This is a genomic window from Pseudoalteromonas sp. 4NS20-0020, from assembly GCF_057554385.1.
Window position 1 is genome coordinate 1 of record NZ_BAAJMI010000006.1, and the last position, 115,343, is coordinate 115,343.

Consider the following 115,343-nt stretch of genomic DNA (forward strand, 5'->3'; position numbering starts at 1 on the left):
TCCAAATAGTAGAAAGCCCGATTCGAAAGAGTCGGGCTTTTTTACGTCTGCAGAAAAGTAATATTTAACATTTTCTTCTCTAAAGCGTAGCGTCTCCTGAGCAAAGCGTCTCTTTGTTAAGAGTGTTTTGGCTATTAAATACACTGGCCTATGGTAGGTAACATTTCACTGTGACTCTCTACCGCTGAGGGCACCATGACATTAACAGGCTCAAATAATAGAGACCTGTTACAGCAGTGTGACGGTTTTTTACTTTCTTGGATAAAATAAAGAACCAAACTAATATCATCTCCATCAAAAATGCCAACCAACGTAAGGTTAAGTCAATTCTATCCCGTGTCTAGATCATAAACTTTTTACCTTTGACTACTGAGTTTTGTAATCTACTTTATTCTTTACATCTCTTCTCATTTTGTTGCAATTTCATTCTTGGCTTACTAAGTGACCTGTGTAAGACTAGCTGTGTTAATTTAGTAAATCAGGTGACATGAATGTCGAATAGTAAAGTTTGGAAACTTATAAGCCTGTTTTGTTTGTTTACGGTGCTTATGGGTTGTCAATCTAAAGAAGAGCAGCTACAACAAACAATTCAAGAGTCTATAAAAAAAGCGGATGCTGAGCTATCACAGCTAGGTAGTGCGCTAGATAATGGCAGTATACGCAATGCAGTGTTACTTAAAGAGTATGGTGCGCTTTTAAAAAAACAACAGCCAGAGCTTTCAAATGTTGTTGATGTAATTACTTTAGATGCTTCGCGCCAAGGTGCACTTTATAGTGGTTTATTACAGCGACTTAAAGAGACTAAAAGTACTTACTTAATCCCCCCTTACGAAGATACGTTGCACAGCATCGATCTTTTACGTGAAGCTGCAAAACCTTCACTGTTCTCTGACGCTTTAACTGATCCAATCAATATGCTTGCTGATATGTCAAAAGGATCGCTAGCTCGCGTTGGTGCTATTAGCCAACAAGCCGAGGGTGAAGGGGTAGGTAACCAGATGGTGGGTAACCCCAACTACGGTAACTGGCAAACAAATAGCAGTGGCATCAGCTTTTGGCAATGGTACGGCATGTACCGTATTTTAGGGGATGTATTTGACAGGGTTGAATACGGAAGCTGGAGTAAACGCCGTAAGTACAGCTATTACAACGATTATGGTCGTTATCGCTACTCAAGCCCTAAACAAATTAAAACACAAAGCGCGCTAGAGACACGTACACGTCAAACATATCAACGCCAAGGTAAGCAGTTCACAAGCCCGTATGCGAGTAAAAAGACTGGTGCATCAGGGTTAAGTCGAAGTAGCTATACACCGCCTAAGAGTCGCAGCAGTTACTCACGTTCAAGTAGCTATAGCAATAGCTCTGGTTCAGTTCGTGACAGTGGAAGCAGAACCTCTCGTGGCGTGAGCCGTGGTAAGTAAAGAATAAAGTTGGAGTTAGAATAATATGTATGAATTTAATGGAATAACTACGTGGTCGCTGCAAGCTTTAGCGATAGACTTTGCAATAATTGTGCTGCTATTTGTTAGCCTTAAATATATAAAAGGCTGGGTTTCAAATTTACATGCCAATGACGAAATAACAGAGCGTGATAATTTTGCCTTTGGTATTAGTTTTGCCGCTGGTTTGGTTGCGCTGGCTATCGTATTAACCGGTGTAAGCAGTGGTGCATTTGCTGCAACTCTTCAGCAAGAAGCACTGCAAATGCTTGGCTATGGTGCGCTTGCCATTGTGTTAATTAAGCTTGGTCACTTTTTTCAAGACAAAGTTGCACTGCGTAAAGTGAGCCTACATGATGAAATTGTTAAAGGTAATGTGACTGCTTCTATCATTGATTTTGGCCATGTAGTGAGTGTGGCAATTGTCATTCGTTCAGCACTGTTATGGGTAGCTACAGAGGGATGGCATGGTTTACCGATTGTCATTGCTGCCTTTGTTATTGGTAGCATCGTGCTGTTATTTGTGAGCCAGTACCGAGTTATGTTATTTAAACGCACAAATAAAAATGGTGACTGTCTTCAACAAGCTATTATTGATGATAACTTAGCTGTTGGTATTCGTTACGCTGGTTATTTAGTGGGTAGTGCATTAGCAATCACAGCGGCAACAGGTGTTGCACCGTATGCTGCAGATAATATTAATGCTAGCCTATTATATTGGGCTGTTAGTGCAGTAGTGAGCCTAGTTGCGTTTATTATTTTACACTTAGTGACCATTAAAATAATTTTATCGGGTTGTGATATTTCTGATGAAGTTAATCGTCAAAAAAATGTGGGTGTAGCAGCTATTTCTGCCGCTGTATCGTTTGCCGTAGGCATCACAATGGCAACCTTATTAGGCGCATAATTCGTGTCATCAACAACTCAAAGCCCAAGTAAGTCTCGCTTACTTGGGCACGATATATTACTTATCACTGTTATGGCTGTGCTCGCTGGGTGCGGCCTTATTTATGAGTACCTACTCTCTCACTATGCCGGCCGAGTATTAGGCTCTGTAGAAAGTGCTATTTACGCCATGATTGGCACCATGATAGTAGCTATGGGGCTAGGGGCTTTTTTAGCGCGTTGGTTTAAAGATGCGTTCACCGCATTTGCTTGGCTAGAAAGCATTATAGCTTTGATTGGCATGGGCTGTATTTTGGCCATAGCAAGTGTGATTGCAGTTAGTTATTCGCTTCCTCATTTGTTCTCGAGCATTTTTAACCTGCCACCTGACGTTGTACTTAATGGCTATGTATTTCAAAAGTTACAAGAATGGTCACGCTTTTTACCTTATGTATTTGGCTTAGTATTAGGACTGTTTATTGGTATGGAAATACCGCTTATAGCGCGTATTCGCCAACATGTGTACGGGCGGTTTTTAGAAAACAATGCAGGAACTATTTATGGTGCAGACTACATTGGGGCAGGTATTGGCGCAGCAATTTGGGTAAGCATAATGTTGGCTATGCCTATCATGCAAGCTGCTGCATGGACCGCTTTATTTAATATTATTGCAGGGCTTGCTTTTTTATGGCGCTATCATACCCATGTTCGCTTTGCTAAAGCTTTGTTGGTTTGCCATATTTTACTGCTTGTGCTGTTTGGCTTTATTTTAGTGCTCGGCAGCAGTTGGATGAATAGCCTAAGCAACGTCTTATATAAAGATAAAGTTATTTATTCTCAAGCGACTAAATATCAGCATGTTGTATTAACAGAACGACTTAGCAAAAATCAACCGCAACCAATTACCGACCTATACTTAAATGGCCGCCTACAGTTCTCAAGTGTTGATGAACAAATATACCATTCAATGCTAGTTTATCCGGCTATGCTTGCCTCTAACCGCCATGATAAGGTGCTAATTATTGGCGGGGGTGACGGTTTAGCATTAAGGGATGTACTAAAATGGTCGGTAAACGAAGTCACTTTAATTGATTTAGATGGACAGTTACTTAACCTATTTGGCCATGAAGACGATAAGTTTACCCCGCCCAAAGCCATCACGCAGCGATTAATAAACCTCAACAACGACTCAATGAAAGACTCCAAAGCTAACATAATTGTGGGTGATGCTTTTTTAGAGGTTGAGAAGTTACTCGATCAAAACAAACAGTTTGACACTGTTATTATTGATTTACCTGATCCGAATCATCCTGACTTAAATAAGTTATACAGCGATTATTTTTATAATCATGTACGTCAATTACTTGCTCCTGATGGGGCTATGGCTGTGCAATCAACGTCGCCATATCATGCAAAAAAGGCGTTTCTGAGTATAGCTAAAACTGTTAAGGCTGCCGGGTTTGATTATGTGGAGCAATACCAACAAAATATTCCATCGTTTGGTCAGTGGGGGTGGACAATTGCTACTAAAATGGGTCAACCAGCCAGTGCACGAATAAGTAATATAGGCGAAATGCCGGTATCGTCACGATGGATAAGTAAAAAATATTTACTAGCAAGTTTTGTATTCCCTAATCAGTATTTTGAACAAATAAATGATATTGAGGTCAATAGGTTAGGTTCTGGTCAGCTTTATGATTATTACCGTTCAGCATGGCAAATAGAGAGTGAATTGTATAAAAACTAACAAAACATGGTTGACATAATATGTCTACCGTGCGAATCTTAACTCAGACATAATATGTCAAACAACACAAAGGCAGAGACATGGAATTAAACGAACTTTCAATAAAATTAGCCTCTTTTGAAACTGAAGGCGCTAACTTTGAGTCTTTCTTGATTGCCAATCCAGGTGAGCAAGATGTTTTACAAGTCATTGTTGATGGAAATGATGAACTTCCAATTTTTGTTACGCAAACTCAAGAGCAGTTGTTATGTATTAGCTACTTGTTTGGCGAAGACGAAGTGAAAAGTGAATTACGCAACGAGTTAAACGAAACATTGTTACGTTTAAACGTGCCAATTCCACTAAGTGCATTTGCTAAAATCGATAATAAATACGCGATTTTTGGTGCACTGTCGGTAAACTCATCATTAGATGATGTTACCCACGAACTAGTGACATTAGCTGACAACGCTATTGATGCACTAGAAGCCGTGACCTTGTATTTAAACGATTAGTAACTAGTTAGTGGAGTTAAGATTATGAGTATTTTAAAAAAATTATTTACAGCAGTACGTGGTGGCGCTCGTGAAGCGGGCGAAGCAATTGTAGATGCAAATGGTATCCGTATTTTTGAACAAGAAATCGCTGATGCACAAAATGCACTTCACCGTGCTAAAAAAAGCCTGACCGAAGTAATGGCTAAAGAAATGCAAACTAAGCGAAAAATTAGCGCTGTAGATGCATCAATTGCTGAACACGAAGCGTATGCAGGCCAAGCACTTGAAAAAGGTAACGAAGCCTTAGCATTAGAAATTGCAGAAAAAATTGGTGACTTTGAAGCTGAAAAAGCTGAAAACGAGCAAGTATTAGCAGGTTTTAGCAACCACATTGTAACGCTTAAGCAGCAAGTTAAAGACGCTGAAAAGTCGATTAAAGAAAATCAACGTCAGCTTACTATGGTTAAAACCACAGAAAGCGTACAGCAAGCAACAATGGCTGTTAACAGCACGCTTAATACGAATAGCTCTTCGATGACCTCAGCTCGACAATCACTAGAGCGTATTAAACAGCGTCAACAAGACCGTAGCGATCAGTTAGGTGCTGCAAAAGAGCTTGAGTCAGAAGTTAATGGCGACGATTTAAAAGCGAAAATGGCTGAAGCAGGCATTGGCGATACAAGTCCAAAAAGTGCCGATATTTTAGCGCGCATTAAAGCCAAGCAAAACGGCTAATAGTTCGTACATTTATAATAAAAGGTAATTAAGCGTCGCTTAGTTACCTTTTTTGCTTAAGGGATGCTTTATTATGTTTAATTTTTTCAAATCTAAAAAAGAGCCAGAACGTCAGCTTAACCATGCAAGTGAGCTTAAAAAGGGTGACATGTTTACCGTTATAGATTCGTTTGCTTATCCGTCGTGGTTAAAAGGGCAAACATTGCGTGTTATTGATGTGCAAACTTATCAATATCAGCACAGTAGTGATACTGAGTTTGTGCTTGAGACAAACAGTGGTCAAGTTGTGTTTTTACAAATAGCACAAGAAGACGGCGAGCAGTGGGCTAATTTTTCGATAAAAGTTCAACGAGATGAAGTAGACGATATTTTCACATTAGATGAATTTGCTCGTATTTTTGATGAAGAGTCGTTAACGCATATTGCAGTTAAAAATACTCCTGAGCGTTTTATGCAGTTTTTGGCCAAAAGTTACCAACAAACTGAATCGCCGTTTGTTTGTTATTTTCATAATAAAGACTTTCGTGGTCAAAGCCTACCTCGCTATGAGCAAGATGGTGGCGAGCCTTGTGAAATGATATGTTTAGAATCGCCTGATGAAGGGCATAGCCTAAATATTGAAATTTGGGATGGCGGCGAAACCGAAGTGTCATTAACACTTACGCGGCCAATTACCGATATAGTGGATTTATTTCCTGGAGACGCGAAGTGAGCGATGCTAAAGATAAGTGGTTGCGCCAAGAGCAAGCTGTACGTGCAACACAAATGGCATTTGATTTGAGTAGCGATGTTCAAAAGCAAATAAAAAAGCAAGCAATTGACCAAGAGCTCACGCCATCCGATATGATCCGCAAAATACTTGGCTTAGATGTTAAGTCTAAAAAGACTCGACAGCGCTTATCGTTCAATTTGAATGATGATGAGATAGCGCAACTAGCGAGCCGCTTTGATGTACCAAGCGAAGATAAGCGCGCGGTAAAGCAACAAGTAGCAGAGCTTTTAATTGCGCATACTAAAAAAGGTAAGTAGTTGACCTAAATCCTGGCTTATAAAAGTATGTTAAGTAGTTATTTTAGCTAAAAAGAAGATTAAATGGATGGGTACTTCAATGTACTTTTAAATTTTTTATCAAAAGCTAATGAATTGAAAAGCAGTGCTTTTGCGTTCTTTGTATTAAGCCCTTACACTAAAGGTAACAACTATAAAGAAGTACTGCTTTGAATATTATACTGATTACTTACCTAATTATTTTTGCTTTATTTGGTACTGCAGCAAGTTATTTTGTGCGTTTTATATATGCATACTGGGTACTAAAAACTATGCCAATGAAATACATACTAAAAGCAGGGATATGTGTGCTCTTAGTCGTGGTTATTTCAGCGCTTATTCCGTACTTAAGTCAATAACGCTGAAATAGCACTCAATACTTTATTTATTACTTAATATCTATTGATTGGCATTGCTGGTTAATACACAGCGATTGTACTTCAATAACCGGTAAGCAATCGGTTAGTGATTGTTGCTCATTTTGATTTTTTTCTTGTTCGGTGATTTGCTTTGCAATGCTTTCTGCTTGCTCTTGAGGGGTATTTAGCGTTGAATAAACAGCATATTTACTCGGCCCGCCACACGCTCGTGCTCCTACTTCAAGTACTTTACACTGAAAGCTTGCTGTACAGCCATTGTTATCAACAATATTGGCAAGTTGGCTATTTAAAGCCGACAAATTCTGCCCTTGAGCACTATTTACAGATGCTGTTGTTGAGCAACCGCTGAGTAAAAAAATGCTAGCAGCAACACTAAAAATTGATAATTTAACTGTCAATGTCAAACCAGTCATATTGTTATCCTTAAAATACACTTACCGCTGAGCCTTCAAGTTTAACACATTTATTTTCAACACACTGAGTGCTTGGTGTTGTTAAATGCTGGCAAATACTCATCATTCCTTTTTGCGCATTAAAATTACTTTCAAGCTCGGTGATTGTTTTGCTCAGTGTTTTTACTTGCTCGTCTTTTGCTGTTTTAGTTGAATAAACTTCAAAGCTACTAGGGCCACCACAGGCGCGACTACCTACTGCAATAACTTTACATTGCATACTTGTATCGCAGCTGGTGTCAGCAATAAGCGTGTTTAATTGGGTTTTAGCTGTCGTAATATCTTCAACCGATACCGCTTTAACACTTGAGTTTGAAAGTTCCTCAACATCACTTTTTGTTTGAGTAGTTTCTTTTAGTGTTTGTTGTGGTTTTATTACTTCAGCAGTGGTTACTGATTCTTTTTCTGCTGGTGTTTTATCTAAACACGCACTTAAACAAAGGGGTAAAACAAGAGCTAATAATACAGGGCGCATAAGATACCTTGATAGTGATGAATAATTCATCACTATCATACACGGTGCATTTTTTACGGCAATAAAAACTATATAATCAAGTAATTAAAGCCGTATTTAAGGCTTTTTAAAAACTACAAGCCACCTTGTGTGAGCTTAGTAGGGTTGAGCAGTTTTTCGAGCTCTTCACGTGGTAAGTCAGTTTCTTGTTCGGCAACATCAATAATAGGACGGGCTTCTTTATAGGCTTGCTTGGCTATTTTGGCTGCTTTTTCGTAACCGATCATCGGATTAAGTGCAGTCACTAAAATAGGGTTTTTAGCAAGAGCGCGGTCAATGTTAGCCTGATTTACGATAAATGTGGCTATGGCTTTTTCTGCTAAAGCTTGGGCACTGTTTGTTAGTAGCTCAATGCTTTGCAAAATATTATAGGCAATAACGGGCAGCATAACATTTAGTTCAAAGTTACCAGATTGACCAGCAACGGTAATTGTAGCGTCGTTACCAATCACTTGTGCGCTAACCATCGCAGCGGCTTCTGGAATGACTGGGTTTACTTTACCCGGCATAATAGATGAGCCAGGTTGTAGGGCTTCAAGTTCTATTTCGCCTAAACCTGCTAGAGGGCCTGAGTTCATCCAGCGTAAGTCATTCGCTATTTTCATTTGTGCTACAGCGAGTACTTTTAACTGCCCAGACAGTGCAACAATGGCATCTTGTGAACCAATATTATAAAAAAAGTTTTTGCTTGGCGAAAACCGGATCCCCACGTTTTTAGTTAGGTTAGTGCAAAATAAGTCTGCAAACTTTGGGTCGGCATTAATACCGGTACCAACAGCTGTACCACCTTGAGCAAGCTCACACACTGGCTCTAAGCTATGGCGAATGCCTGAGGCTGCGTTGTTTACTTGCGATTGCCATGCATTAAGGGTTTGCTTGAATGTAATAGGCATCGCGTCCATTAAGTGGGTGCGACCTGTTTTAACAATAGCGCCTACCTCGCTCTTTTTATTTTCTAAATGTTGCGAAAGGTTTTCAAGAGCTGGCAGTAATGCTTGTTTAACGGCTAATGCACTACTTAGTGCAATAGCCGTAGGGACTACATCGTTTGAGCTTTGGCCCATGTTTACATCATCATTAGGATGTACAAGCTCCTGTTGAGTACTGGCAAGTGTTGCTATTACTTCATTGGCGTTCATATTAGAACTAGTTCCTGAACCGGTTTGAAACACATCAACAGGAAACTGATCATGATGCTTACCATCAATAATCGCTTGGCAAGCATGCTCTATTGCAGTTGCCTTGGTTTTATTTATAAGCCCTAGCTCACAGTTACTTTGTGCTGCAGCTTGTTTTATATATGCCAGTGCCTTTATAAATTGTGCTGGCATAGTGAGGGCGCTAATAGCAAAGTTATTAACAGCGCGCTGTGTTTGTGCTTGATATAAAGCGTTAACAGGTACTTTTAATTCGCCCATACTGTCTGATTCTATTCTAAAGTTGCTCATTAATGTGCTCCTTAAAAAGGGTTGAATTCGTGACTAAGAATACGAGCTTCACGCTCAAGTAATAAAAATTTAGCACGGCTATTGTGGCTTATGTAGAAACGCTTTAATGCAAGTAATGGTTTGTGTAGCTGGTTTAGACATTGTTTGCGAATTGCATTATGAGTAAGAGGATCGCACATTTTATTTATAATTTCATGGTGTGTGCGTCTTAGGTAATACTCCTGAAGTAGTGGATTATCAAGTTGTTCAAAGTTTTTAGCTACGTTGAGGGCTGCGTCTATATAATGAGCGACAAGCATTGGGGCATGCAGGCCTGGTCTTTTGCAATTAAATGCAAGAGTATGTTGATAGTTATGTAAGGCGTGATTTGAAGACATAAAAAAACCGACTCAACTAATGATAATAGTTATCATTACATTTAACCGGTTTCAGTGTAAATAGTTATTATAAAAATTATTTACGGCGTGTATTTTAATTATAGCCGAGAATAAATATCTGGTCTGTTTCATGTTTAGTGATCGCCTTTTGATTATGTTTTGGATGAGAAAGTAAATCAATAACTGTTGCTCTCATATCAAGGGTTTCACTGTGATCATCGGTACTTTTTTCGGTGATAGCTACTGCTGCATCAACAGCGGTATAGGGAGGCATATGCATAATTTTATCCTTTTGTGATTAGTTAATTAACCCTTAAATGGGTCAATTATGTTGCTGCATAATACATACCAATCAAGCCAGCTATATCTAACTATATGATTATATTTAACTTAATAAATAAATCATAATTAGTCACGACAACATATTGCAAATTTGCTTTACTATTGTGCAAACATCCACAATTTTGGTGCACGCAATGACAAAGCCATTTTCACAAGCATGTGAAAACAATAAAGGGCCAATTTTAGAGCATTTAAATAGCGCGTTAAAAAACGCTAAAACAGTATTAGAAGTTGGTTCTGGAACAGGTCAGCACAGTGTGTTTTTTGCTGAAAAATTACCTTATCTACAATGGCATACAAGTGATCGTGTCATTAATCATGAAGGTATTAGGCTATGGCATAGTGAAGTGAATTTAGCTAATTTACATGCCCCTATTGAGCTTGATTTAAACCAGCCATGGCCTATCGAAAAAGTAGATGCTATATATACTGCGAATACATTTCATATTGTAAGTTGGTTATTAGTTGAACGTTTTTTTGACGGGGTTAAACGTCACTTAAATGATGAGGGGATTGTGTGTATTTATGGTCCTTTTAAGTACAAAGGTGAATACACTAGCCAAAGTAATCAAGAGTTTTGCGCCTTTTTAACTGAGCGAGATCCTTTAAGTGGTATAAGAGACTTTGAAGCTGTTTTATTATTGGCCAAGCAAGCAGGGCTTTCGCTTATGAGCGATCATGCTATGCCTGCTAATAACCAGTTACTCGTTTTTAAACGGCAATAACGATGTGCACTGTGCTTTGTAAAGTGCAATATGCTGGCGTTCTCGAGACAGGTAATCTTCAATTGCACTGCTAAAGTCATTGTTAACAATATGGTGGGCTGAAAAAGTAGTCACGGGTTCAAACCCCCTCGCTATTTTATGCTCCCCTTGTGCACCTGAATGAAAGCAGTCGAGTTTATGTTTAATAGCAAATTCTATCCCTTGGTAATAACATAGCTCAAAGTGAAGTGCGTCAATATTTTCGCTTGCCCCCCAGTACCTGCCGTAAAGTGTGTTTTCACCAATTAAACTGAGTGTTGCAGCGATGACTTGACCGTCTTTTTTGGCAAGCATAATAACCAGCTGCGATGCCATAAGTGCATGCAAAAGGGTAAAAAATTCACTGTTTAGATAGCCTAAATGTCCTGAGCGTTTTAAATAGGTGCGCTGATAAAATTCGCAAAACAGCTGCATTATTTCAGGTGTGATATCTGAACCCTGTAGCCACTCAGTAGTAATATTTTGATGTGTTATTTTAGCGCGTTCTTTTTTTAGCGATCTACGTTTACGCGAGTTTAGCGTTGTTAAAAAGTCGTCAAAAGTATCAAACCCTTTATTAAACCATTGAAATTGAACGCCCTCTCTGAGCATCGCTTGCTGCTTAGTGAGTAACGTTGCTTGTGTTTGGTCGCAAAAGTTTATATGCCAGCCAGACCATCCTTGCTCAATGCTGTGTGTGCAGAGTTGCTCTGTAATATAGTTGTATACGACGGTGTGGTTTGTGTGATGAATGGCAATACGTTTACCTTCAATTGGGCTAAATGGCACGCCTGATAGCCATTTGGGATAGTAATGCAAACCATTTTTTTCGTATGCTTCAGCCCATGCCCAGTCAAATACATACTCACCATAAGAATGGCTTTTTACATAACCAGGTGCAAGCGCTATTAAGTTACTCCCTTCATATACAGCTAAATGATAGGGCTGCCAGCCACTTTGCTGTGTTACACATTGGCTTTGCTCTAAGGCGTATAAAAAGGCATGTTGAGTAAAAGGTTCATCACCAAAAAAAGCATGCCATTGCGCTTGGTTTATTTCATTAATATTTTTAAACCATCGATGAGAAAAGCTTTTCATGATGTCGACCTTGTAAATATTGAGTGCTTAATTATGGCTCTAATTTGTAATTTTTATTGGCACTTATTTTACTTTTAAGCTTCAGTTTATTTTTTCAGAGCTTTTAATAGTCACGTATTAAAGCGGTGTTTTATGATGCGATTAGGCTAATTGTGTGATTAAACGCCACGAGTGACCATAATAACTCAGTCACGTAGCGTGATGGTAATAATTTTTTGGGTGCTATTTAGTAACTGTTTTTACAAACTGACTCAAGCACTCGGTCAGTTTTGCAAGTTCTATGGGTTTTGCTAAATGTTCGTTAAAGCCTGCTTTTTTAGCTTTAATTTTATCTTCTGGCATGGCATCAGCTGTTAGCGCAATAATGGGTAATGTATGTTGCGATTTAAACGCTCGAATTAATTCTGTTGCTTTATAGCCATCCATAATAGGCATTTGGCAATCCATTAATACCAAATCAAAATGTTGTTCTTTGATTATATTTACAGCTTCTTCACCATTTTCAACCAAGTGAGGAATGATACCTAAAGATCCCAACATCGCTTTTATTACCATTTGATTCACAGGATTGTCTTCTGCGACCAAAATATTTAAAGACGTAATATCAATATCTTTTGATATGGCTTCTGGCTCTATATCTGGCTCTGATGTTGTTAAGTTAACGGCAAACGTAAAGGTTGACCCTTCACCCAGCTCGCTTTTTAAATTAAGTGTTGCTCCCATTAGCAAACATAGTTCTTTAGCTATTGTTAAACCAAGGCCAGTGCCACCAAATTTTCGAGAGGTTGAACTGTCAGCTTGGGTAAACGCGTTAAATAAGGTGTTGTGTTGGTTTTTTTCAATACCTATGCCAGTATCTGATACTGCAATGCTTAGTTTTACCTTATTGGCAGACACAAACTCTGTATCTATATCGAGCGTAACGCTTCCTTCGTTAGTAAATTTAATCGCATTACTACATAAATTAAGTAGTATTTGTTCTATGCGCATTGCATCGCCTAAAAACCAGGTATCTACAGGTAAGTTACATTTGAGAATCCATTCAATGTTTTTATTTTTCGCACTTTGCTCAAACATTGTGTCAATGCGCGTTACAAGTGCTTTTGGATCAAACGCAATGGACTCTAGTATTAAATGTTGTGACTCTATTTTTGAAATATCAAGAACGTCGTTAATTAGGTTTAATAGACTGTTTGAAGAGGAGTAAATTTTTTTAATGTAGCTGAACAGCTTTTGAGCATCATCACCTTTTTTCGCAAGTGACGATAGGCCAATAATGGCATTTAATGGGGTGCGTATTTCGTGACTCATATTGGCTAAAAATTGGCTTTTAGCGCTATTGGCTAAGTCAGACTGTTTTTTGGCTTTTACCAATGAGCTTGTTCGTTCTGCAACTTGGCGGCTAAGCGCTAGTTGCTGCTGGTTAAATAGCATTAACACTACAATAATAAGTAAACACACAGCGGTTTGTAGCATAAGTAAAAATAAAGACATTTCAATGTTTTGTTGTGAAATGTAGTTTTCTTTAAGTGCTAATTTTATTACCCATTGCTGACCTCCAAAGTTAATATTGAATGACATTAACTGGCTTTGGGTTGCTTGCTCAAAGTTTTGAGAGTCGTTACTGTAAAAGGCGGGTTCGTTGTCAAATTCAAACACATCAATAGAAAACATTTCAGATTGCTGCTGTGTAATAGCTTGTTCAATAATTTTATGGGCCAAAAATACACCGGTGGCATAACCCTTTATATTTTCATTTTGACCATAAACAGGCGCAAATAGTAGATAGGCGGGTGTTGGTGTTTTTGTTTGGACTAATTGAATGATTTTAGTGCTGATAGGTAAATATTTGATAGCTGGATTTTGCAAAGATGCTTTTCGATCTGGGTTTGAATATACATTAAAGCCAACCGCCTTTTGGTTACTTTCTAAAGGAGCTATATATTTAACAACCACTAGAGGGTCATCATCTTCGAGAGGATCACCAACAATGTTTATATTTTGCCGATAAATTGTTGACATTGTATTACTGAGTGTTTGGCGCTGCGCTTGTGTTATTTGTACATTCCAAGACAATGCTTTAATAAACGAATGCTTTTCAAGTAGTTTATTTGCTGAAGCGTAAAAGTCTTGCTCATTAAACTCAGGTGATGATTGTACTTGGCTTGCTAGGCTTTGCACGGCGATAATACTTTGATTTATATACCTGTATAAACTGTTTTCAATAACTTCAACTTCTCGCTCTGCAATTTTAATTGTATTTTTGCTGTTTTCGCGTTCGTAAATTTGTGCTGTAAGCGCCACAGATATAAATAAAATAGAGCAAACTGCAATGGTTTCAAAGGCTAAGACTTTGCGTTGTCCAGGTGCTTTGGGCAGTAGCGACAATAAAAAAGGTGAGGCAATAAGTACCCCTAATATATCTCCTAACCACCAATAAATAACATGAAGCCAATGGTCCTCAATACTATAAAGTGGGTTAAAGTTACTTAACGCAAATACACCAATATTTGATGATAGTAAGCTTACTAAAACAGCAACTACAGCAATAAAATAAGCAATGTATTTTCGTTTACGAAAATAAAGCGGATTTCCCAACCAATACCTTAATATTGCGGCACCGACCATAGCTTGGATAATAACGCCAAGGGCAATGTAAATGGCCTGAGTAAACGTATTGCCGACCAGCATTATTTCATGAGCTGAGTTATCGAATATATTTAAGTTAAATGCAATTGCTGCTGCAAATAAAGGCGGTATAAAACGCCACCACCATATATAACAACCAACTAAAGCAATACCTGCCGGTAGCCAGATAGGGACTATTTGCGAGTTAAATGCAAACGCAGTAAGTCCAACGCCCAGTAAGTAATAAGCGAGGGCGAATAATATGTAGAAAATAATTGATTGAGAGGTTGAGGCGAATATTTTCACATAATATCCATATATCTATGTTTCTGTTTAAGAAATATCAGTATAGCTAACAACTTTTTATTTGCCGTACTTTTATAGCGGAAGCTGCTTTTTAGTGAACGACTGCTTAAGTACCACCGTTGACTCTATATTCGCTATGCAGCTCAAACTACCTAACCGATGTTTAACAAATTGTTCATAGCTTTCAAGATCGTTAGCAATAATTTTTAGTAAATAATCATAGCTACCTGATATTACACTGCACTCTAATACATGAGGTAGCTTTTCTACCGACTGTTCAAATAAGTCTGCCGCGCTAACAGAATTTTGATTTAGCCTAATAAAAGCATATACCAATACGTTCAGTTCAAGTTTTTTAGGATTAATTGACGCGTGGTAGCCCGTAATAACATGCTCTTTTTCAAGTTTTTTGATTCGCCTTAAGCAAGGCGTATCAGACAAGCTAATCGTATTTGCTAAATCTGAAACCGATATTCTGGCATTTTCTTGTAGTGCTGTGAGTATTTGCTGATCTTTTTTATCTAACATTTATTGTTATCTATTTTTAAATTATTAGTGATTATCACTAATTATAGACACTTTCACTTTGTTTTTTGATGATTTACGCTCACGTTACTCTGTTAGCATTTAAATATAAAAATAATAGAGCAAAATAATGAATACACATACGGCCACATTTGATGATTGGATACGCACTGAGTTTGTAGAGATAAATACTGAATTAGAGCTGCTTTATTGGCAGCAATTCGATAAAGCAAATGTTGAAGGTGTTGGTGAGAAATTAAAGCAACAATTAAAAAGGCAAGGCAATGTATTAATTTCACACTTGTTAGCAGAAGGAAATACCGATCAAGGGTTTGATCGTGCATTTGATTTATTAGGCAATGTTGGATTATTCATGGCTGCATGTCGCCGCCATGAAATAACTGAGCCCAGTAGAGAAACTACTTCACCTTTGGTAGAGGCATCGGCATTGGCAATGCATATTGGTGCGTCGATTGGTGTAACACCGCGGTTTGCTACCGCGCATTTAACCACCCACAATAAAGCTGTTAATGGCACCTATAAGCGCTTTACTAATTTACCTGATGAAAAACTTTTTTTAGATTATAACACTCAAGGTATTTTAGCCTACAAGCGAGCAAGTGATGCCTTATTAAAAATAGTACCTTTGGGTATTTCGCACCCTTTGTGTGGTGAATTATTAAAGGCTGCAAAGTACGCGCTCATTGATGTAATTGAATCTAATAATGCACTTTACACACAATTAGATACAGATCGTTTTTTTAACTGCGTTCGCCCTTACTACAAACCATACCGTGTTGGTAAAGAGATTTATCGAGGTGCAAACGCAGGCGATTTTGCCGGAATTAACGTAATTGATATGTTGCTTGGTCTTTGTAGTGCAAATGAGCCAAGCTACTCACAAATGCTGGTGGATAAGTTTTTGTATATGATGCCAGAAGATCAGCAAATATTAAGAGAATCAATGCGAATACAAAGCTTTATGGACGATTTTTTACAGGCGCAGCAATATAAAAATAGCAACTGGTTTAAATCACATGGAAAGCTATTTATGCAAGTATGTAAGTTACATGGTGACACAGCAATCGGACATCATAACCAGTTAGTAGAAAAATTTATTGCGCAACCGTCAAAGCAAATGCAAGAGCAACATTTAAGTAAAGTAACGGCAAGTGGACCGCCACTTCATGTATTACTCGATTCGTTAGAAAAGTTGAGGGATAGACGCGCAGCGGCAAAAAGGGACGATATAAAAACGCGGTTTGATGATCTCAATTCATTAAAAGAGTGGGTGAAGTAATATGCTTAAAAATGATTTTTGTATATCTGAAGGTTGCTACTTTTTAAGCCACTCCGTCGGAAGGCCACTAAAAAGCTCTCAACAGTACTTTACAGAGCACTACCTATCACCATGGCAAGATTCAAATAAAGAGCCATGGCAACAATGGTTACCTCAAATAGATGCGTTTACTTCTGCACTAGGTAAGTTATTTAATTCGGCAAGTTCACAATTTTGCCCGCAGGTTAATTTATCAAGCAGTTTAACTAAGTTAGTTATGTCGCACCCTCAATTACAACAAGCACGCTGCAAAGTGCTTATGGCACAAAGCGACTTTCCAAGTATGGGGTTTGTAATGCAAAAGGCGTTACCGCCTTGTGCAGAAATAACGTTTATTCCTGAAGAAGAAGACCTAAGCGATATAGCTGTATGGGAGCGTTATTTAACATCCGATATAGATATGGTGTTTGTAAGTCATGTTTATTCAAATACGGGTGTTCAAGCACCGATAAGCGATATTGTACTACGCAGTAAGATGACTAATAGCCTTTCAATAATTGATGTGGCGCAATCTGCTGGAGTGTTGCCTATTGATTTAACAACGCTTGATGCCGATTTCATGATTGGCTCAAGTGTTAAATGGTTGTGCGGCGGGCCAGGTGCAGCCTACTTATGGGTTAATCAAAACCAGCTGGAGCAGTGTAAGCCAAAAGATGTAGGGTGGTTTTCTCATGAAAACCCCTTTGAGTTTAATATTAACCATTTTAGTTATCATCATAGCGCGCTGAGATTTTGGGGAGGCACCCCTTCTATAGCCCCGTACGTGATTGCTGTGAATAGTATAAATTACTTTGCAGATCTGACAGTTAGAAAGGTAAGAGAGCATAATCTCGCGATGATTTCGAATATTCATCAGCATTTAAGTGAATTTGTTGTATCACCAATACAAAGCAATCAATGTAGTGGTACCGTTATTTTGTTTTTTAAGAATAAACAGCAGCAAATATTAGCAGCGCTGGGTAAAGCAAACATGAGTGTTGACGAGCGCAAACACGGAATACGAGTCTCACCGCACATTTACACAACGAAAAAAGATGTAAACGCGCTTATCAATACCATAAAGCAAGCGCTTAAGGAATTTGACTAAGCAACTGCTTTCGTTGACGTAAAGCATCTATTTGTTGTTGTGTACGCGTAACTTTTGATTCATATGCGCTGGTAATTGGCGCTGTTTTTTTAGCAATGGCGTCAGCAATAGAAGAGGCGCCTAACCGGTTAGCCTGATCTTGTGTAACATAGCTGGCTTGCTTTACTTGCTCTTGGTAAGTTTTTTCTGTTTGTTTAAGTGTTAATTGTAGCTTGCTTATTTCACGTTCTATTTGCTGAACTTCTAAAAAATTGTCTACTGAACTATCGGTAACATTATTTGCTTGAGTGGGGCTTTTATAGGCTTCAATTATATTGATTTCTTTTAGTGTGATCTGTTCGGCATCTTTTGAGCAAGGTGTTTGGCTAAAGGTAGGAACGCCTTTAATTACACACTTGTATACCGTTGTATTTTGCGAAAAAGAAAAAAAAGGTAGCACTGCGCATGTAATTAACAATATAAACCTGTTCATAGCAAAACCTAAAGTGGCTATCGTTTTAGTAATAATGCACTAAGTCATAGCGGGTTACAATTTGTTTAATTTTTATAAATTTTAGGCACAAAAAAACCACAGTTAAGTGGTTTATATCTAGCATATAGTGGAGAAAGGGGAATAGACTTGCTTTCATCCATGTAATCAATCGCTGCGCGACGCTTGCAGCGGCCCAAAATGTTCCAGACATTTTGTCGAACCCTGTCGAGGGTCTCACCCTCCCAATTTAGTATCAGTGTTAAAATTTAGGCACAAAAAAACCACAATTAAGTGGTTTATATAGTATATGGTGGAGAGGGAGGGATTCGAACCCTCGATAGAGCTACAAACTCTATACTCCCTTAGCAGGGGAGCTCCTTCGGCCACTCGGACACCTCTCCAACGCATAACCGGTTGTGTTGATGATATAAAAAACCACCAACTAAAATATGGTGGAGAGATAGGGATTTGAACCCTAGATAGGCTACAAACCTATGCCGGTTTTCAAGACCGGTGCATTCGACCACTCTGCCATCTCTCCGTGACGCAGAATAATACTTAGGTGATGGGGGTGTGTAAATAGCAAAATGTCTGTTTGCCTAAAAAATAGACGTAAATACGTGTTTTTTTACAAATTAGGGGAAATTAAGGCAATTATTAATAAAATAAAGAGGTTGCAGCAAACTGTGGGAGCTAAAAAAGAGACTTTTTAGTGGTTGGGTGTTTGCTGCACCGAATAAATAACCATGGTTGGGTGATTATTTATATTGCGCTGCGCCGCCAAGTGCTAATTTTTTACCAAGGGTATTAAGCCTAGCTAGCATTTTTGCTTTTCGGTTGGTTGGTTTAACTGCAATTTGTGTGTTTGCTGTTTGGTTTAATGTATTTATAGGGTTCATCACTTGGCTCCGGTTTAGGTCTGTTGAAAACATGCGCATTTTGCATGCAAAGTGTACAAAAATAAAACGATAAAAATTACCTGTGAGGCATTAGTTATTTTTATCTGAAGTGCTAATTGTTAATCAAATGTTTAATTGTGTTTTTTCTGTTTTTTAATTTTTATTTTACTCGGTTGTTTTTTAGTTTGTTGTTTTAAATGTGTTTTTACTAGTTTTGTTTTTTATTTATGCATATTCGATTGTTTTAAATGGGTAATTATTCAGATTATTTTATTTAGGTTTTTAATTGTTTTGTTTGTAGTGTTTTTTATTGCAGCTAGTAGTTATGTTTAGCGCAATAAAAATCGTCAATAATTTGATATTTAAAATAGTAATTGACTTAAAAATACGATTTTTTAATAGAGTGCTTCTCTAATAAATAAAAAGCGCCTGCTATGAGGCAGGCGCTTTAGTGTTAGTTACGTTTAAACGTGTCTAACTGGGGATGGAGCCTCTCAGCTTTTTGCTAAGGGCATAAATTTTGAAGCAAATTGCTTGCTGAATATTTTAGTCTTGCTTAGCCACTAAAAATTGGATTATTAAATCTTTAGTGTTATCAAAAACAGGGGGCATATGAGTTAAATTTATGTCCATAAAACGCTGCTTTTATCTTTATTGTTTATAACGATAAATAACGAACGCAGTCTATGTTTGTATAAAGCCATAGAGTTGTTTACTTAGGCAAGTACTAACTAGACCAATGGCCCTTATTCTGAGCCGAACAACATAAACGAGAAAAAAGAGACAGAACAGATACAAAAAAGCAGCATTCAATAAAATAAAATGCTGCTGAAGGGATGTTAAATATAGTGAGTTAATTGCGGGTTATTTAACGTGTTTAAAGGTAAATAATTGATAACCTTCTAGCTCAGGAACTAACGTTACTAGCTGCTCTTCTTGTTTTGCAATTTCAGCAAAATTACCGCATAACGAATTAGCTCGTTGCTCTAAGTTGTTCGCGTGTAACTCTACTTTCTCTTCAATTTGTGCGCCCATATTTTCCATGCGTTCTTCGAATGCATCCATATCGCCGCCAGAACCTAATAACTCCGATCCAAGCGCGACCAGTATACTACCCATAGATTGCATGACTGCTGATTCAACGGCTGTTTCTATTTGTTTTTCAAACTGATGCTCAAAGTTTTCACCAAATTGGTTAAAACTTTGCTGGCCCATAACAAAGGTGCCTTCTTGATAAAACGTGTTTTCTACTTCTACGCGTATATCGTCCATTAATGATGACATATCGTCTAAGCCATTAATGTTAAAAGCATTACCGACTTCCTCCAAAGCAACACCGGCGATTTTTACGCCGTCTAATGCAATATTAGCGACTTCGGGTAGCTGTATACGTAAGCTATCAGAGTATTGAGTAAGAGCTTGGCGTTGTGAGTTATTGAGCGCTACAAACTCACCATTTACCATTAAGTCGCCATTGCTGTTGAATTGCATAGCTTGGTTTTTTGCTGTAAAAATTTCTAGTTCGTTTGGCTTGATGCGAACATCATTTTTAAACTCTACGTCGCATTGATCGTTGCTAAATGAAATTGTTGAATCATTATCGTTGTGTGCCATAGCAACAGGTGTACAGATTAATGCGCTAACTAATAGTAATTTTTTCATGTGATGACTCTATTTTTTGTTGATAACAAATAACTAATAACAAGTTTGGTGCCACTATTTTTTTATCAACAAAAGCAATGGCTTGTGTTTTTTGCTAGGTTTAAAGGTCTGTTTGATTTTTATTATTAGACTATATTTTAGTGAAATTAACCAATGAATATAAATTTATAAAAAAAATTTATCGATACGATAAAAAACTCTCACTTTCCACAATTGCAATTTAGCGCTATTTATTCACATTAATGACATGAAGGCTATTTACTATGGCTTTGTGGCTTTACTTTGATGCTAATTTGAACAGCATATTGGTGTTAAATTTTTTAATTTACCAATTACATTAATTAAAGCGTAATTGGTCTCAAACACTTTATGGAGTGGGTTGTGGGTAAGACATTTAGTTACGATGCGCTAGATGATGATTTTGTTGAAGACGAATACGAAATGGTCGGTCGAAATCAACATGATAAAAACAAGCAAAAGGTTAAGAAAAAGTTGGAAGACTACCTTGAGCAAAAACGCTTGCGCAAAAATCTAGGCGAAGATGACTTAAGCGATTACATTGATTAAATTGCACTAGTATAAATACAATACCAATTAATAACGGCAGCTAAGTGCACAGGCAAGTACGCTTAAGCAGTTGTTACATTGGCAATAAAGAGGCTAATAGCCTCTTTATTACTTTTTACTGTGTGCTTTTAGCCTTACTTAATGCTTTTTGTATAGTGAGCTCTATCTTTTCTGGCTTAGTAAAAGGGGCATAGCGCTTAATTGGTGTGCCATCGGCTGCAATTAAAAACTTAGTGAAATTCCATTTTATTTTTCGAGTTAAAAACCCCGGTAAAGCTGATTTTAAAAAGCGAAATACAGGGTGTGCATTTTTTCCATTCACATCAACTTTGTCTGTTATTAAAAAACTGACTCCGTAATTTATTAAGCACCCTTGCTCTATTTGCGACGCATCTCCAGGTTCTTGTTGGCCAAATTGATTGCACGGAAAGCCTATAATCACAAGTCCTTGACTGGCGTACTTTTCATGAAGCGCTTGTAAAGATGCGTACTGGTAGGTAAATCCGCATTTACTTGCAGTATTAACAATGAGTACAACTTTTCCCTCAAAGTCATCAAAGCTAATAGGTTGGCCTTGTAGATTTGTTGCGCTTAATTGATAAAACTTTTGCATGGTGGCTTCTTATTATTGTTGTTAGGCATATTTTAACGCGGTAAAGGTTTTACATAAAGTATAAAGTTTATTCGTGGAGCGAGATATGTGACCTAACGGCCTTGGTATAGTTCGAGCTAAATTTTGCGTATTGCTTATACCTAATTGCACATCCTTGTCGGTGAAAAATAATAAACAATCCTCAGGCTGCTAAGACTTAACTTTAGAGGGTAATAAGCCCTAATTTAAAATTAGAAACAAACCCATACCGGCAAGTGTTGTGTAATAAATGTTGTGTGTTTTATAAGCTACAATAATGGCTACAATAGCGGCACTTAAGTAAGGGTTTTGCCAATGCAGGTTTATGCCTTCGTCACCCAAAAATACAATAGGAACCCAAATAGCGGTAAGCACGGCCGGTGCACTAAAGCTTAAAAATTGCTGCATTTTAGGGCCCACTTTAAAAGGCAATGCACGGTGTAAAAATAAATAACGCGTAAAAAACGTAATGCAGGCCATGAGTAAAATAGTGGTCATCATGTTTTAGTGTCCTTTTTCGCTGTTAGCCTTGCCGTTGTATAGCCTGCACTCATTGCTAATAATGCGGAGCACACTAGCCATAATTCAAACCCTGTGCTTTTTAACCACGTAGCAGTAATACCTGCCACAATAACAGTCACTAAAGAGGCGGTATTTTTAATACCTGGAATAACCAAGGCGATAAAAGTAGCTGCAATTGCAAAGTCGAGCCCTAAGTTAGTTAAATCAGGAAGCATAGATCCTGCAACAATGCCTATTAATGTCCATATATTCCATGCGATGTAAAAACTAAAGCCTGCACTAAGCGCATAAACTAAACGCACTTTTGTGCGATAAGCTTTACGGTGATGAGAAAACGCAAATAATTCATCGGTTAATACAAAGCTAACAGGTAGGCGCCATCGCATTGGTTGATCTATGACTTTATGCCTAACAGCAAGTCCATATAAAAAGTGCCGAGAGCTAATTATAAACGTAGTGAATAATATGGTAAGTAAGGGGGTGTTACCCGCCATAAGTTCAATAGCGACAAGTTGAGCTGAACCTGCAAAGACCAGTAACGACATGGCTTGTGTTTCAAGAGCTGTAAATCCATTTTGAATAGCTAAAGAGCCGCAGAGTATTCCCCATGGAATAACGGCTAAGCAAAGTGGAAGCATATCTAAAAAGCCTTTTATTATCGCTTTTTTAACTGGTTGCATAGCATTTACCTTGCTGGCTTGTAGAATGGCAGATAACGACACCTTATTATGAGGTTGATTAGCATTTTAATAATACTGTTTTTTAGAGGGTAAACACAATGACGACGATAAAAGTATGGGATGGGTTTATACGGTGTTTTCATTGGCTGTTAGTCATTAGTATTGCTGTTTTATATTTTAGTGTAGAAGAAGGCATGATTGAGCTGCATTTTGTTGCTGGGTTCTTTACTTTAGCGCTCATTGTTACGCGAATAGTATGGGGGATTGTTGGCAGCAGAACAGCAAAATTAAGTGGCTTGTTTCACTCACCTAAGGCTGTGTTACAGGGGCTTAAAAAACCGATTGACACCATGGGACACTCTGCTCCTGGCAGCTATATGGTTCTTGCTTTTTTTACGCTTATATTAACGCAATTAATTACCGGGTTGATGAGTAGCGACGGTATTTTAACTGACGGCCCGCTTGTTGAATATGTATCGAGTGATACGGTCGATTTTGCTAATTGGCTGCATCACCTCAATTTTGACATATTACTGTATGCAATAGGCTTGCATATAGCGGCAATTGTTGTGTACAAAATTAAAGGTAAGCCTTTAGTAAAAGCAATGATTACTGGAGAAAAAGCATCAAAATCAAACAGTGTACAAAGCTCCGTAACTAAGTCGCCTTGGCTTGCGTGGGCTATATTTGCAGGCTTACTAATTGTACTCGCATTTACTTGGGGTCAAGAGCCTTTACAGTACTTATTTGGATAAATTTAGCTTTTAAAGTGGTCCTTAATTACTGGTTGTAAATCTCGGTTACATTCTTTTGTTTGATTGTTAGGGAGTGGGTACTTATAATTAGCACTTCATTGGCAAGTTAATGGTTTGCAGTATTACTTGTTATTGGTGCTTGTTGTTTATTCATAATGAATAAACTATGTCACTCTTAAGGTGTAGCCGTGTTTATGCATACGTCGTTGGCCTGCGGGGAATGGTCAACAATTGGTTGCTTAAATCATCACACTCAATTATTTATTGGTGATGTGGTGAAAGTAACTTTTTATGACATGCAAGGAGAGCTAATTAGCTTATCGTTTGATTTTAAAATTACTTCATTTGAACAAGGGGAACCTCACGCTTGGCCGCGTTTGATAGCAGAATACATTAATGTTCACATTCCTTTGGTTAGTGCAGGAAAAATGACTGAACACGGTTTAGTAGTCGCTTATCGGAATAATAAAATCTTTGCATTGCAAAGTAGCGGTATATGCAAAGCGCATATTGATTTTCATTGTATTGCAAAATGCGACGATCATGACGTGAGTACTCAAAGCTTGTATGAGTATGTTTACCCTGAGCATAGTGAACGCTATAACGCAGGTACTAAGGTGTTACAGCCTAAAGATGGTTGCATATATCAATGTAGGCCTTGGCCTTTTAACGAGTTTTGTCGAAAAGCAAAGGATAAACAGTCAATATTTGAACCAGGGATAGGTAAAAGTTGGGCAATGGCTTGGCTGCAATTATAAATTAGTTAATTACATGTTTCTTCCCATAGGTATTACAGGTTTAGGAATAAATCGGTTGCCTTTAAGCCCACTCAACTATTGAGTGGGCTTTTTTATTTTTATGATAAACTGCGAGCATTATTACTTCTTTAATTTGGTTTATTTGTGCCTAGTTCAGACTACTCTTTACGCTTGTTGCCTCATTTCCCTGTTGCTGAAAAGCAGCCCCACACATTAACTACACATAATAAAAAAAGAACCGACCATTACTATTGGATGCGTGATGATGAGCGCAAAAATGAAAAAGTACTCGCACATTTACAAGCCGAAAATAACTATTGCGATGAGCAATTAGCATGTATTAAACCCTTGCAAAATACCTTATTCGAAGAGTTAAAAGCGCGTATTGTAAAAGACGACAATTCCGTGCCCGTCAAAGATGGAAAATACTGGTATCACTCTGAAGTGCGCGGTGACGATGAATATGCGCGTCATTATCGTAGCACAAGTATTAAAGCTGAAAATAAAGCCCTTTTGCTAGATGTAAACGAACTTGCACAAGATTTTGAATTTTTTGACCTTGGGGAAGTTGCATTAAGCCCTAATGAGCAGCTTATGGCGTATTCACAAGATACTGAGGGTCGCCGTATTTATAACGTTCGTTTTAAAAATATATCAACAGGTGAAATGCTCACTGATGAGCTTGAAAATACAGAAGGGCAAGTTGTTTGGGCAAACGACAATAAAACCGTTTTTTATGTTAAAAAAGATCTGCAAACTTTATTAGGGTACCAAGTATTTAGGCATGAGCTGGGAAGTGCGCAAAGCCAAGATGTGTTGGTGTATGAAGAGCAAGACAGCAGCTTTTTTATGGGACTGGGTAAAAGCCGAGATGAAGCGCTAATTATAATTGATTTGGCATCTACTGAGTCCAACGACACATGGGTGCTTGATGCCAATAATCCGCAAGGTCAATTTAGCGCACTCATGCAAAGAGAAGAGGGCCATGAGTTTGATGTCGATAAGTTAGGTGACACATTTTATATTGTCACCAACTGGCAAGCTAAAAACTTTAGATTGATGACTGCAACCGAGCAGACCATTGCAGATAAAACTCAGTGGCAAGAGCATACAGCCCACAGGGAACATGTATTACTTGAAGGCGTTGAGCTTTTTAATGATTTTTTAGTGCTCAGCGAACGAGAGCAAGGACAAGCACGTTTTGTTGTAGTAAATAAAGAAGGCAAGCGTATGGCGCTTGAGTTTGACGATCCTTGTTATTACGCTGCTGTTGCAATGAACCCAGAACCGAATGTTAAAACGGCACGCATTTATTACTCAAGCTTAACCACTCCTGGTTCTTTGTACGACGTTGACCTTATAACGGGTGAAAAAACATTGCTTAAACAGCAAAAGGTATTAGGTGACTTTAAAGCCTCAGATTATGAGTCTGAGCGGCTGATGATTACTTCGCGTGATGGCGTCAAAATACCTGCTTCCGTTGTATACCGAAAAGATAGTTTTAAAAAAGATGGCACCAACCCATTATTTCAATATGGGTATGGGGCTTATGGTTACACCATTGATCCGAGCTTCTCTAGCACGTCGCTCAGCTTACTTGACCGTGGTTTTGTTTATGTTATTGCGCATGTGCGTGGTTCCGAAATGCTAGGCCGCAATTGGTATGAGCAAGGTAAAAAAACACATAAACAAAATAGTTTTAGTGATTTTATCGACGTAACAAAAGCGCTGGTTGAACAAAAATACTGTGATAGCAGCAAAGTATTTGCATCAGGCGGCAGTGCGGGTGGCTTGCTTATGGGGGCGGTGCTGAATCAAGCTCCACAGTTATATTGTGGCGTAGGGTGTCATGTGCCATTTTTAGATGTACTCACCACTATGTTGGACGAGAGTATTCCACTGACCACCAATGAGTACGATGAATGGGGAAACCCAAACGATCCACAGTTTTATAATGTAATAGATGCGTATTCGCCTTATGACAATATAAGCGCACAGAATTATCCTAATATATTAGTCACTACCGGCCTACATGACTCGCAAGTGCAGTACTGGGAGCCCATGAAGTGGGTTGCTAAAATGCGAGAATACAAAACAGATAATAATATATTGGTATTTAAAACCGATATGGACGCAGGTCATGGCGGCGCATCTGGACGCTTTAAAAGCTTGGAAGAAAAAGCACTAGAAATGGCATTTTTTATTGCGTTGGTTGAATGATACATTTTGTTAAATAAACAAAAAAGCCTCAGTGGTAGCTGAGGCTTTCAAAATCAGAATAACGTTTAGCTTAATCCAAGTAAGCTTTTAGCATCCAAACTAGTTTTTCTTGTTCAGAGATGTAGTCTCCCATTAATGATGCTGTACCTTCATCGCCTGCATCACCTGCTTGGTTTAAAATCTCACGTTGCTTTTTAATTAATGTACTGTAGCCCGCTAATATATTTTCTACGGCAGTAACACCATCACTTATGCCTTTTGCTTCTTTTATTTCACTTACTTCAAGGTAATCTGAAAATGCATGTAACGGCGCGCCATCGAGCGTTAAAATACGCTCTGCAATCTCGTCTACTTTCAAAAGTAACAGGTTATAAATTTCTTCAAACTTAACGTGTAATTCAAAAAAGTTACGGCCTTTGATGTTCCAGTGAAAACCACGAGCATTCATATACTGTATTTGGTAGCTACTCAGTAGAGTATTAAGTGATTTTACAATGTCGTCGCTTTTTGCGCTGTTTAAACCAATTGCATTTACTTGTGACATAACTTGCTCCTTAAAAACCGTTTGTTTGTTAACTTGAGTAAAGTATTACTTTTTTAGTTAGATTAGTGAAACTGTTTATATCTATAGAGTTAATAGTTAAAACCTATTAAATGACTGGGACATAAGTTTTGTTTGCTCTATACAGACATGGGGTCTAATTATTAAAATTCACCTCAATTTTTTAAGGTGGTTTGTTGCGTAAAATATGATCTCAAACAAGCTTAGAAGGTGTTATTAAATTTGTTAATTTATTTTTTGATTTAGGTCAAAAATCACTCTTTTTGAAAGCGCATAATAATGGCGTTGAATTAATTAGGAGAGTGAACATGTATGCAAAAACAGGCAAACAAAATAAAGCAGAGTTAATTGTGGTATGTATTGCGCTGGTGGCATTTGTGCTTGGCTTAGTAGCTCATCTAGCTGGTGCAAGTATCGCTAACTCAGACGTGTTTGGTTATATAGCTGCGCCAATTCCGTTGGTGCTCGGGGTTATTGTTTTACTAAGTTATAAAATAGCTGAGGCAGCAGAAGATTAACTGCCTTCGCCTAAACACTTTAAAATATAATCGACCACTTCACGTGAGTAAATCATACTGGTATGGCTTAAGTGAAACACTTTGTGTTCTGCCATACCTTTTAGTTTAGTTTCATCAAGAAGAACCGTGCCGTCTGACTTGCTACCCTTTACAATAAGAGGCATTAAGCCGATTGGTAGGTCGCCAGCAATACTATAAAGCTTTGCTTTAAATGGCCAGTTACCATTTTGTGTGAGTAAAAACTCAACGCTATTTTTTAAAAAAGCTTCAAACCCTTTTTGCTTCATTTTATGTGCAATGTGACTGCCTTGATGGGGAGTACCAAGCGTTACTACTTTTGTAACGAATTGGCTGGCGCCTGAGTTAGCTTCTAAGTAAGCTCTAGCCACTAACCCCCCCATAGAGTGGCATACTAAGGCTGTGGGCTCATTACCAATAAACTCATCTATTTGTTTAAAAATAGCATCACGATTTGGGTCAAGAGTATTGTATGTAAGGTTTAACACGTTAACGCCTGAGCTCTCTAACCTAGAGCAAAGGGGGCGCATAACAAAGCCAGACATATACAAGCCATGTAAAACAATAACGTGTTTAACTTTCATATAATCCCTAAAGCAACTGCAATTACATTAATTGCTGTGGTTTTATCTCAATATTCGTATTATCAGTGTTAACCCATACCTCACCATCTTGAATGGTGACAGTAAGCTGTATGTTGCGGTCAACTAGGTCTGCAAGTGCCTGTGTTGCTGCATAGTCTAAACTAAAAATACTTAAGTTTTTAAATTCGTACAATTTTGGTTGGTGTTTTTGCCACCATATAGCTTGGTTGTTCTCACCGTAAGTATAAAGCACAACTTTTTTAGATTTATTGCAGGCTTTTTTAAGGCGCTTTTCGTCAGGTAAGCCTAGCTCAATCCAAAGCTCTACTTCTTCACTGTAATTAACGTGCCAAAGCTCTGGCTCGTCATCAGCACTTAGCCCTTTGGTAAACTCTAAACCATCACAATAGTTAAGTGCAAACGCAAGCAGGCGAATCATTAACCGCTGGTCAGTTTCCGATGGATGCTGAGCCAGAGTTAAATTTGTGTCTTGATAAACATGGCGATCCATATCGCTAAGCGATAATTGTGCCTTCATAATGGTTGATTTAAGAGCCATAACAACTAATCTAAAAATATTTTCGCCAGTATAGCGCAATTAAATGAATTGCCAGTTAAAATAGCGCTTAAATATACGTTAGGAGTTAAAAATGGCTATCCAGTGGTTCCCTGGGCGCTTGCATTAACTTCCGCACCGCTCCTCAGTGATACTTAAAGTCCAATTAAAACATATTATTAACCTGTTTTTGTTCCGTGTTTGTCCAGTATAATCTTGTTGCTTCTACTGTTTTTAGTACCCACGTTAGTACCCATGAGATTGTATTTTATATATACTAGTCTTAATCATCATTATGGAGCTTATTATGGCTAGGCCTGTAGTACGTCTAACGGATAAAAAGATAAAATCAATTACCAGTACAGGCAAAGAACAAACGCTTTCTGACGGTGGCGGTCTTCAACTGCGTGTTTTACCTAGCGGTACTAAATCTTGGCAATTTAAGTTTAAAGATCCAATAAGTGATAAATTTAATAAATTACCCCTTGGGCTTTATCCAGCACTATCGCTTGCTAATGCACGTACTAAAGCTATTGAGTACCAAGAAATATTGGCACAAGGTATTAATCCAAAGGCACATGAACTCGCTAAAAAACAGGCAGAGAGCCGTAAAGCTGCGAATACTTTTTTAGCTGCCGCAGAACTTTGGTTTGAACGAAAAAAGCCAACTGTTACGCCTCATCACGCAGCTAGGGAGTGGCGAACACTTGAGATGTATATTTTCCCAAAGTTGCAAGACACACCTTTAGAAAGCATTACAGCGATTGATACTATTGAAATTCTCAGGCCACTTGAGACTGACGGTAAACACTCCACAATCAAACGTATTTGCCAAAGCTTAAACCAGATCATGGATTACTCAGTAAATCATGGCTTTATCAATGCCAATCCACTAGCAAAAATCATAAAAGTATTTACTAAAAATACAGTAGAGCATATGGCAACGATTAGACCTGAAGAGCTACCTGATTTTTTAACCGCTCTGAATGGCTCGCAAACCATCCAGAACAAAACAAAGCTTTTAATTTTGTGGCAACTGCACACTATTACTCGCTCAAAAGAAGCCGCAGGTACTAAGTGGGCCGATATTAATGTTGAAGATGCTGTATGGATGATTCCAGCTGAAGAAATGAAACGCAGAAGAGCGCACCGAGTACCTTTAACGTCTGCTACTTTGGCAATACTTGAGCAAATGAAACCACTCAGCGGTCACCATGAATATGTATTCCCGAGTGAGCGTAATGAAAAGGGCCATGCAAGCACTTACACGGTCAATGCCGCGATTAAACGAAGCTTAGGCTACAAAGATAAGTTGGTAGCCCATGGCTTGCGCTCTGTTGCTTCTACAGCGCTTCATGAAAAAGGTTACGATAGCCTTTTGGTAGAAGCCTGCTTAGCCCACGCAGATGAAAATGAAACTCGAGCGGCATATAACCGCTCTGATTACCTAGAGCAGCGTAGACCAATAATGGCCTGGTGGAGTGATCTGATTGAGCAGGCTAATTCAAAGTAATAGGAGCTACTCAAGCATTGTTTTAACTATTTCATTGAGGGCTTTTTTTTCAGTGGTATTTTGATCTTTAGCGTAGTTGGTTAGCTTTTTTTGGTTTGCTTTGGTTAAGCTAAATGTACTCTCATTTCGTTCTCTATGCTTTCTTTGCTTATGCCCGTTATATAGTTGTTTCAATAGAATATCTTTTGTTATAACTGTATTGAATTCAATTGCTCCCGTCTCTTGTTTATAACCGTCTTGACAATCAGACTCTGGAAGAAGTGAGTTATTACTTCTGTAGGGTTCATGAATGTTATTAAATGTTTGAGTGGAAAAGGTTGTAGGGTGTGTATAAGGTGCACCCGATGTATAAGGTGCACCCGTTGTATAAGGTGCACCCGTTGTATAAGGTGCACCCGTTGTATAGGGTGCACCCGTTGTATAAGGTACGCCCGATGTATAAGGTGCACTTGGTGTATAAGGTGCACCCGTTGTATAAGGTGCACCCGTTGTATAAGGTGCACTCGGTGTATAAGGTGCACTTGATGTATAAGGTACGCCCGATGTATAAGGTGCACTTGGAGTGTATGGGTTGTAAGTATTCCCATAAAATACGCGTTGTGGCTCTATCTTTTTATGAAGTAAATCCCAATTTGAGATTACAGCAACAATCGCCAAATATATATCCTCACTTGTGATAGGGGCGAGAAAGTCTAAATGTTCATACTTATCGATTATGTATTGCCATACCCAACTACAACCCTCTTTGTCTTTAGGGTCTAACCAATAAACAGGATTTCTTTTAATAACAAAGCTGCTGTATTCTTTCAAAAGTACAGATAAATAGTCCTTTCTATAATCATTTAAACTGATTGTATTATCTAGCTTTTGCAATATTAAAGGGAAAATTTCATCTGCCGTTGATATGAAACTTCTAGTTTTAAGGCAATCAGCTTGCGGTATGTAAGTCTCCCTCGGTTTATTGAAGTGAATATAAACCCACACCCAGTACAGGCCCTGCCCATCAGCTTTTTCTAACCACTGAAAGTCGCTAACAGGTAAGATATCGTTCAAGTAGTCTGCCATTATCTTCAATACATCCCTTTTATAAACTTCTAAATTAGAGCCTTTTAAATATCCATCATAGCGTTCAATTAAAGCCGTTGCTGCATAAAAATTATCTGGTACTGAGCTGCCACAAGGGTAGTAACTTGCTGCAGCTTTTGTTGAAAGCCATAACAGGGCTCTACCGTCATTTTTAAAAAAATCAATCCACTTAATAACTTCACATTCATCAGTAAAATTAAGTAAGGAATCCATAAATTTATTGTACTTTTTATCCATTAAAAGTATTCCGTTATCATAAAAAAAGCATAACCAGAAAGTTTCTTTACGATACACTTTTACTGGCCTAGCTTGTATTTTATTGCATGTTAATAGTGTGATTGCAAACTTTAAGTATATTTGCACCCATTCCATTCTATATTTTGATACTACATCTCCCATTTTTCATCGAGTCGAATTCAATTAGATAGCCTATGGTTTTTTGATTCATACCACACAAATCTGATGGGTTGTTTTTCTGTATAGGTAATATATACACGGCACTATCTCTCCAAACATATTAAGGAATAATGGATAAATATTTACTAAGGAGACACCTCTTATGTGACTAATTAAATTAAGAGGAAATTATGAATAAACGTCATACAGTTAATAGGAACTTAGTGATAAACAAAGTAGGGTTCTACAAAAATATTCCTGTATGGAATAAAGGAGACTTGATACAAAATTATTTAATATCTATTGAGCAGGTTCTAACTCAAAGCCTGAATGAACATCCTAGAACTTTGGCTATTAGATTTGATTTAAGATTTCCAGTTAGCTTTGGGATTATTGATCAAATCGCAAGTTTACAAACATCGCATATATCGAGCTTTTTTAAGAGTCTTGATCTAGAAATAAAGCGTGAAGTTAAAGATAAAATTAAAAGAAACGGTAATGCTCACCATAGTAGTTTGAGATATATATGGGTTAAAGAGCAAGATAGCTCTTGCATGCCTCATTATCATGTTGCGATTTTTCTGAATAAAGACACTTATTATGGTTTAGGGAATTATCAAGGTAATGGTGATAATATGGCTTCTCGTATAATAAGGGCCTGGGCCAAGTCTATAGGGATTGAAACCTATGATGCGGGTAAGTGTGTAGAGTTTCCTGATAATCATACATACAGGCTTAATAGGAACAGTGAAAACTTTGCAGAGGATTTTGAACAGCTATTCTTTAGAGTTAGTTATTTTGCAAAAGTTGATACAAAAGCTTTTGGTAGTAAAGATAATTATTTTGGTTGCAGCAGAAGGTAATCAACTTCCCATTAAGCTAATCAACGAGGTTTTGAGACCTTCAATTAGCTTAATAAGCTAAAACCCTTAGTATATAAGGGATGGCAAGTTCCCAAAATACCATTATGAGAACCTAAAAAATAAACGGTGTTATTATATCTTAAAAGAGTGCTCATATAGAGCACTCGTATTTAACTAATCAAACAAACTAGCAATGCCAGCAACTACTCCACCAGCTACCGCCAAAGGGATTGTAACTGGCGCAGACGCGACACCTGCACCAATTACTATTGCGCCAGATGTAAGCGCTCCAGCAGCTGCACCGGAGCTTATAGCCACAGCTGTTCTGCTTACGCTAGCATCATTACTGCCAGTTATCTGTTTGGATAACTCATTACCAACTAAGCCGCACGAAACGGCTTTATTTAAAGACATAATGCCTTCCTTTTAGTTAAGTAAAACAAGCGCCAGAATGACGCTACGAAGGGTTATAGCTCTAGTTCTTCAAAGTCTTTGTCTATTTCCTCCTGTGTTATGCCTATATAACGAAGTGTTGTTGCTTCGGAGCTATGGCGAAGCATTTTCATTACTCGGGCGATGTCGTGGGTTTTCTGATACAAGTGATAACCGCGTGTTTTACGCATAGAGTGAGTACCTAAATGAATGTTTAGTTCTTCACCAACTAGCGCAAATGCTTTTGTAACCGCTCTACGAGATAGAGGTTTGGGCTTTGAGTTAATTGCTTGTTGATTTCGGTATGATTGAAATAAGTAGATGTGGTGTGGATGAGTAAGCTTAATTTCGTTGATTAAGGTAAGCGCCTTATCATTTAGCTTTATTTCAGCTAATTTCGAGGTCTTTGACTCATAAATAATCAACCTATCGTTATTTATGTCAGTGAACTTTACTGCAAGTAAGTCAGATATTCTAAGCGCGAGATTCAAGCCTATATTCCATATTTGACTCATTTGCCTTGAGCAACGTTTTTCTAGTAAATAGCTAACGAGCCTTACTGTATCAAGATTTTTAACTGCTTGTACTTCAGCCATAAAAACCTCCTTTTATTCAGTTGTAACCGTAACCTGATAACAACTTGTGTTGTAGTACTCGACAAAGTTTGAAATGAACAAGGCTAACAACTCTTTACCTTCTCGAGCATTCAACCAACCAGCTAAAAAGTGATAAACCTGCTTAATGCTAAAGCACACATCAATTTCTTTTATCAGTTCAGGGGTATGACGGCCCTGATACGAAAAGTCAGTAATATAAATAAGCTGCCAGCTGGTGGACTGCTTTTCTAACCTAACTTCTACTGGGTGAAAGCCCCCAGCTTCAGAGCTGTAATCTGGATCTCTAAAGTTTAGAGTAACCGCCTTTGCCCCACCTACAGAGTCACCTCCATTAGCAACTGCGCTTACAATCACACCAATAAAAGAGTCAGGCACTTTAAGGCCTGCTACTTGCTCTATTTTTAACGCCATATTTACTCCTTTTAAATTAAACCATGTTCAGCAAATGAATACGTGCTTTCACCAATGATGATGTGATCAAGTACTGACACATCTATTAGATTAAGTGCCTGTTGAAGTTTGGTAGTAATAAGCTTGTCCGCTTGAGATGGGGTAGTAACGCCGGAAGGGTGGTTATGCGCCAATATAACGGATGCAGCATTAAGCTCCAGCACCTCTTTAACGACTTCTCTAGGATAAACGCTAGCAGCGTTAATAGTGCCTCTAAATAGCTCTTTAAACTCCAGTATGCGGTTCTGGCTATCTAAAAACAGTACGGCGAATACTTCATGTTCATGTATCGCAAGTTTATGTTTTAAGTACTCTTCGCAATCATTAGGGCTATTTAAAACGCCATCTCTAAACTGCTTTTTAGCGATTATGTATGCAGCGGCTTCTAGTATCTGCTCATCATTTACGGGGTGTTTAAATTCATATAACGACTGTTGATCTTGCATTGTAAATTCCTCTTAAGTGGTTCATGCAAGTTAGTGATGTATATGTGTAAGTTTTTTGTTTGAAGAGCATAAAAAAATACTGACTCCGGAAAGGTTATGTACTAATAACCAACCGGAGAAACTCCATGCGTTTAATCAAATTAAAAGAAGTAATCGAAAAAACATCACTTGGCCGCTCAACAATTTATGAGTTTATGGCTAAAGAAACATTCCCTAAGCAAGTATTGTTAGGTGCTAAATCGGTGGCCTGGTTGGAGTCAGAAGTAGATGATTGGATTGAAGAGAAAGTAAGAAAGAGGTCTAATGTATTATAAAAATAATCACCTCAAACTTTTGAATGAAAGGTATATGCTATACATGTTTAAAAGAAATATTAAGCAATATAATAGGGCTATATAGAATTCAGTATTGGTACCAAAAATGAATTTCGTTTAACAAGTAGATGTTGACAACTTTGTGGGGCAGTGTTTATTCCCTGGATTGAAACGAAAGATATTTTCAGATATAAAAAATATAGTTGGTAAATATCTTAGTCGGACGTTTACCAGCTATCTAATATAATTCGTCTTGCTACCTTCTTTGTGTACCCATTATGGTTTTTTTATTAGCTTGTGTAAAAACGATATTAGTATAATTTGAAAGTTTAATTATAGGTATACGAACAGTAAGATAAATTTATCAAGAAATAGTGATATCAGTCCTATTCCTCAAAATTTAGATAAAAAATAACGTATTATAGGGTCTAATGAGTAAGTTGGTTGGCTTACATATTATAAAAAATTTGTTAGCCGATCTCTTAATTAGTAAAAATGTCTGTCAGTATACTGAGATGGTTTTTACAATTTTATTAATTTCATCCTCAGAAATTACATTAATCATTTCTCTAATCAAATTATGGTCTATTTCAAAACCTAAAGCTTCTTTTGCTAAATTAACGGCCTCTTCTTTACATCCGTGATGATCATTTTGAAGTGTAAGAATAATTTTTACAAAGGCTTTTTTATGCTCTAATTTCATGATTTCACCATTTTTAAGTAGGCATATAACTATATCAAAATTCGAATCTTTGACAATCTATAGTAGTGGCTGGCGCTAAAATACTAGTGTACAATGTGGTTTGAATTAATGGAGAAGTAAATGAATAGTACAATTTATAAAGACTTTATGTTTGAAGCTGCACATAGGTTACCACATGTTCCCGATGGGCATAAGTGTGGAAGACTTCATGGACACTCTTATAAAGTACGTATTTATCTTGAAGGTGTGGTAAATGAGAATACAGGGTGGTTTATTGATTTTTCTGATATAAAAAAAATATTTAAGCCTATATATGAACAATTAGATCATCATTACCTTAATGATATAGAAGGCTTAGAAAACCCTACAGCAGAAATAGTTTCAAAATGGATATGGGATCAGTTAAAGCCGTTACTCCCTGAACTATCAGCCATCGAATTGATGGAAACCTGTACCTGTGGTGTGATTTACAAAGGTCTATAATTTTTGAAAATTCATTTAATTACTAACTGCACCAGTAGAAAATTACATAAATTAACAAGTAAAGTACATCTTAAGGATATTAGTAAAGATGCTATTTCTCCCTCAGAAAATTGGACAAAGATTCTGAGTAAACAAGTAGATTTATTACCTGCTCTAGATGCTTATGCTGGAGATCATTGGGCAAAAGTTAAAGATATTGAGCGCTTAGGTGCCTCTTTGTGGATTGTTTCGGCTGGGTATGGGCTAATTTCAGCGGATACCAAAATATGTTCATATAATGCTACTTTTAATTCAAATGATGAAAATTCAGTATCTAAATTTTACTCTAAAGAGAATTTAAAAGAAAAAAATCGATGTTGGTGGAAAGATATTCATAAGGGAAGAGAGAGCTCTATTGAGAAAATATATTTTGATCACCCAGGTGACATTTTTTTTATTGCTTTACCTCCTAATTACCTAAAGGTTATTGAGCCAGAATTAGATAATCTTGCTTCATGTGGAGTAATAAATCTTCACAACACATATATTTTCTCAAGTAAGCAGGATTTATCTTTATCTTTAAAAGAATGTTTTTATCAAGCTAAGGAAGACTTTTGTGAGCAGCTAGGAGGGAGTCGCGTTTCTCTAATTATCAGGCTAGCTAGATATATATTTAAAGGCCTTTCTTTAAAAGAGCCTACCTATCCTCAGGTACAAAAAATGTATAATGCGTTGCTACTAGGGTCATCTCCAGTTAAACATATAAATAGAAGAAAAATGACAGATAAAAATGTTATTGATTTCATCCTAACTGAATTAAACGATAGTACACTAACTAAGATTTCTACTACTAAACTACTAAAAAAAATGAGAGATCAAGGTATGGGGTGCGAACACAAAAGGTTCAGTAAGATATATAGTGAATTATTAGTTGAAATAAAAAATACAAACTTTCGAGAGGTAAGTAAAAATGGCAAAAGTTAAGTTTTTTTTTCCAGATAGTCATGATTACGTAGATCCTACCTTTGATTTTATAAAAGAAACTAATAATGAGCATCGAGTTATCCAAAGAGATGATAAATACGCGCATGAGTTATTCAGTAAACCAGTATATGATGGGATATTAGTTTCTAAAGCTATTGTCGATGGTTTAAATGGTGTTAAAGGTAGGTACTCGGTAGCTCAACGACAGCGTTTTTTCCGTGAAGGTGTTTATAAATTCTTCAGGTTACCCAAATCATATGAAACTATGGGCGATTGTGGGGCTTTTAGTTATGCAAAAGAGTATGAACCACTATATACAATTGATGAAGTGAATGAGTTCTATGTGAATTCAGGGTTTACAAATGGTATATCGCTAGATCATATTATTTTTGACTTTGAAAGTACTAAGAAAAAAGTTATTAACGAACAACTTAAAGAATGCCAAAGACGTCAAGAGATTACTCTAACGCTCGCCAATGATTTTTTAAAAGCTAATACTAAATTGAATTTTGTTCCTTATGGGGTTGCTCATGGGTGGAACCCTGAGTCTTATGCTAGTTCAGTTATAGCTTTACAGAAAATGGGTTATAAAACGATTGCCTTAGGTGGAATGATACCATTAAAGAGTACTGAAATATTATCTGTCTTAAAGCATGTAAATGATATAAGAAATAAAGATACCAAATTTCATCTTTTAGGTATTAATCGATTAGATTTCATAACAGAATTTGCTAAATTTGGAGTTACTTCATTTGATAGTACTTCACCTTTAATGAAAGGGTTGAAAGATGATAAATTCAATTATCATACCCATCAAGATGACTATACTTCAATTGGCCTACCACAAGTTGATGCCAACCATAATATGCGTAAATTAGTTAAAACAGGTGCTATCGATCAAAATGAGGCCTTTGATTTAGAAAAAGATTGTTTAAATGCAGTCGTACAATTTGATTTGGGTAATATATCGAAAGAAAGTCTTTTAAATAAATTAGTTAATTATGAAAAACTTTATAGCCCTGAATCGTCAAGAATAGATGCAATGAACAAAGTGCTAACTGATAAGCCTTGGAAAAAGTGTCCCTGCGAAATATGTCAAGAAATTGGTATACATACGTTACTAAAACGAGGTGCGGCGCGAAATAGAAGAAGAGGTTTTCATAATTTGTATATTGCTTATGAAAAACTTCAAAGAGAATTGAATTAAATCGAACGGAATTAATAATGAATTATATAAACGTACCAGCACTAAAAATAGAACAAGGTCCAGGAAGATCACTATTTAGCTTTGCAATTAGAGGTAAGGAAATTCAGTCTATAGCTTCTATTTCAAGGGTAAAGAGACATGAAGACGAATTGATTGGTTACCAAAGACCTGAAGTGTCAAATCATATAGGTGAAATTAAGCGTTATTTAGAATCTGATAATCCTATGATTCCAAATGCTTTAGTTATAGCATTTAATAAAACGGTTAAGTTTATTCCTTCGGCAGATAATAATAATTTTGGTGAATTAGTCATACCAATTACAAGTTTCGACGCAGACAAACCTGGTCTAATTGTTGATGGTCAACAACGTGCAGCAGCGCTAAGAGAAGCTGAAATTGACACGTTTCAAATGCCCGTTAACGCGTTTATCACTGATGATGCCCAAGAACAGAGAGAACAGTTCATACTAGTGAATTCAACAAAGCCTTTACCAAAAGGTTTAATTTATGAGTTACTACCATTTACAGAAACTAAATTATCAGCAGGATTACAAAAAAGAAGATTCCCAGCAAAAATATTGAATGAATTAAATCATAATCAAAGTTCTCCATTTTATAAAATAATACAAACAGCCACCAACCCTGCTGGTGTTGTAAAAGATAATTCGATACTAAAGTTAATAGAAGCTAGTCTTGCAGAAGGAGCTTTATACAATTATAGAGATCCATCCACAGGTAAAGGCGATTTCAAATTAATGATAGAAATATTATCTAATTATTGGAGTGCAGTGAGAGATGTTTTTCCAGAAGCCTGGGGTAAAAAGCCGAAGGATTCTAGACTGATGCATGGCGCAGGTATGTCTGCTTTAGGTCATCTTATGGATGCTATTTTTGATAGATACCATACAGACGAACAGTTAGAAACTGTTACCTACGAGCAGTTCAAAGCAGACTTAGAAAAAATGCAAGTATATTGTAAATGGACTAATGGTTATTGGGATTTCGGTTCTGAAGATAAAGTTAAATGGAATGAGCTACAAAATATTACAAGAGATATACAAAAGCTAACTAATTATTTGTTGCGAAAGTACAGGGTTGAAGTTTGGAACTAAAGTTATGAAAAAAATAGTAGTTATATATTCTGGAGGCATGGACTCTTTTACGGCTTTAAACAAAGCAGTAAAAGAAGGTTTTGATGTGTATGCACTGTCTTTCGATTATGGTCAAAAGCATAATAAAGAGCTTATTTATGCACAAAATGTGTGTAATGAACTTAATGTTCCACACAAAATTTTAGATATAAGATCCATATCGACATTATTTACCGGTTCGTCATTAGTTTCAGACGACATTAATGTCCCTGATGGCCATTATGAAGCAGAAAATATGAAATCGACTGTTGTGCCGAACCGAAATATGATTCTCATATCCTTAGCCATTGGTTACGCTGTAGATATCGAAGCTGAAGGTGTTTGGTACGGTGCTCACTCTGGTGACCATTTAATTTATCCAGACTGTCGACCAGAGTTCGTGAAAGTAATGGATCAAGCTTCTAAAGTTGCAAATTTTGAACCTGTTTATGTTCATGCTCCATATTTAAATACTGATAAAATAGGTATTCTTAAAGATGGCATTAAAATGGACCTAGACTACTCTAAGACATGGACATGTTATAAAGGACAGGAAAAAGCCTGTGGGACATGTGGTTCTTGTGTTGAAAGATTGGAAGCTTTTGAGTTGAACAATTGTACAGATCCGATCAAATACTTAAACTGAATATGTCATTATCCGCCTATCTTAATACTTATATTTAAATTGAATAGGCGGGCATTGTATATGTCTACAAGTAAACTAAAAGATATATCACATCTGAATGAACTGTTCTTGTAAAGGTTTACATATTGTATATTTTCATTGCTTCTGTTTCTTATTAAGGAATTACCAAAAAATCACGTATTAGCTAATTAATGAAGTCTGTTAACGCTCTTATAATTGAAGAACTACCTTTACCATCACAATAGATAATATCTTTATTAATAGCCTTAACTGCATAATATGATTGGTGCGCTGCACTCTTATTACAGAAAATAAAATAGTCTGCACTTGAAGCAAGATTCTTCAACTTATCTGTAGCGACTTTATCATGGTTCAGTTTAACAAGAACTCCTGGAAATAAGCTCTGTAACATTTCAGCAGCCCGTTGTCCTGCTTTCTCGGTAAGTGTTGATATACCGATTAGCTTATCTTCTAAAGAAACTTTTGTTTCTTCATTAGAGGAACTGTCTTCAATCACTAAATGATCAAAAGACTTATTTTCTGGTGCTATGTGTTTATCTAGCCATTTAAGAACTGTTTGTAGTTCAAAATCAATATCAGACCAATGAGTTATCGAATATTGGCATATGCCATTCCATAGTGGATATCTCAATACTTCCGGTGACTTTATTGCATAATCAAATAACATTTCGCTAAATTCAATAATGACAGGTAGTGATTTTCGACTTATTTCCACTTTTACAACAACCTCAAAAGCTTCTATTGCAGACGAGTACTGTTCTTTAGAATGAGGTGTATTGAGTAAGCCTTGAATTAAGTCTCTCATCAAGCCAATAGTTATGTATGAAGTTTCATCATCCATTGCAATTAGTTCAATAAGTCCCAACCAAAAAGTGCTTGTGGTTTCTACCTTGTTATCATCTAACCAACTTAGTAAATGAGGTGCTATATTTCGAATACTCTCGGCATCTGCTGAAGTTGATATTGCCTCAGTAATAAATTTAATATCGAAGTCGCAAGGTTGCCATTCACTTATTAAATCAAAGTTAATAAGATCCCCACTTGCATAGAGTTTAAACCAGTCATTCCAAGAGTTAATAACTGAGCTCTTAGTGACTGCTGCGGGTTCAACAACCTCACTTTCTTCAATAATTTCCGGTTCATTATTATTACCATATATATAATCTTCTAATGAACTCCATAACTTCCTAAAGGGAGCCGACGCTTTTGTTTTTTGACGAATATCAAAAGGAAGCTCTTCTAGCCAACTAAATATTTCATTAACCTCAGAAGGCATACATGCCTTTGAGTAATCAAGAACTTGAGCAACTACATCAAGACTTATAGGGCTATCTAATAAAGCTTGAAGTTTTGATGAATCTATTGAGAAAGCCTTACGAGTTTCAATGAAGGATTCAACTTTTCCAAATAACTCACTCACCCACTCTTCTGTAATAAAGCTAGGTAAAAATGACACGATGTCGTTTTTGTTAATTCCAATACTGACAGCCAAAGCAGACCAAGCTTCCCAGTCCTCTTTATATTTATATTCTTCTTTCAGTCTGGGTTTAGAAAGCAAAAACGATTCATAATCGACTAAATTAGTTTTTAAACCAACCCAATCTACGTTTGATAGATCAGTTAAATCTAAATGGTTAACATGCATCAATGCACGAATTAATAAATGGTAGATTCTCGTTGGAACTATACCGGCTAAATAATCAGGTAAACTCTCATGTTCAAGTATTGCATTCCATGATGCATTAATAGCCAAGGATTGAAGTTCAAGACCAACTAGGTTTCTATGGCTTAACTTACCAGAGCCTTTAGCTTCATTATAGAAAGTAGATGTACTATCGCCATCACCTTCACGGCTTGCTACAAAGAAATCACGTAGAATGCGTCCTATTGGACGTAACCTTACACTGGCAAAGTTAGGCTTTTCTTCAAATCGGGCAGAGACTTCATTTAACGTTTTAACTATATAACTAGTATCTTCCTTAAAGTTGTCGGTATTAACTTGAGTGAACCTGATTACACCGTGCGATTGATTAAATAATAATGGCTGTTCAAACTTAAGGTCGGGTGACTTTATTATTTCATAAGATGAGGTATGTGAAGATCCTAATCCGTAATATAAGCAGTTCTTCAACTCGTTTAATGATTTTTTGTCTGGGCACATACCATAGAAGTACAATTGACCATTTACATAAGCCGGTAAAAAGAATGGAGTTTTAGATTCCAAATTGCGTATAGACTTTAACAATAATAAATTTATAGAGTCAGAGATTTCTTCCACGGGTTTCTCAAATTCAATTGCATTCTCGGCTGTAAAAAAGTCTACAAACCAAGATGGATAGTTAGAAAAAGTCATGTTCATCATCCTCATCTTCTTCAATTTCAATAACTGGATTTTCTATCGCTTTTATTTTTTGTTGATAGTTTTTAAAATAAAGATTATTGAAATCAATCCTAGTGGTTGAAATTTGATGGGTATCACCTGAAATAGTGACTAACTCGTCATTTCTATTTGCACCTGAAAAAGTAAAGTTCATTGAACCATCAAAAAAACACGACTCTGTAACTAACCCTTTAATATGCACTTTTTCTGATATCTCAAACCTAAATCCTTCTTCATTGAGAAGCTTGTTTTTCAATAGGTTAAGTGCAGAATCATTTGTTTTAGTCTCATTAACTACAAGGTTGAGTTTACAACCATTCAGCACAGCTGTTTCTAATAACTCTATAAAGGTAATCATTCTATTACCCCAACTCGCATTAAGGTAACTCCAATTTCCAGAGCGATTATCGAGTATTTCAAAATCAGTAAACCAGGCTGTTACTAACCATATTTCTTGCGGTGATAGTATTAGCCCTGCAAAAGTACTTCCTAAAACCTCTTTTAAATGTCGCTTACCTAATGGCGTGTTTGTTAATATTTTACGAGAATTAGAATTAATCATTGAATAGCCTCCGCCAGTTCGACAAACAATATGATTTCCCCTAACTGCCTATCAATTCTATTCACTCTAATGTGGAAGAACATGCCCAGTTGGTCTATCTGAATTGTATTTATCTTTAATATAATTTGATTCAATTTAGATAAGTGTTCTGATGAAATTACAAGTTTAACTATTCCTTTACGTATAATTGCTTTATGTAATTCAACCTCCCAGTTATTTCCATAATTTATGATTTCGCCATTACCTGATATCATTTGCTCTACAAGTAACCTTTCTGTTCTATTATTTCCATTCAAGAAACGGTTATAAAACTGCGTACTTGATTGTCGTATAACATTACCTCTAGGCCATAACTGTCCGATAACTTTATCTTTTAGCTTGTTTATAGTTACATTGGTATCAGATGTGATTTCTTTAGCGATTAAAAATGATGCTATGTTTAAAGGGATCTCTATTTTTAACTCTTTTTCAATTTCTCTCCATCTATCCATCCAGTTCTTTAAATCTTTATCTGTTTCTTTAGAGCTGCCGGCCTTTAATACTCGAGTATGAAGTATGCTATTGAAGTTGTGAGATAAGATGACTCCCATCTTTCTTAAGTTGTCATTAATCGTTGAATTGGCTTTAACTCGTGCACTAAATTTTTGTGAGTCTCTATGAGCCTTAAAAGAAGACTTTAAGTTTTCGTCACACTCTAGTTTTGATAATAATTGATGAATGTCGAAGTCAACTTGTTCATAATCACCTGCCTGAAAACTCCTAGAAAAATGATTTAGAATATTAAGAGGATCACTACTGTATACGTTCTCAAACCTATTAATTATACCCACACCACCAGACTCATTCTCAGTTAACCAAATAGTTAAGTCATCACCCATCCATACCGGATCTACATTTAAATCATTATCACCAACATCTGGTAATACCGTACTTACCAACTGATTAATGCCTCCAGAGAGGGTATTTGACATTAATATTCTCAACCATGAAATATACGAATCACCTGACAATTCAGTGTATAAAGGGGTTAATAAGTTACTAATTTCACCAATAATTAAATCGTTCGATAAAAGGGAAATCAACTCACTTTGTAACGCCTGCTCTTCATCTTCGTCCTCACTTAATACATTCAATTGAAATAATTCTAGAGGGATAGTATTTAGTAACTCTCGTCCTTCTTTTGAACTCAAAAACGTAATAGAGTCTTGAAGAGATAAGTTTTTTTGCGTTGAAATGAATATCACTGTGGTAGTAACACACTCAAATACCCAATTTGCTTGAAATGTATTATTAAAAATAGAAGAATTTACAAAGCAATCTTGAACAAAAGAAAAGCGTAAAGAAGATTCAACGTTTTCATTTGTCCCTAAACTAAGTAACTGCTCATCTGAGAATGTAAAGTTCCACCTCATTCCATCGACAAATAGAATAGTCCCAATACCAACTGATTCACCTTGTTCTTGCCAATTTAATTTAATATTTGATGCTTCCTTAGTCTTAAATTTAATCTGAGCATTAGATCCCGTTGTATACCTTGTAACCTCAATTGGTTGCATATGTTTGTGCTCAAAAAAACAAACATTACTTAAATGACGTTTCCAGTCACAATTAGCAGGAAGTGACAGTTGATGCTTGTCTTCATCAATTTCAAATATGCTCTCCCAGTTCAAAAAAGCATTACTTGTTTCTGTAACATTCTTTAGTTCAAGTCGTTTCGTTAGTATCTGCCTTGGTTGATAGATTTTCATCTGAGTACCAGGCTTATAAATTATTTCTTTAATAAAGTCTTTATTTAGTCCAAAAGCATCTTCAACTTCGAAGTCTATTTCATAATCAACTCCTACCTCTGGCTCAAAACCTTCAGGGACTAGCCAATCAGTTTCATAACGGTTATTTAATGTAAATCGTTTCGAAATTCTTCCCGGAGCATATTCTTTTAATCCCTGAAAGAACCCCATACTTTGCAATTCCTGAGTTCTCGCCTCTCTACTCCCTCTAAGTAACGAGATATCAAGTGACGGGAGAATTAGTTCGCTAAATAATGTAGCCGGTATAAACTCAGGCATAGGAGAACCTTTGCTTTGAACACCTAACCACTCTTGCCCGTTTACAGACCAATTTGTACGTAGCTTTTGTAATAAACTAGGTAAAAAGTCCATTAATAAAGAACGCGGAGGTTGCCAATAAAGCTTTTCAACCTCCAGACGATTAATTCCAAGTGATGAGGCTAAATATGCTGTTAGTGCATTCCTGTTACATGAACTATCTAGCAAGATATTTATAGTCTTTTCTAATTTAGATAAATATTTTTTATTATTTAAGTGCTTATTCGGGTTCCTAAGATAATACCAAATACTTCCTTTACCAACCTCTTTACCTAGCCACTCCAAAGTAGCCAAGCTTGCTTGCATTTTTTGAATATGGTTATTTCCAACAGGCAGTTTGTTCACTTTAATTTCTGGGTCTACCAAACTTTCATATCGATGAAACGCTACTCTGTCACGTCCATAATCAGAAAGGACTGTAACCATCCAAGGTCTCATACCTCGAGTTCTTCCTGCACGCCCTTTTCTTTGAAGATATGATGCTACGCCCCTTGGTGCTTTATGTTGAATAACCGCCCCAACCTTAGAGTCGTTATATCCAACTTCTAAGGAGGCTGTTGCAACAATAATTTCAGCCGTTTCACTTACCCCTGAATCTTGGCTTGAAGTTCGACCTACTTCTGCACGGTCATCTTCATCTATACTATGTCCAATATATTCACAATTCGACCAATCTTGACCAAGTAACTGAATCTGTTCTTGATTCGGTGGATAATTGTCATGTTTGGGGCTTCTTAAAAATGCTAACGGTTTAGATTCAGGAGTAAGTTTTTTAAATGCATGATTCCAGCCCTCGGCATCTGCAATCATTTCAAAAAGTCGGTTATTAACATCTAAATCATCCGTAAAAACAAACGTTTTGGTACCGAAGGTACCCTTTGATGCCGGTTCTTTACTGCTATTACTATCTAACAAACGCCGGGTTAACATGGATGCTTGAATTGTTGTTGATAAAAGTGCTGATTGAGAGACGGGATCGCCTCGCAAAGCCAATAGATATTCAGCACCTTCCTCTATGATTTCTGAAGGTAGAGGTTCAATTAACTCAACATTATGTTTTGCTGTTCCTGTTAAACTGCCAAAAAAACCAGCTGCGTCACTAAGGGTTGCTGATAGTCCAACAAAGTGGGGGCTATTGTCTGAACGCTTCATCCACCGTTTAAGTAAATAGGACGTTTGGGCACCTGTTGTGCCTTCATAGGTATGAACTTCATCAAGTAGAACTAGTGGGATTGGCTTGTTAGTATCAACGCCGAAAAGATGATTATATTTACTGTTTGCTAGATGTTGGTTTAACATCTCAGTAGTTGTAAAAAGAATATCTGGTTCCGAAGATTGTCGAGTTAGTGCAACCTCATCATCATTAATTTTATTTCCACAGCGACTACAAGTCAGTATTTCTTTCTTTAATTTTACATCTTCTTCTAACCACTTTAAATTTCCAGAGCATTTACACATTAATAAATCAAAATCAATGGCATTAAACTTGAGCTTATCATTTAAGTAATCACCATCTAATGTATCACCAAAAAAAGTACCTATTTTAATTTTCCGTTTATTATTAGTTAACAAGTAATCATCTAATAGTCTTGCTTGTTTAAACGTTTCATTATATTGGTCTTTAAGTAGTTCTTTTCGAGGATAGATTGCTAATATTTGAACTCGATTACTTTGATCATTGCAAATATTTTGTGATAGTTGTGTCAAAGCTGGTAAGTAAAAGGAAAGAGTTTTACCACTACCAGTTCCTGAACACACAATAGTGCCCGAAGGTTGATTCGGTCTTGAACTAGACATGTGTTTTGAGTACTTATCTAATACTCTTTCTGTAGCTCTTATTTGAAACCTTGAGAGGTTGAATGATTTACTACCTTCACCTAATAATGAAAGCAATACTTGACTGTGCTCATTAGGCAGATTCAATTTTTCTTTTAGTTGGCTAATAGCCAATGAAGATGCCACGTTTCTGTTAGGATATTGGCGGGGGCGACGAATAAAACGAAAGTCGGAGACTAAGGTTTTGGCACTTCTTAAATCTTGGCCATGAAACCATTGCCTTAAATTGCTATATAGATAAATTGCTTCGGCCATTCGAGAACGATAACCGTCAACAGTATAAGGCGATTTTACTTCTACAATTAGACTTTGCTCACATAACTCCTCAAATATCTCTTCCCAATCAGATGGTGTTCGTAACTTTATGAGTTCTATAATTTCACTCTTATTAAAATAAAAGCTCGTGTCACCCCATGTTAATAATTTAATTTCTTTTTCTTCAATCAAATCAAGACAAGATAAAAGTAGGCTTTGTTCAATCATAATTCCCTCTATGTTACTAAATTAGCTTATTATTAACGTGAAATTTTTAATTTTGAAAGTAGTCCTTGTTTGGTTAACCACTCAAAAACAGTAGGCGTCAAAAGCTCTAATGTTGGAGTAGACCAAGGAGCATCAAGTTCTTTTAAAAATTTAGCAACACCTTCAGGTAGATCAGAGGTATCCATTTCTCCTCGTAATGTGACCAACTTTTCTTTTAAAGAATTTAGAGAGAAAACTAAACCAGAGTTAACATTTTTTGAAGTTTTCTCTGTGTCAAAACTGGCTTTAAGACTGTTATATTTTTGATAAGTCTCTTTTTTACCAAGACTGCTTTGTTGCTCTAAAACAACTTCTTCTACAACAAAACTATTCTCTAAATTAGCTAACCACTTGTCCCAATACTTATCATTTAATTCGCCAATTCTTTCAGTAAGACCTTTCAAAGATAGAATTGAATTTTGTAACGAATCATCCTGCTGTGCTTTGTGTTCTAACTCTTTCCATTTTTCAGTAAAAATAGAGATGGAATTATTAGCATCGACTAGTAACCCCTTAACATCATCACCTATAACTAATCCTGATGATTCACTAATTAAAAAACCTTCACCTCCTTCAAGACGAGGAATTAAATGCTCATCGAGATTACTGATAAGAGGCATAACATCGAATTTAGCCTTATTACTTGTAAGTTCAGCTAGAGATTTATTTAGACGATTTAATATATTGGAGTTTGCCTTTATGATCGTTTCATTTTCCTGAGCATTAGAAGAAAGCTTTATTTGGTTTTGAAGCTTTTCAACCTGATATTTTAATGTGCTCATTTAATTTCCTCCAAAACATGATCACTGAACCCATTTAGAATCACTTCAATTGAGGCAAAGGAATCATTTATTTCTTTATTTATTTTATCCACCTGCTTTGTGCTGGTTGTATCATTGATTTTCTCAATTTTAGAAAACACGTTACTATTAAATTGCTGCCAGTTCTTTAAAACTTTGCATACACTTTTAATAACACCACCATCCAATGATGAAAGGATTTCCAATTGTTTACTTTCATCAGAAACAGATAATAATTTGATGCTATTCTGGACCTCGTTCCATTTGATATTCTTGGTTAATTCATTAATATCCTTATTTAATGTTTCCCTTGTAACAAAGCCATTTGGGTATAGTCCCATATCTAATATACTTTTATAAATAGACTTTATTTCATCTAGTAAACTAATAAACTCTTCTTTATTAGCACAATCATTAAGGTGATTATTTATCAATTCGATGTTGGGTTTTAACTCCTGAACAGCATCATTTTTAAGTCTTTTCTGTGATGAGCTTAAGAGTTCTTGATTTAGCTTTTTTGCTTTTTTATGAGCAAAATTAAAAATATCATTATCAAAAGCAACATTACTAATTTGAATTAAGCTCAGCCATACCCGCTGTGTTTCATCCCACTTACACAGTAACTCCTCTCTAAACTCTTGATATTTATCATTTATAGCCGGCTTTAAGCTTTCTTTAATATGAATAGATTTCTTTAATAGTGTATTTTGTAAGGTATTTTCAATTTTAAGACCTAATCCGTTAGTTAACAGGATGTGCTTTGCTAATGAGTCAACTAAGTATTTACCTCTAATTTCTTTTAGCATGATATCAATCGCTTTGGGGACCCAAAACTGAGCAAATTTAGAGTAGTAAATGAAATCGTCATAACCTTCGGGGTAATTCCAATCCTTAGTTTCTTCTTTTTTGTTAAAACTATGATATCTAAGAATTGCAAGCGCGGAACGTTGAAAGAACATTGATTTTTTATCATCTTGAAAATCTGTATCCGTGCAAAAATAATGAACACAACTTGGGGGATTATTCTCCGCATAAGGTATATCAATTAAAAAGAGGGGTCCTCTTTTAAATACGGCTTCATATACGTTTTTATTTCTGTCAGTAAATATTGTTGCATTTTCAAAACCGGCCCACGATGAAGGCTGAAAACTTTCAATCATTTCTAAAAGTTGAGTTCTTATTCTTTTAGCTGACTCTATAGATATAGGTGCATCACCATTAAACCAAAGTTGAATTTCTTTTTGAATAACATCATCATCACTTTTAGGTTTGGCGTTATTACTATCGTTATCTATAATTGGTCCTTCAGGTTTATCTGCAACTCCTATATCGATATCCGAAGTTAATTTTTGAGCAAAGTCGTTCATAGAAAAAGCTAAAGCTATATTACTATTTAAAGACTTTTGAATTGAATTGAGGTTATTACCATTTCCCCAAATACTAGAGAGAACTTGAGCTTTCTTAGGTGAATTTAACCCTAAACTCTGTATTTCACTATTTAGTGATGTACGATTTTCTTTAATAAACAAATTTTGTGGGAAGTATTGTTCTAAATAATCGTCCCTATGATCTCTAAGTAAGTTTAAAAGAATGCTATTTATTACATCTCTTGGGTTAAAGACAATATTTTTGTCCTGATCTATACAGTACCACTTAGTTAACGTGTTAATTGCTTGTTTGTTATAGGGAAATAGTGGTATTCCAACTGATGATGTACCAAAGGCATTTAACTGTTCTGATTCTACTTCAGAAAGGTCACATTCCCATACCGGTACTATGTCATTTTGGTTATTTAAGTTTACCTTTGTTTCTAGTAATTTTTTACCAAACCTTGCTGCATTTATATACCTACTACAAAAGTCCACAATTCGTTTGGGAATATTATCTTGATTATCGCTATCTTGCTCGATATGCCACTCAAAAAGAGCCCGTGATCTAATGGTAGTTTGTCTACGCATGTACCCGTGGTATCCCGTTGTCACCGCTAGGACAGACCTTAATATGCAAAGGTCTTCTTGACGTTCCTCTAATAAACAATCAATCAATACATCTTCTATTGCTGATATAGCGGCTAAATCTTCCACTAAAATAACTAAAGTTCTACCTAAGCTTTTTAAGTGTCTCCTAATTTCTTTAAATAAGTCTTGAAAGTTACCATTGTTAAACTGAAATAACTGTTGAAAAGCTGTTTGAGTCGCCTTTCCTATCGCTTCATTTAACATGGCTACGGCTTTTACTATTTGCTCTTTATCAGTATCCAACCTGAGATCACTGATAACTTTTCTTGCTGGTAACGCCAAATTGTCAATTTCTATAGACTCGAGCATCACCTCAAAATCTTCTAATGTAAGCTCATACTCTGTATCATTTATTTCTTGGTCTGAAGCCCCTTTGATCCATCTTGTAGCGATACTAAATACGCAACTATCACCACTCAACAATTGAGATTTAAATAGAATATCTGTAATTAAAGTAGGCAGTAAATTCGACATACTCATGCGTTGCCTTAACTCAGCATAATTGTCAGGGCGTTGATTAAGACTTTGAAGATATTTTGCAGTTTCCCCCCCGATATCTTTAACTCGATGAGATATAAAGGTTACAAATAAATCAGCTACTTGTTGTTCATTTAAAGCACTACCAACTTGATCAACCCTCTTTCTTGCTTGATCAAATACTTCACCTTCTAATCCTTCTAACAGCAAGTTTAAGGTTTGTCTTAAGCTTGCATTTTTTGGTAGCCGAACTATTTGCCACCTTTCATCAGAAACAACTTTTTGAACCTTTAATTTTGCATGTAACCATCTTATTAGGTGTGACTTCCCCATACCCGCCGATGCAACTATTGGAATAGGTCTTTCTATTTTCAAAAAGTGCTTTAGTAAATCATTTTCTGTTGCATTATCTTTTGATCCCTTTTCATCATATTTTTTCAAGTGCATAGGTTCATGCACTGATAATAATGTATGATCTGACAACTCTTCGGCTTCAGTTTTAATGCAATCAAAAATATTTTCTTTAGTTGGCCAATAGTTCTGCAAATTCATTACTTATCTCCAACAATTCGAATATGGCTTACTGTTCGGGTTTGGCCATTAGGCAAGGGAAGTGAAACAGCATTGACTGAATCCGAAAGTCGGTCTAAATATAAATAACCTTCTAAATTTAAACGATATAGAGCATGACTTAAACTCTTAGATAGTGTGTGAGAAGGGCTTGGCTTCCAGTCACTTTTTTTAGTCTGCATCATAGCCTCTATTTCCACTCTGTATTTCCCTCCATCAAAAATAGGAATATAACTATTTAATTTCTCAATAAATGTCTGAATGTTGATTCTATCTTCGTTTAAATCTGTAAAGATGTCAGACAGAAAAACCTTTATGAGTCGTGTAGGGTCGACAACATACTTATCTTTACTAACTTTCTCCATATATCCTAAAAGTAAACCGTACTCAGCAAATGTAAGACTTTCTGAATCATTAATAGTTAAACGAGTATGATCGACTGTTCTATCTGGAATATATTTAGCACTTATTTGGGGGATATCAGTAGATTTAAAAAATTCACTCCCCGCAAAAGTACATTTATCTAAAGCAAGAAATAAGCAAATCCCTCTAATAAGCGGTTCGATTGATGAACCTGTTTGAAGATCATATTTTTTATTAAAAACAGAACGTACAATCCTAGCATGTATATTAGAATCATTAGATAGTGCTGAAAAAGCCTTAACTCCTTCGACTGTACTTTCCCAAAGACCTTGCTTTATCCAAAATTGCAGAGTTTCTGGTAACTTCTTTTTTGGGTTACCTTTTAGTTTGAAGTTATCTTCATTATCTTTTTTATCATCTATAAACAAACTTTCAGGTGAGTTTTGACTAATTATCGAGTCGATAGAAATAAACTCTGAAGATTTGGTGATCTTGCGGTTCAAAAGGCGATCGACAAAGATTAAAGATGGAATGTGACTACCCGCACTGGCGTTGTTAATTACTGACACGTGTTTTTCTCAACTATTTTAATGAAGTTTGTTAATGGAATAGATTTATTATTATCTTGCCACCACAATCGGTATTTATTTTTTTTTGTTTTTTGGGTAAATTCAGCTATAAAGAATGTCGTCTGTTCTTCAAATGATGGAATTAAAACATCTGAATCAACAGATGAATTTATATGTAAAGATGGCCAAAGGTTACTGTTATCAAGATAATTCTGAGAAATCCAAAATGGTTTAAAAGACTTCAGCCCGTTCTTTTTCCCCGCTAGTTTTTTTAAGAATTCGAGGTCACCCTTGACAGCAATAATGTATTTTCTATCAAGCATTAGTTTAATGAATAAAGACCATTTTAATGGGGATGTAAGATCCTGAGTTTTATCGTAATAAACACTGCAGATATTATCAAAAGAGATATAATCATTTAAAGAGTCAGGTAATAATTGCTTTGAACTGTAATTATCAACCGAGACATCATCTCCTACTGACGGTAAGAACCCTTCACAAGTCATGCAACCTCCGCATGCTCTTTGAGGACTATAACCATTCACTGTGTAATACTTTACTAACTCTTTACAAATAGGTTGTTTTTGAGAAGTTATATTCTCAGATAAAGTTAAAAAACCATTATCTTGAGTCTTCTTTTCTTTTTTCCTGTGTTTTTTAATATTAGTTTCCCAATATGAATTAGAAAGGTATTGCTCATTAAGTATTTGAACTAAAACTTTGCATTTATAACTTTTCCAATACTCTTTTCGTTGGATATTCCTTTCAAAATCATTTAACTCACTATCATCTTCAACTTCTGGCACATCATAGAAAATTCGGATTAAACCTGCACGCTGCATAAACAGAAGTGTTAACCAATTCCAATCTTCATTTCTATCACTACGACTGCTGAGTCCCTCATGATAAAAAGAAGTATCTAACTGATATAGGTCTCCTTTCAAAAATTCATGAGAACTGACTTCAACCCGCCTATCCCACATACCTTTCCACTTTTTGAAACCTAGTTCCGTTGATATGATACTGTCACTATTAATTTTTTTGGCATTAGCTATTTGCTTGTCATAATAAATAACTTCGGATGTAGCTGCTTTACCATCTCTACCTGCTCGGCCAATTTCTTGATAGTAGCGATTAATATTATCCGGAATACAAGCGTGAATGACACTTTTTACATTCGACTTATCCATACCAACACCAAAGGCCGAGGTGGCAATAATTATATCTAAATCATCATTTTGCCATTGCTCAATTATCTTCTTTCTAGAGTGAATATCAGTTTTACCGTTAAATAGACCAATTCGATTAAGCCCTGTGGCTTTCAAATGAGAACTTAAGTCAATAGAATCCTGAACAAGTGTTGTATATAGAATCAGTGGCTTGGGTAAAGCAATCACGCGATCTACTACTGACTGAAGGTGACTGCTTTCTTCTTCATTTTTATAGGATGAACTAATTTCTGGACGTAAAAAATTACCATTAACAACAATTGGTTTGTTATCGGACTCACAGTATAAAGTTGTTAAGGAATCAATATTGCTTTGCGTAAAAGTTGCAGACATTAGAATTGTTTTAAAAGGAGAATTGCTTACTTGCCTTAAAGATGCAACCAAGGCGCCAAAACGTTGAAATTCAGAGCGAAAGTTACTCCCCCAAGTGTCAATTAAATGCGCTTCATCGATTATGATATTCGCAATAGAGTTTTGCTTAGCTAATCGGAATAATAAAGGCAGTAGGCTTCCAGTAACTGATTCAGGAGAGGTAAAAATTACTTTTTGCTTATCATTGTCTATATTCTCGCGAATTTCTGATTTGTCACCATCAGATAATTGGCTATGCCAAGCATAGTTTTGAACAGAAAAGTCATCCGCTTTTTCAAGTAATTCTTTTGCTCTTTTACCTTGCTCTATAGCTAGACCAACAGTAGGTACGATAACGATTGTTAGCGCCTTACTATTACTAAACAGCATGCTGGCATGAGCGACTAATGTTTTACCGCACCCTGTAGGTAAGTTAATAAAAAGAGTCGAGTCTTGGGAGCATGTTAAAGCAACCCTCACAGCCATTCTTTGCCCTGCACTAGAGTAGTGGTTATAGTTTTGGTCTGATAGCCTTGAAACTAAGGCTAAATCCATTTCTACCTTTTTCACTTTACGTTTTTGTTTCTGTTCGTACACATCCACTAATTTTTGAGTAATTACTGGAGATGATAGGGTAAGGAAGTTTGAGCCAGTTTGATAATTCAGCATAGCTTTGGCGCAGAGTACTCCCTCTTCACTAGATAAACGTCTAGGTATTGGAAAATTATTGTGCTGGTTACCCAACTCTTTTTGAGATGAATATAAGTAATCTTTAACTGATAAAAGCAAGTCCAATAAACTCGTGTTATCCCCATCAACTACTTTTTTTAATCTCTGTGCAAAATGATTCTCAGGATAATGGCTAATCACACTATCAACCGTATGATGTAAATCCCTTAACTCAGTATCTGAAAACAATGAGGAAATAATTAAATTATTCATTACGACTTACCTACCAAAGTAACAGACCTCATAGTAGATAGATTGATGCCAAACTCCTCACTTGAAGATAAATCATATTGTTGATTAAGTTCAGCTCTTACTTTTTCGGTACAACTCGATGCTACACCCAACACTAAATCTCGCCATTCATCTTTACTTAAAAATGAATCAACCGCATCCCACATATCTTGTTCAAAACCTACACTAATATTGTAATCCTTGTATAGGCCTTTAGTTAAATCACGTGACTTCTCATAGGGTTTATTCAGTATATTTAATAAAGCTTCTTTTTTTACTTCATTTCCCAACTCGTCTACCCAAAGCTCTAAAGTTTTGGGGGCAAGTTTTCGATCGTTTTTCCTCTGACTAACTCTTGTATGGCAATCACTCTCTAATGTACAAATCCAGTTTAATTTAAAGAAAGTTTTAGGCTCTTTAATAGCTACATTAATCTCTCTGATTATCGCATTTGATATACCTAAAGTGGTTTGTTGAGAAAATGAATAGATCGTATCAACAAAAGGTTGTCCATACCTAAATGGGTATGAACCAGTTTTAGCACTTTGGTCTCTAGATGCGCTCATGGGTTTTGTAGAAGGGTTCTTTAAACCGCTATCAAAATCCATTCCTAAGATACAGTGACTTATAAAGTCATCGATATTTAATCTAGTTTTTCCTAATTTATATTGAAAAACAAAGTTGTCATCCTCAGTCTTCCTAGAATCAAATCTAAGACTCTTGTTAATCCATCCTTGCATTTCTTTGCTTAAATCATCTGCATTTTCATCAACAATTCTTAATCTTTCTGAAAATGTTTTTATTTCAGAAAGATCTACTTGCATTCCATTCCATACTTCCTGATCTGCAACTTTCTTTCTTTCTTTTGTAACTAAACCAGACTCTCCTGCTATTTCTTCTGAGAGTTTGTTTAATTGTGTATATCCCTGATGAATAATACTTTCACAATAAGATTCTATCTTCTCATCCAATACCAATTGAATACTTGAGCAATTTTGATTAAAAACACCTATATCAGTTTTTAGTAACTGAGTCCAAAAAGCATAAAAGCCCTCACGACAAGGAGTAAGCACTAAGTTCTCAACAGGAAGAACTCCTGTGCTACTTGCACTATATCTATTTAAACGACCGATTCTTTGTTCAATTCTCATTACCGTTCTAGGTAAACTATAATGGATAGCTAGACGACATTTTCCTTGTAGGTTTAGGCCATCTTCTCCTGATTGGTCACATATCAGAACATTATATTGAGGTGATATATTGAAAACTGGGAGTTTGCCATCAATGTGCCTTTCAACTGAAGGCAAGTGGTGCTCTAAAAACTTATATACATTATCAGCTACAGTTTTATCCCCACAAAAAACGACAACTTTACCATCCTTCTTTTTTTCCAGCCATGATGTAATCTCTTCCAGTAATAATTCATCTTTATTGGATTGCTCAACATGACCCATTTCAATCATTGTTGTCAAAATCAATTTTTCTTCATCTGTAATGGTGTTACTAGATGCCAATACAGACTTTGCCTTTGCTACAAGTAAAGAGGGAGATATAAGTAAAGCATCTAACCATTGGAAGTAGTTTTCACGTGTAATTCCGACAAAATTTTGATCTCCGTGAATTAAAGAATTTCGGTAATCATCTAATTGCTCATCTAATGAAACAAATTCATCGCCTATCTGCCATGATGATGTATTACAATCTCCTAACCCTGGGAATATTTGCTCGATATAGCTATTTTTACTTCCTCTTCTGTTTCTTATAAAACGCTGGAATAATCTATACTTATTCCCAAAGTAATCTTGTAATGCCTTTACAGCGAACTTACGTTGATTTTCATCTTTTTCTTCAGAAAAGTAATCAATATGAGGTTTAATATTAGCAATTAATAAATTTAATTCATCATCTTTAAAATCAAAACTCTCAACCTGTTCTACTATACCCTCCAGAGTGAAATCATCACTTTCCGGTACTAATGCGCCATATATTCCTGAATATTTTTCTCTTTCTTCAATCTTATTATTAAATGATGCTATTCCATCATCATTTAATTGATAAGAATCTGGATTCAAGCAATGAAGCATAGCCAAGAAGTTTTTGGTATTCCCTGTTATAGGTGTACCTGACAGAACGATTGTCGAAATAGAATGATGGCAAACTGATGCTATTTGGGAAAATACATCTTTATTGTCGTCACCCCAAGCAAACGAACCCAACTGGTGACCTTCATCTATTACAACCATTGTAGGTTTTTTAGTAATAAACTTACTTGTCAAAATATCAAGGAAACTTCCTATAAAGACTTTTTGATCTTCTTCATCCAGATCCTCATCCATAACATCTTCTAAATGAAATTTCTGACTCATTTCGTCTTGCCATTGCTGAACAAGAGAAGGAGGGGTTAAAATGAGAACACAAGCCTTGTCGGTATATTCTAATATATGCTCACGAACTAGAAACCCAGCTTCAATAGTTTTACCTAACCCCACTTCATCACCAAGAAGGTATTTCTGTACATTATCATTCAAGACTTGTAGAACTACGGATAGTTGATGTATTTCTAGATTAACAGCACTACTAGGGATTGAGGATATTGAGGAGCATGAAGCCCTTTGATTTATATAGGAGTTAAAAAAAGATGTACGATCATTAATGTACATAGGAGAGGTTGTAGCTCTTCCTGCCAGAAACTCAGCTGGCGAGAATTGGGTTTGGTCTAATAAGTTTGGTACAAATATATCTTCTATTGAAACCACGTCTGAATCATCATAGTTATATATGATTAGGTGCTTATTGTTCGGTCTTTGTCCACTGTAAAATCCAGCTCGCCAATTTTCTGATTTTCCTATACGGCAATAAACCAATGTTTGTTCAAATAGTTCGGACTTTCCAATTAAATCTGAACCAGATACTTCAACTATATTTGAATCTGGAGATAGAGGTGATATAAAAAAACCTACATTAGCACTCTTTTTTTCAACAGATATTGATACAATTTTCCCAATTCCAGTAAAAGCTGATTTGCTTTCTACTAGAGAACCTACTCTTAACTGCATGCTTCACTCCTTGAAGTAACTTAATAGCTTTTTAAGATATTTTACTTATGAATGAGTTGAAATAATGCTGATAACCTTAGTGAATTTCAGGGCCTTAGTAAAGCTTTATAGATAAAGGGTAGGGCAAGTAGTTGTGAATGCTAATTTACTTTCAATGTAGTAAGCTTATATATATCGAAAAGTACAAAAGCATAGTTTTACTTTTAGTACCCACATTAGTACCCATAGGCTGCGGCCTTTAATTAAAGGTCATATAAATCAAATGAGTAGAGTAGGAATACAGTGGTTCCCTGGGCACATGAATAAAGCCCGAAATGAAATTAAAGAAATAATGCCACAAATGGATGTGATCATTGAAGTGCTTGACGCACGCATTCCTTATAGTAGCGAAAATCCAATGGTGACAACCCTTCGTGAAGGCAAACCGGTCATCAAAATTTTAAATAAGGCTGATTTAGCCGATCCTAAAATGACTCAAGTATGGAGAGACTACTTTGAGCAAGAAAGTGGTGTTAAAGCCATTGCGTTTGGTCATGATAAAGCCGCTGAAGTACACCGTATTAATGAGCTTTGTAAAAAGTTAGTGCCACATAAAGTGGGTGCCGATAAGCAAATAAAAGCCATGATCATGGGTATTCCAAACGTGGGTAAATCTACATTAATTAATGTATTAGCTGGTCGTATAGTGGCAAAAACGGGTAATGAACCTGCGGTTACCAAGGCGCAGCAGCGCATTAAGCTTGAAGACGGCATTATGCTATACGATACGCCAGGCATGCTTTGGCCAAAAGTAGAGAACGAGAATTCAGGTTATCGTTTAGGTGCAACGGGTGCAATACGCGACACTGCTCTTGAGTACGAAGAAGTTGCTAGTTACACCGCTGAATATCTACTGCATGCTTATCCTGAACTACTAAAAGCGCGCTATAAGTTAAACGAATTGCCAGAAAGCGATTGGGAATTTGTGGAAATGGCGGGTAAAAAGCGTGGTTGTATCCGTGGTGGTAATCAAATAGACACGTATAAAATGTCTGAAATACTCATTAACGAACTTCGAGATGGCATTATTGGTCGCATTACCATGGAAACACCAGCTATGCGTGAAGAAGAAGAAATAATGGTTGCCGGATTACGCGCCGCTGCAGAAGCTAAAAAAGCTGCTAAAGAAGAAGAGAAAAAACAGCGCCGTGCACGCGCACGAAAAAACCGCCGTTAAATTGTGAGCTTATGTGAGTATGTTGCTCACTAAATTTCAGACATAAAAAAAGCCCGTAAGGGCTTTTTTAGTTTCATATCTACCGTCACCGATATGAGCAATGTAGCAAGTAAAATAGTAGGGCGGTTACTTATCATCAACATCAAGGGGCGTTGCGGTTAATAACAAGTAACCATAGCTGTTAACGTGCGCCACACGTTGTTTCAGGGTCGAGAAACAAGTTATTCATTCCGTTACAAAGCTGTATGTTCTGCCTTGTTGATAGTGATTATCAATTAGATCTAAGTATCTGTCAACACTCAAATGCAAATAATTATCATTATCCTGGTGCGCGTTTTTTATTCTCTTTTAAATCGGTATGTTAGCGTTAAATAACTACTCTTTTTTATTTTCACTTAAGCGTAAATTTATTTTATCAACTAGCACTTCATCGAGCTTATTAAACCTGCTAACAATAAGTAAAAAATCACTTCCATCTGTTTTTATTACTTTAATAGTGGTGTTATCTAGTTCAGTTTTACCGTATGAGGTTTCTATTTTATCAATGTCATTAAAGTGACTAAGGTCTGACTCAAGCTTTCCAGCATCGTTTTTATAGTAGCTAAAAATATAATTATCAGTTATTCCGTTTCCATCGTCTCGATAGTCAAACATGGCATCACTATAAAAATAGAGAACGTCTTCATTTTCTGGTGTTAGGCGGTTACGTTTTAAAAAGTGAGTTTGATAAGCCCATAACTTTTCGCCTTTTATTATAGCGCTACCAGGTAAAATATTAGCTTCTTGAAGTACACCGAAGAGTAATATTGGCGAAAGCGCCAGAGACATAAAGCACTGTCTGACTCGCCAGTAAGAATTGTAATGCAAAGCTTTTTGGTTGGTGTTTGCGTGCTCTATGTAACTCACTAATGGAAGCCATAGAAAAGGCATAACCAGCAATGCGATAGTGGCGTATTCTTCCATGCGGTAAACCAATGTGGTTGCAAGTACTAATAAAAATAAAACAGCAGCCCCCCAGCTTGGGATTATTTTACTTTTACTTGATTGCAATTCACTGTGTTGCTTCAGTGCTTGATAAAGGGGGTAATACCATAAAATGGCGAAAATACCGCGAGCAATAGGCATTATATTGGCATTGCTGTGCTGCTTTATAGCTTTAAAGTTACGGTAGCACCAATAGTTAATATAAATACCTAAGCTTAAAATGCTGTAAATAATAAACTTGCTGACCGATACAGCGTAAAATGGGGTATTTTCAAAAGTAGGGCGCTTTGCCGACTCGAGTCGCCAGTCTGCAATAAAGAAAATAAATAATAAAAGGTAACCGGCAAGTGCGTATTTAAGCCAGTTACCTCCAAGGTTATCGAGTATGTCGGCCGTTGTTTGAGGCGCCTCAGTTGTGTTTGCGTACTTTAAAATTGAGTAGTGCGTGGCTGAAATAAGTTTGTTTCGTTGCGCTAGGTAGTCGCTGATTTTATCAGCGGGAATATGGTCTTTCTTTGCGTAAAAGTGATAGCTTAGCGTTAAAATATTATCATTAAAGCTAACGGATGTTTTTAAATAAAAGTAGTCGTTATCAATCTCGTCTTGGCTATTGTCAAACGCCCAGTTTTTTTCAGTAAAATGAAGTTTTATGCTGGTGTCGATTATATTGGGGTATTCAAAATAAAGTGGGTCTGTGCGATTAGTTTGCTTTGGCTCGTAAACACTGTTTTGTATTTCAGAGGCGTAAAAATCAGCTTCATATCCGTCACTGGTTTTTTCCCAAAATTGGCTAATAAGGTACGACTCGCTAGTGATAAACTGACCTGTTTGTTGGTCCTCACTTACTGCCATAGGTTTGTCGATTTTGAGCTCGTCAAAAAAACCTTGGTAGTATTCAAGGTATGATTTTGCAACGCTGTCTAGCCCGTTGCGCGCTAAATTACTTCTGCGATTAATAGCCTGAAACTCGGCATAAGAATATTCGGTAGTAAATAAGACCGGTTCTTTTACTGTTTTAGGAATATAAAATTGATCGTTTACTGTTACCGTTTTATGCACAGGAATTTGTGCCATAGGCGTTAATGTATTTTCACCATTTTTTATAATAAGTGCATATCCGTAATCGGGCTGCGCTAAATAGGGAAGTGTCCCTCGTTGATAACTAATGGTTGGATCCAGCCAATAGCGTTTGCCCTTGTGTTCAAGAGTTACAATTACGTGGTTAAAAACGCTTGCTGTGGCCGGTAGTTCTATTAAGCGCTTCGTTTCTTCTGTATCTACAAGAGCAGGGTATGCCTCTATTTTCATCGCTTTTAATAATGAAATGAGTAGAGTTGTTTTATCTTTACAGTCACCATAACGTAGAGATAGCGTTTCTGAGGCAGGTGTTGGCTGATGAGAATTGGTGCCCATTTCTAAACCTAAATAGCGTATTTCGTCTTGGCTAAAGCGTAATGCTGCGGCAATCCTATCGGATGTATTGGTATGCTGTGCCTGTATAGATTGCGCTATGGCGTTAATACTACTGGGTGTTTCGATAGCTGACTCATAAAGTGGTAATGCCCAATTAACAACTTCGTCCCAACTATTATATTCAGAGAGATAAACTTGCATGTATGGGTTGTACCAGGTGGGTGTTTCAGAGTCTTGCGTGAGTAAAGGGGCTTCGAACTCTGATATAGAGTAGTCCGTACCGTATTGGTTTTCAGTCTGTTTTGTTTCGGCAGTGCCATTTATGGTTTTTATATTAAGAGGTGTTTTTTTACCCCATAAAACACGCATATACTGTTGCACTACGGGCACTGACCACCTTAGTGTGCGCCGAGTACTAAATTTATTGGCATAGATAGGATTACTGCCGGTAACACTGTAGCTATAATCGAGCATATCTCCGCTTCGCATATCGTCAACAATGATATTTAAAGAAAGCCTTCCGTTATAAATTTTATCAGTTAATTCAGGCTCGCTCTGGATAACAGATAACCTTGCAGTTGAAAGCTTATCTATGTGCTTACCATCTCTAATTATGGAGAGTGTGTGCAATGTTAGGGTCTGATAGCTTGGGTCAAAATCGAGGCTTAACTGGCTTATATAGTCAACGCCACTTTGATTAAGTGCTTGCATTACTAGGCGTGTGTATCGTTGTTGCTTTTGACGTTCAGGAACATAAGTTTGATTGTCGAGTAATAGGTAAAGTGTGCCATCGCGCACTTTTGCCATATCACTTTTTTGGGGCTGTTTTACGTCATGTAGGGTGACCCAATTACCAGGTGCATCTATTTTATATTGCGTAGCATAAGCTGGTGCATTACATAGAAATAAAACACATGTTAGTAGCCAATAAATAGGGTAAAGAAAAGTCCGTTTCATTTTTAATTCTTATTATTTGTTATTAATGCATACCACTTATAGGTTTATATAGTGGCCTATTTTTAATCGATATTATCATACAGATTGAATCGTGAAGAGCTTTAGTAATGCGTTATTTTTAAATACTCGCCTGCTTTAACTTTAATTAAATAAACCTTTCTTCAATGTGTTTATGGGAGAATTTACGACTATTTATTTATACCTTAAAGGGCGCTGCTGCAGTAAAAATTATTAAACATAACAATATGCTCGATATCAATAAGGCCTTTTAAGTTACCGATACAAAATTAAAAAGCATTATTTAAAATGCAGTGTTTATGAAATAAAGCCTAACGTTTTTATTGGTTTATATAATAAACAGCGTGTTGTACCGTTAATATATTCTCTTTGTAAAAAAAATATAGTGAATTGATTGCATTTTAAGCGACTTCTATGGTGATGTTCGCTTTAAGTAATGCTATACTCCCGCCGAATAATTTATCGACTTTATTAAGAGTAAAATAATGGCAGATTTATCGAAGTACAGAAACATTGGTATTTTCGCGCACGTTGATGCGGGTAAAACCACTACTACTGAGCGTATCCTGAAGCTTACAGGTACTATCCACAAAACAGGTGAGGTTCATGATGGTGAATCTACTACCGATTTCATGGATCAAGAAGCTGAGCGCGGTATTACTATCCAGTCTGCGGCAGTAAGCTGTTTCTGGAAAGATCACCGTTTCAACGTTATCGATACTCCTGGACACGTTGACTTCACAGTTGAAGTTTACCGTTCACTTAAAGTATTAGATGGCGGTGTTGGTGTATTCTGTGGTTCTGGTGGTGTTGAGCCACAATCAGAAACTAACTGGCGCTACGCGAACGAATCAGAAGTTGCACGTATTATTTTCGTAAATAAATTAGACCGTATGGGTGCTGATTTTTACCGTGTAACTGAGCAAGTACGTAAAGTACTTGGTGCAGTACCATTAATCATGACTTTACCAATCGGTATTGAAGATGATTTTGTTGGTGTTGTAGACGTATTAGAGAAAAAAGCATACGTTTGGGATGACACTGGTCTTCCTGAAAACTACGAAATCACAGACGTTCCTGCAGACATGGTAGAAAAAACTGAAGAATACCATGAAATGCTTATCGAAACTGCTGTAGAGCAAGACGATGATCTAATGGAAGCGTACATGGAAGGTGAAGTACCTTCTGTTGAAGATATCAAACGTTGTATCCGTAAAGGTACTCGTGACCTTGCGTTCTTCCCTACATTCTGTGGTTCTGCATTTAAAAACAAAGGTGTTCAACTTGTACTTGACGCTGTTGTTGATTACTTACCGGCTCCTACAGAAGTTGATCCTCAACCTCTTATGGACGAAGAAGGTAATGAAAACGGCGAGTTTGCAATTGTTTCTGCAGACGAACCTTTCAAAGCGCTTGCATTTAAAATCATGGATGACCGCTTTGGTGCATTAACATTCGTACGTATCTACTCTGGTAAGCTTAACAAGGGTGACACTATCCTTAATGCGTTTACTGGTAAAACAGAACGTGTTGGCCGCATGGTAGAAATGCAAGCTGACGAGCGTAAAGAGTTAACTAGCGCACAAGCTGGTGACATCATTGCAATCGTAGGTATGAAGAACGTGCAAACTGGTCACACTCTTTGTGATCCTAAGCACCCAGTAACACTTGAACCAATGGTATTCCCAACTCCAGTAATCTCGATTGCTGTACAGCCTAAAGATAAAGGCGGTAATGAGAAAATGGGTGTTGCTATCGGTAAAATGGTTGCAGAAGATCCATCTTTCCAAGTTGAGACTGATGAAGATTCAGGCGAAACTATCCTTAAAGGTATGGGTGAGCTTCACTTAGATATCAAAGTAGATATCCTTAAGCGTACTTACGGTGTAGACCTTATTGTTGGTCAACCACAGGTTGCTTACCGTGAAACTATCACTCGTGAAATCGAAGATAGCTACACGCATAAGAAACAATCTGGTGGTTCTGGTCAGTTCGGTAAAATTGATTACCGCATCAAGCCAGGCGAAGTGGGTTCAGGCTTCACGTTCACATCATCAGTTGTTGGTGGTAACGTACCTAAAGAATTCTGGCCTGCAGTTGAGAAAGGCTTTAAATCAATGATGCAAGAGGGTGTGCTAGCTGGCTTCCCTGTACTTGACGTTGAAGTAGAACTTTTCGACGGTGGCTTCCACGCCGTGGATTCATCTGCAATTGCATTCGAAATCGCTGCTAAAGGCGCTTTCCGTCAATCGATCCCTAAAGCGGGCGCACAACTTCTTGAGCCAATCATGAAAGTTGACGTGTTCACTCCAGAAGATCACGTTGGTGACGTAATCGGTGACCTTAACCGTCGTCGTGGTATGCTAAGCGACCAAGAAGCTGGTTTAACTGGCGTTCGCATTAAAGCTGACGTTCCGTTATCAGAAATGTTTGGTTACATCGGTTCACTACGTACTATGACATCAGGTCGTGGTCAGTTCTCTATGGAGTTCTCACACTACGCACCTTGTCCAGCTAACGTATCTGAAACGGTAATCGCTGCAGAGAAAGAGAAAAAAGCTGCTAAGTAATTAGCCTTTTAAACTCTAAAAAAACCCGCACATGTTGCGGGTTTTTTATTGGTTAAAAATTTTCTAGCTTCTGTTTAATCTATAGATAGCATATATTTTAAACATAAAAAGGAGCACTAAGTGCTCCTTTTTAGTGTGATGGTACGGTTAATTAAACTTTCTAATTAACTTTGCTTTGAGGGTTTTGATTTTTAGCTTACGAACACGATGAAAGCGTTGTACTGGCATTGTTGTTAATTGCTCTGCAGGTAGTGCTGGCAAAGCTTCAGGGTATTGCCCTTTGCTTGGTACTGATACTGTTTGTAAATGTACTTTAAGTGCAGCGAGTGTTTTGCTGTTATCGACTTCACTAGGGCATATAAATATACCTAGTTTTCTGAGCGCTACACCAAACTTAATACTACTCGAGTAACGAACAATGGGAGCTGCAAGTATCAGCCCTAGTAAAATAGGTGATAACCACCAGAAAAATACAGGGGTAAAGTAATAAGCAACCCCGCCCCAAACAACTGCAACTACGGTTGAAAATAGTGTATAGCCAAAGGCTTCTTTCCACGACACCATACGGCCTTCTCGCGGTTGAGCATCCCACGTTACTTTTTTACCTAAAAATACACATACTACAAAGTAAGCATGAAAAACCATCATTAGTGGTGCCACAATAACGGCAAATAAAGTTTCAATAACTGAACCAGCTATGAGTTTAATTGATCCACCAAAACGCTTATTTCTGTGAACTATGGTAACAATGACCCCCATTAACTTAGGCATTAATAAAATAATAATGGTTAAATAAAGTAATGAGTCAATTAAATCTGTTTTAGCTATTTGCCATGTAGGGAATAACTGATAAGCACGATTAAAATAGACATCACTGTTTAATGCGCGGGTAACGGCATCAATAGTACTTAATGCGAGCATTGATAGCCAAATAAGCGACGATATATATGCTGTAGCACCCAGTAAAAAATGAAACTTACTCATAAGCTTTAATTTATTTGATAACAATAAACCAAGGTGTTGAATATTGCCTTGTACCCAGCGCCTATCACGAATTGCGTAGTCTAATATATTGCTTGGAACTTCTTCATAGCTACCTTCAATTTCAGATAACAACAATACATCCCAATCTGCTGAGTGAAGTAAAGAAGCTTCAACAAAGTCGTGGCTGAGAATTTCACCACCAAAGGGCGCATTCCCTTTTAATGTTGGCAAACCACAACATTTAATAAAGGCATCGACCCTTATGATTGCGTTATGTCCCCAGTAGTTAGCTTGATCGGTTTGCCAAAAAGCAGAGCCAGTAGCTAGCATAGGGCTGTAGAGTACCGATGCGAATTGTAAAAAGCGACCAAAAAAAGTATCTTGGCGAACCGGAATAGGGATTGTCTGAATAAGACCTGCTTGTGGGTTATTTAGCATGCTAGTTGTTAGCTCAAGCATACACTTGCCAGTCATTATACTGTCTGCATCGAGTACAATCATATGATCGTATTTACTACCCCAGCGTTCACAAAAATCCGTTAGGTTGCCTACTTTGCGGTGTTTATTGTCTTCACGGCGGCGATAAAAAATATGTTTGGCAGTATCTCCTAAGCGTTCGCACAGTGCGTGCCATGCATTGAGTTCATTCTCGGCTATCTGCGGGTCTTGTGTATCGCTTAGTAAGTAAAAATCAAAGTGTTCGAGCTGTCCGGTCTCCTTAAGCGACGCAAGACTTACTTCAAAGCCAGCAATCACACGGTGGGTGTCTTCGTTGTAAATAGGCATTACAACCGCTGTTTTTTGCTTAGCAATAGCTTGGGCATGAATCGCGATTGGTTTTATGCGCTTTAAGGTAAGTGGATCGATACGAAATAGCTGTAATACAAACCCTATTGTGCCACTACAAAATGCCGTCACTATCCATGCAAATGTAATAGAAAATAAGACAAGCAGTGCATACTCAAGCAACGTCATGCCGTTTGAGTTAAGTATGTCGAACATGATTGATATGCCATAGCCTGATATGAATATAGCGGCAATTGCAAAAAGCCATACACGAGCTGTTTTAAATGGCATTGTCGTTCCCTTTTTTTGCTTACTTGATGTCATTTGGATACCAAACATAGCTCCATACCTCACTAATCTCTTTGTCACGTAGTTTTAACGATAAGCGCATATCGACGGGTTTGTCGTCTTGTGGTGCAATTTTAAAAGCAACACGCCAGCCGTACCCTTCAGGCAGCTTTTGAACGGATACATCACTTACTTCACCCGTAGTTAGCTGAATATCTGCATTTAACTTAAGTTGTTCAGAGAGAGCATTTAGAGCAGGGCCTGAAAAATCAACAGTGAATTGACGATGACTTTGTGGTGGCGGGTTATCTTCACCGGGCAATGCCGCGCTGCCGATACGAGTACGAACTACATGTGCTTTTTCATGTTTGTTTAAACTGCTATTAAACGTACTCATTTTGTAGCTAAGTTTTAATGAATCACCTGCTTTGAAGGGGGTTTCTGGTACCCAGTAGCTAACAATGTTGTCGTTTGTTTCGGTATCTGTTGGAATTTCTACTAGCTCAACACGGCCATTGCTCCATTCACCCTGAGGTTCAATCCACAGGCTTGGGCGATCATGGTAATGTGCTTCTATATCAAAATAGTTATTAAAGTCACGGTCGCGTTGCGCAAGCCCAAAACCTTTAGGGTTTTCGTACGCAAATGACGTAACACTCAGTTGCGATGGATTATTCAGTGGGCGCCATACCCACTTGTCATCCTGTGATTGAGTTAACAAACCATCAGAGTCATGCACCTCAGGACGATAATCATCAAAAAATTTTGTGCTATTTTCACCATGATAAAACATGCTCGTTAGTGGTGCGATGCCTAACTTTTTCACGTCTTTACGGGCAAATATTTGCATGTCTATTTTAACGGTTGTGTTGGTAGTAGGGTCAATATTAAATTTATAAGCGCCAGATACTGATGGGCTATCAAGTAATGCAAACAGTACAATGCTAGTTTGTTCTGCTGTTGGCTTTACTAGCCAAAACTCTTTAAACATAGGGAACTCTTCGCCAGATGCAAGCGCTGTATCAATTGCTAATCCGCGAGCTGAAAGGCCATAAACTTGGTTTGGACCTACAACACGAAAATAAGAAGCACCTTGAAACACCATAATCTCATCTTTATAAGTATTAGTATTTAAAGGGTAGTGAAGCCTAAAACCTGCATGGCCAAGCTGTGTATTGGTTGTGCTTTTAGTTAACTCATCTTTTAGCGGTGCAGCCGTTCCATCGTAATTATAAAAGTCAGTATTAAAGGGAAGTCTGCTGTGTTTTGAGTCGCTATCAACAGTATTTATTGTCACCGGTGTTTTGTATAAAAAACCAGGATGAAATAGCTGTAATTCATACAAACCATCATCTTTCCAAACAGCTTGATCTTGCTTAAAACGAATGGAGCGGTAATCCTGATAATTAATGTTATTTAGTGCATCAAGTTCAATATTGTTTGGCGCCTTATAGTCTTCACTGGCTAATTTTTTTGCACGTGCGCTGATAACATCAAATAAACTACTTTGTGAAATAGAGGCTTTGGTGGTACTTGCTAATGCTTGGTTACTAACTGCAAATGTTGAAAGTGCAATAAATAAACCCAAAATCGATTTAGTATGAGACTGCCATCTTGTTGTTAATTTGATAAGTTGCTTCATTTTTTCTTCCTTTATGAAAACGGCTAGGTCACATTTAAAAGTGATTTTTTTACTTAATGGGTAAGCCTAAATTAATCTATGAATTTGATGTTAAGTACTGAAGTTACGAGGTTTGTAAAGTTACATTTAATAAAAAATGAACTACCTAACGCAAAAGATATTAAGGGGGGATAGCTGAAGCTTGTCTGAATTATTTTTACAGAGGAATAAAAAAAGCCGCGAATGCGGCTTTTTATTTCTTACTTTAAGCTAATTATTTCTTTTTAAAGCGACGCACTATAGAAAGTGGTGCTAAAAGAAGAGATAACCAAAGCAATGAGCCAGCATCGTTATCATCATCTGAACGCAAGTTATTTACCTTCACAGCAACTTTTTCAGCTTTTGATACATTACCAACGCTATCTTCAACTTGTACAGTAAACGTAATGCGGTTTTCAAATTCATAATCAATTTCACCAGCAACAATTAGCTGACCTTGATCATTAATTGACACACTATCGTTTTCAGACACGATAAATTTAACAACAGGTGAATCTTCAGGGTTAGGATCTGAGTAATCAAGCATGCCAATAACAGTACCTACAGCGCTGTTTTCATCAATAGAGAATACTTGATCTGGGGCAACCACAGGAGTCTGTTCTTCTGGTGTAAGCACAACTTCAGATTTGATATCAACAATCACAGGGTCATGATCAGACGCGCGGTATGCACTTTCTGAGTAAAGAGTAGACTGATGCCCTTCGCTCTTAAACTCTACATTGTAATCAAGTACGATAGGCTCATCGGCATTAATGTGCCAATCTTTAGCAGCCACTACTTTACTAAGTAAAGACTCAGTCGCCACAGCATGGTCAAGGCTACCAGCGCGGCCTGAGAAGCTGTAAGAGTAAGCTAATGTATTACCATCAAGCTCAGCAACAACATTTTTGTAGCCTTTTTCGTCAAATTTGCGAATTGGATCTTCCATCGCGTAGGCGTTCATATCACCCACTAAGATAATATCTTCGTCGTCTACACCTGTTGGTTTGCTGTCTAACCAATCAGCAAATGCGCTTGCACCTTCTGTACGGATTTCATTCCAACATGCTTGACCATCGTTTTGATCTTCATTAGCGCCACTTGCACTACCACAACCGCCTTTTGATTTTAAGTGCGCTACAGCAACAGTAAATACTTCTTGCGACTCTAACGATTTAAAGCTTTGTGCGATAGGTGTACGGTTGCTGAAATCAAATGGTGCTGCGGTAGTAATAGCAGCAGACCCTACTTCTTCAACTTTGTTTGCGCGGTAAATAAGTGCTGTCGTAATTGCATCAGTACCAACTTGGTTAACGTTAAAGTCTACAAAAGCATATTCGTTAGCACTGTCAGCATCATTTAGTGCGTTTACTAAATTTGCAATTGCACTAAACTCACCAAAGCCATCGTTTTCAATTTCCATTAAACCAACAACGTCAGCTTGCATTGCGCTAATTGCACTTACTAACTTAGCTTCTTGGCGAACCAACTCTTCAAGTGAGTCAGCACCGCGGCTAGTTGGGAAACCAGCACCTTGGCCGTCACCGTTGAAGTAGTTTAAAACGTTAAAGCTTGCAACTCGCAGGTCTGCTTCAGGATTTAGTTCCGGTGCGTCTTCACGTGGGTTAGTTGCAATAAATTGCGGTGCAACTGTTGGGTGAATACGGTATGTGCTGAAGCTATACGCTAATGCGCCTGTTACGCTGTTCACACTATCGCCTGTACGTAATGTGTTTTCTGCTGATAAACCTGGGGTTGGGTAAGCAGTAGGATCTGAGTTTTGAACAGTTGAACCGTCATCAACTAAGATTTTTTTAGTTAAGTTTTCTACTTCAACTGCGTTAGCTGCATCGCCAGGCATAGCAACTTGTGTGCCTTGGTATAAACGTTCTGTTGCAAGCTCAACTTCACCGTAACGGCCTAAACCAAAGTTATTTGTTACAACTAACTCTTGGTCTAAAGTAACCAGCATTCCTTCAAAGGCTTCTAAATCATCTTGGCTTGCTAAAGGTAAAGAAATTTTAGTGGCATTTACTGATTGACCCGTTGCACATACCGCAACTTGAACAACATCAGATATTTGCGTTGAATCGAAGTATTCATCAACTGTACCTTGAACACGTACGTGATCGCCAACGTTTACATCTGTATCTGCAAAGTAAACAAATACACCTTCAGAAGTTAGTGGGTTTGTATCTTCATCAGCGGCAAGAGAGGTTACAAAGAAACCTTTAAGTTCATCATCACCTTGGAAGTCGGCAGTAACAATACCCTCTAGTTCTACTAGTGTGTCAACTAGTGGGCTTTCGTTTCCTTCGCCTTGAATAGCACTAATTAGCGTTTTGTCTGCAGCACATACGATTGGATCAATTGGATCTGGTTCAGGTTCTGTTCCGCCACCATTACCCGCATGAGAACCGAGACCGTCAAAGGTATCAATATCAAACTGTTCCCACTCTTCACTTGGTAAAAACTCAGCAGTTGAATCGGTGCGACCTGACGTTATGCTTAGCTTACGGCGTAACGTTTTGTTTTGTGTTTGTGCCGTAGCATCGGACCAAAATGACCCAGGATCAACCCCCACTTGGCCAAAGCTATCAACAATCACGCCGTCTTTAGTTAAAACAAGGGCATCATCACCGTTGTAGTAAGTCACAGTGCTAGTTGTATCTGCAATGTCCAGTATGTCGGCTGTTGCACCCGGATTTGAAATTATGTAGGTAGTATTAGCGGCTAATGTACCTGTTAAATCAATCGAGTTACCAACTGAACTGCTACCATTTGAATAAAGTCCTAAAACATAGCCTTCAAGAGAAATCTCGGTATCAGCATTATTATAAAGTTCAATGGCTTTATTATTACTGCTACCTTCAATATATTCAGAAATGATTAGATCAGCGGACGCTGGTGCACTAAGACCTGCTAGTACAAGCGCCAGTGGCGTTATTTTTGTTTTTAACATTTTTTATTATTCCCGTGTATTTAAATCCCAAAATGGGACACCAGTTTAGAGAATCTAAATGACAAAAATAATACAATTATGTTAATGAATGTAAACGAAAAGGCGGTTTTACCGCCTTTTTATCAATTACTTACTTTTTAGTGAGGTATTGCGCGGCTTGCTTAGCGAAATAGGTTAATATGCCATCAGCCCCTGCGCGCTTAAAAGCGAGTAAAGACTCCATAATTGTGGCTTCTTCGCTCAGCCAACCGTTATCAATCGCTGCTTTGTGCATTGCGTATTCTCCACTAACCTGATATGCGAAAGTAGGTACACCAAATTCGTCTTTAACGCGGCGGACAATATCAAGGTAGGGCATACCGGGTTTAACCATCACCATGTCGGCACCTTCTTGTAAATCAAGCGCGACTTCTCTAATTGCTTCATCTGAGTTGGCAGGATCCATTTGATAGGTTTTCTTATCGGCTCCTTTTAAGTTACCTGCAGAGCCTACAGCATCTCTAAAAGGCCCGTAGTAGCTAGAAGCATATTTAGCTGAGTAAGCCATAATACGTGTATGAATATGGCCATCTGCTTCAAGTGCTTCGCGAATAGCGCCAATACGACCATCCATCATGTCAGATGGCGCAACTACATCTGCGCCTGCCTCGGCGTGCGAAAGCGCCTGCTTAACAAGAATTTCAGTGGTTATGTCATTAATTACATAACCTTTATCATCAATAATGCCGTCTTGACCATGAGTAGTAAATGGGTCAAGGGCTACATCGGTAATAACCCCAAGCTCAGGAAAAGCTTCTTTTAAAGCGCGTACAGTACGTTGTGCTAAGCCATCTTCACTGTAGGCTTCTTCAGCCATCAGGGACTTTTTGTCACCAGGGGTTACCGGAAAAATAGCGACGGCAGGTACACCTAAATTTACAAGATCTTTTGCTTCTTCAAGCAAAAGATCAATCGATAAACGTTCAATTCCAGGCATTGATTCGATGATTTCTCGGCGATTTTTACCTTCTAGTACAAAAACAGGGTAAATAAGGTCATTTACGCTAAGGTGGTTTTCGGCCATTAGACGACGAGAAAAGTCATCGCGGCGCATTCTGCGCATACGAGTATATGGGAAAAGGTCTAGTCCAGATTGGGCCATATTACTATGCTCCTATTGTATAGTTTCAAAATTAACAACTTGGTTACGACCTTGTTGCTTAGCGCTATAAAGTGCTTTATCTGCGCATTCAGTGAATAACTCAGGGGTATTTATATCATCAGCGATAAATGTATAGACACCGGCACTAATCGTAAATTTAATCTCAGCACCTGCAACAATGACTGGGTTTTGGTATATATCTAGTCGTATTTGTTCTGCTATATCAAAGGCGCCTTGGTTTGCAGTGTTAGGGAGTAAAATTACAAACTCCTCACCGCCATAGCGAGCGACCTCATCCAGCGGTCGTTTCAAAAAGCGTTTAATAATATCAGCAGTTGCTTTTATAACGTTATCACCGCTTAAGTGTCCGTAGGTATCGTTAATTGTTTTAAAGTGATCGATATCAATCATAATAATACTTAGCGGTGTTTGTTCTCTTCGTGAACGACGAAGTTCCATTACCAGTTTCTTATCAAAAAAGCGGCGGTTTTTAGCGCCTGTTAGCGCATCTTCTGTATTTAGCTGTTCAAGCTCTCTGTTTTTTTCTTCAAGTTCTCTAAGTGTTACTTGTAGTTCAAAAGTGCGCTCGTCTACTTGTGATTCAAGCTCGTACTGAGCTTCTTCTTGAAGTGCGAGTCGCTCTTTTAACAGTGTATCTTGAGCCGTACTTTCTGCAATCACAGTTTGTTGTTCGATTATCTGCTCATCTCGTTCAGTTATAAATTGCTTCATAACTGCATAACACAAGCAAAATGTACAACTAAAAAAGAACACCGATACAATGACCAGCCCCATAGTTTCAAAGGTGTACCATCCCATGACGGTTATAATAAAATAAACCGTTACTGCATTAAAAAAGCCTAAAGCTAGTAATAATGCATTTATAGATTTTGAAGGGTGGGAGCGAGTAGATAAGTAGGTTGTTAAAAAGTACATACTTAAAACAAGAGGGGTTAATATTAGGCAATATGCAGTGACCAACCAGTTAGGAAGTAGCCAAATAAATAATAGAGAGACAGCAAGCAATTTTGTTATTAACTTTTGCACACGTATAATTTTTTGAGCGTGAGGCTTGCACATTTGTTGTTGAAGAGGGAAAAACAACAGCGCGATTAAAATAAGTAATATTGGCATTATTACTTGTTGGATTGTGGGAATATTTGGGTGCAAGTAACGAAATCCAAAGCCGCCAAGGTACGCTAGAAAAAGCCCTAGCGTGAAAGTGATCGCTCCCGCTAGTGCAAAATAGCGCTTTCGAGTAAATCCATACAAAAATATACAGCTTAATGCCAATGCTGCTAAAAAGCCGACCATTAATCCATAAACTAAGTTAAAACCCTCTTTTTGAGTTAAATAAACATCTTGTTGCCATAAACTGATAGGGATACGTAAACCTGATGGGTTACTAACTTTGAGAATAACCCGAGTGGAGGAGCTTGCTGGAAGCGTTAATTTAGTTAACAAAAACTCACTCTTTATAGTACGTTCGTCAAGTGAGAATGAATCACCTAGCCGCATTTCTGACAGTATTTGTGCATTTCTCAAGTGAAACAGCTGAACTTCATTTAAAAATGGATTGTCTATTAAAATTAATGGACTAAAGCGACTATTGAACGTGTTATTTATTTCAAACGTAACCCAAACAGGGCGGCTTTCTAGGCCAAAATTTAACAATTTGGTGTTAACCGAATGCCATTTATTAGGCTCAAGTTGTAAAGCTGTTTCTATCGATGAAGGCTCAAAAGAATAAGTAAGATTTGTAACGATATGGGATGAAAAATCTGAATTTATTACTACGGTAGACGCAAAGCTTTTAAAAGTGAAAAGCACTATAAGTAGGCAAATAGCAGCCTTTAAACTGTTCATTAACGGGCTTCTAAACCAAAAACAGTATAAAAGTTATCTGTTGTTTGCTTAGCCACACTCTTGGCATCTATTTGATATAGCTCAGCAAGTGTTTGGCAGACATGCGTTAATAGTGCTGGCTCATTTCTTCGCGACTTAGGCTTTGGTTTAACTGTGCGTGGAATTAAAAAAGGCGCATCAGTTTCTATAAGTAAGCGGTTTAAGGGAATGCTTGGGGCTAAAGCTTGCAATGCTTGTCCGCGTCTTTCATCACAAACCCACCCTGTGATACCAATGTATAGGCCTAATGCTAAATAACTTTTGAGTGCGCTTTCATCTCCTGTAAAGCAGTGAAGCACACCGCGAACATTGAACTCTGTAAGAATATTGATCATGTCATCACTCGCATCGCGCTCATGCAAATAAACCGGTAAATTTAACTTTTCGGCTAGTGCAAGTTGGCGTCTCAATACGCTACGTTGAACATTTCGAGGCGAAAAATCACGGTTATAATCAAGCCCGCATTCACCAATAGCAACAACCTGAGGTTGAGTGGCAAGCAGTGTTAATTGGTCTTCTAATGAATCAGTTGCTGTTTTGGCATCATGTGGGTGAATACCGGCGGTTGAAAACAAGTGAAAGCTTTTAGCAAGTGCTAAAGATTGCTCACTTGATGAGATGTCGCAACCAATAAGCAGCATTTTTTCGACACCCGCGCTTTGAGCGCGGGAGATGATATCTGAATGCTCACCATCAAACTGATGGTTTGCTAAGTTAACGCCAGCATCAACCAGTGTGTAAGGCATTACTTAGTTCGTTTAACGCGAATAGAACGGTTTTGACCATCTTTTCGTAATAAAAATGAGTTAAATGCACCGCGGGTAATGGTTACAGCATCAGACTTTTTCAAACGCATGCTATCAGAACCAACTTGGCGCCATTTTTGGTTGTTATCCAAAGTGATGATCAGCTCGCCATAGGGGGCTTTGTCAACAGATGTAACCGCTGCTTTTATTTCACTGTCTTTTTCTGCTTGGTCTTTTTTGTGCTCTAAACCAAAGTCATCCTTTGGCGCTTCAACTGCAACAACAGGGACATTGGTGGCTGTTGTTGGCGCTTTAACTTTTTGGGTTACTGTTGATTGTGTAAGTGGTTTACCCGCCATTGTATTGTCGTAACACAACAGACGGTTAAAGTCATTTTCGATAAAGCTACACGCTTTTAGCGCTTGAGTATTAATGTCTGATTGCGCAGAAAATGCAGGTGCGCTCAATATAACCAGTAGTGAGAGTATTTGTTTTTTCATTTTATTCCTCAACTTCTTCTCGTGGTTTAGCAGTGTAAAACTTCGCTAAAATTAAACCTAATTCAAACAAAAGCAACATCGGAAATGCTAATAATGTCTGCGATAAAACATCGGGCGGCGTTAAAAACATCGCCACAACAAAAACACCCACCACAATATAAGGGCGCTTTTCTTTTAAGCTCGTTGTTGTCGTTGCACCACTCCAGCACAAAAGCATAATAGCAACTGGAATTTCAAATGCGACGCCAAACGCAAAAAACAGCTTTAATACAAACCCTAAATAACTACTTATATCTGGCGCTAGGGTCATCATTTCAGGCCCCGTATTGGTAAAAAAGCCTAAAATAATGGGTAGCACTACAAAATAGCAAAATGCGATACCGCCATAAAATAGTAAAATACTGGAAGCAAGAATAGGCATCAGCATTTTCTTTTCATGCTGATATAATCCCGGCGCTATGAACCCCCAAATTTGATGTAATATCCAAGGTATAGACGCAAATAATGCAACAAATAAAGTCAGCTTAAATGGGGCAAAGAAGGGGGCAGTGACATCGGTTGCAATCATGGTTGCAGTGCTTGGCAAATGAGAGACTAACGGCTGTGCAACAAACGCGTATATATCGTTTGCAAAATACACTATTGCAATAAAAATAACTAAAATACTCAACAGTGATTTTATAAGCCTGTCACGCAGCTCTATTAAATGAGCTACAAACCCCGATTTTACTTCCTCAACCATTTTTATTTATACCATTTAGTAAGTTGACCATAGAAAGGTAAATTAAATTCACTTTTTTTCATCAATTTGTTGGTTAGGTTCTGATTCTTGTGGCTGTTTTTTATAGCTGTGAGTCACTGATTCTGCAGCCTGTTTTAGCTCACTTAATGAGCTTTGTAATTCAGGGCTTAAATCTTGTAGGTTTTGTTGCTCAGCTTTTTTTAGGTTTTCGTGGAGCTCGTGTACGCGCAATTCTTCACTCACTTCAGCTTTAACTGAGTTAGCAAGAGATTTAACAGTTTTGATCCAGCGACTAACAGTTCTTATTGCAACGGGTAAACGTTCAGGCCCTAATACAACAAGCCCTACAATAAAAACAACAACTAGCTCCCACATGCCCATGTTAATTAAGCCTTATCGGTGTCTTTTGTTTTTTCAGTATCAGTCGTCGTTTTTTGTGACGTTTGAATTTGTTCAGGGGAGTCTGTTTCAGTTGGTTTTTCATCCGACATTGCTTTTTTAAACCCCTTAACAGCACCGCCTAAGTCACCCCCCATGCCGCGTAATTTTTTAGTACCAAAAAGAAGTACAATGATTGCCAAAACAATCAATAATTGCCAAATACTAATGCCGCCCAATCCCATGGTTCTCTCCAAATAATAAAATGATTAAATGTATATTTTAAATACTAATTATACGCCCTAAACCGTAAATAGCACTTTGTTTATGTGTGTCGCCATGCCGCAATAAAACACGCGGCGGAACAGGTTGCTGTAACGCCCGCAGCAATTAAATCATGTTGCAAATAACACAGTGCAGACACTACCAAAGTAGCACTCCCCAACAAGCTAAGCACTAACGCTTTATGAGAAGCTGGCTTTACAACTGCGTGGGTGCGCACTGGGCGCTTTAAGTTTTGATAAATCAAGTCAGGTAACTCAGGCATTTTTTCAGCCCAGAATGGTAGGTTTGCATACATTTGTTTTAAGACAGATAGCGGCCCTACTTGTTCTTTAACCCACTGCTCTAAGAAGGGTTTAGCCGTTTTCCATAAATCTAGTTGAGGATAAAGCTGTCTTCCCAGCCCTTCAACATAGAGTAATGTTTTTTGAAGTAGCACCAATTGTGGTTGCACCTGCATATTAAATCGACGCGCGGTGTTAAATAAATTTACCAGTACATGCCCAAATGATATTTCAGCAAGTGGCTTATTAAAAATAGGTTCGCAAACAGTGCGAATAGCAAATTCAAACTCTTCGATACTGGTATCTTCAGGAACCCAGCCAGAGTCAACATGCAGTTGGGCTACTTGGCGATAGTCGCGATTAAAAAAGGCGATAAAGTTTTCTGCTAAATAGCGCTTATCTTCTTTGCTCAAGGTACCAACAATACCGCAATCAATACCAATATATTTAGGATTTTCGGGATGCTCGCGAGATACAAAAATATTACCGGGATGCATGTCTGCATGAAAAAAACTATCTCTGAATACTTGTGTAAAAAACACTTCTACACCACGTTCTGCAAGCAATTTCATATTAGTATTTTGCGCTATTAACGACTCGGTATCTGACACGGGTATACCGTAAATACGCTCCATCACTAACACGTTGCTTCGGCTGTAATCACTGTAAACAGTAGGGATATAGAGCGCATCTGAATCATCAAAATTACGTTTTAATTGAATGCCATTGGCACCTTCACGCATTAGGTCTAATTCATCAAGCAGTGTTTTTTTATACTCTTTTACTACTTCAACAGGGCGCAAACGTTTTGATTCGTTATGAACATTAGCAAGTACCTGAGCAAGCTTTTCCATTAATGCTAAGTCTGCATTTATTTGTTCATGGATATTTGGGCGAATTACTTTAATAACAACATCTTGCTCAATATTATCGTTGTCAACTAGTGTTGCAGTATGCACTTGCGCTATTGATGCAGATGCCAATGGTGTTTGTGAAAATTCACTAAACAGCTCGCTAATGTCATTAATCTCGAGTGCATTTTCTATAATTTGTTGTGCCAACTCACCTTCAAAAGGCTGAACTTGGTCTTGCAAAAAGGCAAGCTCTTGCGCGATATCGTGAGGAAGTAGATCGCGACGTGTTGACAGCATTTGGCCAAATTTAATCCATACAGGTCCTAGCTCTTGTAATGCTAAACGTAAGCGCAGTCCTGCAGGTTTTTCTTTATGCTGATTTCGTAGCCAAAATAAACACCCCCTGGCAATTTTTGCAAACCAAGGTGTTTTACTTTTAGGCACTAATTCGTCTAAACCATAGCTAAGTAATGTTTTAGTGATGTAATACAATCGTGAAGAAGACACAAAAAGTCCTTAGCGTGTTTTGGCGCTTAATAAAGTGTTTATACGCTGCTCTATGGCGGCAACTTGGCCTTTTAGCTCTCGGTTTTGTTGTTTAAATTGTGCAAGTTCTAAAGGGTGAATTGTAACAGCTAGCTCGTCTTGAAATAAGCTTGTTAACGTGGTGCTTAGTTGCGCGTTAATTTTGCTACCATGGCGCTTTATCGACATAAAATGCAAATAGAGTTGTTGAGCTGGTGCATCGCCAATATAACTTGATAACTGTTCGGGCCAATCTATGTCTAACCCTGAAAATGCACCGCTATATGCTTGCGCTATATTCAAGTCGCCTTGTAAATCGAGTTTATCTTGACGAATTAGCTGTGTAAGCATGGCTGGGTTTTTAAGGGCAACAAGCGTGTCTATATCGGCGCTGATCATGCAATCGCTATAATCGCTGTTGTCAGCGGCATAAAGGTGTAATTTTTCGTCAGCAAAAACAACCTGTATGGTTTGTTGCCAGTCTCTAACTTCAACAAGTAAACGCTGTTGTTTTACCGTGTTTAGCTTTTGGGCAACGTTAGGGTCGAGTTTAAGTGCTTGATTTAAAATGCGCTCAACAAGCGAAAGTACAAAGTTAGGTAGCATCAAAAAGGTCGATGTATCTGTATTATCACTGTTTTTTTCAGATGCTTGATCAAGCGCCATGACTCTGTGCCTTAATATTTAAAACCACGGTGAAGGGCAACAATTCCGCCAGTTAGGTTTTGATACGTTGTTTGTTCAAACCCAGCTTCATCCATCATTGCTTTAAGCGTATCTTGGTCTGGGTGCATACGAATTGACTCTGCTAAATATTGATAAGACTCACTGTCGTTAGCAACTAGCTTGCCCATTGTTGGCAGTAAATTGAACGAGTAAAAATCATACGCTTTGCTAAGTGCTTCGTGTTTTGGCTTAGAAAACTCTAATACTAACAAACGACCACCTGGCTTTAGTATGCGATACATTGAGCGCAGCGCCTTGTCTTTGTCGGTTACATTACGTAAACCGAAGGCAATGGTGATCACATCAAAGCTGTTATCTGGAAATGGCAGCATTTCAGCATTCATTTGTACGTAGTCAATATTGCCTACAAGGCCTAAATTATGAAGCTTTTCACGACCTACTTTGAGCATAGATGAGTTAATATCGCCCAAAACCACTTGGCCAGTTTCACCGACCAGTTGACTAAATTTTGCAGTTAAATCGCCTGTACCACCGGCTAAGTCAAGAACATGATGGCCTTTACGCACGCCTGAACTGGCTATAGTTTGACGTTTCCATAAACGGTGGACACCAAAAGACATTAAATCATTCATTACATCGTACTTAGCCGCAACAGAGTGAAATACATCTGCAACCATTGATGCTTTTTCGTTTTCAGCAACGGTTTTGTAGCCAAAGTGCGTGGTCTTTTCTGGGGTCTCGTTCATGATTAATCTCTATCGTGGCAATAAGCACTAGTGTACTTTATTGTGCACCGAAGGTGCAATTTGAATATGATTTATCAGGTGTTTTATTGGCCGGCGGTAAAACTACTTTGGCCAAGAGAGCGGGCTTTAAATGCCGCATGGGATGCCTTTTTAGCCAATTGGTTAAAGTCTTCTTTTTGCTGATGCTGAGCGATTCCCAGCGATAAGTTAATGCTGGGCAGTTTTGCGCCACTTTTTGAGCTTACAAAACGCAGTTTTTCTACACCTTTACGAACTTTTTCAGCAATGAGAATCGCTGTTTCAGGGTCAATATCAGCTAATAAAACAGTGAACTGATCTTTAGCGGTACGCCCCGGTAAACCACTTTGCATTACATACTTTTGAACTTGTTTAGCCACTTTATTTAAAATCACTTCACCAATAATATCGCCAAAGTTATCAACAAAATGCGCTAAATTATCGATTTGAATGGCAATGGCACAAATAGACTTGTCTTGAGTCGCCCATAGTTCAGTTTGTTGGGTTAAGTAATGGCGTTTAAATAAGCCGGTTTGACTATCTATAATGTGTTGCTTACGAAGTTGAGAAAGTTGTTTTTGTGTTCTTTCGTGTAGTTTTTTTGCTCTCGTTAGCTCTTGCTTAAACTTTTTATGTTGAGCGAGTAACTCAGCAGTTTGCTTATCAAGTTTGTTAAGTGCTTGGCGGCTTTGTTCTATATTGTTTTCGTCAAGCGAATGAACACATTCACTCACTTGATCTGCAAAGCGACTGATTTGTTTTTCTGTATTTTGCGCATTGTTAGACAATGAAGTAATAACGCCGTCTACGTTTTGAATCATCGACACTTGCGTATTGTGTCCGACATTTAAAAATTCAAAGTAAAGTTGCTCTATTAATACGCCATCAATGTTTTCATCGGTAGAAATAGCGCGATCTAATGTTTTATTTAATTTTAAATTTGCTTGGCTAACGTAGGTGTAAACAACTTGAAAGTTCAGGGGCGTTGGCGGCAGTGCATAGCGTTCTAAGAACATACACACTTGAGTCATTTTCTCTTGAGCAATAGCCATGGAATCATGGAACATCATTATTTAATACCAACTAAGTACGCATCAATGCTTAATTTATAATTTCATTCCATGAGTCGATTGCGCGTCCAAGCTTTTTTATTATTTTTTACTACTGTATTCGTTATAACTGCTATTAAAAAGCAAAAATAGGGCCAAGGGAACTTAAATTTTACTTTAGTCGCTTAATAGCTGCTTTTCTCATCAATTAGGCTTGTTTTTAGCTCATTTAATAGGATTGATCGTTTAATAAATACTTTTTAAAACTGTACTTTTAGAGTTGATTTTTATTTAAAACTTTATCTTACAGTGGTGGTTTTAGTAATAAGGTAAAGGCACGTTATAAAGAGACGCTATTGCAAATGCGCCTGATAGCGCAGTGTAATAGCAATATGCTGTATCATAGCTTGCCCTTTTATTGAATAAGCTTTAAGCCTGGTAGGGCGTTAACATCAACGATACTTGTCTCATTTACTTGCTATTTACTGAGTCTGCGATAGCTTTGTGAAATTCATTATCTGACTAAATTTTATTATGACGAATAATTTATTACTTAAGCCAATCCGCAATACACTTATCAGCATGACGCTTTTATGTACTTTAAGTGCCTGTCAAACCACAAACTATAACGCCGATAGTCAGTTTACAGCGGTTGCAGATAGCATTGTTGATTACCGACAAAGTTCCAGCCCTTACGGCAACATTGAGGGTGTTAATGGTTATTTGTTAGCGAATCTATCGCCTGAGTTTTTAGAGCAGCAATATAATAAAAAAACTCAGTTCTTGGCTGAGCTAGACGCCTTAGATGCAGCGTCCCTGAGTGATGAAAACCAAATAAACTTCAGTATTATTCGCGCTCAAGTACAAAACAGCGTTGACGAATATGTATTTAATGCTCATTACATGCCGCTAACTTCTGAGTACGGTTTTCATTCTGGTTTATCGTATATTGTAAACAGCAGCCAATATAAAACACTGCAAAATTATCAAACCTATTTAGCACGTTTGGCTCAGGTCCCTCGCTTTTTTGAACAAAATATTTATTGGATGAAAAAAGGTCTTGAAACAGGTTTAACGCAACCTAAGGCTGTGCTTGAAGGTTACGAAGAATCAATATCAGCCTATATAGTTGAGGATGTTACAACGTCTGAATTTTATAAACCTTTTTTAAAAAATAACGCAGGCTTGCCAGAGAGTGAGTTTAAATCACTTCAGCAACAGGCGCAGTCGGTAATAAAAGATAAAGTAATTGAATCATATAAAAATTATTTAGCTTTTTTTACACAGGAGTATCGCCCCGGTGCGCGCACTTCGATAGGTATTTCAAATACCCCAAACGGCGAATCGTTTTATAAAAATAGAGCTAAATATTACACCACTACCGAGATGACCCCTAAAGAGATACACGAGCTGGGGTTAAAAGAAGTTGCACGCATTCGCGGCGAAATGGAAGCCATTATAAAAGAAGTCGAGTTTGAGGGAACATTTGCAGAGTTCATTCACTTTTTACGAACCGATCCGCAATTTTATGCAACCACACCGGAGGAGCTACTTAAAGAGGCAGCATATATAGCAAAAAAAATGGACGCACAACTGCCTAAGCTGTTTCATACCTTGCCTCGTAAACCGTATGGTGTTGCGCCGGTACCCGCGAGCATAGCGCCCAAATACACAACGGGTCGCTACTCAGGGTCAAATAGAGATGATGAGGCGGGCTATTATTGGGTGAATACGTACGCACTTGATAAACGCCCACTGTATGTATTAGAAGCGCTCACTTTGCACGAAGCGGTGCCGGGCCATCATTTACAAATATCATTAAATGCAGAATTAGAAACCTTGCCACGTTATCGTCGAGATGCGTATTTATCGGCATTCGGTGAAGGTTGGGGGCTTTACTCTGAGTACTTAGGCATTGAAGCGGGCTTTTATCAAAGTCCATATAGCCGATTTGGTCGTTTAACTTACGAAATGTGGCGAGCTGCTCGTTTAGTGGTAGACACCGGTATGCACATGTATGGTTGGAGCAGAGAGCGCGCTATGCAGTTTATGAGCGAAAATACAGCGTTGTCGTTACACAATGTGAAAACCGAAACCGATCGCTATATAACTTGGCCTGGCCAAGCACTGTCATACAAAATTGGCGAGCTTACGATTAAACGTTTACGTAAAGAGGCTGAGCAAGCACTTGGGCAAAGTTTCGATATTAGGGAGTTCCACCATCAGGTATTACGCCATGGCTCTGTCCCTTTATCAGTTTTAGAGGCGCAAGTACGTTTATATATTAATGAAGAGTTAGCCAAACAGAAGAGTTAACTTACAGATGGTTAATTCTTGAATGCATAAAAGTGTTATGTCATTTTGGATATAGCACTTTTTTATTTTTACAGCAGCGGATCACCAATGAACAACTTTATAATGTTTAGTATTGACGTATTTGCGAGTCTATTTATTGTTTTTTTAGGCTTATTAGTTTTAATTGTGGCTGTTTTTTATATCCGCGATGTTACACAAACAAAGCATGCAATTAGACGAAATTACCCTGTAATTGGACGCTTTAGGTATTTTTTTGAACGTCAAGGCGAGTTTTTTAGACAATACTTTTTTGCTCTCGACAGGGAAGAAATGCCTTTTAATCGTGCCGAACGTAGTTGGGTTTATCGCGCTGCAAAAAATGTAGACCGTACCGCGGCATTTGGATCTACACAAAGCTTAGAGGTCACAGGTACAGTAATGTTTATGAACTGCGCCTTCCCTACGCTTGATGAAGAAGCGCTTGCGCCAAGTGAAGTAACGCTTGGCCCCTATTGCCAAACACCTTATTCAACCAATTCTTTATTTAACGTATCGGGAATGAGCTTTGGTGCGCTATCTAAGCCCGCTGTGCGTGCTCTTTCTAAAGGGGCAAAGCTCGCGGGTTGTTGGATGAACACGGGGGAGGGGGGCTTGAGCCCTTATCATCTTGAAGGGGGGGCAGATTTAGTTTTTCAAATTGGTACTGCTAAATACGGGGTACGCGATGAAAATGGCCAGCTCAGTATCGAAAAACTCAAACAGATTGCAGCACACGAGCAGGTTAAAATGTTTGAGCTTAAAATGAGTCAAGGTGCTAAACCCGGTAAGGGAGGCATGCTTCCTGGGCGCAAAGTGAATGCTGAAATAGCAAAAATACGCGGTATTCCTGAGGGCGAAGATTCTATTAGTCCCAATGGGCACCCTGAAATTAAAAACCCCAGTGATATTCTCGATATGATTGCGACGGTACGAAATACCACAGGTAAACCAACTGGCTTTAAGGCTGTGATTGGTGCGTATGGCTGGTTAGAAACCTTATTTGCTGAAATAAATCACCGTGGTATTGAGTCGGCTCCTGATTTTATTACCATTGATAGTGCTGACGGTGGAACCGGCGCTGCTCCTCAGCCCTTAATGGATTCTGTGGGATTACCACTTCGTGAAAGTTTACCGCTAGTAGTCAATATGCTTGAAAAACACGGACTGCGTGATCGCGTTAAAATCATTGTTTCGGGTAAGCTTATTGTGCCTTCTAAGGTTGCGTGGGCGTTAGCGCTTGGGGCAGATTTTGTTGTGTCGGCTCGCGGACATATGTTTGCATTAGGGTGTATTCAAGCAATGCAATGTAACAAAGATTCTTGCCCTACCGGTATTACTACTCATAACGAACGCTTGCAGCGCGGTTTAAACGTTGCGGATAAAGCGCAGCGAGTGGCTAACTACAATAAGTATATTCACTATGGCGCGGGGCTTATTGCTCACTCATGCGGTGTAACAAGTGCACGAGAGCTTAAACGCGAACATGTGCGTATAGTTCAAGAAAGTGGCCTTTCGGAGCCATTAGATAAAATTTACGAAAATTATAAGTAGGTTAAAATAAACAGATGTAATAGGTGCGTGTTTATTTTGAGTGGTTCCAAAAATGAAGTAAGGAAAGCGTGTGTTCAATAGTAAATTACCTGACGTTGGTGTGAGTATATTTAGCCAAATGAGTGAGCTGGCGAATCAGTTCTCTGCAATTAACCTTTCGCAGGGGTTTCCTGAGTTCGACACACCAAACTTTTTAAAAAGTCAGATTACTCATTATGTTCAACATGGTGTTAATCAATATTCACCTTCAAGTGGTGTACCTAAATTACAGCAGCAAATTGCAAGTTTGATACAAAAAAAATACGCTACAGAGCTTAATGCTGCAAAGCAAATAACCATCACATCGGGGGCAACCGAAGCTCTTTTTGTTGCCATTCAAACAATAGTTCGCCCAAACGACGAAGTCATCGTATTTGACCCAGCTTATGACGCTTATAAACCCGCGATTGAGCTTGCAGGCGGGAGGTCCGTACATATTGCATTAAAGGCCCCCGACTATACGATTAACTGGCGTACGGTAGAGCAAAAAATTACAAAGCACACCCGCGCTATTGTTATAAACACGCCTCATAATCCAACCGCTAAAGTGATAACTCAACAAGATATTACAGAGCTTAAAAGGTTGGTTGGTACTTACAAGCTATATATTGTAAGCGATGAGGTGTATGAGCATATTGCATTTGATGGGCAACCACATTTAAGTGTATTACGAGATCAAGAATTGTTAGCTCAAAGTTTTGTTATTTCGAGCTTTGGTAAAACATTTCATTGTACAGGTTGGAAAATGGGTTATTGCATTGCCCCTGAACATTTAGCGAGCGAGTTTAGAAAAATTCATCAATATGTGACCTTCTCTAGCTTCACACCTGCTCAGCATGCATTGGCCGACATGTTAGAACAACAAAGCGAGCATGTAGATTCGCTCAGTGATTTTTATCAACAAAAGCGCGATTTACTTATACGTCATTTACTCGGCAGTCGATTTACAGTTTTACCAAGCCAAGGAACCTACTTTTTATTGTTAGATTATAGTGATGTAGCTGATTTAAACGATGTTGAATTTTGCCATTGGCTAGTTGAGCAAGCAGGTGTTGCGGCAATACCTTTAAGTGTTTTTTATCAAACGCCACCGGGTGATAAAGTTATCCGCTTATGTTTTGCAAAAAATGATGAAACCCTAAAAGAGGCAGCCCATATTTTATGTCAACTTTAACGCTTACATTGGTGCAAAGCTCTCTTCACTGGCTTGATAAAAGCGCTAATTTAGCGATGCTTGATAAGCAGCTCGAGGCGCTAACAGAAAAGCCTGACCTTATTTTATTACCTGAAACGTTTGCCACTGGTTTTGCTATAAACCTTGACTGCGCGGAGCCAGAAAATGGCTTGGTGCTTACGTGGTTAAAACAACAAGCAAAAAAACATAATGCAGTGATTGCTGGGTCGGTGCTGGTGGCGCAAGGTAATAAAAAAGCCAACCGCTTTTATTGGGTAAAAGCATGTGGTGAAGTAATCTATTATGATAAACGCCATCTATTTCGCTTAGGAAATGAGGGAGACTATGTACTAGCAGGAAGTGAGCGAAAAGTGTTTGAAATTAATGGCTTTAAACTATTACCGCAGGTGTGCTACGACCTGCGTTTTCCGGTGTTTCAGCGCAATAAAAATGACTACGACATAATGGTAAATGTAGCAAATTGGCCAGCGGTGCGACGCCCCGTTTGGGATACATTATTGGCAGCTCGTGCAATAGAAAATTTATGTTATGTGGTAGGGGTTAACCGTATAGGCGACGATGGCAATGGTGTTGCTCACAATGGTGGCACTGCAGTTTATAATTTTAAGGGAGAGGCATTAGCTAAGGCGGCCGATAACACAGAGCAGTTAGTAACAGTGACACTTGAAAAAAAACATTTAGAGACCTTTAAAGCGGCTTTCCCTGCTTATTTAGATGCTGATACGTTTACTCTGACTTAAATCATCTTCACATAGCACTAAACATATTAAGTGTTAAAATAGACGCTATTACATTGATTGGCGGCTAATTAGCAATATGAACACTTTAATCACTCCTGTTATTTTAGCTGGTGGTATTGGCTCTAGGTTGTGGCCTTTGTCGCGCCAAGCAATGCCTAAGCAATTTTTGCCACTATTGAATAATGAAAACTCATTATTGCAAAATACATTAAATCGCGTCTCTGGGGCTGAGTTTTCACAGCCAATTTTAGTGTGTAATGAACAGCACCGATTTATTGCTAAAGAGCAAAGTAGTGCAGCTAAAGTGTTTGGGTTGATACTAGAGCCTACAGGTAAAAATACGGCTCCTGCTATTGCACTTGCTGCCCATTACGCAATTCAAAGTGGGCTTAAAGGTCCTATGTTGGTGATGCCTGCTGATCATCATATAAAGGATTTTTCTCCGCTAAAATCACAAATAAACGATGCTGTAACACTGGCAGAGCAAGGAAAGTTGGTTACTTTTTCAATTACACCTTCAATGGCCCACACTGGGTTTGGGTATATAAAGCAAGGCAGTAAAATTTCAGGCTCAAACTGTTTTGAAGTGGCCGAGTTTAAAGAAAAGCCAAACCTAGCTACGGCGCAAAAATACTTAGCTGAAGGCGGTTATAGTTGGAATAGCGGCATGTTTTTATTTACGCCACGTGCTTATTTAAATGAGCTTGAACGTTTTGCGCCAAAAATAGCGCACAGCGTGAAGATGGCTTCTCATTTTTCACATGACTTAGGTTTTACTAGGCCCGATAGTGAACCGCTTGAGTTTTGCCCAAGTGACTCAATTGATTATGCTATTTTAGAGCGTAGTAACAATGTTGCTGTTATGCCTGTAGCACTTAAATGGAATGATGTGGGCAGCTTTAGTGCGCTTGCTAGCCTTACTAAGCAAGATGCACACGGTAATAATGAAAACCAAAACCATACTGCACAAAACAGTACTAATAATTTTGTTATTAGCGAACACGACCATAGTATCGCTACGCTTGGCGTAAGTGATTTAGCCATTATTCACACCCACGACGCCACACTGGTTGCCGATAAAAATAAGCTCGATGGCTTACCCTTATTACTTAAACAATTAGCACTGAGCCAAAGTGATAAACTCAACCACCATCAGGTTGTGTATCGTCCATGGGGTAACTACCGCACTTTGGTTGAAGGTAGTGGTTTTAAAGTTAAAAAAATAACCGTTAATAGCGGTGCTAAACTTTCGACGCAGCGCCATCAGCATCGTGCAGAGCATTGGGTTGTTGTATCTGGGGTGGCAGATGTGCGTATTGATGACCAAGTATTAACACTCACCCAAGATCAATCTTGTTATATTGCCGCTAAACAACTGCATAGCTTAGCGAATAACCAGCAAGTGCCGTTAATTGTTATTGAGGTACAAACGGGTGCCATACTTGATGAAAATGACATTGAGCGATTTAATGATATATACGGAAGGTATTGAGCAGCTCTACTTTTAAAGTAAAGCGCTTTAACCTAATTCACTACGTACAAATTTTAAGTATTTCTCAAGGCTGCGTTGCCAAAGATCAAGTGCCTCATCAAGCATGCCATTATGAGGCTTATTGTCGAGTAGGCGGCGCTCAATTTTTTTAAGTTCAATGCCGTAACGATTAAACCCTAATTGCAATGCAGTACTCGCTTGGCGGTGTAAAAGTTTAATGCACTGTTCAGGATGCTGGTCTATTAAATCTTGGCAGCGTATCAGCTTATTACGAGCAGAGAGAACAAACTCATTATAAATAGACGATACCTCATCCTCACTAAACGAGCTGGCGAGTGTTTCAATAGCCGTTTTATCGTACAGAGTATCTATAAGTTCTACTGCAATATTAGTGGTTTGATTTGATTGAGAATCGCTTAATGCCTGACGCAGTTTTTGGTGTTTAATTGGCTTACCAACAATGTCTTTTATACCCAGCGCTAAATACTCTTTAACTTCATCAGGGCTTAAACTCGCAGTAAAGGCGAGTACTGGTGTGCGCTGGTTTTTGTGATCAAGGCGTTTAAGGCGTTTAAGAACTTCTTGGCCTGTTAAATCGGGTAGATTCATATCAAGTAAGACGACGTCAAAATGATGAGCTTGCATTAACTCAATGGCACTTTTACCGTCTTTAGCGAGCTTAATTTTGTGTTCGTCGTCGGCCATAAACTCAATAGCAATTTTTTGGTTTAGGTCTAAATCTTCCACCAAAAGAACATCAAGCCCTGTTAAATAATCTTTTGTTTGATGGCGTTGCTCTACAAGGCTTAACTCACCCAGCGCAAAAGTAATCGTAAAGCTAAATACACTACCAGTGCCCAGTTGACTAGAAATTTCAAGGCGGCTACCGAGTTTTTCTAATAAGCGACTGGTAATTGCAAGTCCAAGACCGGTGCCACCCTTTTCCTTGCCTGCACTACTTTGTACATAAGGCTCTGTTAAGTAGGCAATTTCTTCATTTTCGATACCTGGGCCTGAATCTTTAACACTCACTTTTATAGTGTGTTCTAGTTGTTTTTCTAAAACTAAATCAACTTGAATTTTTACTACGCCACGGTCAGTAAATTTAATAGCATTACCAACTAAGTTAATAATTATTTGTCGAAGCTTTTGCTGGTCACAGTAGTAGCATGCTTGTTCAGGAATATTACATATAAGCTCAAATTTAAGCTGTTTTTGTTCTGCTAATGGGCTGAGCAATAAGCATAAGTTATTTAGCCATGTTTTAAATTCAATATCTTCTTCATAAAGGGCTTCGTCACTTTGGTCTAGACTCGCATATTCAAGTACTTTATCGACCAGTAGGTTTAGTGATTCGGCAGAATTAATAATTGCTTCGCAATAGGCTTTACTATGCGTATCGCTAGTTTGGTTCATGACCAATTGTGCACTACCTAAAATACCATTGAGTGGTGTACGTATTTCGTGACTAATAGTCGATAAAAATAGCCCTCGTATTTCTAAATCTTTCTGCGCTTTATCGGCGAGCGTATTGAGGTGATGCTCTCGGCGTTCATTACATAACAGTGCCATACCAGCGGCATAAAACATAGGTGCTATGATGCCATTTAAAAATAATACAGTGCTAAACCAACTGCTTGAGACGAGATCTTTTTGCTCAATTTCATTCATAAAAATTGAACGCGCAATAAAGGCTAACACCACGAGTGTTAAAATTGTAATGTATACAATACTGCCGTTGGGGTAAGGTTTACGAGCGTACTTTATAAATATAAACAGTAAAAACAAGGCTTCTGAAATATGTTGTAGGTCGGATGCGATAACACGACCAGCTAAAGAAGGATCAAAAAAACTATAATAACCAAATACTATTGCACTAAATGCGGTCACTGAACAAAGAAGCTTAAATCCAGGTCCGCGATAATCTAAAAATTGACTAATAGCAAAACAGTGCACAATAGAGGCTGCAAACATTAAGCTACACGCTGCATTTATAACAAGTAAGTTATGTGAGCTATTTACAAGCGCAAATGCAACGACAGCACATAGCATCAATACTGGGTAAAAAATGTATATTAGTGTCCCTGGGGTTTGCTTATTGGTTCGCCAAGTTAAAATATTTAAAAAAGTCATGACGACAATAACGGCTATGCTGGCAAAATATAAAGTGTATGAGTCAAGCATGGGTTTTCCAGCAGGTGATTTTTGATTAGATTAATTAAAAATTATAAACTTAACAAGCGCTTATATTAAATACAAAAACAGACACCTAAGTGTCTGTTTTTGTATTTCAGTCGAAGTCAGCGTTTAGCGAATTTCGTCTGGTATATTTTGCTGTGCCCACGATAAAAGCTCAATACGGTTACGACACTTGGTCTTTCTAAATGCGCTGTATAAATGAGTTTTTACAGTGTGTGGGCTAATACTAAGTTCTTCAGCAATTTCTTTGTTTTTAGAACCGTTACTCATTAATGAAATAATCGCTTTTTCTCGCTTAGTAAGTTTGACAGGTTCAATATCGCCCTCTGTAAGCTTGTGAAGTGCGTCTTTATTAAACTGCAACATGCGATTTAATGCATTACACATGATGTCGCGACGATACCAAAGCTGATCTTCTAATAAGAGTCGAATACCTTTCATTAGCACATCTGCATTATCTGTCGTGTAAAATACACCACGAATACCGCTGAGTAGTGCTCGATTAGCAAGCTCTGGGTTTTCATCTAAGTTAAATAATATGATATCGCACTTAACACGAAGGTTTACTAGTTGTTCTTTTAATTTCCCCCACGCGTCATTGCTAGATGTTTCAATAAAAAGTAAGCGAGTCCCTTCAGGTGTATCCAATATATTAGTACCTGTTGTAACGTCTAGTCCTTGCGTTTTTAGCAATGGCTCTAATACGTTAATACCAATAGTATTAATTGGATCTTTATCTAATAACAAAAAGGCAGAACTGCTCATGTTTTTATACTCTTTTATAAAGCTGACTGATTAAGTTTATCACGATTCCCACACCTTTAGTATTAGAAAACCGCTATCGTACTTAAAAACAAGTACAATTTTATGATTATTTAAACATAAAATGTTGCAAATAAGTAATTGTTTTTTAATTTATAGGAACACATGCTTTTATATAGCATGTAGTAACTGAGCTTAATTAAGCGATTTCTTTTTTATTATCTTGATAAGGAGGCCACCCCATTTGCTTCCCGGCAAGCATGTGAAGATGGATATGATAGACGGTTTGTCCGCCATGATCGTTGCAGTTCATAACAACACGGTAGCCGTCATCACTAAAGTTATGTTCTTTTGCAAGCTTAGCGGCCACCACATACAAGTTACCTACTAAATGTGCGTTATCATCATTTATATGATTTATGGTAGGAATTGCAATTTTTGGGATAATTAACACATGAAAAGGAGCTTGAGGGTTTATATCTTCAAACGCGAGAGTATTTTCGTCCTCGTAAATTATGTTTGCTGGGATCTCGCGGTTGATTATTTTTGTAAAGATAGTCTCTTGGCTCATTGTGTGTTCCTTATCAAGTGGTATGAAATTTAGATTCACTAATGACAAATTTTCAAAGCAGTGTCAAACTCAAATCAACCAAAGGAGTTAATATGCGTAAATCAGTGTTAATGAGCAGTGTAGCTGCATTGCTATTTAGTGTATCGAGTATGGCAGAAAACATTCACTTTCCTGAAGAGTTTGTGCCGTTGCAAGTCGGTGAGCGAATAATAGAAAGCTCTTTGTTTAGCCGTGTAGAAGATTTAGAGCTAGCGCCGGGGTCGTATCGGCTAAAGCTCAAGTATACCGACTTGTACGATGAAGATTACGATATGCATGAGGTGGTTGAGTCAGAGCCTTTTTGGGTTGATATTACAATTGAGGCGGGTACAGATTATACCTTGGTATTTAATCGTGCTGAAAATGCAGTAGCGGCTAAAGTATTTGCTCAATCGCCCATGGTAAGTTTAAAAGCAAAAGGCAGTGCGTTAGCTGCGCCTTTGAGTGTTGTCTCTAATAATCAACTTGCTAGCGAAGCGCCTGTTAGAACTATGCGAGAAGCACCAGCGGGTCCAGAAAAGCCAAGTAGGCCAATTAAACCTATTGCGCCTATTACAGGCAAAGGCATGCCAAGTGCGGCGCAAATGCTCGACTTTTGGTGGCAGCAAGCAACAGTTGCTGAGCGCAAAGCTTTTTTAGAAAAAGTAACAAACTAAGCTATTTAAAATAAGCATTAAAAAAGGGCCAAACTTGGCCCTTTTAACTTTACACTATTTATTTTCAAATAATGCGTCAATAGTGCCTTGTGCTAGTGGGTGGTATCCGGGACGTGCTTTTAAGTAAACACTCTGCGCCCAGTCTTTCTTACCGTTAGTGATAAGTGATTTGTACAGCGGCACAATTAGCTTACGACGACCAATACCTGATAAATGCGCATCAAGTGCAGGGTAAATTGGCTGATAACCGTTGCCTACTGCTAGCATATACCATGCAAATGCACGTTCTGCGTTGGTTGACTGCGTTAAGTTAAACTCGTCATCTAACTCAGTCATTTTTTCAATGCTTAAATCGCGTGGTAAGTTATTTAAAAAGTGCAACCACTCGTGTACTGTCCAGTTTGCTGTAGGTAACTGAGCAGCAGTTTTTGCGCCTTGCAACCAGGCTGTAGTTGCAGTATCGACCTTATCGAACGCATCAGAGGTAGGGTTAGGAGCATCTGTTGGTAAACCTGGCTCAAAAATCCACTCGTTCACTTTATCCATGCTAACAATACCTGGGTACTTGTTAATTAAATTAGCTTCAATATAGGTAACAAATTGTGCAGTCGTTAACGATTTAAAAGCAAACTCGTCAAAATAAGTTTTTACGAAAGGGTCAAACTTGTCACGACCAAACTTGTTTTCCAAGTAAATTAAGAATAATTGACCTTTAGTGTATGGTACCGAGCTAAATGCATCATCTGGGTCACGACCATTAAGCTTTAAGTTAAGGCGTGTGTCTGGCGCGTCAATGGTTTTAAGCTGCGCGCGAAGACCTGCTGCATCGAGTGCTTGTTCCATAACGGCACGGTCGCGGCCAAACACTTCTTCCATAATACGGTTTTCAACGTATGAGGTAAAACCTTCGTTTAACCATAAATCTTCCCACGTCGCATTAGTCACTAAGTTACCAGACCAAGAGTGAGCAAGCTCATGCGCAATAAGGTTAACTAAGCTTTTATCGCCTGCAACAACGGTAGGGGTAATAAACGATAAACGTGGATTTTCCATGCCACCAAACGGAAAACTTGGCGGAAGCATGAGTAAGTCGTAGCGGCCCCAAGCATAGTCGCCATACATGGCATTGGTTTTATCGATCATGGCTTGCGTGTCGTTAAATTCAGCAACAGAGGCTTCTAAAATTTCAGGCTCTGCAAATATACCCGTCTGATGAGACATTGCTTTAAATTCTAGGTTACCTGCACCAATGGCAATTAGGTATGGCGAAATAGCTTGCGGCATTTCAAAATGGTAGTCGCCATCTTTATAAAGCGCATCTTTATTGTCTGCGCTCATAACCGCACGAATATCTTTAGGCGTAGTAATTCGTGCAGAGTAGGTTACACGCATTGCTGGAGTGTCTTGTACGGGTAACCAACTACGGGCATGAATCGCTTGCGATTGGCTATACATAAACGGGTGCGTTTTACTGGCAGTTTGCGTAGGTGTTAACCATTGTAGACCAGATGCTTCTGGACGACTGTTATAATAAATACGCACTATTTTAGCTTGGCTTTTAAATTCAATAGTAAGCTTTGAGCCTTTAACATCATCACGATTCGCTAAAGTGAATTTAGCTTTGTGCCAGCTGCCTGTTTGTGTTTGATACATTACTTTATCAATATCTAAATCGCGGGTATCAAGCACTAGTTTTTTGCTTTTGCTGTTATTCCATTTAAGCGTATGCTCAACAAAGCCTTCTAATTGCTTGTCGTCAAAATCGACATCTAAATCAAGGCTAAGGTGAGTTGTAACAACATCGTCAAGATTGGCGTATGAGTTTTGATCAACCGCATTCGCCATTGCTTGCGAACACATACCTGCCATAGCGAGGCTTAAAAAGAGAGGTTTAATTTTCATAATTACCCTGAACACAAATAAAAAGTGCAGGTTTTATATCACGATTGGCTGGGTGGGTTGAGCAATTTTTACAATCTGATGCGCATTTTGCGACGATGAGGTAAACTATTACGATTAGTTAACGGTTTATCTTGAGAGCTTTGTGGCGTACGCATTACACCCTTTACACACCTTTGCATTACATAATCAATGCCAAAATTTAGTTAAAATTACTCACCTTGAGCAACTTTATACTCAAAGCTTTTCGTCACCATTTTGTTTGTTGGGGGAGGGGAGTAATACCATTTTTTTAAACGATTACCACGGTACGGTTATTAAAATGGCCACCAAAGGGATTACTATTACACCCCGTGAAACCGATACTTTAATAAGCGTTGCCGCTGGTGAAAATTGGCACGCATTAGTAAGTTACTTGCTTTATAAAAACTTACCAGGGCTTGAAAACTTAGCACTTATACCTGGTACAGTTGGGGCGTCACCTGTACAAAATATTGGAGCCTACGGTGTTGAGCTTTCTAAGTTTGTAGAGTCGGTTGAGTACTTTGACATACACAGCAAGAAACTTGTTTGTTTGACTAACGCGCAATGTGAGTTTGGCTACCGCGACTCTGTATTTAAACATGGACTAAAAAATAAAGCCGTTATCACACGGGTATTGCTAGCATTGCCAAAGCAATGGCAACCTGTACTGAGTTATGGGCCATTAAAACAGCTAAAAAACGTGACTCCACGCGCTGTATTTGAGCACGTTATTCAAACTCGTAATAGTAAACTGCCAGATCCATACTCGTTACCAAATGCGGGCAGTTTTTTTAAAAACCCGATAATTACCAATCAACAATTAGCAACGCTATTAAAGCAATTCCCTGAATTACCGCACTACGCATACGGGCAAAGCAAGCATAAGGTCGCTGCAGGGTGGTTAATAGATAACGCAAACCTCAAAGGTTATCGGGTTGCGGGCATTGAAGTTCATAGGCAACAAGCATTGGTATTAGTAAATCATGGTGATAGCCACGGCGAAGATCTAATTAGTATAATCAAGCACATTCAACATGTTGTGTACTCGCGTTACAACATACTGCTTGAGCATGAAGTACGGTTAATAAACACAACCGATGAATGCTACATACAAGGAGACGTTACACAGTGAAAGCACCCGATGGCAATAAACTCGCTATATTAAATGCGTTAAATCAACCCGGTTTTGTATCTGGCCAAGCGCTAGGTGAGCAGCTCGGTATTAGTCGTGCGGCAGTGAGTAAACACATAAATAGCTTACAAGTTATGGGTTTAGATATCTTTAAAGTAACGGGTAAAGGCTATAGCCTAAATAACCACGCTGGGCTTTTAAATCAAACAAAAATACAGCAGCATTTTAATCAATTAACTAGCCAGTTAAAGTCACAGCCAGTGAACGTAGAAGTACATCCTATAATTGACTCAACCAATTCCGAACTTATGAGGCGTGTACAAGCTAAAACAGCGCTTGAGTCGGGTACCGTGATTGTGGCTGAAATGCAGCAGGCTGGCCGAGGACGACGAGGCCGTGTGTGGCAGTCACCGTTTGGTGCAAACCTTTATTACAGCTATTTTTGGCGTTTAGATGATGGTCTTCAAGCGGCTATGGGGGTGTCGATTGCGGTAGGATTAGCGGTATACGATACAATTAAAGCGCTTTACGACATAGAGTTAGAGCTTAAGTGGCCAAATGATATTTACCTTAATAAACAGAAGCTTGCTGGTGTACTTGTTGAGCTAGATGGGCAGCCGCAAGGGCCGTGTCAGTTAGTGCTAGGAATTGGTATTAATTTGCAAATGCCACAGAGCTTTAGTCAACACATAGATCAAGCATGGACTGATCTAAGCCAGCATACCCAGCAGCTAGATAAAAACGAGCTGGTGGCATCACTCACCTACCACTTAGAGCACCGGTTAGATCAGTATCGTAAAAGTGGGTTACACACAATGCACGAGCAATGGAATTCGCTTAATGCATTTGCGGGTGAGTACGTAGAGTTAAATACAGGCCATAGAAGTTGGCGGGGAATATGCGAAGGAATTGATCCTCAAGGAGGAATTCGTATCCGCCAAGACGGCGAGGTAAAAAGCTATTATGGCGGTGAAATATCACTGAGAAAGGCACAGCTATGAGATTACTCATTGATGTAGGTAACACATCTTTAAAAGCAGTGCTTTGGCACAATCAGCAGGCACAACCAGCAGATTTAAATAATTTACCCTGGCCGCAAATAACAGAAGTTGTATACGCTTGTGTAGGGCGAAGTGACTTACTTAATAAATTATTAGCCCAAGCTGCTAAGCATCATATAGCATGTTATGAAGCAACGGTGACTAAAACACTTAAAGGATTAAGCTGCGCATACGAGCAAGTAAACAACCTAGGCATAGACAGATGGCTTGCGCTTATTGCTGGTTTTACATTGCACCCTAACCAAGCATGTATAGTGGTTGATGCTGGTACCGCCACAACGATTGATGTGTTAACCAGTGAAGGCCACCATTTAGGTGGGTGGATTTTACCTGGGCTCGATTTAATGACGTCATCGCTGACACAAAACACCCAACGAGTATTTGACGACGAAAAAACCCCCTTTGAGAATCAATTAGGGAAAAATACACCTAACGGTTTAAAAAATGGTGCGTTGGTTGCGACCATCGGGGCGGTGGAACAAGCTAAATTACACTTAGGCGTGCAAAATAGCACAAAAACAGTACAAATTGTTTTTGCTGGTGGTTATGGCGCACTGTTACAGCAACAATTTGAAGGTAGTATTTTTGATTCTTTATTAGTAATGAAAGGTTTAAATTTTTGGCGAGATTTAAGCAAAACAAGCTAAAAATAGAAAAATCAGCGACTTTTGCATGAATATTGAACATTTAACCAATAAAATCGCATTTTTTTTAATTTTATTGTTGCATCCCAATAAACCTTACTCTAATATCTCGCCCCGTACTAAAGCAGTGCCGACTTAGCTCAGCTGGTAGAGCAACTGACTTGTAATCAGTAGGTCAACCGTTCGACTCGGTTAGTCGGCACCACTTTCCTTTTACCGAAAGTGAATTAGTAGAGAATTATCGTGGAGGGGTTCCCGAGCGGCCAAAGGGATCAGACTGTAAATCTGACGGCTCAGCCTTCGCTGGTTCGAATCCAGCTCCCTCCACCACTTTATTCTTGACGGTTAGAGGTAGATTAAGAACAGATTCCTAACGCGGGCATCGTATAATGGCTATTACCTCAGCCTTCCAAGCTGATGATGCGGGTTCGATTCCCGCTGCCCGCTCCAGTTCTTGTGTTGCTGATATAGCTCAGTTGGTAGAGCGCACCCTTGGTAAGGGTGAGGTCGGCAGTTCGACTCTGCCTATCAGCACCAGTCTTAAGAATCTTCTTGATTACTTCCTTTATCTGTCAGAAAATACTATTTGAAAAAATTAACTTAATCTACCTTCGGTGGATTATTTTCATATGTAATCTAGATACACAAAACTGATAGGTTCCGTCATGGCAAAAGAAAAGTTTGAACGCGTAAAACCGCACGTAAACGTTGGTACAATCGGCCACGTTGACCACGGTAAAACTACACTAACTGCAGCAATCACTAACGTACTTGCAAAAGTATACGGCGGTGTTGCTAAAGATTTCGCATCAATCGATAACGCTCCAGAAGAGCGCGAGCGTGGTATCACTATCTCAACTTCACACGTTGAGTACGACACACCAACTCGTCACTACGCACACGTAGATTGTCCTGGTCACGCCGATTATGTTAAAAACATGATCACTGGTGCTGCACAAATGGACGGCGCTATCTTAGTAGTAGCTGCGACTGATGGCCCAATGCCACAAACGCGTGAGCACATCCTTCTTTCTCGTCAGGTTGGCGTACCTTACATCATCGTATTCATGAACAAATGTGACATGGTTGATGACGAAGAGCTACTTGAACTAGTAGAAATGGAAGTTCGTGAACTTCTTTCTGAGTACGATTTCCCAGGTGACGACTTACCACTAATTCAAGGTTCTGCACTTAAAGCACTTGAAGGCGAGAAGCAATGGGAAGACAAGATTGTAGAGCTTGCAGAAGCACTAGATTCTTACATTCCAGAGCCAGAGCGTGACATCGATAAGCCATTCATCATGCCTATCGAAGACGTTTTCTCAATCCAAGGTCGTGGTACTGTTGTAACTGGTCGCGTTGAAGCCGGTATCATCAACGTGAATGACGAAGTTGAAATCGTTGGTATCAAAGAGACTACTAAGTCTACTTGTACTGGTGTTGAAATGTTCCGTAAGCTTCTTGACGAAGGTCGTGCTGGTGAGAACATTGGTGCACTATTACGTGGTACTAAGCGTGAAGACGTTGAACGTGGTCAAGTACTAGCTAAGCCTGGTTCAATCAACCCACACACTACATTCACTTCAGAAGTATACGTACTTTCTAAAGATGAAGGTGGTCGTCATACTCCATTCTTCAAAGGTTACCGTCCACAGTTCTACTTCCGTACAACTGACGTAACTGGTGACGTACAGTTACCAGAAGGCGTAGAAATGGTAATGCCTGGTGATAACATCAAGATGACAGTAACTCTAATCGCACCAATCGCGATGGATGAAGGTCTTCGTTTTGCTATCCGTGAAGGTGGCCGTACTGTAGGTGCTGGTGTTGTAGCAACTATCGTAGAGTAATAATTAACGTTTAAGTTAATTGTTAGAAAAAGGTCACTTAGGTGGCCTTTTTTAATGCCTAAAGAAAAGCGATTAGTTTTCAGCTATTAGTAGCTTGGTGTTAAATTATACTTAACACATAAAAAAGCACGACTTTAAGCCGTGCTAATAATTAAACTTTTTGACAACTGACAACTGACAACTGACAACTGACAACTGACAACTGACAACTGACAACTGACAACTGACAACTGACAACTGACAACTGACAACTGACAAATTTTACAGCTTAGTGTTTTTTGGCATATGCTTCAGCTTGCTTCCATACTCTTAGTGTATTGTCACTTAGTATTTTTTTTATGTCGCCATCGCTGTAGCCTCTATCCATAAGGCCTTGTACTAAGTTTGGATAACTAGATACATCCTTCAAGCCAATCGGTAACGAATCGCCAACACCGTCGTAATCAGAGCCAATGCCAACATAATCAATGCCAATCAACTCTACAACGTGATCAATATGATCAAGCACTTGTTCAAGGCTGGCAAAAGGGTACGGATTTTTAGCGCGATAAGCCGCATCAAAATCATTACTTAACTTAGTGCCTTGTTCTTTAGCAGACTCTTTTGTACTTTTTAGTTGCTTACCCCATGCACCTGCTTTTGCTGTAACAAAGCTTGAACCAAAGTTAATTTGAATCACACCACCGTTCTTTTTAAGGGCTAATAGCATATCGTCATTCATATTACGCTCAAAACCCGGAGTGTATTTACGAAGCGATGAATGTGAGGCAATAACAGGAGTTTTAGACAATTCCATTACCTGATAAAACGCATCATCTGAGATATGCGACACATCTATTAACATACCCATATTATTCATTGCAGTGACCAGCTCTTTACCAAAGGGGCTTAAGCCTTTCCATTTACGGCGAATATCGTAAGATGAGTCAGAAATATGATTACTTTGTGAGTGTGCAAGAGTGATGTAACGTACGCCACGGTCAAAAAAGTGCTGAAGGTTTTTTAAGTCACCTTCAATAGGGGAGCCGTTTTCCATCCCCATAGCAATAGACAATTTGCCATCTTTAAATTGTTGCTCTATATCGTTTGTCGAGCTTGCCATTGCAAATTTAGCGGGTGCACGTTGTGCAATGGCTTCCATCCCATCAATTAACTGATTAGCTAACTGATAGCTTTTGCCTTTACCTTCAAACTCTAAATGGGCAGGAATATATATCGACATAAATGGCGCGTTTAAGCCACCTTTTACTGCGCGAGGATAATCAAAGTCGCCATCCTGAGTCGCTTTAGTTACATCAGCCCACGTATCGTGAATACGGTAAGGTACATCAATGTGAGTGTCGATTAAAATAGTGTCTTTGGCAAGTTTAACCGCTTTGTCTGACGCGCTAACAGGTTGCTCTGCAAAGGCTTGGTTTGTTAAAGCTAGTGATACGGCTACCACTAGAGTGCTGAGTTTTATCATGTTTTGGCTCTTTGGGTAAAAAGCCATTGTGTACGCTCAGCTAAAAAGTTACAAGTACTACACTCTAATCATAGGACGCTTGTTGGTGCTCTTCACTTTGTAGTGCTTTAAATTCACTCTTTGAGATGATAGTGACCGATTCGTGCAGCTCAGAAAAAAACACCATGGCTTCGCCGCTTTTTAATTGTTGATTTACCTGCGCTACTTTACTTTCAATACTGAACTCTTGCTCGCCATAATCAGTGCCTTCACGCAGTACATAGCTTTCTATTAAATTGTATAGTGTGTCTTTATCAAGTTGTTCAAAAGGGATAATCATTACTGCTTGTTACTCGTTTTGTTTATTATGTGTTGGCCAAAATAGCTGGGTACGGCTTTTTCTAACCAAAAAATGGGTTTAAACGGATTACTACCGCTAATAAATCCAACGTGCCCACCTTTTTCAGAGACGCACAGGGTAACATCTTCACTCACATCTTGCTTGCTAGGCACTGCTTTAATCGACAGCATTGGGTCGTCTTTCGCATGAATGATTAAGGTAGGTACAGCAATATGTTTTAAGTAGGGCATAGCACTGGCTTGACGATAATAATCATGTGCATTCTCAAAGCCATGCAAAGGGGCTGTTATATGATTATCAAATTCTAATAAATCATTAATGTCCATTAATTCATCAGTTGTGATGGGTATTTGCTGCTTAATTTGAGGTAACTTGCGCTGCATGGATTTTTTCATACGATCGAGCAAATACTTTTGATAAATTTTACCCAAGCTTTTGCGTATTACATCACTTGATGATGATAAATCATACGGTGCTGATATAACGGCTGCTGCATTTAATGGGCATCGCTGGGCTTGCTCACCTAAATATTTTGCCAATACATTACCACCTAACGAAAAGCCAACCGCAAATAAAGGCCTGTTTGGAAACTGTAGTTTTAAGTGATTAATAAAAAAAGCTAAGTCGTCTGTGTCACCACTGTGGTATGCACGGGGAAGGCGGTTAACTTCTGTTGAGCAGTTTCTAAAATGCATGAGTACAACGGCATACCCTTGCTTTTTTAGCGCTTTCATCATGCCTTTGGCATAAAAGCTATTAATATTGCCTTCAAGGCCATGCAATACAATGGCAAGTGGAGCGTTTTCGTTATGCGGAAGTGACCATGCAAGCTCAATAAAATCACCGTCGGGCGTATCAAGCTGCTCTAATTCGTAGCGAGTATTATGAAAAGGGCGGAAAAAACGCGGCATTATGGTTTGAACGTGACGATTGGTCATCCACCATGCGGGTTTAAACTTATAAGTCATGTTTATACTACACACTTTGCAAAAACGAAGCGTTAGTGTATCAAAAAGAATAAAAAGCGCCTAATTAATAACTAATTAGGCGCTTTGTGCGTCGTGCTTAATTTTTTAATGTTGTTCTTTCAGATCTGCGTCGTGTACTTTTTTCATGAAAAAATACACAAAAAATAGGCATAAACTAATAACGACGCCTAAAAAGCCAAATGATAAAAATAACACTGGGTCGCTAAAAAAATCTCTAAAGAATACGTCCATAATTGCCTCCTGATGTTTATGGGTTAATCATAGTCCGGGGTTGTATTGGCATATATGATCCAGATCAAGCTATTTCCTATAGTTACCTAGCAGCAAACTAGAAGTTGATTTGGATCATATTTTGAGCGGATTTGAAGAGATAAAGGGTCAGGTTAAAGGTATTAGATAGTGAAATCTTAAGCAGGGACTATTTTTCTCTAAAAGCAAAGCGCCTCTAACCCTCTTTGTGATTAATTGGCTTAAATATCTTTTGAACAAAGAGAAAAAAAGAGAAGAAAATGAGCAGTGAAATAGGGTATAAAAACTCATTGCTCAAGTGGCTTTCACATATAGCTCAATATTGTTTGGCTCTGTATGTTTGACTAATTCAAACTCATTTACTGCTTCAATCAACATATGTTGCTGTTGTTTTTCAAGTTTCAGCTCAGTGCTTAGTAACTCTGCGCGTATTGTGGCGTAATCACTTATTGTATTCTGGTTAGCTTTTAAATAGCTACGAGTGGCGCGCAGAGGTTGTAATGCGAGAGTATCAAACTCACTGACCACTTTTTGTAAGAGGCTTAATTGCGCAGTATTAATGCTCAGATTTAACGAGTCTAAATAATAAAGTAATAAGCATAAATTTACATTTTTACCCTGTTGGTTCTGTAATGCCAACAAGGTATTTTGTTGCCCAGGTTTTGCGTACAAGGTGCACGCAAACTGCCAAAAGTCGTCTTTATTGAGCAAGTTCATCGGTAAAGGCCTGCTCTTTCTCTTCCATTTCTTCAAGCGCCATAAGTAACTCTTCTTCAATATCGTTAAGTTTAGGCGTAAGCGTGGCTTGCTTAGCAATTAACTCTTTTAACCGGGCTTTGTTGTCATCGTTATAGAGTTCGTTATCGCCAAGTGCAACTTCCACTTCGCTGAGCTCTGCGGCGTATTTGTCGAGCTGCTTTTCAAGTTTCTCAATTTGCTTTTTAAGCGGTTGAATGGCTTTTCTAAATTCAGCCTCTAAGCGCTTTTGCTCTTTTCTATTAACCCCTGAGTTTGCTTTTGGCTCTTCGGCTTGCTCCGATTTAGTAGCCGCTTTATTCGCATTAAGAAGCCATTGGTAATAATCGTCCAGTTCGTAGCCAAATTGAGTTACTTCGCCGCTGTCTACAAGGTAAAACTCATCGGCGGTGTTTTTCAGCATGTGGCGGTCATGCGATACGGTAACCATAGCGCCTTCAAATCCTTGCAGAGCCATAACAAGAGCATGGCGCATTTCTAAGTCAAGGTGGTTGGTAGGCTCATCGAGTAGCAGTAAATTTGGTTTTTGATATACCAGCATAGCCAGCACTAAACGGGCTTTTTCTCCACCTGAAAACGGTGCTACAGGCTCAAGCGCTTTATCGCCAATAAAGGCAAAACCGCCTAAAAAGTCACGTAGCGATTGTTCGCTAGCCTTAGGATTTAAACGTTGTAAATGTGTAATTGCGCTGGCTTTTAAGTCAAGGGATTCAAGCTGGTGCTGTGCAAAATAGCCAATATTAAGGCCTTGGTGCTGAAATACATCCCCTGCTTGTGGTTTTAAGTCGCCGGCAAGTAATTTAATTAATGTGGATTTACCTGCGCCATTTCTACCAAGCAGTGCAATACGGCTGCCAGGTACTAAGTTCAGCTTAATACTATTTAAAATAGTTACATCGCCATACCCGGCTTGAGCTTTGTCGAGCGTCATGAGTGGGTTTGGTAGCGCTAATGGCTCTGCAAACTCAAAATTAAATGGTGAGTCAGCATGTGCAGGGGCAAGCTTTTCCATACGTTCAAGAGCTTTAACACGGCTTTGCGCCTGTTTAGCTTTACTGGCTTTTGCTTTAAAGCGAGTAATAAACTGTTCTAGGTGGGCAATTTGCTCTTGCTGTTTTTCGAACATGGCTTGCTGTTGTAATAAACGCTCTGCTTTTTGGCGTTCGAACTGCGAGTAGTTACCTTTGTATACATTGATAAGTTGTTTATCTATGTGCCAAATTTGATCAACCACTGCATCTAAAAACTCACGGTCGTGCGATATAAGTACCAATGTGCCTGTATAGGCACGTAAAAAGCGTTCAAGCCAATATACGGCATCTAAATCAAGGTGGTTTGTTGGTTCATCGAGTAATAGTAAATCAGCGTTTCGAATAAGTGCTTGGGCAAGGTTTAAACGCATGCGCCACCCCCCCGAAAACGCACTAACAGAGTTTTCTATTTGGTTATTAGCAAATCCTAACCCATGCAACAGCTCGCCAGCTTGCGATTCAATGCTGTAGCCTTTCATGTTTTCTAGCTGAATATGCACTTTGGCTTGAGTATCGCCATCGTTATTTTGTTCTGCTTCTCTCAGCGCAATACGCAGCGCGTAGTATTCAGGGTGTCCTTGCAATACATAATCAATCGCGCTTATTTCGAGGGCAGGGGTTTCTTGTTTAACCGAAGCAATAGACCAATCTTTAGGAATACTGCAATTACCAGCATCAAGTTGCAATTCAGATTTTAGTAAACCAAATAAGGTTGATTTTCCACAGCCATTGGCGCCCACAAGGCCTACTTTGTGCTCTGGAAATAACGTAGCTGATGCATTTTTTAATAAGGCTGTTCCGCCACGAAGGAGTTCTATTTCTGATATTTGGATCATGAATGCGTTACTTTACTGTACCCTTGTTAAGTTGGCGCTATCATACCATAGAACTTAATGCGCTTATCAAGCGTATCAACAAGTGATGTTATACGATAAAATAGTTGTAGTTCAAACCACAGGAAAAATGTTGTGAGACAAAAGAAGCGATTTATTGCTGGTGCATCGTGCCCTGACTGCAAAGCCATGGATACAATGATGCTTTACAGAGAACATGATGTTGAAAAAGTAGAGTGTGTTGAGTGTGGGCATAAAATGTCACAACCAGAGAACGCTGTTCAGGCATCTACTCGCCAATTTGAGCAAGTCATTGGTGTTTTTAAACCGGGCGACTAACCCGGTTTTTATTGTCTAAGTACACACCTTTTAGTAATGCGGAGGCGGTGGCTCTGGCATATTAGACATCATAGAAGGCGAGGTTTGCGCTTCTTTAATTTTTTCTGCCAGCAGTTCTGTTTGGCGTTTCATTTTAGCTAGCATTTGCTGGTGCACTTTGATCTCATCGTTTAAGATTTCAATCGTTTCATCTTGAAAAGCCACTTTGGCTTCAAGTTCCATTACGCGGTGTTCAATTGTGTTCATTAGTGTCTCGTATAATAAATCGCTCTGCGATACCGCTGGAGCTTTCGGTTAACAACGACTTATCGTTATCTATAAATGCCACATCAAGCACAACGGCCGATTTTGGTTTACTGCCTTCTCGCGGCGTAACTTGCCACGTTTGAATTTTTTCACCGCTTGATATTTGCCATAAATCAACTCGCTTATTAGGCGAACCCGTTGCCAGCAATGTGCCTTGCTCGTTAAAGCGCACGGCGGTAAAAATTTTCTGACGCGCAATATACGCCAGTTTACTCACAAGATCACCTGTAGTCAGTTTCCATACATGTGCTTGTGCCATACTGTCGGCGGTAAATGCAAAGCGACCTTGTGGATCAAGGGTTACTTGAGTAACACGAGTTGGGTGGCTAAAGCGATGAATAACTTGGCCTGTATTGGTATCCCAAAAATAGGCAACATAGTCGTTAGAGCCGCTTAAGGCGTAGCGCCCATTAGGCGCCAAATCAACGGTGTTAACTTTATCTTGATGGCCTAAAAACTCAATGCGACGTCCGGTTTCAAGGTTTAAAAATACAACCACGCCATCGCTGCGGCCATATAATACACTGCGACCTTGGTTACTAATGGCAATGTCTCGAATCGTGGCTTTTTGTATTTTGTAATAGCCTTTGTTTTCGCCAGTGCTGATATCCCACACTGCGAAAGTTGTTTTTTCTGCGGTAACCGCCACGCTGTTATCAAAGGCAATAGCAAGGCTGTAAACTAAGTTGTCTTGTGATTGCTGCTGAAACCATTGGTATTTTAAAACGTGCTGTTGATTATCCCACAGCGCGACCCCATGGTTGATAGAAGAGATTAAACTGTACTTTCCATCGTGAGAGAGAGCTGACGAAAATGCACCTTGTGCGGTATGCTCAAAGCTTTCTACCGATTGATTTTTTTTATCGGTACAGGCAATGGCTAAAAAACAGCTAAAAACGATTAAAAAAGTACGAAATATCGACATCTTACAGGTATTTCCTCTTAACTCTTAGTGACTGAGAGGTTAGACTAGGTGCGTTAAATGCCTAGGTTGTTTGTCTAATCACTGGATATATATTTCTAAGTTTAGCTAACAATACAGACTTTAGTTATTAAACAAACAGCCTACCATGTAGGGCGTTAATCTTTAACTAGTAATATTACAATAAATGACAACTGCAAAGTATGTCGGAGATTTAAAATGAAAAAGACGATTAGATTGTCATTGATTGCAGCGTCGGTTTTAGCGCTTACAGCTTGTAATCAAGAAGCAAAAAAAGAGCAAGCTGAAGTAACATTAGACACTGTAGAGCAACAACAAGCATACGGTATTGGTGCTTCTGTAGGTAACTTTTTAAATAAAGACCTAGCAGACAAATCTGAAATTGGCATTGAGTTAGACCAAGCGCTATTAATTCGTGGTTTTGAAGATGCACTTGCTGGCAATGCAAAAATTGACGAAGAAAAAATTCGTGAAGTGTTAACCGCTTTAGATACCTCAGTACGCACTAAGCAAGAAGAAAAAGCGAAAGTTGAGTCTGAAAAAAGCAAAGCGGCAGGTGTTCAATACCTAGCTGATAACGCTAAAAAAGAAGGCGTAACAGTAACTGAGTCTGGTCTACAATACGAAGTATTAAGCGAAGGCGAAGGCGAAAAGCCAGCAGCAACAGACGTTGTTAAAGTACATTACAAAGGTACTTTATTAGACGGCACTGAGTTTGATAGCTCATACGCACGTAACGAACCAACTACGTTCCCACTTAATCGCGTAATTGCTGGTTGGACGGAAGGTTTACAACTTATGCCTGTAGGGTCTAAGTACAAGTTTACTATTCCTTCAGAGCTTGCTTACGGCGATCGTGACCTTGGTAAAATTCCAGCTAATTCAACACTTGTTTTTGAAGTGGAATTACTAGAAATTCAAAATGCAGAAGCACCTGCAGAATAAGCCAAGCTTAAAACGTAAAAAGGGACCTTAGGGTCCCTTTTTTAATTCGTGTAACTTAATTAAATCTTAATTTAATCAGTATGATTAGAAAACAGGTTATCAATCAGTTCATCTTCAAGCTCAAAACGAAGCTCTAATGACTCACCAATAACTGAAAGGTCGTTATCAAACCCTTCTAATAAATCTTCTTTATTTACTTCAGCGTACTTGTCATTGAAATCAAGTGCGACATCGGTGGTGCTTGAAATACGCGGATAAATTGAGTTTGCAAGCTTTTGGCTCTCTAAGCCCTTTTTTTCACAGGCTTTAGCAATATCATCGTACACTTCAAAATGCCCTGCAGAGAGGTAATCCATAAGGAGTTGGCAAAAAGACTGTATTTGTTCAGGCTCTGGTAGCGCGTGATCTTTTTTATCATAAGGCGCAAACCCTGCAATCTTGCAATACAGTACAATAAGTTCTTGGCGTTCATTAAGCCAGTTATCGATTACTGTATGGCTACCACCCCATTTCTGTTGAGCTTTTTCTACACGCGTCAGCATAACTGTTCTCCTAAGCTGGGTTGGTTTTTAGTTACATTCGTTTTTATGTACATCAAGATATATTTAATTTGCGTGTATATCAACAAGTAATGCAGATGTTGTAAAAGTGCAGAAGAATTATTCATTGAAAGGCTAAATATTTTATTGCAGGCAAGAAAAAACCACCGGTTAAGGTGGTCTAATTTCTTCAAGTGGCTTGTTATAACAAGCTTTCTTATTTTTATTAAATGATTTTTATTGTTATTGTTTAAAACTTTTTATTTTTATTGTTTTAATAATTTATTATTGTTTTTGTTAACGCGGGAAAGACAATACCAAGGTTTTTGTTATGTTGCAAACATATTAACAAAAAGTTTTAAATGCTAGTGTTTTTTTGCCTAATTTATAATCAAAATGGATTAAAACCATCAATATTATTGATCTGCTTCTATGTAAAGGCGTTTTCGTCTTTAAGAAATAGAGAGGCGATGAATATGGTGGTACAATCTTGCACAATTTCTATAAGCATTAGGATCATTTACGCCATGAGCGAATTAAAAAACGACCGTTATTTACGTGCACTTGCAAAACAACCTGTTGATGTAACGCCTGTATGGATGATGCGTCAAGCTGGACGTTATTTACCAGAGTACCGTGCTACACGTGCGCAAGCGGGCGATTTCATGAGCCTGTGCCGTAATGCTGAGCTTGCTTGTGAGGTAACACTTCAGCCACTGCGTCGTTACCCATTAGACGCGGCCATTTTGTTCAGCGATATTTTAACGATTCCTGATGCAATGGGTTTAGGTTTGTACTTTGAAACAGGTGAAGGCCCTAAGTTTGAACGTCCTATTTCGTCGCTTGCAGATGTTAAAAAAATACCTAAGCTCGATCCAACTGACGAGCTTGGTTATGTAATGAATGCAGTAAGTACTATCCGCCGTGAACTTAAAGGCGAAGTGCCACTTATTGGCTTTTCTGGTTCACCATGGACACTTGCTACATACATGGTTGAAGGCGGTAGCAGCAAAGTATTTGGTAAAATTAAAAAAATGGCGTTTGCAGAGCCGCAAACACTTCATTTATTACTAGATAAACTTGCTGATTCAGTAATCGACTACTTAAACGCACAAGTAAAAGCAGGCGCGCAGTCGTTAATGGTATTTGATTCGTGGGGCGGTGTATTAAGCCCGCGCGACTACAACGAGTTTTCACTGCAATACATGCACAAAATTGTTGATGGCCTGATTCGTGAGTACGATGGTCGCAAAGTGCCAGTAACGTTATTTACTAAAAATGGTGGCCAGTGGATAGAAGCCATAGCAGCCACAGGTTGTGATGCAGTGGGCCTAGATTGGACCATTAATATTGGCGATGCTAAACGCCGTGTAGGCGATAAAGTGGCCTTGCAAGGTAACATGGACCCGTCAATGCTACATGGTACGCCAGATCGTATACGCCAAGAAGTAGGCACTATTTTAGAAGACTTTGGTACAGGCAATGGCCATGTGTTTAACTTAGGTCACGGTATTACGCCAGATGTTGACCCAGAAAAGGCCGGTGTATTTATTAATGCCGTGCACGAGCTTAGCGGCCAGTATCACAAATAATTAATGTGTTTTATGCATTAATACTAAAAAGCCCGCTTAACAGCGGGCTTTTTGTTTATACGCTTTAAAGTGTTTACTTAAACAAGCGATTTAAACCATTTAATGCTGCAACTCGATAGGCTTCTGCCATGGTTGGGTAGTTAAATGTGGTATTTACAAAGTAGTCGATATTATTGCCACCATTTTTTTGCTCCATAATGGCCTGGCCAATGTGAACAATTTCAGAGGCACGTTCGCCAAAGCAATGTACCCCAAGTACTTCTTTGGTTTCGGTGTGGAATAATATTTTTAAACTACCTACTTCAGTACCTGCAATCTGCGCGCGTGCAAGGTGTTTAAACTGAGCGCGGCCTACTTCGTAAGGTACTTTAGCCGCGGTTAGTTCTTGCTCTGTTTTACCCACTGAACTCATTTCTGGAATGGTATAAATACCCGCCGGAATATCAATAATTAACTTATCATCACAGTTACCGCAGGCTATTGCATCAGCTGCAATGCGGCCTTGGTCAAACGCAGCACTAGCTAGGCTTGGATAGCCAATTACATCGCCTACCGCATAAACGTTTTCAATCTCAGTTTGGTAGGTTTCGTTTACTTTTATTTGCCCACGGCCGTCGGCTTTTAAGCCAATGGCTTCAAGGTTAAGTGTGTCAGTGTTACCTGTGCGGCCATTCGCAAATAAAATACAGTCAGCCTTTACACGCTTGCCCGATTTTAAATGCATAACAACGCAATCGTCGCGCGTTTCTACACGATCAAACTCTTCGTTATGACGAATAACAATGCCGCTATTCCAAAAGTGGTAGCTAAGTGCATCAGATATTTCAGCATCCATAAAGGCAAGTAAACGGTCGCGAGTATTCACTAAATCAACTTTAGCGCCTAAACCTTTAAAAATAGAAGCATACTCACAGCCAATAACCCCTGCTCCGTATATAAGTACGCGCTGAGGGTCGTGCTCAAGGCCTAAAATAGTATCGCTCTCGTAAATACGAGAATGGTTAAAATCAACTTCAGGTGGGCGGTAAGGGCGAGAGCCCGTAGCAATAACAATTGTTTTTGCAGTAATGCGCTCGGTTGAACCGTCAAGGCGTTTTACTTCAACAGTGTGTTTATCAACAAAGCTCGCATCACCTTGAAACATATGAATACGATTACGATCGTAAAAGCTGCTACGTAAATTAGACTGCTTAGAAATAACCGAACTTGCGTGACGTAAAATATCAGGGAACGTTAAACGACTCGGGCGTTCACCAATATTAAACAACGGGTTGGCTTTGTATTCAATATAGCGGCTAACCGAGTGACGTAATGCCTTAGAAGGGATAGTTCCCCAATGTACACAACCGCCGCCGACTGTTTCTTGGCGCTCTATAACCGCTACTTTTTTGTTGTTTTTCGAAAGGTTCATGGCGGTGCCTTCACCGCCAGGGCCCGTACCAATAATTATTGCGTCATATTGGAAACTTACGGGTGCTTTTTTCTGTTCTGGTTGTTTGGCCACAGCCACTCCTAAATTAATTAAAAGAGGCTTTTAATAACCTCGCATTAAGTGCTAGCCATGCCTGTTTTTGATTTTCCCAGGCGGCTTCCAGCTCGTGATATTGTGCCATTAAAGCTGAACGTTCACACTGCTTTGCCATATTATTTTTTTTAACTTCTAAAACTTGTTTTTGAAGTGAACAATAAGTCTGCAGTTTTTTCAGCAATAAATCGTATTCTTGTTGTAATAATGTAAGCCTATCTTGCGCTAAAGGCAATTTTGCAAGGCGTGTTTGCGTTTTGCTCATAAGCGTATCGGCTTTAGCTTTTTCTATGCGCTCAACAGGGGTACGCTTTAATTTACTGGCTAAACCAACAGCAGCTAAAGAGCGAATCATCCATTTAGTGGGGTCATAATGAAACCACTTAATCCCATTACGGTAATCACTTGCAAAAATATGATGAAAGTTATGGTAACCCTCGCCATAAGTAAATAACGCTAAAAAGCCATTATCGCGCGCGGTATTTTTTTCAGTGTATGGGCGCGAACCCCATATGTGGGCCACCGAGTTAATAAAAAAGGTAAAGTGTTGGCTTAATACTAAACGCAGTAAACCCGCTAAAATAAGCATACCCCACACGTCTCCCACTAATAAACCAAGTACTAATGGTAGGCCAACATTCATCGCAATAACTAGTTTTAGGTAGTGCTTGTGTTGCCACATAACGATTTTATTTCGCTGTAAATCACGACAATTACTGTAATCACCGTAGCTATCGCCTTGGTAGTCACGTAACATCCAGCCAATGTGGCTGTACCAAAAGCCATTGGTTGCGGCGTAAGGGTCTTTTATTGGGTCGTCAACTTGGCCATGGTGTATACGGTGATCGCTACTCCAGTGCAAAGCGCTGTTTTGCAACGCAAACGCACCGCCAATGGCAAAAATAAATTCAACAGCAGGATGAGCATTATACGTTTTATGTGCCCATAAACGGTGGTAACCGGCTGTGATAGATAGGCCCGCAAAAAACATACAGGCTACAAAAGCAATCCAATGTGCGCTGGTAAATCCGTAGCTAATGCCATACCAAGGAACAAGTGTGATAGCCGCTAAAAAGGTAAGGCTAAAAAATAGGACGTTTGTCCAGATAATCGGTGGTTTATTCATCATTCTCAATCTCAGCGTACAACTGTAAGCTAAAATAGTATTTCAAACTCTCGCCGTCAAGTATTAGACTGGGGAATTGAGCTATTATCACTAAATATTAATATAAAATTATTCAGGGAGTTGTTGATGTCGGGTGTTAGAGCGCAACAGAAACAAAAAACACGACAAGCCTTAATTCAGGCGGCATTTAATCAGCTAAGTGCAGATCACAGCTTTTCGAATTTAAGTTTACGCGAAGTAGCCCGCGAAGCTGGCATTGCGCCCACCTCGTTTTATCGCCATTTTAAAGACATGAACGAGCTAGGTTTAACCATGGTGGACGAAGCCGGTTTAACCCTTCGCCAGCTAATGCGCCAAGCCCGCAGACGCATAGCAAACGACGGTGGAAGTGTAATCAACACCTCGGTTGTTACGTTTATGGAATTTATAGACAGCTCAAGTAACCAATTTAGGTTATTACTGCGTGAGCGCTCTGGCACATCTAAGGCATTTAGAGCCGCAGTCGCACGGGAAATCAAACACTTTATTTTAGAGCTTGCCCACTATTTAGAAAGCGAAACCAAGTGCGACGCCATGCACGCCTACATTCAATCAGAAGCCATGGTAACACTGGTATTTAACGCCGGCGCAGAGGCGCTAGATATAGAAGGCCAACAACTTGACGAACTTGTTGAGCGTGTTATTTGGCAGCTGCGTTACATAACGCGTGGTGCAACCCATTATATAAGAGAAAAGGCTGACTAATTTAAATTATTTACATAAAACATTGTAGATTTATTGTTCTAATTTCATTATATTACGCGTTGTAACAGCAGCGCGTTACCTAGACAGTAAAAAATAAACAACTCTCTTACAAAGAGAAAGCGAGGATGCAAATGCTCACCAAGGATCCGGTGAACTTAAATTACCCCCCATTGTTTGAACAACCACATGACGAGCTTGAAAACTCTCAGCCCGTGGTTACATTCTCTCATTTGAGCCGTGCTCAATTTTGCCAACTGCCAAAAGTACTACAGAGCAAATTACAAAGTAATTTATTTGGTGTGGTAGACAAGTATCAAGCTTCTTGCCTGCGCGACGATACACGCAGCCAATACTGGGTAAAAAATAAAGAGTGGCAAAAAGTGTCGTATTCGGCTTACAAGCTCGCCAGTACGCGTGTTGCTATTTATCCAAAACAAACTCAAGCACCCACAAAATACTCAGGCGCAATTAATAATGGCTCAATAGCATCATCGCAAGCAGCGCTACAAAGTAATAACTTTACTAATAAAGGGGTTATAGCCCCTAATACACCTGCATTTATTAATAGCCAAGCAGCGGCGCAAAATACACCACAGTATATAAACCAGCAAAGCTATAAGGCTAAAACAACAAAAAAACCTCGCCCTGCGCAGCAGTATACCCCCGCTATACGCATTTATAAGCCAGAGCTAAACAGCACAATGCTATTAAAAGCATCGCACACAGTTAGGCAAAATTTTACAACTCACGTACTTAGCGCCGCCGAAACCGTAGAGCAACTCGCACAGCAATATACCGGCTATAAAAATGCCAACTTAATTTACGATTACAACTTAGGCTATAGCGAACGCAAACCTGCAAAAGCAGGCACAAGCTTAACAGTCCCCAATGGTTGGAAACTTAATATTGAAGGCTCATGCAGTAACAGCCGCAGCGTAGTTATTCAGTGGCAAGGGCCAACAAGTGGGCAAATAACGCTACAACTAGAAAAAAAACGCCCCGACGAAGTCTCGTTTTGGCAGCACTACGCTGAAGTAAAACCGGGTATTTATAATGTTACGGTAACGGCCAGTGGCGCAACCGACACCACCACATTTACTGTTGAACAACCCACTTTAGCCTACGAAATAGAACTACTCGACGAAGCTGGCGAGCCACAAGCCAACATGGGCTACAAAATACGCCTACGCAACGGCCACATTATTACTGGGCAGCTTGACCAAAACGGCTATGCCAACGTATCAGGCCCCGACTTTGAAAACGCTAAAGTCAGCTTTTTTGAACTCGACAGCGAAGATTGGTCTGTAGGCAAAGTTTAAGGATACACAATGACCCAACAACACACCGTAGCCCAAGGTGAAACGCTATTGCGCATAGCAAGGCAATACGGCTACCAAACATCTAAAGCGCTTTATAACCACCCAAGCAATGCAGAGTTTAAAGCCCTACGCCCAGACCCAAACTTAATTTACCCGGGCGATAAAATTACGATTCCGCCAAAAAAAGAAAAGTTCATACCGCTGCGCACCAACAGCATTAATAGCTTTGTTGTACAAAACGAAAAAGAATATTTTCGCCTGCAAGTATCGTACGACGACGGCGATGACGTAGCCGGTAAACGCGTAGTACTAAATATTGGTAGCCAAACAATTGATACCGTACTGCAAAGTGATGGGCTTATTGAAGTAGAGCTTG

The 115,343-nt window shown here is 38.4% G+C and carries 102 protein-coding genes and 6 tRNA genes (1 of these 108 running past the window's edge); 46 read left to right on the forward strand and 62 right to left on the reverse strand.

Features of this window, described 5'->3' with window-relative positions; all coding sequences use genetic code 11:
- The first annotated feature begins 491 nt into the window (after positions 1-491).
- The 8 genes from AC27JL_RS15470 (at position 492) to AC27JL_RS15505 (ending at position 6,691) form a co-directional block, all read left to right on the forward strand.
- The gene (locus AC27JL_RS15470) at positions 492-1,424 is read left to right on the forward strand and encodes a CHAD domain-containing protein (protein WP_006793815.1); all 933 of its coding nucleotides are present in this window, start codon (positions 492-494) and stop codon (positions 1,422-1,424) included.
- Between the two features lie 25 nt (positions 1,425-1,449).
- The gene (locus AC27JL_RS15475; RefSeq protein ID WP_008128289.1) at positions 1,450-2,349 is read left to right on the forward strand and encodes a DUF350 domain-containing protein; all 900 of its coding nucleotides are present in this window, start codon (positions 1,450-1,452) and stop codon (positions 2,347-2,349) included.
- A gap of 3 nt (positions 2,350-2,352) precedes the next feature.
- Positions 2,353-4,074: a polyamine aminopropyltransferase gene (locus AC27JL_RS15480; protein ID WP_487195997.1), complete on the forward strand. Its 1,722-nt coding sequence runs from the start codon at positions 2,353-2,355 to the stop codon at positions 4,072-4,074.
- 80 nt (positions 4,075-4,154) lie between these two features.
- On the forward strand, positions 4,155-4,568 hold the full coding sequence (locus AC27JL_RS15485) for a YjfI family protein (protein ID WP_006793818.1): 414 nt from the start codon (positions 4,155-4,157) through the stop codon (positions 4,566-4,568).
- 24 nt (positions 4,569-4,592) lie between these two features.
- Positions 4,593-5,285 carry a PspA/IM30 family protein gene (locus AC27JL_RS15490; RefSeq protein ID WP_006793819.1) on the forward strand — a complete coding sequence of 231 codons (693 nt, stop codon included), beginning with the start codon at positions 4,593-4,595 and terminating at the stop codon, positions 5,283-5,285.
- Between the two features lie 73 nt (positions 5,286-5,358).
- Positions 5,359-5,997 (forward strand): DUF4178 domain-containing protein, encoded by a 639-nt coding sequence (locus AC27JL_RS15495; protein ID WP_006793820.1) that lies wholly within the window; start codon positions 5,359-5,361, stop codon positions 5,995-5,997.
- Positions 5,994-6,314: a hypothetical protein gene (locus tag AC27JL_RS15500; RefSeq protein ID WP_487195998.1), complete on the forward strand. Its 321-nt coding sequence runs from the start codon at positions 5,994-5,996 to the stop codon at positions 6,312-6,314. Before AC27JL_RS15495 ends, AC27JL_RS15500 begins: the two co-directional genes overlap by 4 nt.
- Positions 6,315-6,502: 188 nt before the next feature.
- Entirely contained in the window at positions 6,503-6,691 is a 189-nt protein-coding gene (locus tag AC27JL_RS15505) for a hypothetical protein (protein ID WP_006793823.1), read from the forward strand.
- Positions 6,692-6,720: 29 nt separating this feature from the next.
- Here the strand turns inward: AC27JL_RS15505 and AC27JL_RS15510 are convergent, their stop codons facing one another.
- The 5 genes from AC27JL_RS15510 to AC27JL_RS15530 form a co-directional block, all read right to left on the reverse strand.
- A complete protein-coding gene (locus AC27JL_RS15510) occupies positions 6,721-7,125 on the reverse strand; it encodes a hypothetical protein (RefSeq protein WP_487195999.1) in 405 nt (134 codons plus the stop codon).
- A gap of 10 nt (positions 7,126-7,135) precedes the next feature.
- Positions 7,136-7,639, reverse strand: coding sequence for a hypothetical protein (locus AC27JL_RS15515; RefSeq protein ID WP_487196000.1), 504 nt, complete (start codon positions 7,637-7,639; stop codon positions 7,136-7,138).
- Positions 7,640-7,752: 113 nt separating this feature from the next.
- Positions 7,753-9,126, reverse strand: coding sequence for a class II fumarate hydratase (locus AC27JL_RS15520; protein WP_487196001.1), 1,374 nt, complete (start codon positions 9,124-9,126; stop codon positions 7,753-7,755).
- Positions 9,127-9,137: 11 nt separating this feature from the next.
- The gene (locus AC27JL_RS15525; protein ID WP_487196002.1) at positions 9,138-9,503 is read right to left on the reverse strand and encodes a hypothetical protein; all 366 of its coding nucleotides are present in this window, start codon (positions 9,501-9,503) and stop codon (positions 9,138-9,140) included.
- A gap of 94 nt (positions 9,504-9,597) precedes the next feature.
- A complete protein-coding gene (locus tag AC27JL_RS15530) occupies positions 9,598-9,783 on the reverse strand; it encodes a hypothetical protein (protein WP_010558102.1) in 186 nt (61 codons plus the stop codon).
- Between the two features lie 196 nt (positions 9,784-9,979).
- On the opposite strand from AC27JL_RS15530, the gene AC27JL_RS15535 reads away from it, so the two are divergent.
- Positions 9,980-10,570: a DUF938 domain-containing protein gene (locus tag AC27JL_RS15535; RefSeq protein WP_487196003.1), complete on the forward strand. Its 591-nt coding sequence runs from the start codon at positions 9,980-9,982 to the stop codon at positions 10,568-10,570.
- Here the strand turns inward: AC27JL_RS15535 and AC27JL_RS15540 are convergent.
- The 3 genes from AC27JL_RS15540 to AC27JL_RS15550 form a co-directional block, all read right to left on the reverse strand.
- Positions 10,547-11,686 carry a GNAT family N-acetyltransferase gene (locus tag AC27JL_RS15540; RefSeq protein WP_487196004.1) on the reverse strand — a complete coding sequence of 380 codons (1,140 nt, stop codon included), beginning with the start codon at positions 11,684-11,686 and terminating at the stop codon, positions 10,547-10,549. The two genes, AC27JL_RS15535 and AC27JL_RS15540, sit on opposite strands and share 24 nt — an antisense overlap.
- 222 nt (positions 11,687-11,908) lie before the next feature.
- Positions 11,909-14,620 (reverse strand): ATP-binding protein, encoded by a 2,712-nt coding sequence (locus AC27JL_RS15545; protein ID WP_487196006.1) that lies wholly within the window; start codon positions 14,618-14,620, stop codon positions 11,909-11,911.
- Positions 14,621-14,692: 72 nt separating this feature from the next.
- On the reverse strand, positions 14,693-15,148 hold the full coding sequence (locus AC27JL_RS15550; RefSeq protein ID WP_008128312.1) for an Lrp/AsnC family transcriptional regulator: 456 nt from the start codon (positions 15,146-15,148) through the stop codon (positions 14,693-14,695).
- A 127-nt stretch (positions 15,149-15,275) separates the two neighbouring features.
- On the opposite strand from AC27JL_RS15550, the gene AC27JL_RS15555 reads away from it, so the two are divergent.
- Positions 15,276-16,445, forward strand: a complete 1,170-nt coding sequence (locus AC27JL_RS15555; RefSeq protein ID WP_058430278.1) for a PrnB family protein — start codon at positions 15,276-15,278, stop codon at positions 16,443-16,445.
- A 1-nt stretch (position 16,446) separates the two neighbouring features.
- Positions 16,447-17,571 carry an aminotransferase class V-fold PLP-dependent enzyme gene (locus AC27JL_RS15560; protein WP_487196007.1) on the forward strand — a complete coding sequence of 375 codons (1,125 nt, stop codon included), beginning with the start codon at positions 16,447-16,449 and terminating at the stop codon, positions 17,569-17,571.
- On the opposite strand, the gene AC27JL_RS15565 is transcribed toward AC27JL_RS15560, so the two are convergent.
- From AC27JL_RS15565 to AC27JL_RS15585, 5 genes are all read right to left on the reverse strand, one after another.
- A complete protein-coding gene (locus AC27JL_RS15565; RefSeq protein WP_039038467.1) occupies positions 17,555-18,043 on the reverse strand; it encodes an RNA-binding protein in 489 nt (162 codons plus the stop codon). The genes AC27JL_RS15560 and AC27JL_RS15565 overlap by 17 nt on opposite strands.
- A 308-nt stretch (positions 18,044-18,351) precedes the next feature.
- Positions 18,352-18,444, reverse strand: a tRNA-Ser gene (locus AC27JL_RS15570).
- A 49-nt stretch (positions 18,445-18,493) separates the two neighbouring features.
- Positions 18,494-18,584: transfer RNA gene (locus AC27JL_RS15575), tRNA-Ser, on the reverse strand.
- A gap of 217 nt (positions 18,585-18,801) precedes the next feature.
- Positions 18,802-18,942 (reverse strand): hypothetical protein, encoded by a 141-nt coding sequence (locus tag AC27JL_RS15580; RefSeq protein ID WP_008128321.1) that lies wholly within the window; start codon positions 18,940-18,942, stop codon positions 18,802-18,804.
- An 864-nt stretch (positions 18,943-19,806) separates the two neighbouring features.
- On the reverse strand, positions 19,807-20,604 hold the full coding sequence (locus AC27JL_RS15585) for a YggN family protein (protein WP_006793837.1): 798 nt from the start codon (positions 20,602-20,604) through the stop codon (positions 19,807-19,809).
- 381 nt (positions 20,605-20,985) lie between these two features.
- Here AC27JL_RS15585 and AC27JL_RS15590 point away from each other — a divergent pair, with 381 nt between their 5' ends.
- Positions 20,986-21,171 carry a PA3496 family putative envelope integrity protein gene (locus tag AC27JL_RS15590; protein WP_010558095.1) on the forward strand — a complete coding sequence of 62 codons (186 nt, stop codon included), beginning with the start codon at positions 20,986-20,988 and terminating at the stop codon, positions 21,169-21,171.
- Positions 21,172-21,286: 115 nt separating this feature from the next.
- Here AC27JL_RS15590 and AC27JL_RS15595 read toward each other — a convergent pair whose 3' ends face one another.
- The 3 genes from AC27JL_RS15595 to AC27JL_RS15605 all read right to left on the reverse strand — a co-directional run bounded on the left by AC27JL_RS15595 (position 21,287) and on the right by AC27JL_RS15605 (position 23,004).
- The gene (locus AC27JL_RS15595; protein WP_487196009.1) at positions 21,287-21,784 is read right to left on the reverse strand and encodes a glutathione peroxidase; all 498 of its coding nucleotides are present in this window, start codon (positions 21,782-21,784) and stop codon (positions 21,287-21,289) included.
- A gap of 219 nt (positions 21,785-22,003) precedes the next feature.
- A complete protein-coding gene (locus tag AC27JL_RS15600; RefSeq protein WP_006793840.1) occupies positions 22,004-22,303 on the reverse strand; it encodes an AzlD domain-containing protein in 300 nt (99 codons plus the stop codon).
- Positions 22,300-23,004 (reverse strand): AzlC family ABC transporter permease, encoded by a 705-nt coding sequence (locus AC27JL_RS15605; RefSeq protein WP_008128327.1) that lies wholly within the window; start codon positions 23,002-23,004, stop codon positions 22,300-22,302. The genes AC27JL_RS15600 and AC27JL_RS15605 overlap by 4 nt, the downstream gene beginning before the upstream one ends.
- 98 nt (positions 23,005-23,102) lie before the next feature.
- Between AC27JL_RS15605 and AC27JL_RS15610 the strand changes: the two genes are divergently transcribed.
- The 3 genes from AC27JL_RS15610 to AC27JL_RS15620 all read left to right on the forward strand — a co-directional run bounded on the left by AC27JL_RS15610 (position 23,103) and on the right by AC27JL_RS15620 (position 26,737).
- On the forward strand, positions 23,103-23,759 hold the full coding sequence (locus AC27JL_RS15610) for a cytochrome b/b6 domain-containing protein (protein WP_487196010.1): 657 nt from the start codon (positions 23,103-23,105) through the stop codon (positions 23,757-23,759).
- Positions 23,760-23,953: 194 nt separating this feature from the next.
- Positions 23,954-24,517, forward strand: a complete 564-nt coding sequence (locus AC27JL_RS15615; protein ID WP_248520247.1) for a chitin-binding protein — start codon at positions 23,954-23,956, stop codon at positions 24,515-24,517.
- Positions 24,518-24,661: 144 nt separating this feature from the next.
- Positions 24,662-26,737, forward strand: coding sequence for a S9 family peptidase (locus AC27JL_RS15620; RefSeq protein ID WP_487196011.1), 2,076 nt, complete (start codon positions 24,662-24,664; stop codon positions 26,735-26,737).
- Between the two features lie 70 nt (positions 26,738-26,807).
- Here AC27JL_RS15620 and AC27JL_RS15625 read toward each other — a convergent pair whose 3' ends face one another.
- Positions 26,808-27,281 (reverse strand): Dps family protein, encoded by a 474-nt coding sequence (locus tag AC27JL_RS15625; protein ID WP_010558088.1) that lies wholly within the window; start codon positions 27,279-27,281, stop codon positions 26,808-26,810.
- A 326-nt stretch (positions 27,282-27,607) separates the two neighbouring features.
- Between AC27JL_RS15625 and AC27JL_RS15630 the strand changes: the two genes are divergently transcribed.
- Positions 27,608-27,817, forward strand: coding sequence for a hypothetical protein (locus tag AC27JL_RS15630; RefSeq protein WP_058552761.1), 210 nt, complete (start codon positions 27,608-27,610; stop codon positions 27,815-27,817).
- Here the strand turns inward: AC27JL_RS15630 and AC27JL_RS15635 are convergent.
- Both AC27JL_RS15635 and AC27JL_RS15640 read right to left on the reverse strand, forming a co-directional pair.
- Positions 27,814-28,419: a PGAP1-like alpha/beta domain-containing protein gene (locus tag AC27JL_RS15635; protein WP_487196013.1), complete on the reverse strand. Its 606-nt coding sequence runs from the start codon at positions 28,417-28,419 to the stop codon at positions 27,814-27,816. The two genes, AC27JL_RS15630 and AC27JL_RS15635, sit on opposite strands and share 4 nt — an antisense overlap.
- Before the next feature lie 22 nt (positions 28,420-28,441).
- Positions 28,442-28,978 carry a YaeQ family protein gene (locus AC27JL_RS15640; RefSeq protein WP_058430311.1) on the reverse strand — a complete coding sequence of 179 codons (537 nt, stop codon included), beginning with the start codon at positions 28,976-28,978 and terminating at the stop codon, positions 28,442-28,444.
- Between the two features lie 304 nt (positions 28,979-29,282).
- Between AC27JL_RS15640 and AC27JL_RS15645 the strand changes: the two genes are divergently transcribed.
- Complete coding sequence (locus AC27JL_RS15645; protein WP_487196014.1) at positions 29,283-30,488, forward strand: tyrosine-type recombinase/integrase; 1,206 nt, start codon at positions 29,283-29,285, stop codon at positions 30,486-30,488.
- Between the two features lie 6 nt (positions 30,489-30,494).
- On the opposite strand, the gene AC27JL_RS15650 is transcribed toward AC27JL_RS15645, so the two are convergent.
- Positions 30,495-31,811, reverse strand: coding sequence for a hypothetical protein (locus tag AC27JL_RS15650; RefSeq protein ID WP_487196015.1), 1,317 nt, complete (start codon positions 31,809-31,811; stop codon positions 30,495-30,497).
- Positions 31,812-32,161: 350 nt separating this feature from the next.
- Between AC27JL_RS15650 and AC27JL_RS15655 the strand changes: the two genes are divergently transcribed.
- Entirely contained in the window at positions 32,162-32,833 is a 672-nt protein-coding gene (locus AC27JL_RS15655; protein WP_487196017.1) for an inovirus Gp2 family protein, read from the forward strand.
- Positions 32,834-33,007: 174 nt separating this feature from the next.
- Here the strand turns inward: AC27JL_RS15655 and AC27JL_RS15660 are convergent, their stop codons facing one another.
- From AC27JL_RS15660 to radC, 4 genes are read right to left on the reverse strand one after another with little or no spacing between them, the layout of a single operon-like run.
- On the reverse strand, positions 33,008-33,247 hold the full coding sequence (locus tag AC27JL_RS15660; RefSeq protein WP_487196018.1) for a hypothetical protein: 240 nt from the start codon (positions 33,245-33,247) through the stop codon (positions 33,008-33,010).
- Between the two features lie 53 nt (positions 33,248-33,300).
- On the reverse strand, positions 33,301-33,861 hold the full coding sequence (locus AC27JL_RS15665; protein ID WP_039488704.1) for a tyrosine-type recombinase/integrase: 561 nt from the start codon (positions 33,859-33,861) through the stop codon (positions 33,301-33,303).
- Positions 33,862-33,873: 12 nt separating this feature from the next.
- The gene (locus AC27JL_RS15670) at positions 33,874-34,293 is read right to left on the reverse strand and encodes a DUF2787 domain-containing protein (RefSeq protein WP_487196019.1); all 420 of its coding nucleotides are present in this window, start codon (positions 34,291-34,293) and stop codon (positions 33,874-33,876) included.
- Between the two features lie 11 nt (positions 34,294-34,304).
- The gene (radC, locus tag AC27JL_RS15675; protein WP_487196020.1) at positions 34,305-34,778 is read right to left on the reverse strand and encodes a RadC family protein; all 474 of its coding nucleotides are present in this window, start codon (positions 34,776-34,778) and stop codon (positions 34,305-34,307) included.
- Between the two features lie 125 nt (positions 34,779-34,903).
- Here radC and AC27JL_RS15680 point away from each other — a divergent pair, with 125 nt between their 5' ends.
- Positions 34,904-35,092, forward strand: coding sequence for an AlpA family transcriptional regulator (locus tag AC27JL_RS15680; protein WP_487196021.1), 189 nt, complete (start codon positions 34,904-34,906; stop codon positions 35,090-35,092).
- Positions 35,093-35,594: 502 nt separating this feature from the next.
- On the opposite strand, the gene AC27JL_RS15685 is transcribed toward AC27JL_RS15680, so the two are convergent.
- Positions 35,595-35,795 carry a hypothetical protein gene (locus AC27JL_RS15685; RefSeq protein WP_487196022.1) on the reverse strand — a complete coding sequence of 67 codons (201 nt, stop codon included), beginning with the start codon at positions 35,793-35,795 and terminating at the stop codon, positions 35,595-35,597.
- A gap of 120 nt (positions 35,796-35,915) precedes the next feature.
- Here AC27JL_RS15685 and queD point away from each other — a divergent pair, with 120 nt between their 5' ends.
- The 5 genes from queD to queC are packed head-to-tail and all read left to right on the forward strand — an operon-like array spanning position 35,916 to position 40,224.
- Positions 35,916-36,278: a 6-carboxytetrahydropterin synthase QueD gene (gene queD, locus AC27JL_RS15690; RefSeq protein ID WP_487196023.1), complete on the forward strand. Its 363-nt coding sequence runs from the start codon at positions 35,916-35,918 to the stop codon at positions 36,276-36,278.
- A 3-nt stretch (positions 36,279-36,281) separates the two neighbouring features.
- Positions 36,282-37,241, forward strand: coding sequence for a hypothetical protein (locus AC27JL_RS15695; RefSeq protein WP_487196024.1), 960 nt, complete (start codon positions 36,282-36,284; stop codon positions 37,239-37,241).
- Positions 37,228-38,448, forward strand: coding sequence for a tRNA-guanine transglycosylase DpdA (gene dpdA, locus AC27JL_RS15700; RefSeq protein WP_487196025.1), 1,221 nt, complete (start codon positions 37,228-37,230; stop codon positions 38,446-38,448). The genes AC27JL_RS15695 and dpdA overlap by 14 nt, the downstream gene beginning before the upstream one ends.
- A gap of 17 nt (positions 38,449-38,465) precedes the next feature.
- Positions 38,466-39,560 carry a DGQHR domain-containing protein DpdB gene (gene dbpB / locus AC27JL_RS15705; RefSeq protein WP_487196026.1) on the forward strand — a complete coding sequence of 365 codons (1,095 nt, stop codon included), beginning with the start codon at positions 38,466-38,468 and terminating at the stop codon, positions 39,558-39,560.
- Positions 39,561-39,564: 4 nt separating this feature from the next.
- The gene (gene queC, locus AC27JL_RS15710) at positions 39,565-40,224 is read left to right on the forward strand and encodes a 7-cyano-7-deazaguanine synthase QueC (protein WP_487196027.1); all 660 of its coding nucleotides are present in this window, start codon (positions 39,565-39,567) and stop codon (positions 40,222-40,224) included.
- A gap of 184 nt (positions 40,225-40,408) precedes the next feature.
- Here queC and dpdD read toward each other — a convergent pair whose 3' ends face one another.
- From dpdD to dpdE, 8 genes are read right to left on the reverse strand one after another with little or no spacing between them, the layout of a single operon-like run.
- Entirely contained in the window at positions 40,409-42,598 is a 2,190-nt protein-coding gene (gene dpdD, locus AC27JL_RS15715; RefSeq protein WP_487196028.1) for a protein DpdD, read from the reverse strand.
- Positions 42,585-43,187 carry a phospholipase D-like domain-containing protein DpdK gene (gene dpdK / locus AC27JL_RS15720; RefSeq protein WP_487196029.1) on the reverse strand — a complete coding sequence of 201 codons (603 nt, stop codon included), beginning with the start codon at positions 43,185-43,187 and terminating at the stop codon, positions 42,585-42,587. The genes dpdD and dpdK overlap by 14 nt, the downstream gene beginning before the upstream one ends.
- Positions 43,184-47,611, reverse strand: a complete 4,428-nt coding sequence (dpdJ, locus tag AC27JL_RS15725) for a protein DpdJ (RefSeq protein ID WP_487196030.1) — start codon at positions 47,609-47,611, stop codon at positions 43,184-43,186. Before dpdJ ends, dpdK begins: the two co-directional genes overlap by 4 nt.
- 32 nt (positions 47,612-47,643) lie before the next feature.
- Positions 47,644-48,432, reverse strand: a complete 789-nt coding sequence (locus AC27JL_RS15730; RefSeq protein WP_487196031.1) for a hypothetical protein — start codon at positions 48,430-48,432, stop codon at positions 47,644-47,646.
- Complete coding sequence (gene dpdH, locus AC27JL_RS15735; protein WP_487196032.1) at positions 48,429-51,497, reverse strand: protein DpdH; 3,069 nt, start codon at positions 51,495-51,497, stop codon at positions 48,429-48,431. The genes AC27JL_RS15730 and dpdH overlap by 4 nt, the downstream gene beginning before the upstream one ends.
- Positions 51,497-52,447, reverse strand: a complete 951-nt coding sequence (gene dpdG / locus AC27JL_RS15740; RefSeq protein ID WP_487196033.1) for a protein DpdG — start codon at positions 52,445-52,447, stop codon at positions 51,497-51,499. Before dpdG ends, dpdH begins: the two co-directional genes overlap by 1 nt.
- Positions 52,438-54,969: a protein DpdF gene (dpdF, locus tag AC27JL_RS15745; protein WP_487196034.1), complete on the reverse strand. Its 2,532-nt coding sequence runs from the start codon at positions 54,967-54,969 to the stop codon at positions 52,438-52,440. The genes dpdG and dpdF overlap by 10 nt, the downstream gene beginning before the upstream one ends.
- Positions 54,969-58,043: a protein DpdE gene (gene dpdE, locus AC27JL_RS15750; RefSeq protein ID WP_487196035.1), complete on the reverse strand. Its 3,075-nt coding sequence runs from the start codon at positions 58,041-58,043 to the stop codon at positions 54,969-54,971. Before dpdE ends, dpdF begins: the two co-directional genes overlap by 1 nt.
- Before the next feature lie 262 nt (positions 58,044-58,305).
- Between dpdE and ylqF the strand changes: the two genes are divergently transcribed.
- Complete coding sequence (gene ylqF, locus AC27JL_RS15755) at positions 58,306-59,259, forward strand: ribosome biogenesis GTPase YlqF (RefSeq protein WP_487196036.1); 954 nt, start codon at positions 58,306-58,308, stop codon at positions 59,257-59,259.
- A gap of 375 nt (positions 59,260-59,634) precedes the next feature.
- On the opposite strand, the gene AC27JL_RS15760 is transcribed toward ylqF, so the two are convergent.
- Positions 59,635-62,613: a DUF3857 domain-containing transglutaminase family protein gene (locus tag AC27JL_RS15760; protein WP_487196037.1), complete on the reverse strand. Its 2,979-nt coding sequence runs from the start codon at positions 62,611-62,613 to the stop codon at positions 59,635-59,637.
- 503 nt (positions 62,614-63,116) lie between these two features.
- Between AC27JL_RS15760 and fusA the strand changes: the two genes are divergently transcribed.
- Positions 63,117-65,201 (forward strand): elongation factor G, encoded by a 2,085-nt coding sequence (fusA, locus tag AC27JL_RS15765; RefSeq protein WP_010558083.1) that lies wholly within the window; start codon positions 63,117-63,119, stop codon positions 65,199-65,201.
- A gap of 147 nt (positions 65,202-65,348) precedes the next feature.
- Here the strand turns inward: fusA and mdoH are convergent, their stop codons facing one another.
- From mdoH to AC27JL_RS15835, 14 genes are all read right to left on the reverse strand, one after another.
- Positions 65,349-67,310, reverse strand: coding sequence for a glucans biosynthesis glucosyltransferase MdoH (mdoH, locus tag AC27JL_RS15770; protein ID WP_487196038.1), 1,962 nt, complete (start codon positions 67,308-67,310; stop codon positions 65,349-65,351).
- Positions 67,282-68,901, reverse strand: a complete 1,620-nt coding sequence (locus AC27JL_RS15775; RefSeq protein WP_487196039.1) for an OpgD/OpgG family glucan biosynthesis protein — start codon at positions 68,899-68,901, stop codon at positions 67,282-67,284. Before AC27JL_RS15775 ends, mdoH begins: the two co-directional genes overlap by 29 nt.
- Before the next feature lie 253 nt (positions 68,902-69,154).
- Complete coding sequence (locus tag AC27JL_RS15780; protein ID WP_487196040.1) at positions 69,155-71,881, reverse strand: ExeM/NucH family extracellular endonuclease; 2,727 nt, start codon at positions 71,879-71,881, stop codon at positions 69,155-69,157.
- A 130-nt stretch (positions 71,882-72,011) separates the two neighbouring features.
- On the reverse strand, positions 72,012-73,022 hold the full coding sequence (hemB, locus tag AC27JL_RS15785; RefSeq protein WP_487196041.1) for a porphobilinogen synthase: 1,011 nt from the start codon (positions 73,020-73,022) through the stop codon (positions 72,012-72,014).
- Between the two features lie 12 nt (positions 73,023-73,034).
- Positions 73,035-74,888 carry a sensor domain-containing diguanylate cyclase gene (locus tag AC27JL_RS15790; RefSeq protein WP_487196042.1) on the reverse strand — a complete coding sequence of 618 codons (1,854 nt, stop codon included), beginning with the start codon at positions 74,886-74,888 and terminating at the stop codon, positions 73,035-73,037.
- Positions 74,888-75,673, reverse strand: a complete 786-nt coding sequence (locus AC27JL_RS15795) for a TatD family hydrolase (protein WP_487196043.1) — start codon at positions 75,671-75,673, stop codon at positions 74,888-74,890. The genes AC27JL_RS15790 and AC27JL_RS15795 overlap by 1 nt, the downstream gene beginning before the upstream one ends.
- Complete coding sequence (locus tag AC27JL_RS15800) at positions 75,673-76,173, reverse strand: hypothetical protein (protein ID WP_039038480.1); 501 nt, start codon at positions 76,171-76,173, stop codon at positions 75,673-75,675. Before AC27JL_RS15800 ends, AC27JL_RS15795 begins: the two co-directional genes overlap by 1 nt.
- A gap of 1 nt (position 76,174) precedes the next feature.
- Positions 76,175-76,915 carry a twin-arginine translocase subunit TatC gene (gene tatC / locus AC27JL_RS15805; RefSeq protein WP_006793859.1) on the reverse strand — a complete coding sequence of 247 codons (741 nt, stop codon included), beginning with the start codon at positions 76,913-76,915 and terminating at the stop codon, positions 76,175-76,177.
- A 48-nt stretch (positions 76,916-76,963) separates the two neighbouring features.
- Positions 76,964-77,296, reverse strand: a complete 333-nt coding sequence (gene tatB, locus AC27JL_RS15810; protein WP_006793860.1) for a Sec-independent protein translocase protein TatB — start codon at positions 77,294-77,296, stop codon at positions 76,964-76,966.
- Between the two features lie 5 nt (positions 77,297-77,301).
- Positions 77,302-77,538, reverse strand: coding sequence for a Sec-independent protein translocase subunit TatA (gene tatA, locus AC27JL_RS15815; RefSeq protein WP_008127151.1), 237 nt, complete (start codon positions 77,536-77,538; stop codon positions 77,302-77,304).
- Between the two features lie 80 nt (positions 77,539-77,618).
- Positions 77,619-79,220, reverse strand: coding sequence for a ubiquinone biosynthesis regulatory protein kinase UbiB (ubiB, locus tag AC27JL_RS15820; RefSeq protein ID WP_487196044.1), 1,602 nt, complete (start codon positions 79,218-79,220; stop codon positions 77,619-77,621).
- A gap of 9 nt (positions 79,221-79,229) precedes the next feature.
- Positions 79,230-79,904 (reverse strand): ubiquinone biosynthesis accessory factor UbiJ, encoded by a 675-nt coding sequence (locus AC27JL_RS15825; protein WP_487196045.1) that lies wholly within the window; start codon positions 79,902-79,904, stop codon positions 79,230-79,232.
- A gap of 11 nt (positions 79,905-79,915) precedes the next feature.
- A complete protein-coding gene (ubiE, locus tag AC27JL_RS15830) occupies positions 79,916-80,671 on the reverse strand; it encodes a bifunctional demethylmenaquinone methyltransferase/2-methoxy-6-polyprenyl-1,4-benzoquinol methylase UbiE (protein ID WP_006793864.1) in 756 nt (251 codons plus the stop codon).
- Between the two features lie 83 nt (positions 80,672-80,754).
- Positions 80,755-81,741, reverse strand: coding sequence for a GGDEF domain-containing protein (locus AC27JL_RS15835; RefSeq protein ID WP_006793865.1), 987 nt, complete (start codon positions 81,739-81,741; stop codon positions 80,755-80,757).
- Between the two features lie 531 nt (positions 81,742-82,272).
- On the opposite strand from AC27JL_RS15835, the gene AC27JL_RS15840 reads away from it, so the two are divergent.
- The 5 genes from AC27JL_RS15840 to AC27JL_RS15860 all read left to right on the forward strand — a co-directional run bounded on the left by AC27JL_RS15840 (position 82,273) and on the right by AC27JL_RS15860 (position 89,089).
- Positions 82,273-84,054 (forward strand): DUF885 domain-containing protein, encoded by a 1,782-nt coding sequence (locus tag AC27JL_RS15840; RefSeq protein ID WP_341218844.1) that lies wholly within the window; start codon positions 82,273-82,275, stop codon positions 84,052-84,054.
- A gap of 87 nt (positions 84,055-84,141) precedes the next feature.
- Entirely contained in the window at positions 84,142-85,623 is a 1,482-nt protein-coding gene (locus AC27JL_RS15845) for an FMN-binding glutamate synthase family protein (RefSeq protein WP_006793867.1), read from the forward strand.
- Positions 85,624-85,693: 70 nt separating this feature from the next.
- Entirely contained in the window at positions 85,694-86,836 is a 1,143-nt protein-coding gene (locus AC27JL_RS15850) for a methionine aminotransferase (protein ID WP_487196046.1), read from the forward strand.
- Positions 86,824-87,597, forward strand: coding sequence for an amidohydrolase (locus AC27JL_RS15855; protein ID WP_341218843.1), 774 nt, complete (start codon positions 86,824-86,826; stop codon positions 87,595-87,597). The genes AC27JL_RS15850 and AC27JL_RS15855 overlap by 13 nt, the downstream gene beginning before the upstream one ends.
- Positions 87,598-87,673: 76 nt before the next feature.
- Positions 87,674-89,089, forward strand: a complete 1,416-nt coding sequence (locus AC27JL_RS15860; protein ID WP_487196047.1) for a mannose-1-phosphate guanylyltransferase/mannose-6-phosphate isomerase — start codon at positions 87,674-87,676, stop codon at positions 89,087-89,089.
- Between the two features lie 27 nt (positions 89,090-89,116).
- Here AC27JL_RS15860 and AC27JL_RS15865 read toward each other — a convergent pair whose 3' ends face one another.
- The 3 genes from AC27JL_RS15865 to AC27JL_RS15875 form a co-directional block, all read right to left on the reverse strand.
- The gene (locus AC27JL_RS15865) at positions 89,117-91,273 is read right to left on the reverse strand and encodes an ATP-binding protein (protein ID WP_487196048.1); all 2,157 of its coding nucleotides are present in this window, start codon (positions 91,271-91,273) and stop codon (positions 89,117-89,119) included.
- 123 nt (positions 91,274-91,396) lie between these two features.
- Positions 91,397-92,053 carry a helix-turn-helix transcriptional regulator gene (locus AC27JL_RS15870; RefSeq protein ID WP_008132268.1) on the reverse strand — a complete coding sequence of 219 codons (657 nt, stop codon included), beginning with the start codon at positions 92,051-92,053 and terminating at the stop codon, positions 91,397-91,399.
- Between the two features lie 196 nt (positions 92,054-92,249).
- Positions 92,250-92,621, reverse strand: a complete 372-nt coding sequence (locus AC27JL_RS15875) for a histidine triad nucleotide-binding protein (protein WP_006793873.1) — start codon at positions 92,619-92,621, stop codon at positions 92,250-92,252.
- 92 nt (positions 92,622-92,713) lie between these two features.
- Here AC27JL_RS15875 and AC27JL_RS15880 point away from each other — a divergent pair, with 92 nt between their 5' ends.
- Positions 92,714-93,316, forward strand: a complete 603-nt coding sequence (locus AC27JL_RS15880) for a DUF2057 domain-containing protein (RefSeq protein ID WP_006793874.1) — start codon at positions 92,714-92,716, stop codon at positions 93,314-93,316.
- 54 nt (positions 93,317-93,370) lie between these two features.
- Here AC27JL_RS15880 and AC27JL_RS15885 read toward each other — a convergent pair whose 3' ends face one another.
- The gene (locus tag AC27JL_RS15885) at positions 93,371-95,218 is read right to left on the reverse strand and encodes a M1 family metallopeptidase (protein ID WP_487196049.1); all 1,848 of its coding nucleotides are present in this window, start codon (positions 95,216-95,218) and stop codon (positions 93,371-93,373) included.
- 142 nt (positions 95,219-95,360) lie between these two features.
- On the opposite strand from AC27JL_RS15885, the gene murB reads away from it, so the two are divergent.
- The 8 genes from murB to tuf all read left to right on the forward strand — a co-directional run bounded on the left by murB (position 95,361) and on the right by tuf (position 99,926).
- Positions 95,361-96,371: a UDP-N-acetylmuramate dehydrogenase gene (gene murB / locus AC27JL_RS15890; RefSeq protein WP_487196050.1), complete on the forward strand. Its 1,011-nt coding sequence runs from the start codon at positions 95,361-95,363 to the stop codon at positions 96,369-96,371.
- Positions 96,368-97,372: a bifunctional biotin--[acetyl-CoA-carboxylase] ligase/biotin operon repressor BirA gene (gene birA / locus AC27JL_RS15895; protein WP_487196051.1), complete on the forward strand. Its 1,005-nt coding sequence runs from the start codon at positions 96,368-96,370 to the stop codon at positions 97,370-97,372. Before murB ends, birA begins: the two co-directional genes overlap by 4 nt.
- Positions 97,369-98,079 (forward strand): type III pantothenate kinase, encoded by a 711-nt coding sequence (locus AC27JL_RS15900; RefSeq protein ID WP_277053861.1) that lies wholly within the window; start codon positions 97,369-97,371, stop codon positions 98,077-98,079. Before birA ends, AC27JL_RS15900 begins: the two co-directional genes overlap by 4 nt.
- Positions 98,080-98,205: 126 nt before the next feature.
- A tRNA-Thr gene (locus AC27JL_RS15905) sits at positions 98,206-98,281 on the forward strand.
- Between the two features lie 40 nt (positions 98,282-98,321).
- Positions 98,322-98,406 (forward strand) — tRNA-Tyr (locus AC27JL_RS15910).
- 45 nt (positions 98,407-98,451) lie between these two features.
- Positions 98,452-98,526 (forward strand) — tRNA-Gly (locus tag AC27JL_RS15915).
- An 11-nt stretch (positions 98,527-98,537) separates the two neighbouring features.
- Positions 98,538-98,613 (forward strand) — tRNA-Thr (locus tag AC27JL_RS15920).
- Between the two features lie 128 nt (positions 98,614-98,741).
- Entirely contained in the window at positions 98,742-99,926 is a 1,185-nt protein-coding gene (tuf, locus tag AC27JL_RS15925) for an elongation factor Tu (protein WP_006791257.1), read from the forward strand.
- Between the two features lie 268 nt (positions 99,927-100,194).
- Here the strand turns inward: tuf and AC27JL_RS15930 are convergent, their stop codons facing one another.
- From AC27JL_RS15930 to AC27JL_RS15950, 5 genes are all read right to left on the reverse strand, one after another.
- Positions 100,195-101,391 carry a dipeptidase gene (locus AC27JL_RS15930; RefSeq protein ID WP_487196052.1) on the reverse strand — a complete coding sequence of 399 codons (1,197 nt, stop codon included), beginning with the start codon at positions 101,389-101,391 and terminating at the stop codon, positions 100,195-100,197.
- Between the two features lie 64 nt (positions 101,392-101,455).
- A complete protein-coding gene (locus AC27JL_RS15935; protein WP_008126773.1) occupies positions 101,456-101,710 on the reverse strand; it encodes a YheU family protein in 255 nt (84 codons plus the stop codon).
- Positions 101,710-102,699, reverse strand: a complete 990-nt coding sequence (locus AC27JL_RS15940) for a hydrolase (RefSeq protein ID WP_487196053.1) — start codon at positions 102,697-102,699, stop codon at positions 101,710-101,712. Before AC27JL_RS15940 ends, AC27JL_RS15935 begins: the two co-directional genes overlap by 1 nt.
- A 564-nt stretch (positions 102,700-103,263) precedes the next feature.
- Entirely contained in the window at positions 103,264-103,686 is a 423-nt protein-coding gene (locus AC27JL_RS15945) for a TIGR02444 family protein (protein ID WP_487196054.1), read from the reverse strand.
- Complete coding sequence (locus tag AC27JL_RS15950) at positions 103,670-105,592, reverse strand: ATP-binding cassette domain-containing protein (RefSeq protein WP_487196055.1); 1,923 nt, start codon at positions 105,590-105,592, stop codon at positions 103,670-103,672. Before AC27JL_RS15950 ends, AC27JL_RS15945 begins: the two co-directional genes overlap by 17 nt.
- 132 nt (positions 105,593-105,724) lie before the next feature.
- Here AC27JL_RS15950 and AC27JL_RS15955 point away from each other — a divergent pair, with 132 nt between their 5' ends.
- Positions 105,725-105,928: a YheV family putative zinc ribbon protein gene (locus tag AC27JL_RS15955; RefSeq protein WP_010557786.1), complete on the forward strand. Its 204-nt coding sequence runs from the start codon at positions 105,725-105,727 to the stop codon at positions 105,926-105,928.
- Positions 105,929-105,958: 30 nt separating this feature from the next.
- Here AC27JL_RS15955 and AC27JL_RS15960 read toward each other — a convergent pair whose 3' ends face one another.
- Both AC27JL_RS15960 and AC27JL_RS15965 read right to left on the reverse strand, forming a co-directional pair.
- Positions 105,959-106,174, reverse strand: coding sequence for a SlyX family protein (locus tag AC27JL_RS15960; RefSeq protein ID WP_006793743.1), 216 nt, complete (start codon positions 106,172-106,174; stop codon positions 105,959-105,961).
- Positions 106,161-107,159 carry a WD40 repeat domain-containing protein gene (locus tag AC27JL_RS15965; RefSeq protein WP_008126758.1) on the reverse strand — a complete coding sequence of 333 codons (999 nt, stop codon included), beginning with the start codon at positions 107,157-107,159 and terminating at the stop codon, positions 106,161-106,163. Before AC27JL_RS15965 ends, AC27JL_RS15960 begins: the two co-directional genes overlap by 14 nt.
- A gap of 216 nt (positions 107,160-107,375) precedes the next feature.
- On the opposite strand from AC27JL_RS15965, the gene fkpA reads away from it, so the two are divergent.
- Positions 107,376-108,122: an FKBP-type peptidyl-prolyl cis-trans isomerase gene (gene fkpA / locus AC27JL_RS15970; protein WP_008126756.1), complete on the forward strand. Its 747-nt coding sequence runs from the start codon at positions 107,376-107,378 to the stop codon at positions 108,120-108,122.
- 71 nt (positions 108,123-108,193) lie between these two features.
- On the opposite strand, the gene AC27JL_RS15975 is transcribed toward fkpA, so the two are convergent.
- Positions 108,194-108,664 carry an Rsd/AlgQ family anti-sigma factor gene (locus tag AC27JL_RS15975; protein ID WP_008126754.1) on the reverse strand — a complete coding sequence of 157 codons (471 nt, stop codon included), beginning with the start codon at positions 108,662-108,664 and terminating at the stop codon, positions 108,194-108,196.
- 524 nt (positions 108,665-109,188) lie between these two features.
- Here AC27JL_RS15975 and hemE point away from each other — a divergent pair.
- Positions 109,189-110,253: a uroporphyrinogen decarboxylase gene (gene hemE / locus AC27JL_RS15980; protein ID WP_138740767.1), complete on the forward strand. Its 1,065-nt coding sequence runs from the start codon at positions 109,189-109,191 to the stop codon at positions 110,251-110,253.
- Between the two features lie 73 nt (positions 110,254-110,326).
- Here the strand turns inward: hemE and sthA are convergent, their stop codons facing one another.
- Both sthA and AC27JL_RS15990 read right to left on the reverse strand, forming a co-directional pair.
- On the reverse strand, positions 110,327-111,757 hold the full coding sequence (gene sthA, locus AC27JL_RS15985) for a Si-specific NAD(P)(+) transhydrogenase (protein ID WP_487196056.1): 1,431 nt from the start codon (positions 111,755-111,757) through the stop codon (positions 110,327-110,329).
- 13 nt (positions 111,758-111,770) lie between these two features.
- Positions 111,771-112,904 (reverse strand): acyl-CoA desaturase, encoded by a 1,134-nt coding sequence (locus AC27JL_RS15990; protein ID WP_487196102.1) that lies wholly within the window; start codon positions 112,902-112,904, stop codon positions 111,771-111,773.
- Between the two features lie 126 nt (positions 112,905-113,030).
- Between AC27JL_RS15990 and fabR the strand changes: the two genes are divergently transcribed.
- From fabR to AC27JL_RS16005, 3 genes are all read left to right on the forward strand, one after another.
- A complete protein-coding gene (fabR, locus tag AC27JL_RS15995) occupies positions 113,031-113,648 on the forward strand; it encodes an HTH-type transcriptional repressor FabR (protein ID WP_487196057.1) in 618 nt (205 codons plus the stop codon).
- A 131-nt stretch (positions 113,649-113,779) separates the two neighbouring features.
- Entirely contained in the window at positions 113,780-114,967 is a 1,188-nt protein-coding gene (locus tag AC27JL_RS16000) for a hypothetical protein (protein WP_487196058.1), read from the forward strand.
- Between the two features lie 9 nt (positions 114,968-114,976).
- Positions 114,977-115,343: the 5' portion of a PGRP and LysM peptidoglycan-binding domain-containing protein gene (locus tag AC27JL_RS16005; RefSeq protein ID WP_487196059.1), read on the forward strand. It continues 290 nt past the right edge of the window; the window shows 367 of its 657 coding nt (coding positions 1-367); it begins with the start codon at positions 114,977-114,979; its stop codon lies off the right edge, out of view.

What these genes read in the sequence shown, in the direction of transcription:
- AC27JL_RS15470 (WP_006793815.1), top strand. Translation starts at nt 492, where the DNA reads ATGTCGAATAGTAAAGTTTGGAAACTTATAAGCCTGTTTTGTTTGTTT.
- AC27JL_RS15475 (WP_008128289.1), top strand. Translation starts at nt 1,450, where the DNA reads ATGTATGAATTTAATGGAATAACTACGTGGTCGCTGCAAGCTTTAGCG.
- AC27JL_RS15485 (WP_006793818.1), top strand. Translation starts at nt 4,155, where the DNA reads ATGGAATTAAACGAACTTTCAATAAAATTAGCCTCTTTTGAAACTGAA.
- AC27JL_RS15490 (WP_006793819.1), top strand. Translation starts at nt 4,593, where the DNA reads ATGAGTATTTTAAAAAAATTATTTACAGCAGTACGTGGTGGCGCTCGT.
- AC27JL_RS15495 (WP_006793820.1), top strand. Translation starts at nt 5,359, where the DNA reads ATGTTTAATTTTTTCAAATCTAAAAAAGAGCCAGAACGTCAGCTTAAC.
- AC27JL_RS15510 (WP_487195999.1), bottom strand. Translation starts at nt 7,125, where the DNA reads ATGACTGGTTTGACATTGACAGTTAAATTATCAATTTTTAGTGTTGCT.
- AC27JL_RS15515 (WP_487196000.1), bottom strand. Translation starts at nt 7,639, where the DNA reads ATGCGCCCTGTATTATTAGCTCTTGTTTTACCCCTTTGTTTAAGTGCG.
- AC27JL_RS15520 (WP_487196001.1), bottom strand. Translation starts at nt 9,126, where the DNA reads ATGAGCAACTTTAGAATAGAATCAGACAGTATGGGCGAATTAAAAGTA.
- AC27JL_RS15525 (WP_487196002.1), bottom strand. Translation starts at nt 9,503, where the DNA reads ATGTCTTCAAATCACGCCTTACATAACTATCAACATACTCTTGCATTT.
- AC27JL_RS15530 (WP_010558102.1), bottom strand. Translation starts at nt 9,783, where the DNA reads ATGCATATGCCTCCCTATACCGCTGTTGATGCAGCAGTAGCTATCACC.
- AC27JL_RS15535 (WP_487196003.1), top strand. Translation starts at nt 9,980, where the DNA reads ATGACAAAGCCATTTTCACAAGCATGTGAAAACAATAAAGGGCCAATT.
- AC27JL_RS15540 (WP_487196004.1), bottom strand. Translation starts at nt 11,686, where the DNA reads ATGAAAAGCTTTTCTCATCGATGGTTTAAAAATATTAATGAAATAAAC.
- AC27JL_RS15550 (WP_008128312.1), bottom strand. Translation starts at nt 15,148, where the DNA reads ATGTTAGATAAAAAAGATCAGCAAATACTCACAGCACTACAAGAAAAT.
- AC27JL_RS15555 (WP_058430278.1), top strand. Translation starts at nt 15,276, where the DNA reads ATGAATACACATACGGCCACATTTGATGATTGGATACGCACTGAGTTT.
- AC27JL_RS15560 (WP_487196007.1), top strand. Translation starts at nt 16,447, where the DNA reads ATGCTTAAAAATGATTTTTGTATATCTGAAGGTTGCTACTTTTTAAGC.
- AC27JL_RS15565 (WP_039038467.1), bottom strand. Translation starts at nt 18,043, where the DNA reads ATGAACAGGTTTATATTGTTAATTACATGCGCAGTGCTACCTTTTTTT.
- AC27JL_RS15580 (WP_008128321.1), bottom strand. Translation starts at nt 18,942, where the DNA reads ATGAACCCTATAAATACATTAAACCAAACAGCAAACACACAAATTGCA.
- AC27JL_RS15585 (WP_006793837.1), bottom strand. Translation starts at nt 20,604, where the DNA reads ATGAAAAAATTACTATTAGTTAGCGCATTAATCTGTACACCTGTTGCT.
- AC27JL_RS15595 (WP_487196009.1), bottom strand. Translation starts at nt 21,784, where the DNA reads ATGCAAAAGTTTTATCAATTAAGCGCAACAAATCTACAAGGCCAACCT.
- AC27JL_RS15600 (WP_006793840.1), bottom strand. Translation starts at nt 22,303, where the DNA reads ATGATGACCACTATTTTACTCATGGCCTGCATTACGTTTTTTACGCGT.
- AC27JL_RS15605 (WP_008128327.1), bottom strand. Translation starts at nt 23,004, where the DNA reads ATGCAACCAGTTAAAAAAGCGATAATAAAAGGCTTTTTAGATATGCTT.
- AC27JL_RS15610 (WP_487196010.1), top strand. Translation starts at nt 23,103, where the DNA reads ATGACGACGATAAAAGTATGGGATGGGTTTATACGGTGTTTTCATTGG.
- AC27JL_RS15615 (WP_248520247.1), top strand. Translation starts at nt 23,954, where the DNA reads ATGCATACGTCGTTGGCCTGCGGGGAATGGTCAACAATTGGTTGCTTA.
- AC27JL_RS15625 (WP_010558088.1), bottom strand. Translation starts at nt 27,281, where the DNA reads ATGTCACAAGTAAATGCAATTGGTTTAAACAGCGCAAAAAGCGACGAC.
- AC27JL_RS15630 (WP_058552761.1), top strand. Translation starts at nt 27,608, where the DNA reads ATGTATGCAAAAACAGGCAAACAAAATAAAGCAGAGTTAATTGTGGTA.
- AC27JL_RS15635 (WP_487196013.1), bottom strand. Translation starts at nt 28,419, where the DNA reads ATGAAAGTTAAACACGTTATTGTTTTACATGGCTTGTATATGTCTGGC.
- AC27JL_RS15640 (WP_058430311.1), bottom strand. Translation starts at nt 28,978, where the DNA reads ATGGCTCTTAAATCAACCATTATGAAGGCACAATTATCGCTTAGCGAT.
- AC27JL_RS15645 (WP_487196014.1), top strand. Translation starts at nt 29,283, where the DNA reads ATGGCTAGGCCTGTAGTACGTCTAACGGATAAAAAGATAAAATCAATT.
- AC27JL_RS15650 (WP_487196015.1), bottom strand. Translation starts at nt 31,811, where the DNA reads ATGGATAAAAAGTACAATAAATTTATGGATTCCTTACTTAATTTTACT.
- AC27JL_RS15655 (WP_487196017.1), top strand. Translation starts at nt 32,162, where the DNA reads ATGAATAAACGTCATACAGTTAATAGGAACTTAGTGATAAACAAAGTA.
- AC27JL_RS15660 (WP_487196018.1), bottom strand. Translation starts at nt 33,247, where the DNA reads ATGTCTTTAAATAAAGCCGTTTCGTGCGGCTTAGTTGGTAATGAGTTA.
- AC27JL_RS15665 (WP_039488704.1), bottom strand. Translation starts at nt 33,861, where the DNA reads ATGGCTGAAGTACAAGCAGTTAAAAATCTTGATACAGTAAGGCTCGTT.
- AC27JL_RS15670 (WP_487196019.1), bottom strand. Translation starts at nt 34,293, where the DNA reads ATGGCGTTAAAAATAGAGCAAGTAGCAGGCCTTAAAGTGCCTGACTCT.
- radC (WP_487196020.1), bottom strand. Translation starts at nt 34,778, where the DNA reads ATGCAAGATCAACAGTCGTTATATGAATTTAAACACCCCGTAAATGAT.
- AC27JL_RS15680 (WP_487196021.1), top strand. Translation starts at nt 34,904, where the DNA reads ATGCGTTTAATCAAATTAAAAGAAGTAATCGAAAAAACATCACTTGGC.
- AC27JL_RS15685 (WP_487196022.1), bottom strand. Translation starts at nt 35,795, where the DNA reads ATGAAATTAGAGCATAAAAAAGCCTTTGTAAAAATTATTCTTACACTT.
- queD (WP_487196023.1), top strand. Translation starts at nt 35,916, where the DNA reads ATGAATAGTACAATTTATAAAGACTTTATGTTTGAAGCTGCACATAGG.
- dpdA (WP_487196025.1), top strand. Translation starts at nt 37,228, where the DNA reads ATGGCAAAAGTTAAGTTTTTTTTTCCAGATAGTCATGATTACGTAGAT.
- dbpB (WP_487196026.1), top strand. Translation starts at nt 38,466, where the DNA reads ATGAATTATATAAACGTACCAGCACTAAAAATAGAACAAGGTCCAGGA.
- queC (WP_487196027.1), top strand. Translation starts at nt 39,565, where the DNA reads ATGAAAAAAATAGTAGTTATATATTCTGGAGGCATGGACTCTTTTACG.
- dpdD (WP_487196028.1), bottom strand. Translation starts at nt 42,598, where the DNA reads ATGACTTTTTCTAACTATCCATCTTGGTTTGTAGACTTTTTTACAGCC.
- dpdK (WP_487196029.1), bottom strand. Translation starts at nt 43,187, where the DNA reads ATGATTAATTCTAATTCTCGTAAAATATTAACAAACACGCCATTAGGT.
- dpdJ (WP_487196030.1), bottom strand. Translation starts at nt 47,611, where the DNA reads ATGATTGAACAAAGCCTACTTTTATCTTGTCTTGATTTGATTGAAGAA.
- AC27JL_RS15730 (WP_487196031.1), bottom strand. Translation starts at nt 48,432, where the DNA reads ATGAGCACATTAAAATATCAGGTTGAAAAGCTTCAAAACCAAATAAAG.
- dpdH (WP_487196032.1), bottom strand. Translation starts at nt 51,497, where the DNA reads ATGAATTTGCAGAACTATTGGCCAACTAAAGAAAATATTTTTGATTGC.
- dpdF (WP_487196034.1), bottom strand. Translation starts at nt 54,969, where the DNA reads ATGAATAATTTAATTATTTCCTCATTGTTTTCAGATACTGAGTTAAGG.
- dpdE (WP_487196035.1), bottom strand. Translation starts at nt 58,043, where the DNA reads ATGCAGTTAAGAGTAGGTTCTCTAGTAGAAAGCAAATCAGCTTTTACT.
- ylqF (WP_487196036.1), top strand. Translation starts at nt 58,306, where the DNA reads ATGAGTAGAGTAGGAATACAGTGGTTCCCTGGGCACATGAATAAAGCC.
- AC27JL_RS15760 (WP_487196037.1), bottom strand. Translation starts at nt 62,613, where the DNA reads ATGAAACGGACTTTTCTTTACCCTATTTATTGGCTACTAACATGTGTT.
- fusA (WP_010558083.1), top strand. Translation starts at nt 63,117, where the DNA reads ATGGCAGATTTATCGAAGTACAGAAACATTGGTATTTTCGCGCACGTT.
- mdoH (WP_487196038.1), bottom strand. Translation starts at nt 67,310, where the DNA reads ATGTTTGGTATCCAAATGACATCAAGTAAGCAAAAAAAGGGAACGACA.
- AC27JL_RS15775 (WP_487196039.1), bottom strand. Translation starts at nt 68,901, where the DNA reads ATGAAGCAACTTATCAAATTAACAACAAGATGGCAGTCTCATACTAAA.
- AC27JL_RS15780 (WP_487196040.1), bottom strand. Translation starts at nt 71,881, where the DNA reads ATGTTAAAAACAAAAATAACGCCACTGGCGCTTGTACTAGCAGGTCTT.
- hemB (WP_487196041.1), bottom strand. Translation starts at nt 73,022, where the DNA reads ATGGCCCAATCTGGACTAGACCTTTTCCCATATACTCGTATGCGCAGA.
- AC27JL_RS15790 (WP_487196042.1), bottom strand. Translation starts at nt 74,888, where the DNA reads ATGAACAGTTTAAAGGCTGCTATTTGCCTACTTATAGTGCTTTTCACT.
- AC27JL_RS15795 (WP_487196043.1), bottom strand. Translation starts at nt 75,673, where the DNA reads ATGCCTTACACACTGGTTGATGCTGGCGTTAACTTAGCAAACCATCAG.
- AC27JL_RS15800 (WP_039038480.1), bottom strand. Translation starts at nt 76,173, where the DNA reads ATGAAAAAACAAATACTCTCACTACTGGTTATATTGAGCGCACCTGCA.
- tatC (WP_006793859.1), bottom strand. Translation starts at nt 76,915, where the DNA reads ATGGTTGAGGAAGTAAAATCGGGGTTTGTAGCTCATTTAATAGAGCTG.
- tatB (WP_006793860.1), bottom strand. Translation starts at nt 77,296, where the DNA reads ATGGGCATGTGGGAGCTAGTTGTTGTTTTTATTGTAGGGCTTGTTGTA.
- tatA (WP_008127151.1), bottom strand. Translation starts at nt 77,538, where the DNA reads ATGGGATTGGGCGGCATTAGTATTTGGCAATTATTGATTGTTTTGGCA.
- AC27JL_RS15825 (WP_487196045.1), bottom strand. Translation starts at nt 79,904, where the DNA reads ATGGCGCTTGATCAAGCATCTGAAAAAAACAGTGATAATACAGATACA.
- ubiE (WP_006793864.1), bottom strand. Translation starts at nt 80,671, where the DNA reads ATGAACGAGACCCCAGAAAAGACCACGCACTTTGGCTACAAAACCGTT.
- AC27JL_RS15835 (WP_006793865.1), bottom strand. Translation starts at nt 81,741, where the DNA reads ATGGCTATTGCTCAAGAGAAAATGACTCAAGTGTGTATGTTCTTAGAA.
- AC27JL_RS15840 (WP_341218844.1), top strand. Translation starts at nt 82,273, where the DNA reads ATGACGAATAATTTATTACTTAAGCCAATCCGCAATACACTTATCAGC.
- AC27JL_RS15845 (WP_006793867.1), top strand. Translation starts at nt 84,142, where the DNA reads ATGAACAACTTTATAATGTTTAGTATTGACGTATTTGCGAGTCTATTT.
- AC27JL_RS15855 (WP_341218843.1), top strand. Translation starts at nt 86,824, where the DNA reads ATGTCAACTTTAACGCTTACATTGGTGCAAAGCTCTCTTCACTGGCTT.
- AC27JL_RS15860 (WP_487196047.1), top strand. Translation starts at nt 87,674, where the DNA reads ATGAACACTTTAATCACTCCTGTTATTTTAGCTGGTGGTATTGGCTCT.
- AC27JL_RS15865 (WP_487196048.1), bottom strand. Translation starts at nt 91,273, where the DNA reads ATGCTTGACTCATACACTTTATATTTTGCCAGCATAGCCGTTATTGTC.
- AC27JL_RS15870 (WP_008132268.1), bottom strand. Translation starts at nt 92,053, where the DNA reads ATGAGCAGTTCTGCCTTTTTGTTATTAGATAAAGATCCAATTAATACT.
- AC27JL_RS15875 (WP_006793873.1), bottom strand. Translation starts at nt 92,621, where the DNA reads ATGAGCCAAGAGACTATCTTTACAAAAATAATCAACCGCGAGATCCCA.
- AC27JL_RS15880 (WP_006793874.1), top strand. Translation starts at nt 92,714, where the DNA reads ATGCGTAAATCAGTGTTAATGAGCAGTGTAGCTGCATTGCTATTTAGT.
- AC27JL_RS15885 (WP_487196049.1), bottom strand. Translation starts at nt 95,218, where the DNA reads ATGAAAATTAAACCTCTCTTTTTAAGCCTCGCTATGGCAGGTATGTGT.
- AC27JL_RS15900 (WP_277053861.1), top strand. Translation starts at nt 97,369, where the DNA reads ATGAGATTACTCATTGATGTAGGTAACACATCTTTAAAAGCAGTGCTT.
- tuf (WP_006791257.1), top strand. Translation starts at nt 98,742, where the DNA reads ATGGCAAAAGAAAAGTTTGAACGCGTAAAACCGCACGTAAACGTTGGT.
- AC27JL_RS15930 (WP_487196052.1), bottom strand. Translation starts at nt 101,391, where the DNA reads ATGATAAAACTCAGCACTCTAGTGGTAGCCGTATCACTAGCTTTAACA.
- AC27JL_RS15935 (WP_008126773.1), bottom strand. Translation starts at nt 101,710, where the DNA reads ATGATTATCCCTTTTGAACAACTTGATAAAGACACACTATACAATTTA.
- AC27JL_RS15940 (WP_487196053.1), bottom strand. Translation starts at nt 102,699, where the DNA reads ATGACTTATAAGTTTAAACCCGCATGGTGGATGACCAATCGTCACGTT.
- AC27JL_RS15945 (WP_487196054.1), bottom strand. Translation starts at nt 103,686, where the DNA reads ATGAACTTGCTCAATAAAGACGACTTTTGGCAGTTTGCGTGCACCTTG.
- AC27JL_RS15950 (WP_487196055.1), bottom strand. Translation starts at nt 105,592, where the DNA reads ATGATCCAAATATCAGAAATAGAACTCCTTCGTGGCGGAACAGCCTTA.
- AC27JL_RS15960 (WP_006793743.1), bottom strand. Translation starts at nt 106,174, where the DNA reads ATGAACACAATTGAACACCGCGTAATGGAACTTGAAGCCAAAGTGGCT.
- AC27JL_RS15965 (WP_008126758.1), bottom strand. Translation starts at nt 107,159, where the DNA reads ATGTCGATATTTCGTACTTTTTTAATCGTTTTTAGCTGTTTTTTAGCC.
- fkpA (WP_008126756.1), top strand. Translation starts at nt 107,376, where the DNA reads ATGAAAAAGACGATTAGATTGTCATTGATTGCAGCGTCGGTTTTAGCG.
- AC27JL_RS15975 (WP_008126754.1), bottom strand. Translation starts at nt 108,664, where the DNA reads ATGCTGACGCGTGTAGAAAAAGCTCAACAGAAATGGGGTGGTAGCCAT.
- hemE (WP_138740767.1), top strand. Translation starts at nt 109,189, where the DNA reads ATGAGCGAATTAAAAAACGACCGTTATTTACGTGCACTTGCAAAACAA.
- AC27JL_RS15990 (WP_487196102.1), bottom strand. Translation starts at nt 112,904, where the DNA reads ATGAATAAACCACCGATTATCTGGACAAACGTCCTATTTTTTAGCCTT.
- fabR (WP_487196057.1), top strand. Translation starts at nt 113,031, where the DNA reads ATGTCGGGTGTTAGAGCGCAACAGAAACAAAAAACACGACAAGCCTTA.
- AC27JL_RS16000 (WP_487196058.1), top strand. Translation starts at nt 113,780, where the DNA reads ATGCTCACCAAGGATCCGGTGAACTTAAATTACCCCCCATTGTTTGAA.